The 115,343-nt window shown below is 71.1% G+C and carries 88 protein-coding genes and 1 pseudogene (2 of these 89 running past the window's edge); 36 read left to right on the forward strand and 53 right to left on the reverse strand.

Annotated elements, in window-relative coordinates:
- The 3 genes in view from H4W80_RS49595 to H4W80_RS49605 are tightly spaced (each overlapping or abutting the next) and all read right to left on the reverse strand, a layout consistent with a single transcriptional unit that may run on beyond the window.
- Nucleotides 1-927, reverse strand: the 5' portion of a protein-coding gene (locus tag H4W80_RS49595) for a metal-dependent hydrolase family protein (RefSeq protein WP_192791432.1). The gene continues 285 nt to the left of window position 1, outside the view; only the first 927 of its 1,212 coding nucleotides appear in the window; it begins with the start codon at nt 925-927; the stop codon falls past the left edge of the window.
- Entirely contained in the window at nt 924-1,352 is a 429-nt protein-coding gene (locus H4W80_RS49600; protein ID WP_192791433.1) for a GAF domain-containing protein, read from the reverse strand. Before H4W80_RS49600 ends, H4W80_RS49595 begins: the two co-directional genes overlap by 4 nt.
- On the reverse strand, nt 1,349-2,722 hold the full coding sequence (locus H4W80_RS49605; RefSeq protein ID WP_192791434.1) for an MFS transporter: 1,374 nt from the start codon (nt 2,720-2,722) through the stop codon (nt 1,349-1,351). The genes H4W80_RS49600 and H4W80_RS49605 overlap by 4 nt, the downstream gene beginning before the upstream one ends.
- Nucleotides 2,723-2,834: 112 nt before the next feature.
- Here H4W80_RS49605 and H4W80_RS49610 point away from each other — a divergent pair, with 112 nt between their 5' ends.
- The 4 genes from H4W80_RS49610 (at nt 2,835) to H4W80_RS49625 (ending at nt 8,056) form a co-directional block, all read left to right on the forward strand.
- A complete protein-coding gene (locus H4W80_RS49610; RefSeq protein ID WP_318787421.1) occupies nt 2,835-3,734 on the forward strand; it encodes a MurR/RpiR family transcriptional regulator in 900 nt (299 codons plus the stop codon).
- Nucleotides 3,735-3,815: 81 nt separating this feature from the next.
- Nucleotides 3,816-5,618 carry an ABC transporter ATP-binding protein gene (locus tag H4W80_RS49615; RefSeq protein ID WP_192791436.1) on the forward strand — a complete coding sequence of 601 codons (1,803 nt, stop codon included), beginning with the start codon at nt 3,816-3,818 and terminating at the stop codon, nt 5,616-5,618.
- The gene (locus tag H4W80_RS49620; RefSeq protein ID WP_192791437.1) at nt 5,615-7,333 is read left to right on the forward strand and encodes an ABC transporter ATP-binding protein; all 1,719 of its coding nucleotides are present in this window, start codon (nt 5,615-5,617) and stop codon (nt 7,331-7,333) included. Before H4W80_RS49615 ends, H4W80_RS49620 begins: the two co-directional genes overlap by 4 nt.
- 42 nt (nt 7,334-7,375) lie before the next feature.
- Nucleotides 7,376-8,056, forward strand: a complete 681-nt coding sequence (locus H4W80_RS49625) for a TetR/AcrR family transcriptional regulator (RefSeq protein ID WP_192791438.1) — start codon at nt 7,376-7,378, stop codon at nt 8,054-8,056.
- A 3-nt stretch (nt 8,057-8,059) separates the two neighbouring features.
- On the opposite strand, the gene H4W80_RS49630 is transcribed toward H4W80_RS49625, so the two are convergent.
- The 3 genes from H4W80_RS49630 to H4W80_RS49640 form a co-directional block, all read right to left on the reverse strand.
- Entirely contained in the window at nt 8,060-8,599 is a 540-nt protein-coding gene (locus H4W80_RS49630) for a hypothetical protein (RefSeq protein WP_192791439.1), read from the reverse strand.
- Nucleotides 8,600-8,673: 74 nt separating this feature from the next.
- Nucleotides 8,674-9,234: a hypothetical protein gene (locus tag H4W80_RS49635; protein WP_192791440.1), complete on the reverse strand. Its 561-nt coding sequence runs from the start codon at nt 9,232-9,234 to the stop codon at nt 8,674-8,676.
- 73 nt (nt 9,235-9,307) lie between these two features.
- Nucleotides 9,308-10,594, reverse strand: a complete 1,287-nt coding sequence (locus H4W80_RS49640) for an ArsB/NhaD family transporter (protein ID WP_192791441.1) — start codon at nt 10,592-10,594, stop codon at nt 9,308-9,310.
- Nucleotides 10,595-10,915: 321 nt separating this feature from the next.
- Between H4W80_RS49640 and H4W80_RS49645 the strand changes: the two genes are divergently transcribed.
- Complete coding sequence (locus H4W80_RS49645) at nt 10,916-11,908, forward strand: HAMP domain-containing sensor histidine kinase (RefSeq protein WP_192791442.1); 993 nt, start codon at nt 10,916-10,918, stop codon at nt 11,906-11,908.
- A complete protein-coding gene (locus tag H4W80_RS49650; protein ID WP_192791443.1) occupies nt 11,905-12,561 on the forward strand; it encodes a response regulator in 657 nt (218 codons plus the stop codon). Before H4W80_RS49645 ends, H4W80_RS49650 begins: the two co-directional genes overlap by 4 nt.
- Nucleotides 12,562-12,563: 2 nt before the next feature.
- Here H4W80_RS49650 and H4W80_RS49655 read toward each other — a convergent pair whose 3' ends face one another.
- The 6 genes from H4W80_RS49655 to H4W80_RS49680 all read right to left on the reverse strand — a co-directional run bounded on the left by H4W80_RS49655 (nt 12,564) and on the right by H4W80_RS49680 (nt 25,319).
- Entirely contained in the window at nt 12,564-15,836 is a 3,273-nt protein-coding gene (locus tag H4W80_RS49655; protein WP_192791444.1) for an NACHT domain-containing protein, read from the reverse strand.
- Between the two features lie 196 nt (nt 15,837-16,032).
- A complete protein-coding gene (locus H4W80_RS49660; protein ID WP_192791445.1) occupies nt 16,033-18,855 on the reverse strand; it encodes an AfsR/SARP family transcriptional regulator in 2,823 nt (940 codons plus the stop codon).
- A gap of 66 nt (nt 18,856-18,921) precedes the next feature.
- Entirely contained in the window at nt 18,922-20,316 is a 1,395-nt protein-coding gene (locus tag H4W80_RS49665) for a glycoside hydrolase family 28 protein (protein ID WP_192791446.1), read from the reverse strand.
- A 9-nt stretch (nt 20,317-20,325) separates the two neighbouring features.
- The gene (locus tag H4W80_RS49670; protein ID WP_192791447.1) at nt 20,326-21,342 is read right to left on the reverse strand and encodes a glycoside hydrolase family protein; all 1,017 of its coding nucleotides are present in this window, start codon (nt 21,340-21,342) and stop codon (nt 20,326-20,328) included.
- Complete coding sequence (locus H4W80_RS49675) at nt 21,318-23,810, reverse strand: family 78 glycoside hydrolase catalytic domain (RefSeq protein WP_192791448.1); 2,493 nt, start codon at nt 23,808-23,810, stop codon at nt 21,318-21,320. Before H4W80_RS49675 ends, H4W80_RS49670 begins: the two co-directional genes overlap by 25 nt.
- 12 nt (nt 23,811-23,822) lie before the next feature.
- Nucleotides 23,823-25,319 carry an alpha-L-fucosidase gene (locus H4W80_RS49680; RefSeq protein WP_192791449.1) on the reverse strand — a complete coding sequence of 499 codons (1,497 nt, stop codon included), beginning with the start codon at nt 25,317-25,319 and terminating at the stop codon, nt 23,823-23,825.
- Between the two features lie 135 nt (nt 25,320-25,454).
- Here H4W80_RS49680 and H4W80_RS49685 point away from each other — a divergent pair, with 135 nt between their 5' ends.
- Both H4W80_RS49685 and H4W80_RS64080 read left to right on the forward strand, forming a co-directional pair.
- Nucleotides 25,455-28,388 carry a glycoside hydrolase family 2 TIM barrel-domain containing protein gene (locus H4W80_RS49685; RefSeq protein WP_192791450.1) on the forward strand — a complete coding sequence of 978 codons (2,934 nt, stop codon included), beginning with the start codon at nt 25,455-25,457 and terminating at the stop codon, nt 28,386-28,388.
- Between the two features lie 15 nt (nt 28,389-28,403).
- Nucleotides 28,404-30,041, forward strand: coding sequence for an acyltransferase (locus H4W80_RS64080; RefSeq protein WP_192791451.1), 1,638 nt, complete (start codon nt 28,404-28,406; stop codon nt 30,039-30,041).
- Here the strand turns inward: H4W80_RS64080 and H4W80_RS49695 are convergent.
- Genes H4W80_RS49695 through H4W80_RS49705 form a run of 3 tightly spaced genes read right to left on the reverse strand, consistent with a single transcriptional unit; the run spans nt 29,978 to nt 35,552 of the window.
- The gene (locus tag H4W80_RS49695; protein ID WP_192791452.1) at nt 29,978-31,153 is read right to left on the reverse strand and encodes a GDSL-type esterase/lipase family protein; all 1,176 of its coding nucleotides are present in this window, start codon (nt 31,151-31,153) and stop codon (nt 29,978-29,980) included. The two genes, H4W80_RS64080 and H4W80_RS49695, sit on opposite strands and share 64 nt — an antisense overlap.
- Nucleotides 31,154-31,185: 32 nt before the next feature.
- Complete coding sequence (locus H4W80_RS49700) at nt 31,186-33,852, reverse strand: family 78 glycoside hydrolase catalytic domain (RefSeq protein WP_192791453.1); 2,667 nt, start codon at nt 33,850-33,852, stop codon at nt 31,186-31,188.
- Nucleotides 33,846-35,552, reverse strand: a complete 1,707-nt coding sequence (locus tag H4W80_RS49705) for a glycoside hydrolase family protein (RefSeq protein ID WP_192791454.1) — start codon at nt 35,550-35,552, stop codon at nt 33,846-33,848. Before H4W80_RS49705 ends, H4W80_RS49700 begins: the two co-directional genes overlap by 7 nt.
- A 370-nt stretch (nt 35,553-35,922) precedes the next feature.
- On the opposite strand from H4W80_RS49705, the gene H4W80_RS49710 reads away from it, so the two are divergent.
- A complete protein-coding gene (locus H4W80_RS49710) occupies nt 35,923-37,794 on the forward strand; it encodes a glycoside hydrolase family 127 protein (RefSeq protein WP_225964099.1) in 1,872 nt (623 codons plus the stop codon).
- 67 nt (nt 37,795-37,861) lie between these two features.
- Here the strand turns inward: H4W80_RS49710 and H4W80_RS49715 are convergent, their stop codons facing one another.
- The 17 genes from H4W80_RS49715 to H4W80_RS49795 all read right to left on the reverse strand — a co-directional run bounded on the left by H4W80_RS49715 (nt 37,862) and on the right by H4W80_RS49795 (nt 61,005).
- Complete coding sequence (locus tag H4W80_RS49715; RefSeq protein WP_192791456.1) at nt 37,862-39,172, reverse strand: glycoside hydrolase family 28 protein; 1,311 nt, start codon at nt 39,170-39,172, stop codon at nt 37,862-37,864.
- Nucleotides 39,169-41,274, reverse strand: a complete 2,106-nt coding sequence (locus H4W80_RS49720) for a hypothetical protein (protein WP_225964100.1) — start codon at nt 41,272-41,274, stop codon at nt 39,169-39,171. The genes H4W80_RS49715 and H4W80_RS49720 overlap by 4 nt, the downstream gene beginning before the upstream one ends.
- Nucleotides 41,271-42,257 carry a DUF5605 domain-containing protein gene (locus tag H4W80_RS49725; RefSeq protein ID WP_192791457.1) on the reverse strand — a complete coding sequence of 329 codons (987 nt, stop codon included), beginning with the start codon at nt 42,255-42,257 and terminating at the stop codon, nt 41,271-41,273. The genes H4W80_RS49720 and H4W80_RS49725 overlap by 4 nt, the downstream gene beginning before the upstream one ends.
- 11 nt (nt 42,258-42,268) lie before the next feature.
- Nucleotides 42,269-43,669, reverse strand: a complete 1,401-nt coding sequence (locus tag H4W80_RS49730; protein WP_318787422.1) for a DUF5060 domain-containing protein — start codon at nt 43,667-43,669, stop codon at nt 42,269-42,271.
- Complete coding sequence (locus H4W80_RS49735; protein ID WP_192791458.1) at nt 43,666-45,096, reverse strand: ABC transporter substrate-binding protein; 1,431 nt, start codon at nt 45,094-45,096, stop codon at nt 43,666-43,668. Before H4W80_RS49735 ends, H4W80_RS49730 begins: the two co-directional genes overlap by 4 nt.
- The gene (locus H4W80_RS49740) at nt 45,093-46,277 is read right to left on the reverse strand and encodes a sialidase family protein (RefSeq protein WP_192791459.1); all 1,185 of its coding nucleotides are present in this window, start codon (nt 46,275-46,277) and stop codon (nt 45,093-45,095) included. Before H4W80_RS49740 ends, H4W80_RS49735 begins: the two co-directional genes overlap by 4 nt.
- Nucleotides 46,274-47,338 (reverse strand): sialidase family protein, encoded by a 1,065-nt coding sequence (locus H4W80_RS49745; protein WP_192791460.1) that lies wholly within the window; start codon nt 47,336-47,338, stop codon nt 46,274-46,276. The genes H4W80_RS49740 and H4W80_RS49745 overlap by 4 nt, the downstream gene beginning before the upstream one ends.
- On the reverse strand, nt 47,335-48,375 hold the full coding sequence (locus tag H4W80_RS49750) for an ABC transporter ATP-binding protein (protein WP_318787423.1): 1,041 nt from the start codon (nt 48,373-48,375) through the stop codon (nt 47,335-47,337). Before H4W80_RS49750 ends, H4W80_RS49745 begins: the two co-directional genes overlap by 4 nt.
- Entirely contained in the window at nt 48,372-49,367 is a 996-nt protein-coding gene (locus H4W80_RS49755; RefSeq protein ID WP_318787424.1) for an ABC transporter ATP-binding protein, read from the reverse strand. Before H4W80_RS49755 ends, H4W80_RS49750 begins: the two co-directional genes overlap by 4 nt.
- Nucleotides 49,342-50,472, reverse strand: coding sequence for an ABC transporter permease (locus H4W80_RS49760; RefSeq protein WP_192791462.1), 1,131 nt, complete (start codon nt 50,470-50,472; stop codon nt 49,342-49,344). The genes H4W80_RS49755 and H4W80_RS49760 overlap by 26 nt, the downstream gene beginning before the upstream one ends.
- 6 nt (nt 50,473-50,478) lie before the next feature.
- The gene (locus H4W80_RS49765) at nt 50,479-51,477 is read right to left on the reverse strand and encodes an ABC transporter permease (protein WP_185072329.1); all 999 of its coding nucleotides are present in this window, start codon (nt 51,475-51,477) and stop codon (nt 50,479-50,481) included.
- Nucleotides 51,478-51,486: 9 nt separating this feature from the next.
- Nucleotides 51,487-53,469: an ABC transporter substrate-binding protein gene (locus H4W80_RS49770; protein WP_192791463.1), complete on the reverse strand. Its 1,983-nt coding sequence runs from the start codon at nt 53,467-53,469 to the stop codon at nt 51,487-51,489.
- A 16-nt stretch (nt 53,470-53,485) separates the two neighbouring features.
- Nucleotides 53,486-55,741 (reverse strand): Ig-like domain-containing protein, encoded by a 2,256-nt coding sequence (locus H4W80_RS64085; protein WP_192791464.1) that lies wholly within the window; start codon nt 55,739-55,741, stop codon nt 53,486-53,488.
- Between the two features lie 519 nt (nt 55,742-56,260).
- The gene (locus H4W80_RS49780; protein WP_318787425.1) at nt 56,261-57,283 is read right to left on the reverse strand and encodes a sugar-binding transcriptional regulator; all 1,023 of its coding nucleotides are present in this window, start codon (nt 57,281-57,283) and stop codon (nt 56,261-56,263) included.
- Nucleotides 57,284-57,424: 141 nt separating this feature from the next.
- A complete protein-coding gene (locus H4W80_RS49785; RefSeq protein WP_192791465.1) occupies nt 57,425-58,321 on the reverse strand; it encodes a nucleoside hydrolase in 897 nt (298 codons plus the stop codon).
- Nucleotides 58,322-58,377: 56 nt separating this feature from the next.
- Nucleotides 58,378-59,682 (reverse strand): hypothetical protein, encoded by a 1,305-nt coding sequence (locus H4W80_RS49790; RefSeq protein ID WP_192791466.1) that lies wholly within the window; start codon nt 59,680-59,682, stop codon nt 58,378-58,380.
- A gap of 18 nt (nt 59,683-59,700) precedes the next feature.
- Nucleotides 59,701-61,005 (reverse strand): pectinesterase family protein, encoded by a 1,305-nt coding sequence (locus H4W80_RS49795; protein ID WP_192791467.1) that lies wholly within the window; start codon nt 61,003-61,005, stop codon nt 59,701-59,703.
- A 338-nt stretch (nt 61,006-61,343) separates the two neighbouring features.
- Between H4W80_RS49795 and H4W80_RS49800 the strand changes: the two genes are divergently transcribed.
- Genes H4W80_RS49800 through H4W80_RS49815 form a run of 4 tightly spaced genes read left to right on the forward strand, consistent with a single transcriptional unit; the run spans nt 61,344 to nt 65,223 of the window.
- Nucleotides 61,344-62,621, forward strand: coding sequence for an ABC transporter substrate-binding protein (locus H4W80_RS49800; protein ID WP_192791468.1), 1,278 nt, complete (start codon nt 61,344-61,346; stop codon nt 62,619-62,621).
- Nucleotides 62,618-63,505, forward strand: a complete 888-nt coding sequence (locus H4W80_RS49805) for a carbohydrate ABC transporter permease (protein WP_192791469.1) — start codon at nt 62,618-62,620, stop codon at nt 63,503-63,505. Before H4W80_RS49800 ends, H4W80_RS49805 begins: the two co-directional genes overlap by 4 nt.
- Nucleotides 63,506-63,507: 2 nt before the next feature.
- Nucleotides 63,508-64,326, forward strand: coding sequence for a carbohydrate ABC transporter permease (locus H4W80_RS49810; RefSeq protein WP_192791470.1), 819 nt, complete (start codon nt 63,508-63,510; stop codon nt 64,324-64,326).
- A gap of 18 nt (nt 64,327-64,344) precedes the next feature.
- The gene (locus tag H4W80_RS49815) at nt 64,345-65,223 is read left to right on the forward strand and encodes a nucleoside hydrolase (protein WP_192791471.1); all 879 of its coding nucleotides are present in this window, start codon (nt 64,345-64,347) and stop codon (nt 65,221-65,223) included.
- 3 nt (nt 65,224-65,226) lie between these two features.
- Here the strand turns inward: H4W80_RS49815 and H4W80_RS49820 are convergent, their stop codons facing one another.
- Complete coding sequence (locus tag H4W80_RS49820) at nt 65,227-66,741, reverse strand: serine/threonine protein kinase (RefSeq protein WP_192791472.1); 1,515 nt, start codon at nt 66,739-66,741, stop codon at nt 65,227-65,229.
- A 258-nt stretch (nt 66,742-66,999) separates the two neighbouring features.
- Here H4W80_RS49820 and H4W80_RS49825 point away from each other — a divergent pair, with 258 nt between their 5' ends.
- Entirely contained in the window at nt 67,000-69,354 is a 2,355-nt protein-coding gene (locus tag H4W80_RS49825; RefSeq protein ID WP_192791473.1) for an ATP-binding protein, read from the forward strand.
- Between the two features lie 2 nt (nt 69,355-69,356).
- On the forward strand, nt 69,357-71,465 hold the full coding sequence (locus H4W80_RS49830; RefSeq protein ID WP_192791474.1) for an ATP-binding protein: 2,109 nt from the start codon (nt 69,357-69,359) through the stop codon (nt 71,463-71,465).
- Between the two features lie 160 nt (nt 71,466-71,625).
- On the opposite strand, the gene H4W80_RS49835 is transcribed toward H4W80_RS49830, so the two are convergent.
- Entirely contained in the window at nt 71,626-72,708 is a 1,083-nt protein-coding gene (locus H4W80_RS49835) for a LacI family DNA-binding transcriptional regulator (RefSeq protein ID WP_192791475.1), read from the reverse strand.
- Between the two features lie 347 nt (nt 72,709-73,055).
- On the opposite strand from H4W80_RS49835, the gene H4W80_RS49840 reads away from it, so the two are divergent.
- The 3 genes and pseudogenes from H4W80_RS49840 to H4W80_RS64820 all read left to right on the forward strand — a co-directional run.
- Nucleotides 73,056-73,655, forward strand: a complete 600-nt coding sequence (locus H4W80_RS49840) for an RNA polymerase sigma factor (protein ID WP_192791476.1) — start codon at nt 73,056-73,058, stop codon at nt 73,653-73,655.
- Nucleotides 73,648-74,604 (forward strand): CU044_5270 family protein, encoded by a 957-nt coding sequence (locus H4W80_RS49845; protein WP_192791477.1) that lies wholly within the window; start codon nt 73,648-73,650, stop codon nt 74,602-74,604. The genes H4W80_RS49840 and H4W80_RS49845 overlap by 8 nt, the downstream gene beginning before the upstream one ends.
- Nucleotides 74,605-74,982: 378 nt before the next feature.
- Nucleotides 74,983-75,449, forward strand: a pseudogene (locus H4W80_RS64820) (transposase); the annotation flags it as partial.
- Between the two features lie 193 nt (nt 75,450-75,642).
- On the opposite strand, the gene H4W80_RS49855 reads toward H4W80_RS64820, so the two are convergent.
- On the reverse strand, nt 75,643-75,900 hold the full coding sequence (locus tag H4W80_RS49855) for a GntR family transcriptional regulator (protein ID WP_318787426.1): 258 nt from the start codon (nt 75,898-75,900) through the stop codon (nt 75,643-75,645).
- 153 nt (nt 75,901-76,053) lie between these two features.
- Between H4W80_RS49855 and H4W80_RS49860 the strand changes: the two genes are divergently transcribed.
- Nucleotides 76,054-76,266, forward strand: a complete 213-nt coding sequence (locus H4W80_RS49860) for a DUF397 domain-containing protein (RefSeq protein WP_192791480.1) — start codon at nt 76,054-76,056, stop codon at nt 76,264-76,266.
- 220 nt (nt 76,267-76,486) lie between these two features.
- On the opposite strand, the gene H4W80_RS49865 is transcribed toward H4W80_RS49860, so the two are convergent.
- Nucleotides 76,487-76,765, reverse strand: a complete 279-nt coding sequence (locus H4W80_RS49865; protein ID WP_225964102.1) for a winged helix-turn-helix domain-containing protein — start codon at nt 76,763-76,765, stop codon at nt 76,487-76,489.
- Nucleotides 76,766-76,911: 146 nt separating this feature from the next.
- Between H4W80_RS49865 and H4W80_RS49870 the strand changes: the two genes are divergently transcribed.
- The 5 genes from H4W80_RS49870 (at nt 76,912) to H4W80_RS49890 (ending at nt 80,571) form a co-directional block, all read left to right on the forward strand.
- Nucleotides 76,912-77,124 carry a DUF397 domain-containing protein gene (locus tag H4W80_RS49870; RefSeq protein WP_192791480.1) on the forward strand — a complete coding sequence of 71 codons (213 nt, stop codon included), beginning with the start codon at nt 76,912-76,914 and terminating at the stop codon, nt 77,122-77,124.
- Nucleotides 77,125-77,206: 82 nt separating this feature from the next.
- Complete coding sequence (locus H4W80_RS49875) at nt 77,207-77,617, forward strand: hypothetical protein (protein ID WP_192791481.1); 411 nt, start codon at nt 77,207-77,209, stop codon at nt 77,615-77,617.
- The gene (locus H4W80_RS49880) at nt 77,614-77,949 is read left to right on the forward strand and encodes a hypothetical protein (protein ID WP_225964103.1); all 336 of its coding nucleotides are present in this window, start codon (nt 77,614-77,616) and stop codon (nt 77,947-77,949) included. Before H4W80_RS49875 ends, H4W80_RS49880 begins: the two co-directional genes overlap by 4 nt.
- Before the next feature lie 135 nt (nt 77,950-78,084).
- Entirely contained in the window at nt 78,085-80,049 is a 1,965-nt protein-coding gene (locus tag H4W80_RS49885) for an alpha/beta hydrolase (protein ID WP_318787427.1), read from the forward strand.
- Complete coding sequence (locus H4W80_RS49890) at nt 80,050-80,571, forward strand: hypothetical protein (RefSeq protein WP_192791483.1); 522 nt, start codon at nt 80,050-80,052, stop codon at nt 80,569-80,571.
- Between the two features lie 338 nt (nt 80,572-80,909).
- On the opposite strand, the gene H4W80_RS49895 is transcribed toward H4W80_RS49890, so the two are convergent.
- From H4W80_RS49895 to H4W80_RS49930, 8 genes are all read right to left on the reverse strand, one after another.
- Nucleotides 80,910-81,179 carry a hypothetical protein gene (locus H4W80_RS49895; RefSeq protein WP_192791484.1) on the reverse strand — a complete coding sequence of 90 codons (270 nt, stop codon included), beginning with the start codon at nt 81,177-81,179 and terminating at the stop codon, nt 80,910-80,912.
- A 300-nt stretch (nt 81,180-81,479) separates the two neighbouring features.
- Nucleotides 81,480-84,383: a glycosyl hydrolase gene (locus tag H4W80_RS49900; RefSeq protein ID WP_192791485.1), complete on the reverse strand. Its 2,904-nt coding sequence runs from the start codon at nt 84,381-84,383 to the stop codon at nt 81,480-81,482.
- Nucleotides 84,384-84,555: 172 nt separating this feature from the next.
- On the reverse strand, nt 84,556-86,370 hold the full coding sequence (locus H4W80_RS64090; protein WP_192791486.1) for a right-handed parallel beta-helix repeat-containing protein: 1,815 nt from the start codon (nt 86,368-86,370) through the stop codon (nt 84,556-84,558).
- Nucleotides 86,367-87,134, reverse strand: a complete 768-nt coding sequence (locus H4W80_RS49910; RefSeq protein ID WP_192791487.1) for an RraA family protein — start codon at nt 87,132-87,134, stop codon at nt 86,367-86,369. Before H4W80_RS49910 ends, H4W80_RS64090 begins: the two co-directional genes overlap by 4 nt.
- Nucleotides 87,135-87,142: 8 nt before the next feature.
- Complete coding sequence (locus H4W80_RS49915) at nt 87,143-89,077, reverse strand: DUF8034 domain-containing protein (protein WP_192791488.1); 1,935 nt, start codon at nt 89,075-89,077, stop codon at nt 87,143-87,145.
- Nucleotides 89,078-89,079: 2 nt separating this feature from the next.
- The gene (locus tag H4W80_RS49920) at nt 89,080-89,886 is read right to left on the reverse strand and encodes a carbohydrate ABC transporter permease (RefSeq protein ID WP_318787428.1); all 807 of its coding nucleotides are present in this window, start codon (nt 89,884-89,886) and stop codon (nt 89,080-89,082) included.
- The gene (locus H4W80_RS49925) at nt 89,883-90,815 is read right to left on the reverse strand and encodes a carbohydrate ABC transporter permease (RefSeq protein ID WP_225964104.1); all 933 of its coding nucleotides are present in this window, start codon (nt 90,813-90,815) and stop codon (nt 89,883-89,885) included. Before H4W80_RS49925 ends, H4W80_RS49920 begins: the two co-directional genes overlap by 4 nt.
- On the reverse strand, nt 90,812-92,083 hold the full coding sequence (locus H4W80_RS49930; RefSeq protein WP_192791489.1) for an ABC transporter substrate-binding protein: 1,272 nt from the start codon (nt 92,081-92,083) through the stop codon (nt 90,812-90,814). The genes H4W80_RS49925 and H4W80_RS49930 overlap by 4 nt, the downstream gene beginning before the upstream one ends.
- Before the next feature lie 161 nt (nt 92,084-92,244).
- Between H4W80_RS49930 and H4W80_RS49935 the strand changes: the two genes are divergently transcribed.
- Nucleotides 92,245-93,333 carry an FCD domain-containing protein gene (locus H4W80_RS49935; RefSeq protein ID WP_192791490.1) on the forward strand — a complete coding sequence of 363 codons (1,089 nt, stop codon included), beginning with the start codon at nt 92,245-92,247 and terminating at the stop codon, nt 93,331-93,333.
- A 150-nt stretch (nt 93,334-93,483) separates the two neighbouring features.
- Here H4W80_RS49935 and H4W80_RS49940 read toward each other — a convergent pair whose 3' ends face one another.
- Nucleotides 93,484-95,850, reverse strand: coding sequence for a glycoside hydrolase family 95 protein (locus H4W80_RS49940; RefSeq protein ID WP_192791491.1), 2,367 nt, complete (start codon nt 95,848-95,850; stop codon nt 93,484-93,486).
- Nucleotides 95,851-96,079: 229 nt separating this feature from the next.
- On the opposite strand from H4W80_RS49940, the gene H4W80_RS49945 reads away from it, so the two are divergent.
- Together H4W80_RS49945 and H4W80_RS49950 are read left to right on the forward strand one after the other, a co-directional pair.
- Nucleotides 96,080-96,958 (forward strand): aldo/keto reductase, encoded by an 879-nt coding sequence (locus tag H4W80_RS49945; RefSeq protein WP_192791492.1) that lies wholly within the window; start codon nt 96,080-96,082, stop codon nt 96,956-96,958.
- A gap of 3 nt (nt 96,959-96,961) precedes the next feature.
- Nucleotides 96,962-97,792: an amidohydrolase family protein gene (locus tag H4W80_RS49950; protein ID WP_192791493.1), complete on the forward strand. Its 831-nt coding sequence runs from the start codon at nt 96,962-96,964 to the stop codon at nt 97,790-97,792.
- On the opposite strand, the gene H4W80_RS49955 is transcribed toward H4W80_RS49950, so the two are convergent.
- From H4W80_RS49955 to H4W80_RS49980, 6 genes are read right to left on the reverse strand one after another with little or no spacing between them, the layout of a single operon-like run.
- Nucleotides 97,789-98,829 (reverse strand): aldose 1-epimerase family protein, encoded by a 1,041-nt coding sequence (locus tag H4W80_RS49955; protein WP_192791494.1) that lies wholly within the window; start codon nt 98,827-98,829, stop codon nt 97,789-97,791. The two genes, H4W80_RS49950 and H4W80_RS49955, sit on opposite strands and share 4 nt — an antisense overlap.
- The gene (locus tag H4W80_RS49960; protein ID WP_192791495.1) at nt 98,826-99,524 is read right to left on the reverse strand and encodes an SDR family NAD(P)-dependent oxidoreductase; all 699 of its coding nucleotides are present in this window, start codon (nt 99,522-99,524) and stop codon (nt 98,826-98,828) included. Before H4W80_RS49960 ends, H4W80_RS49955 begins: the two co-directional genes overlap by 4 nt.
- Nucleotides 99,521-100,537, reverse strand: coding sequence for a type 2 periplasmic-binding domain-containing protein (locus tag H4W80_RS49965; RefSeq protein WP_192791496.1), 1,017 nt, complete (start codon nt 100,535-100,537; stop codon nt 99,521-99,523). The genes H4W80_RS49960 and H4W80_RS49965 overlap by 4 nt, the downstream gene beginning before the upstream one ends.
- Complete coding sequence (locus H4W80_RS49970) at nt 100,525-101,715, reverse strand: CaiB/BaiF CoA transferase family protein (protein WP_192791497.1); 1,191 nt, start codon at nt 101,713-101,715, stop codon at nt 100,525-100,527. The genes H4W80_RS49965 and H4W80_RS49970 overlap by 13 nt, the downstream gene beginning before the upstream one ends.
- Nucleotides 101,715-102,479, reverse strand: a complete 765-nt coding sequence (locus H4W80_RS49975) for an enoyl-CoA hydratase/isomerase family protein (RefSeq protein WP_225964105.1) — start codon at nt 102,477-102,479, stop codon at nt 101,715-101,717. The genes H4W80_RS49970 and H4W80_RS49975 overlap by 1 nt, the downstream gene beginning before the upstream one ends.
- Nucleotides 102,480-102,505: 26 nt before the next feature.
- Entirely contained in the window at nt 102,506-103,216 is a 711-nt protein-coding gene (locus tag H4W80_RS49980) for a FadR/GntR family transcriptional regulator (protein WP_192791498.1), read from the reverse strand.
- An 83-nt stretch (nt 103,217-103,299) separates the two neighbouring features.
- On the opposite strand from H4W80_RS49980, the gene H4W80_RS49985 reads away from it, so the two are divergent.
- The 9 genes from H4W80_RS49985 to H4W80_RS50025 all read left to right on the forward strand — a co-directional run bounded on the left by H4W80_RS49985 (nt 103,300) and on the right by H4W80_RS50025 (nt 114,362).
- Nucleotides 103,300-103,947, forward strand: coding sequence for an aspartate/glutamate racemase family protein (locus tag H4W80_RS49985; protein WP_192791499.1), 648 nt, complete (start codon nt 103,300-103,302; stop codon nt 103,945-103,947).
- On the forward strand, nt 103,944-105,191 hold the full coding sequence (locus H4W80_RS49990) for a RuBisCO large subunit C-terminal-like domain-containing protein (protein WP_192791500.1): 1,248 nt from the start codon (nt 103,944-103,946) through the stop codon (nt 105,189-105,191). Before H4W80_RS49985 ends, H4W80_RS49990 begins: the two co-directional genes overlap by 4 nt.
- Nucleotides 105,192-105,213: 22 nt before the next feature.
- On the forward strand, nt 105,214-106,467 hold the full coding sequence (locus H4W80_RS64095) for a four-carbon acid sugar kinase family protein (RefSeq protein WP_192791501.1): 1,254 nt from the start codon (nt 105,214-105,216) through the stop codon (nt 106,465-106,467).
- Nucleotides 106,468-106,630: 163 nt separating this feature from the next.
- Nucleotides 106,631-107,383, forward strand: a complete 753-nt coding sequence (locus H4W80_RS50000) for an SDR family NAD(P)-dependent oxidoreductase (protein ID WP_192791502.1) — start codon at nt 106,631-106,633, stop codon at nt 107,381-107,383.
- Between the two features lie 66 nt (nt 107,384-107,449).
- Nucleotides 107,450-108,430, forward strand: coding sequence for a phosphotransferase family protein (locus tag H4W80_RS50005; RefSeq protein WP_192791503.1), 981 nt, complete (start codon nt 107,450-107,452; stop codon nt 108,428-108,430).
- 341 nt (nt 108,431-108,771) lie between these two features.
- Nucleotides 108,772-109,749: an ABC transporter permease gene (locus H4W80_RS50010; protein ID WP_185072391.1), complete on the forward strand. Its 978-nt coding sequence runs from the start codon at nt 108,772-108,774 to the stop codon at nt 109,747-109,749.
- Nucleotide 109,750: 1 nt separating this feature from the next.
- Nucleotides 109,751-110,590 (forward strand): ABC transporter permease, encoded by an 840-nt coding sequence (locus tag H4W80_RS50015; RefSeq protein WP_192791504.1) that lies wholly within the window; start codon nt 109,751-109,753, stop codon nt 110,588-110,590.
- Nucleotides 110,587-112,656 (forward strand): ABC transporter ATP-binding protein, encoded by a 2,070-nt coding sequence (locus H4W80_RS50020; protein WP_192791505.1) that lies wholly within the window; start codon nt 110,587-110,589, stop codon nt 112,654-112,656. The genes H4W80_RS50015 and H4W80_RS50020 overlap by 4 nt, the downstream gene beginning before the upstream one ends.
- Nucleotides 112,653-114,362 (forward strand): ABC transporter family substrate-binding protein, encoded by a 1,710-nt coding sequence (locus H4W80_RS50025; protein ID WP_192791506.1) that lies wholly within the window; start codon nt 112,653-112,655, stop codon nt 114,360-114,362. The genes H4W80_RS50020 and H4W80_RS50025 overlap by 4 nt, the downstream gene beginning before the upstream one ends.
- Here H4W80_RS50025 and H4W80_RS50030 read toward each other — a convergent pair.
- Both H4W80_RS50030 and H4W80_RS50035 read right to left on the reverse strand, forming a co-directional pair.
- Nucleotides 114,350-115,237 carry an NAD(P)H-binding protein gene (locus tag H4W80_RS50030; protein WP_192791507.1) on the reverse strand — a complete coding sequence of 296 codons (888 nt, stop codon included), beginning with the start codon at nt 115,235-115,237 and terminating at the stop codon, nt 114,350-114,352. The two genes, H4W80_RS50025 and H4W80_RS50030, sit on opposite strands and share 13 nt — an antisense overlap.
- Nucleotides 115,234-115,343: the end of a saccharopine dehydrogenase NADP-binding domain-containing protein gene (locus H4W80_RS50035; RefSeq protein WP_318787429.1), read on the reverse strand. 940 nt of this gene lie beyond the right edge of the window; 110 of the gene's 1,050 nt are visible here — the last part of the coding sequence; its start codon lies off the right edge, out of view; the stop codon is at nt 115,234-115,236. The genes H4W80_RS50030 and H4W80_RS50035 overlap by 4 nt, the downstream gene beginning before the upstream one ends.

The following is a 115,343-nucleotide window of genomic DNA, read 5'->3' on the forward strand; positions in this document are numbered from 1 at the left end:
CCCGCCGCGCGCGGCCCGCTCCAGCGCGGCCAGCCCGGCCTCCAGCACCTCGTCCACCTTGCGCCAGCTCCGCTCGGGCAGCCCGAACGTGCGCCCCTCCTCCTTGAGCGCCCAGTACGTCACCAGCGTCGGCACCAGGAACGCGTCGTGCCGCCGGAACAGCTCCACGCTCGTGTCGTCGATCAGGTTCCCGTGCTCGATCGAGCGCACCCCGGCCTCGAGCGCCCGGTTGACGGCCCTGGCGGTGTAGGCGTGCGCGGCGATGTACCGGTTGGCCGCCTCGGCCTCCTCGACGGCCGCGCGCAGCTCGTCCATGGAGTACTGGGTCGAGTCGATGCGGTCGGTCGGGGAGGCCACGCCGCCGGAGGCCATGACCTTGATGTGGTGCGCGCCCTTGCGCAGCTCGTCGCGGGCGGCGACGCGTACGGCGTCGACCCCATCGGCCACGCGGCCGACGCCGGCGCAGCACGGGTGGTCGTCCTGCTGGTGCTCGCCCCGGCCGCGGAAGTCGGCGTGGCCGCCGGTCTGGCTCAGCCCCTTGCCGCAGAACAGCAGCCGCGGCCCCCGGATCAGCCCCTCCGCCTGCGCGTCCGCCAGCCCGAAATCGGCGCCGGAGGCGTCGCGCACGGTGGTGAAGCCCCGGTCGAGCATCCCGCCCATGATCTGGGCGCTGTGCGCGGCGACGTAGGAGGGGGACATGGAGCCGAGCGTGCCGAGGTTCGCGGTGGAGGCGGTGACGTGGACGTGCGCGTCGATGAGCCCCGGCACCACGTGCGCCCCGGCGGCGTCGATCACCCGCGTGCCGTCCGGCGCGCTCAGCCGGGGTCCCGTCTCGACGACCCGGCCGTCCGCGCAGCGCAGGTCGCCCTCGGCGTACTCGCCGCTCGTCACGTCCAGGATCAGGGCGTTACGCAACAGCAGATTCACGCGGCACCTCCGCGAAGAGCCGGGACGGCGAGCGGCGCGAGCGAGCGCGCCACGGCCACCGACTCCTCGTCATAGCTTCCCTCGGCGTCGAGGATGTTCAGCACGCCGAGCACCTCCCCCTGGTCGACCACGGGGACGTTGATGATCGTCCCGCAGCCCAGGCTCTCGATCAGCTCGTGGTCGGCGAAGATCTCCCGCACCGCGGCCCGGTCCTTGCCGAAGTACGGCTCCCGGCCCTCGATGCACCGCGCCAGCCAGCCCTGGGCGACCTCCACGGTCTTCTCGCCGCCCACCGGGTACTGCTCGGGGTGGCTGGTGTGGACGCGGCGCAGCGCCCGCCGTTCCGGCACCCAGGCCAGGACCGTGAACAGCCGCACTCCCACCTCCCGCCGCACGGTCTCTTCGAGCTCGCTCAATCCGGTCATCTGCTCGCCTCCTTGGCGGGTTCCGTCAGTTCCTCAAGTGATCGCCCGGCCGTGGCCAGGCCGAACACGACCACGCACACCACCCCGGCCACCAGCACCGCCGTCGTCAGGCCGAACACCCCGCCGAAGCCGAGGTTCGCCGCCGACAGCCCGATGATCGTCGGCGCCAGGATGCTGCCGACCCGGCCGAACGCGCTCGACAGGCCCGTTCCGGTGGCGCGGATCCAGGTGGGGAAGACCTCGGGGGTGTAGGAGTAGACGCCCGCGTACGTGCCGTTCAGGAAGAACGACAACACCGCGCCCGCGAGCGTGATCGTGGCGGGCGTGTCCATCTGCGACAGCCAGAACGCGCTGACCGCCGAGCCGGACAGGTAGATCGCGATGGTGTTCTTGCGGTCGAGCCGCTCCGACAGCCAGGCCGCGGAGAAGTAGCCGGGGACCTGCGCCAGGTAGATGATGATCGAGAACTCGAAGCTCTTGGTCACCGTGATGCCGCGCTGCACGAGCAGGGTGGGGATCCACGAGAAGAACCCGTAGTACGAGAACGTGATCACGAACCAGATCAGCCACGTCACGGCCGTCCGCCTGGCCATGACCGGGCTCCACAGGAACCGCAGCGCGCTGAGCAGGTTGACCTTCACCGGGTTGGTGACAGGCTGGGCGGCCGACTCGGGCACCGGCGGGAGCGGCTGGCCGGTGGCCCGCTCGACGCGGCGTTCGAGGTCGGCGACCACCGCCTCGGCCTCGTCCACGCGGCCGTTCTGCAGCAGGAAGCGCGGCGACTCGGGCAGCGAGCGGCGCCACCACAGCAGCATGACGATCGGCAGCGCGGTGATCAGCTGCGCGATCCGCCAGCCGTCGTCCATCGTCGGGACCACGAAGCGGCCGATCAGCGCCGCCATCACGAACCCGAACGAGAAGAACCCGGCCAGCGCGCCGATGAACCAGCCGCGCCGCTTCGCCGGCACGAACTCCGACAGGAACGGCGCGATGATCGCGCTCTCCGCGCCCGCGCCGGCCCCGGCCAGCACCCGGGAGGCCAGGAAGACCTCGTAGTTCGGGGCGAACGCGGCGACCACGGAGAAGGCGGCGTAGAAGGCGAGCGCGTACATCATGACCTTCTTGCGGCCGATGCGGTCGCCGAGCAGGCCGGCGACGGTCGCGCCGAACAGGAACCCGAACGGGGTCGCGGACCCGATGAGGCCGAGCTGGCCGTTGGACAGGCCCCATGCGTCCTGCGCGCTGGGGAGCAAGAATGCCACGACGGCCGAGTCCATGCCGTCGAAGGTGTAGCCGAGGCCGCCGATGAGGAGGAGCAGGTAGTGAGGGCGGCTCAGCGGGAGCCGGTCCAGACGGGCCAACAGGGTCATAGAGCACACCTTTCCCGAGGTCATGGCCCTTCAGGTCGATTGCGCAGCAACATATAGTGCGAAATATCCGAAATGCAATGGTCTTTGCAGAATGACGGTGGAGAGTGACACGGTGACAGAGCGGGTCGCGGACAGCTTCGAGGACTGGTTGCGCACCCGGGTGCCCCCGCGCGGGCTGCGCGGCAAGGCGGCCGCGGTGCTGGAGATCCTGCTCTCCCAGCCGCGGCGGGCGTCGTTCGAGTCCGCGGCGGAGCTGGCGCAGGTCGCTGGGGTGAACGTGGCGACCGTGACGCGTACGGCGCAGGCGCTCGGGTTCGCCGGGTGGCCGGCGCTCCAGCAGGAGCTGCGGGCGCGCTACCTGTCCTCGCTGAGCGCCGGCCAGGTGGCCGCCGAGCACCATGGCAACGGCTCGCCCAGCTCCCGCTCGCTCCGGCGCGACCTGGACAGCCTCGCGCTGCTGAACCGCCGCCTCGACGAGGGCGTCCTGCTCACGATCGCCGAGGCCGTCGCGGCGGCGGGCCGTACCGTGATCGTCGCCGACGGCAGCTACGCGGCCGTCGGGCTGGCCCTCGCCCACAACGCCCGCCTGGCGGGCTATCCCGTCGCGGCCGTGACCAACGGCGACGCGGAGCTGGCCAACGCGGTGGCCGCGCTCGGCGCCGGGGACGTGCTGGTGGCGATCAGCTTCTGGCGCCTGTACGAGAGCACGGTCCTGGCCGCGAACGTGGCCCGCTCGCGCGGGGTGCGGGTGTTCGCCCTCACGGACGCGGCCAGCCCCGCGCTGGCCGAGGCGGCCGAGGAGGTGGTCATGGTGCCGGCGGAAGGGGAGGCGTTCTTCCCGTCGCTGACGGCGGGCATGGCGGTCGCCCAGGCCCTGGTCACCCAGCTCGCCGCCGTGGACCCGGCCCGCACCGGGGCCTCGATCGAGGCGGCGGAGGCCATGTGGACGCGCTTCGGCCTGCTGCACCGCCGCCCGGCCACCCCTACACCCCCCAGTCCGCCGAGCGCTTAGTTAAGCGAGCCTTGCCTATTCGAGAACGCCTGTAACAAAATCGGTTCCAGGCGGAAACCCTCGAAGCGCGGAGGCTCACACATGACGATCACCGCCGAACCGGCGGCCCCCGTGGCGTCCCCGCCCGAGGACGACGGGCCCGCCCCCGACCGCGCCGCGTTACTGGCGCTGCTCGCCCCCATCCGTCCGAGGCTGGTCGCCGCCGCCGTGCTCCAGGTGGTGTACGCCGTCTCGGCGCTCGTGCCGTTCGTGTGCGTGGCCGAGCTGGCCCGGGTGCTGCTGGGCCCGGCCCCCGAGACCGGCCGGGTCTGGCTGATCGCCGGGATCGCGGTGGCCGGGCTGCTGGTCAGGTTCACGTCGTTCGGCCTGGCCGGGGCGATCACCCACTTCGCGGACGCCGACCTGCAGCTCCACCTGCGCCGCCGGATGGCCGCGCACCTGTCGCGGGTGCCGCTGGGCTGGTTCGGCGAGCGCAACTCGGGCCAGGTCAAGAAGGTCCTGCAGGACGACGTGCGCGAGATGCACCACCTCGTCGCGCACGCCCTGCTCGACCTGCTCGCGGCCGTGGTGACCCCGCTGGCCGCGCTCGCCTACCTGCTGTACGTCGACTGGCGGCTCACGCTCGTCGTGCTCGTCCCGGTGCCGCTGTTCGCCGTCGCGTTCGCGGTCATGATGCGCGGCTACGACGAGCAGATGCGCCGCTGGAGCGAGGCGAACACCAGGATCAGCGCGGCCGTGGTCGAGTTCGTGCAGGGGATCGCGGTGATCAAGACGTTCGGGCAGGCCAGACGCTCCTACCGGCGCTTCGCCGAGGCCGCCGACGACTTCGCCGAGTTCTTCGGCGCCTGGGTGCGGCCCATGCTCAGGCTCAGCGGCGTCTCGAACGCGCTCATCTCGCCCCCGACCATGCTGCTCGTGGCCACCGCGGGAGGCGTCGTGTTCGCCGCGAACGGCTGGCTGGCGCCGGTGGACGTGCTGCCGTTCGTGCTGGTCGGGGTGGCGCTGACGGCGCCGTTCCTCACCCTGGACATGGGCTCGATGCGGCTGCGGCGCGCGGCCGAGTCGGCCGGGCGGGTGGCCGCGCTGCTGGCGACGCCGCCGCTGCCCGAGCCCGCCGAGCCGACCCGCCCGCACGGCCACCGGGTGGAGTTCCACGACGTGTCGTTCTCCTACGACGGGAGCACGCCGGTGCTGCGCGGCGTGGACCTGACGCTGGCGCCCGGCACCGTGACCGCGCTGGTCGGGCCGTCGGGCTCGGGCAAGTCCACGCTGGCCAAGCTGCTGCCCCGCTTCTACGACCCCGGCGCGGGCCAGGTGACGGTGGGCGGCGTGGACGTGCGCGACATCGGCTCCGCCGAGCTGTACCACCACGTCGGCTTCGTCCTGCAGGACGTGCAGCTCCTGCGCGCGTCCCTCGCGGACAACATCGCGCTCGGCCGCCCCGGCGCGGGGCGCGAGGAGGTCGAGCGGATGGCCCGCGCGGCCCAGATCCACCACCGGATCACGGAGCTGCCGCGCGGCTACGACTCGGTGATCGGGGAGGACGCCCACCTGTCGGGCGGCGAGGCGCAGCGCGTGTCGATCGCCCGCGCCCTGCTGGCCGACGCGCCGATCCTGGTGCTGGACGAGGCCACCGCGTTCGCCGACCCGGAGTCGGAGTCGGCCATCCAGGACGCGCTGTCCACGCTGGTGGCCGGGCGCACGCTGCTGGTCATCGCGCACCGGCTCGGCACGATCACCGGCGCCGACCAGATCGCGGTGCTCGACGGCGGCCGGATCGTCGAGCGCGGCACCCATGACGAGCTCCGCGCGGCCGGCGGGCTCTACACCCGGCTGTGGGCGGCCCACGTACGCGACGACGATCGGGATTGGACCCGGGCATGATCGGAGAACTGGGCGCCGTACTCGGCCCCGAGCACGGGGCGCGCCTGCGCCGCAGCCTGCTCGCGATGACCGTGTACGGCGTGCTGCAGGGCGCGTCGTTCGCGATGCTCGTGCCGGTGCTGCGCGCGCTGCTGTCCGGCGAGGCCGCCGGAGCGTGGCTCGCGGCCTTCGCCGCCGTGGTCGCGGCCACCGCCGTCGCCTCCTACCTGCAGTCGCAGTACGGATACGCGGTCGGCCTGGCCGCCCTGCGCACGCTCTACCACCGGATGGGCGACCACGTGGCCGGGCTGCCGGTCGGCTGGTTCAGCGCCGACCGGGTGGGCCGGCTCGGACAGCTCGCGGGCAAGGGCGTCATGGACGTGATGAGCGTGCCCGCCCACCTGCTCCAGGTCGTGGTGACCTCGGTGACCGCGCCGGCGACCGTGCTGGTGTGCATGTTCGTCTTCGACTGGCGGCTGGGGCTGGCGGCCCTGGTCACGGCGCCGTTCCTGTGGCTGGCGTTCCGCTGGACGCAGACCCTGGTGCAGCGGAGCGACACGGCGATGGACGACGCGGGGGCCGAGGGGGCCGACCGCGTGGTGGAGTTCGCCCGGCAGCAGGCGTCCCTGCGGGCCTTCGGGCGCACGGCGGACGGCTACGACCTGCTCGACGGCGCGCTGGTGCGGCAGCGGTCGGCGCTGCGGCGCCTGCTGCGGACCACGCTGCCCGGCCTCGGCGCGGTCGCGCTGACCGTGCAGCTCGCCTTCACCGCGATCCTGCTGGTGGGCTGCTCGCTGGCGCTCGGCGGCGCGGTGGACGTGCCGGAGCTGGTCGGGGTGCTGGTCCTGGCCGTGCGGTTCACCGAACCGCTGCTCGCCGCCGCCGACGTGGGCGGCGAGCTGCGCATGGCACGCGGCGCGCTGCGGCGCATCCGCGACGTCCTGACCACGCCGCCGCTGCCGTCCGGCGGGACGGCGCGGGCCGGCGAGCCGTCGATCGAGCTGGACGGGGTGAGCTTCGCCTACGACGAGCGGCCGCTGCTGCGGGGGGTGAGCTTCACCGTCGCGCCCCGCACGGTGACCGCGCTGGTCGGGCCCTCCGGGTCCGGCAAGACCACGCTCACCCGTCTCATCGCCCGCTTCTGGGACGCCTCCGCCGGCTCGGTCCGGGTCTGCGGGAACGACGTGCGCGACTACCCGCCCGAGGACCTGATGGCCCAGCTGTCGATCGTGTTCCAGGACGTCTACCTGTTCGAGGGCACGCTGGAGGACAACATCCGGCTGGGGCGGCCGGACGCGACGGACGAGGAGGTCCGCGAGGCGGGCCGGCTGGCGCGGGTCGAGGAGATCGCCGAGCGGCTGCCCGGCGGCTGGCAGGCGCGGATCGGCGAGGCAGGGGCGACCCTGTCCGGGGGCGAGCGCCAGCGGGTGTCCATCGCCCGCGCGATCCTCAAGGACGCCCCGATCGTCCTGCTGGACGAGGCCACCGCCGCGCTGGACCCGGAGAACGAGTCCGCCCTGATGGACGCGCTGGCCACGCTCGCCCGCGACCGGACGCTGCTGGTGATCGCGCACCGGCTGAGCACGATCGCCGCCGCCGACCAGATCGTCATGCTGGAGGGCGGCGTGATCGCCGAGCGCGGCACCCATCAGGAGCTGTTGGAGGCGGGCGGCCGGTACGCTGCGTTCTGGGAGGAACGCGCGCGGGCCCGCGGCTGGCGCCTCGTACGCGCCTGACCGGTGGGCGGCGCGACGTGATCGACGGCGGTAGGGGGCTCGATGGGTGAGGAGACGACGGCGCGGGAGTGGCGCGTGCTCGGCCGCCCGCGCGGCCGCCCGCCGCGCATCACCCGGCCCGACATCGCCGACGCCGCGCTGGCCGTCGGGTTCGACAACCTGACCCTGGCCACCGTGGCCGAGCGCCTGCGGGTCGCCCACTCGGCCCTCTACCGCCACGTGGCCGACCGCGAGGAGCTGGTCATCGTGGCCATCAACCGCGCGATCGGCAAGGCGGCCTGGCCGGAGCCGACCGGCGAGTGGCGCTCGGACCTGGAGGCGCAGGCCGGGGCGCTGTGGGCGCTGCTGGAGGCGCACCCCGGCCTGATCAAGGAGTTCCTCAAGCTCAGGCGCTTCCCCGACGAGGTGATGCACCGCTTCGGCGCGGCCGTTCAGCGCCTGATCGGCTACGGCTTCGCGGTGGAGGACGCGTTCCTCGCCGTCGACACCGTCTTCGACCTGGCGATCGACGTCTTCGGCAGGAGCCAGCAGCTCGACGCGCCCGCGGGCGGCTCCGCCGGCACGGCCAAGGTTCGCGACAGCTCGGCCGACGCCTGGGCCGAGGCGGTCGGCCCGGAGGTGGCGCCCGTCATGCGGCGGGCGCTGTCGGAGCCGGCCTCCGTGTGGTTCGGCCGCAAGCTCGGCCTCGTCCTGGACGGCATCGCGGCCGGCCTGGCCCCCTAGAGGTCACAACCAGCTGGCGCGGACACTCGCGGCCGAGGCGTCGTCCGGCGGGGTGGCGAGGGCGCCGGAGTGGACGCCGTCGAGCAGGCGGGCGACGGTCTCGACGATCTCCTGGGCGCGCTCGCGCAGGCCCGCCACGTCCGCCGCGCTCACCTCGCCGCGGTCCACGCCGACCTCGTCGAGCACGCCCTCCAGGTCGGTCAGCCGCGCGCTCAGCCACTTCAGCGGCTCGCCGGAGAGCTCCTTGTCGAACACCCGCCGCCCCGGCTCCCACCCGTCGATGCCGGGGTGATGGTGGGTACGGTCGAAGCTGCCGGGCGTGCCGTTGACCGACTCCAGCAGGTCCACCCGCCAGAGGGGGCGTTCGACGGTGATGGGCCGGGCCGAGTAGATCGACCCGTTCAGCTCGCCGGAATGCAGCTTCCGCAGCTCCAGGCGCACGCCCCGCTCGGCGCCCTCCTGTCCCTTGAGCGGGTCGGGGTCGACGAAGTAGATGTCGCTCACCGCCACGCCGATCCGGTCGAAGCCGAAGACGTAGAGCATGGGGAACCACTCCTTCACGAAAGCCGGGAGCCGGGGCCTTCATGGACGTACCCACTTGACGGCCGGGCGATCGCTCAGTGGAGGCGGTAGCCGATCTGCCCCGCCGGTTCGGCCGGGCCCCGGCTCAGCAGCAGCGTGCCGAGCCAGATGAGCGCCATGCCGACCGGCGTCAGGGCCGGTTCGAGCAGCCCCCCGATCAGCACCGCCACGCCCGTGGCCGTGACGGCCGCGCTCAGCACCGTGACCCGCCGCAGCGCCGCGAGCACGAACGCCATCGCCACCAGGGCGGCGAAGGCGGCCCCGTAGACGAACGGCTCCCACGCCGCCACGCGCGGGCTCTCGAACCTGTTGTAGAGGTCGACGGCGAGCCCGACGACGTTGGCGGCCGTGCTGAGCAGCGCCATCCCCGTGGCGACGTCCGCCGCCGCCCGCCACCCGCCCGTCACGGGCCCGGCCATGCGGCGCAGCGCCAGGAGCATGACGCCGAACATCAGGAACCCGGCCAGCAGGACCGCGTGCGCGGCCGCCCACCACGGCCCGCCCACGGCGTCGGCGCCCGGGAGGCGCGTGAGGAGACTGCCGGCGAGCAGCGCGGCGGGGGCCGCGGTGAAGGAGATCTGGGTGAGGCGGTTCATGAGGCCCACGATGCCCCCTCGGGTCAGGGGCGCTCATCGGTGATCGCCCCTGACTTTCCCCTGATCTCCCCGGTCAGGCGAAGTAGCGCAGCCAGACGTACGCCCAGGCCATCAGGGTGCTGATGATGGTCACGACGATGCCGTACCGGGTGAACTGCCAGAAGGTGATCTTGTGCCCGGACCGCGCGGCGATGCCGAGGGCCACCACGTTGGCGCTGGCCGCCACCGCCGTGCCGTTGCCGCCGAAGTCCGCGCCCAGCGCGAACGCCCACCACAACGCCTGGCCGGTGCTCGGGTCGGGGATCTGGGCTACCACGCCCTCCACGATCGGGGCGGTCGTGGCGACGTACGGGATGTTGTCGAAGAACGCGCCCAGCACGCCCGAGCCGAACAGCAGCGCCGTCGCGGCGACGAAGTAGTCGTCGCCCAGCGCGCCCAGGGCCCACGTGCCGATCGCCGCGATGACACCCGTGTGGACCAGGCCCGCGACCATGATGAACAGGCCCATGAAGAACACCAGCGTGGACCACTCGACCTCGCGCAGCACCTCGTTGACGTCCGTGCGCGCGACCATCAGCATCACCCCGGCCCCCACGAGGGCCACGATCGACGGGTCGACGTGAGCCACCGCGTGCAGCGCGAACCCGGCGATCACCAGGCCCAGCACCACCAGGCAGCGGGTCAGCAGCCGCGGGTCGGTGATGGCCCGCCGCTCGTCCAGCGCCATCACCGCCGCGGCGTGCCCGGCGTCGTAGTGGAACGACCCGCGGAACATCACCCGGGTGAGCAGCACGAACACGGCGAAGACGACCACCACGATCGGCGCCATGTGGACGAGGAAGTCGTTGAACGTCAGCCCCGCCCGGCTGCCGATGATGATGTTGGGCGGGTCACCGATGAGGGTCGCGGCGCCGCCGATGTTGGAGGCCAGCACCTCCGCGATGAGGTACGGCTGGGCGGGGATGCGCAGCCGGTCGCACACCATGATGGTGACCGGCGCGACCAGCATGATCGTGGTGACGTTGTCGAGGAAGGGCGAGGCCACGGCGGTGATCGCCATCAGCATGACCATCAGCCGGTACGGCCTGCCCTGCGACCGCTTGGCGGCCCAGATGGCGAGGTAGTCGAAGACCCCCGTCTGCTTGATGATCCCCACGATGATCATCATGCCGAAGAGCAGGAAGATGACGTTCCAGTCGATGCCTTCGTGCTCGGAGAAGAACACCTCCGCGCCGGGGACGAGACCCAGGACGGCCATCAGCCCGGCGGCGATGAGCACCACCTTGACCTTGTCGGCCTTCTCGGTGGCGATGAAGAAGAACGCGACCAGGAAGATCGCGAGGGCTACGTATGCGCTCATCCGTCAAGCCCCGGCGGCCCGGACCGGGCGGCGGGGCATGACGGTACAAGGTGGGATTGGCGGCACACGGCTATCGACCTCCGGAGTCGGAACAGGTTCGGGCTTGGTGAGCCGCCGCTCCAGGACGATCGTCTCGTGCGCGCGCCGCATCGAGGTCATCCTTCGCGGGCGGCGGCTCCGCTCCAGTCTCGTGGTCCGGGCGGGCCCGGCACCATCGGGTCCAGCACCCATCTGGGGAGGGACGGAGCATGTAGGGGCGTCGCGCAGGATGGGGGTCAGGCCGGATCGACAACGGTACCGGGAGACAAAGAGGCTGGTGAGATGAACGAGGGGGCGAAGAGGACGACCAGGAGCCCGGCGCAGGCGCTGTTCCGGCGGCTGTTCATGATCAACGGGCTGGTGTTCGCGGTGGCCACGGCCGTCCTCGCGGTCTCACCGGCCACCGTGTCCGCGCCCGTCGTGCTGGCCGAGGTGCCGGTGCTGATCGTGGGCCTGGCGCTGATGCTGGCCGCCAACGCGCTGCTCCTGCGCCGCAGCCTGGCCCCGCTGGACGCGCTGACCACGCTCATGCAGCGCGTGGACCTGCTGCGGACCGGTGAGCGGCTGCCCGACGGCGGCAACAGCGACCTCACCCACGTGATCGCCACGTTCAACGCGATGCTCGACCGCCTGGAGGCCGAGCGCAGCGCCAGCAGCGGCCACGCCCTGGCCGCCCAGGAGGGCGAGCGGCGGCGCATCGCCCGCGAGCTGCACGACGAGATCGGCCAGAGCCTGACCGTGGTGCTCCTCGGCCTGAAGCGGGTGGTCGACCGCGCGCCCGGCGACCTGCGCGAGGAGCTGCACGGCGTGCAGGAGACCGTGCGCGCCAGCCTCGACGAGGTGCGGCAGGTCGCCCGCCGGCTGCGCCCCGGCGTGCTGGAGGACCTCGGCCTGCACGCCGCCCTGAGCGCCCTGTGCAGCGACGTCTCGCAGATGAGCGGCGTCCAGGTGACCCGCGCCGTCCAGCACGACCTGCCAGAGCTGGGCGAGGACGTCGAGCTCGTGCTGTACCGGATCGCCCAGGAGAGCCTCACGAACATCGCCAGGCACGCCCGCGCCACGCGTGCCGAGCTGTCGCTGGCCACGCACGACGGGCGGCTGACCCTGCGCGTCACCGACGACGGGCAGGGCGGCGCGCGCCAGGACGGGGCCGGGATCCGGGGCATGCGCGAGCGCGCCCTGCTGATCGGCGCCCGCCTGACCGTCGACTCCCCGCCGGGGGAGGGCACCCGCGTCCACCTGACCATCCCGAACGATCGGAGCCCAACGCGGTGAGCACTGCCAAGACCAGGATCCTGCTGGCCGACGACCACGCGCTGGTCCGCCGGGGACTGAAGATGATCCTCGACGCGGAGCCCGACCTGGAGGTCGTCGCCGAGGCCGCCGACGGCGCGGAGGCCGTCACGGCCGCGTCGGAGGACGCGGTGGACCTGGCCATCCTGGACATCGCGATGCCGCGGATGACCGGGCTCCAGGCGGCCCGCGAGATCTCCCGCCGCGCGCCCGGCATCCGCATCCTGATCCTGTCCATGTACGACAACGAGCAGTACTTCTTCGAGGCCCTCAAGGTCGGCGCCTCGGGATACGTGCTCAAGTCGGTCGCCGACCAGGACCTGCTGGAGGCGTGCCGGGCCACGATGCGAGGCGAGCCGTTCCTGTATCCCGGGGCGGTCACCGCGCTCATCCGCGACTACCTGCAGCGCTCGCGCGAGGGCGAGCGCATGCCCGAGAGCATCCTGACGCCCCGGGAGGAGGAGATCGTCAAGCTGATCGCGGAGGGCAACTCGGCCAAGGAGATCGCGGAGACGCTCGTCATCAGCGTGAAGACCGTGGACCGGCACCGGGCCAACATCCTGCAGAAGCTCGGCATGCGCGACCGCCTCGACCTGACCCGCTACGCCATCCGCGCGGGCCTCGTCGAGCCCTGACGTTACAGGTCAGCGGGCCAACTCAGTCCATAGCGAGCGCCGTCTGCCATGATGACGCGCCGGGAATTGAGGAAGAGACGTCGATCCGCCTGGCGTAGCCTGTCCAGCCCCATCCTTGTGAGTACATTCGCGACCGCCAACTCGTCCCAGGGAACATCCGTAGCGGCGATTTCGAGCTCCATCAGGATGACGGCGACGCGTAGCCGGGCATAGGGCGACGGATCGACCTTGACGAGATCATGGACGAGGCTTTTCTGCCGGGTGTCGCGCGCGATGAGGTCCGATACGCAATCGGCGATCGCATCGGCGTTCCGCTCACCCTTGATCAGTGGAATCAGCCGGCGGATCAGTGTGGCAGTAACTTCCGGCTCGATTTCTGGTATGTCCCGTGCGAGCAGGCGCAGGATGCTCCCGACGCAGTCGATGGCCGACTCATGGCCGTCCGGCATCGACAACTGCCGGAGCAGGTCTCGATATCCTGTGGCGACATCCGTGCGGCCATAGAGCAGGTTCTCCAGACAGTCGGCCAAGGGTTCCTTCCGCATGACGATCCCCCGCTCGGGGATGCCGACGTTCTCACCCCTGTCACCGGCCAAGCCCAAGGATTCGTCCAGGAGAAACCGTTTCTCCATCCGCTCTATCTCGTGCTTTGCCGCCACATCATGCGCCCCAGTCGAATTGAGGGAGTCTGGGTCCGAGGAGAGCGACAACTCGCCGATCGACACCCGGACATCGTCCTCAGCGGCCTCGGAAGTCCTGCTCACACGGAAGAGCTGAAGATGGTTGAGCCATTCCTCCTTCAGCGCCGCGTGCTTCACAAGGTGTGCATGACGCTGCCACTCGTCGATCGGGTCGGTGCCGATCCCGAGTAACTCCCTGACGCTCACATACTCCGCGGTGGTCGCGCTCATGACGATCAGATTGGCCTCGTAGTATGCACTTCGCTTCGTCGTCATGAGCCGATTGGGCAGGTACTCGGCAAAACGATGATCGGTTCGATTGTCGCGTTGCTGGAACAGTCGCGTGACGAGTTTGTCGTAGGCGCCGGTGGTGCCAGCCATCTCCTTGAGGAAGCCGAGCACAGCCCGTCGACTGGACAGCAACGCGAACGAGGAGAGCGCGTAGAGCGGACCGTCCTGCGGCCGGTCGTCGCCGAACGGTCTCGCGGAGGCGGCGGCCTCGGCGCGCAACTGCTCGAGCACGTTGAAAAACAGGAAGGCGACGAGATATTCGGCGAAGGTGGCGTGCAGGAACTCGTACGTCGCGACCGGCTGCCCGTTCTGGACGGCCTTTGCCTCATGGATGAAGAAGAATCGTGCGATGATCTTCTCTGCCGGGCTGAGTGAGGCGCGGAAATCCGTGCTCGGCGACCTTCCGTCCTTCGGGAACCACACTTGCAGATCTTGATCGATCTCGTCTCGCGAGACCCATTGCCGGCGTCGGTTCATCATGGCGATGGCGACGATCGCCAGCCTCCTGAGCTCATAATCAACGGCCTCCTCCATTGCCTCGGCGGCCAGGTTGGAGTCTTTTTTGGCGATCTCCCTTTCCACGAAACGGGTCAGCACCCGGCGATAGAGCTCAGTCCGTGCGATGCACCCGGAGTCGAGCTGTAGCCCATTGGCATCGGCATCGTAGAGCGCGAGCATGAGCAGCAGTAAGGGCTCGGATGCCAGCTCTCTCTGAGACACCACATGCTCTGGGAGAAGCGGACGTAGCGCCCGACCTCGGAAATAGTTCTCGTTGACCGAATTCCAGGTCTCTATCCATGTGCTGATCTGTTCCGGATCGAAGGGTTCGAGCTGGACGGCGAGGAGGCCGTCGGGCAACCTGCACCAATTGGCGACGGCCGCGCGGGTGGTGACCACGGCTGCGACCGCACGGCCCTGGTCGCGTTCGCGTCGCTGGAAATCGGCCACCTTCTCGAGGAAGTCGCTCCTGTGCACCCCTGTGGCCTGGACTGCCTCGTCGAGCCCGTCGAAGAGCAGCACGGGCAGTATTCCTGAGTGTGCGGCGGAGCGTGCGAGGTTCGCCCAGTGGACGTTCTCGTGTGTCAACTGAGATACCGCGGCCTCGATCTGCATGTGCGGCTCGGCATCGGCCGGCACACTGCGCATCGAAATACAAATCGGCAGGAACTGGTTCGCCGGGAGCCGGGCAGCCAGAATCTGCATGAGCACCGACTTGCCTGAGCCGGGCTGGCCGAGAACGATCAGCGGAGCCGTTACGGCTCGCGGCGAGGTGAGGAATCCCGCGAGGAATTGTGGCAGGTTCTTCCGGACCTTGACGTTCTCCCACCACACTCTGGAACTGATGTCGGCCGGGGTCCCGGATTCGGTGACCTGGCGGATCCGGCGGGAGACGGCATGTCCGCCGCCGGGCTCGCAGACACGAAACCTCGGGTCCACGTACGCGGCCGAGAGCTTGGGTATTCGCAGATCTTCCGGCAGATCCCTCGCGGCATTGACCGGCCGGTCGAGTGCCGCCCTGTTCGCGTTGGTGATGCTCAGCAGTTGGTGGGCGGGAGCGATCCCGGATACGAGATCCGAGAGCCTGTGCTCCAGTTCGGCCAGACCCGTGCGGATGACGTCCCGAGTTGCCTGATGGTGTCCAATATCGGCCCAAATGGAAAATTCTCGACAATCGAGACTCAACTGTCGATACAGCTCTTGATAGCGAGCGCAGGCATAATCGGGAAGCTCGCCTATCAGGCGGAGCGGCACGTGACGCTGCGCTGTCTCGTCCAGATCCTCCCAGATTTTCAGGCCGCGAAGGAAGGTTGTGAGACTGGCGGCCACCGCGACGTAATGCCGCCGTATGATGTGGAGGTTCTCTTCGTAGGACCGGTGCATCTCGGGCACCAAGACCTCAGCGTTCAGGATGTTGTCTCTGACCTTGTCCTTGCTCTTGGACCGGTTGCCGATTTCCACGATCTCTCTCCTGCTCAGGTCGAGTTGCTTCGCGGTGAACGGCAGGTCTACCTGGTCGATAGCCTCCAGAAACGCGGCGAGCACGATGATCGCGTGGGCTGCTTCCAGTCGTTGTGTGCGTGTGTATCGACCAAGGCCGCTGAGTTTGCCGCGCAGGTTGCTGACGAGTTCGTGGCACAGGCGTACGGCTTCTGCTTTGGCGTCTATCAGGCCGAGAGCAACGCTGAAGCCTGCGGCGGCGGCACCAAGGAGAGCCCCACCGACGATCTTGTCCAAGGCCTTGATCGTCGCGCTCTCTCCACCGAGTATGCGGAGCGCGTCCGCGTACGTGATCGATTTCGACACAAGCTGATTATTGTGTGTCTTGGAGATGTTCGGTGGGTAATGCTGTGATCGACGCCCTAGCTTGAGGCGATAAATTAATGGGCTTTTGTCCATATAGGTCACGAAATGGGATCTCGTGGTGGACAAGTGGGCCGCCTCGCCCGGCTTGGACCACTCCTCGCGCTGTGGGAGCGAGTAGTGGCCCTGTGCCCGGGGATCAGAGCATGCGCTGGATGACCTGCGGCGTGGCCGGCACGTCGTCGTTCTCGATGGAGTGCCGCTCCTCGGCGGTGATCAGGCCGAGGCCGTGCAGGATGGCGGCCGCCCTGCGCCAGAGCCGGCGGGCCTCGTCGCACTCGCCGCTCTCGCTCAGCGCGTGCCCGAGCCCCCAGAGGCTCTCCGCCTCGACGTAGTCGCCGCCGTGGCCCGCGGCCCGGTAGCGGGCCAGCGCCTCGCGGTGGTGCGCGACCGCCCGGGCGGGGTCGCCGGCCAGCCGGTACGCCTCCGCGAGGTTGGCCAGGGCGGTCACCGCGTCGAGCGCCGCGCCCGTCTCCTCCAGGATCGCGACCGATCGCACGCCGGCCTCGACGGCCTCGGCGAACCGCCCGGCCCGCTGGTAGACCAGCCCGAGATGGGTGAGGATGGCGCCCTGCCCGTAGCGGTCGTCCATGAGCGCGATGGCCTGCCGATGATGGTCGGCGGCCTCGTCGAAGCGGCCCGCCCCGCGGTAGGCGATGCCGAGGTGGTCGAGCAGGGCGGCCGCGCGGCGCTTGTTCCCCAGCCGCCGGTGGATGGCCAGCGAACGGTTCATGTGGGCGATGCCGACGATCTGGTTGCCCACGCACACGTGCGCCCAGCCGAGGTCGCCCAGGACCACGGCCTCGTCGAACGGCTCCGCGGTGTGCTCGGCGGCCCGCAACGCGGCTTCGCTGAGAGCCAGCAGCCCGCGCCAGCGGCCCGTGGAATAGAGCGGGACCGCGAACGTCACCGCCAGCGCGACCCCGAGCCCGGCCGCGGGCGTGCCGCGCGTCTGGCCGACGGCCGCGAGCAGGTTGTCCTCCTCGGCGTCGACCCAGGCCCGCAGGTCCTCGTTCGTCTCCAGCGCCAGCCCGGGACGCGTGAGGGAGCTCGGGCCGACCTCGTTGCGCCACGTGTAGGCCGGCTTCAGCATCTCGATCGCCGTGCGCGCGGTGGCCAGGTGGTGGTGCAGCGCGCGCTCCACGGCCAGCCGCCTGGCCGGCTCGCTCTCCTCCTCCGCCGCCCGCTCGCGGGCGAACAGCCGCAGCAGGTCGTGCAGGTCGTAGCGGTCGGGGGCGCGTTCCTGCACGAGCCGCGCGTCCACCAGCAGGTCGAGCAGGCGCTGGGCGCGTTCCTCGGGCAGGCCGGCCAGCGCGGCGGCCGTGGGCAGGCCGAGATCGGGGCCGTCCAGCAGGCCGAGCAGCCGGAACATCCGCGCCGCCGCGATCCCGTCGGCGTCGGACTTCAGCTCCTGGTAGCCGGCCTGGAAGCTGGCGCGCAGCCCCCGGTCGTCGGCCCGCAGCTCGTCGAGGCGGCGGTGGGCGGAGGCCAGCCGCCCGGCCAGCGCCGACACCTGCCACGACGGGCGGGCCCGCAGCCGGGCCGCGGCCAGGCAGAGCGCCAGCGGCAGGCCGCCGCACAGCCGGACCACCTCGGCCGCGGCGGCGGGCTCGGCGGCGATCCGCCCGTCGCCGACGATGCCGCCCAGCAGGGCCAGGGCGTCGCCGTTGGGCAGCACGTCCAGCGACACCTGCGTGGCGCCGTCGAACGAGGCGAGCATCCGGCGGCTGGTGACCAGCACGGCGCACGTCGGACTGCCGGGGAGCAGGGGCCGCACCTGCGCGGCGTCCCTGGCGTTGTCGAGGATGACGAGCATCCTCCTGCCGACGGTCAGCGACCGGAACCGGCCCGCGGCCTCCTCCAGGTCCGTGGGCACCGCCGACCCGGCCACGCCCAGCGAGCGCAGGAACCGCCCGAGCGCCTCGACCGGATCGACGGGGACGACCTGCGGCGAGGCGCCGTGCAGGTCCACGTAGAGCTGGCCGTCGGGGTAGCGGCCGGCCAGCGCGTGGGCGACGTGGATGGCCAGGGAGGACTTGCCGACGCCGCCGATGCCGCTGATCTGGCAGATCCGCACCGCGCCCGGCCCGTCGCCGGCCAGCGCCGCGCTCACCCGCGCCACCTCCTCGGCCCGCCCGGTGAACGACGCCGGCGCGGCGGGCAGCTCCGCCGGCACCGCGGCCGGGGGCGGGCCGGCGGACACCGGCGCCGCCGGCGGCTCGGCGTCCGGCTCCTCGCGCAGGATGCGCTGGTGCAGCTCCTGCAGCTCGCCGCCCGGCTCGACGCCCAGCCCGTCGACGAGCCGCCGCCTGGCGTCGCGGTACACCTCCAGGGCGGCGGCCCTGCGCCCGTCCTGGTGCAGCGCCGCCATCATCAGGTACGCCAGCCGCTCCCGCAGCGGATGCTCGCCGATCAGCACCGGCAGCTCGGCCAGCGGCTCCCGGCACAGCCCGAGACGCAGGTCGGCCGCGATGCGCTCCTCGACGGCCGCGAGCCGCTCCTCCTCCAGCGGCCCGCCGAACGTCTCACGCAACCACTCGCCGGCGACCCCGGCCAGCGGCGGCCCGCTCCACAGCTCCAGCGCCCGCCGCAGCAGCGGGCCCGCCTCGTCCTGGCCGCCCGCCCGCGCCCGCTCGACCAGGTGGCGCGAGAGGTAGAGGTCGACCCGCAGCGGATCGAGGTCGAGCCGGTAGCCGGGCGAGGAGGTGACCAGCTCGACGCCGGGGATCCCGGCCAGGACCCGGCGCAGCCGCGACACGTACCCCTGGATGGCGTTGCGGGCCGACGGCGGCGGCTCCTGGTCCCACACGGCCTCCACCAGCCGGTCGAGTGGCACCGTGCGGCCCGGGTGGAGCAGCAGCATGGCCAGCACCGAGCGCTGCTGCGCGGTCGAAGGCCCCAGTGACCTGCCGCCCGACCAGATCCCCACCGGCCCCAGCAGCCGGAACTCCGCACCGTCCAACGGCCGCCCCTCTCAGTGATCGGCTTCCACCCTATCCAGCCGACGATCATCGCGGGCGCAACCGTCTCATCCTCCGGAGTCCACGCGGCGGCCGTTGATCCACACCTCGCGCAGCACGAGCCCCGTCACCTCGCGTACGACGTCGTCCTCGGCCATCTCCTCGAACACGCTGTCGGTCACCCGCACGCCCTTGATCGGGTTGCCCGGGTTGCCGATCAGGTTGAACGCCCTGGGCGCCCGCCCCGCCCGCAGGCGGCGCACGTCGATGGCGCCCACGTCGGGGAAGTACGGGCCGGTGTCCTTGTTCTCGTAGTTCAGGGCCACCTCGATCACCGCATCGGCGGCCTGGCCCACCGTGATGTCTCTGAAGTAGACGTCCCTGACGTAGCCGCCGCGGTCGGGGTTGGTCTTGATCCGGATCGCGCGCTCCAGGCGGGGGCTGCTCATCGTGCAGTTCCAGGCGTAGACCCAGCGCACGCCGCCGGTGGTCTCGCTGCCGATCGTCACGCCGCCGTTGCCGTCGCGCATCACGCAGGAGTCCACGAGCACGTTCGCGGAGGGCGCGTTCACCCGGCGGCCGTCGGCGTTCTTGCCCGCCTTGATCGCCACGCAGTCGTCGCCCGTGTTGAACTCGCACCGCTCGATGAGCACGTCCACGCACGACTCGGGGTCGCAGCCGTCGTTGTTGGGGCCGTTCGGGCTGTCCACGGTGACCTCGCGGATCGTCACGTTGGCGCACAGGACCGGGTGGATGTTCCACATGGGGGAGTCCTTGACCGTCACGCCCTCGATCAGGACGTTGCGGCAGCGGTAGAGCTGGATGAGGTTGGGGCGCAGGTAGTGGCCCTCGCCGAACACCCGCTCGGCCACCGGCACGCCCTGCTCGGCCATGGCGGCCAGCAGGTTCTTGTCGGGCCGCTCGGACGGCGGCGGGTCGCCCGACCAGTCCCACCAGTGCGTGGCGTCGGCCTGGCCGTCGATCGTGCCGCTGCCGGTGATCGCGACGTTCTCCCGCTCGTAGGCGTAGACGAACGGGGAGTAGTTCATCAGCTCGACGCCCTCGTAGCGGGTGTGGACGACCGGCAGGTAGTCGGCCGGGTTCCGGCTGAACCGGATCGTGGCGCCCGCCTCCAGGTGCAGCTCGACGTTGTCGGCCAGGTGGATCGCGCCGGTGAGGTACGTCCCCGCGGGCACCAGCACGCGCCCGCCGCCGGCCGCCGCGCAGGCCGCGATCGCCTGCCGGAAGGCGTCGGTGCACATCGCGGTCCCGTCGCCGACCGCCCCGTGGCGCGTGACGGGGAAGGTGCGGCGGGGGAAGCGGGGTGGCCTGATCCGCCGCCGGATCCGCGGCACCCTGGCCCAGCCGTCCAGGTCGGGGGCCGCCTCCGCTCGCTCGGTGATCAGTTGGGGGGCCAGCACCGCGCCGGCCGCCGCGGCCAGGAAGCTCCTGCGGGACTTCATGGTGTGCTCCTATCCGTGCGCCAGGGAGATGCCGCGCCGCTCGACCAGCGTGTGCTCGCCGACCCGGTACGGCTCCACCCGCCGTACCGCCGTGTAGAAGTGGTGGGGCCGCCCGCCGTGGGTGACGAGCGCGGGCTTGTGCGCGTACGTGTCGTCGGCCGAGCCCGGCGGGCCCACGTCGATGAGGATCTCGCCGCTCTTGCGCCAGGTGCGCAGGTCGCGGGAGACCGCGAAGCTCTCCCTCGCGTGCCCGTCGAACGAGAGCCCGAAGTAGAACATCACCCACCAGTCGCCGTCGCGCAGCACGCACGGGTCGGAGGCGAAACGCTCGTCGAACTCGCCGGGACCACCGTGCGGGACGACCGGTCCGGGCTCGGGGCGCTCCCAGCGTTCGAGATCGGGGGAGACGGCGTAGCCGATCTGCTCGCGCCAGCCGTCGTAGGTGCGGTTCTTGGCGTTGTAGAAGCAGTAGTAGAGGCCGTCGTGGCGCAGCAGCCACGACTTGTACAGGCCGCCGCGCTCCCACGCGCCGCCGTCCTGCGGGCGCAGCACCGACCCGACGTCCACCCAGGTACGCAGGTCCTCGCTGGCCACGAACCCGATGACCGCCGCGCCCATCTCCATGCCCGCCTCGGGATAGGCGTGGTACGTGCCGACCGCCCGGCCGTCCAGCCAGGTCACCTGGCCGGGGGAGTCGAGGCGGTTGTCGCGCACGATGGACGTGAGCGCCGCGTTGTACCCCCGGTACGGGTGCGCGGGGTCGCGCGGCAGGATCACCTCGCCCGGCGTCCACGACACGAGGTCCGCCGAGCGGCTCAGCGCGGTCTGGTAGCCGGTCCCGTCGAAGCCGACGTACGTCATCAGGTATTCGCCGCCGTCGGAGCACACGAACGGGCAGTCCACGAACAGGCTGTCGAACCTGCCCGGCTCCCGCGACCCCTCGACCAGCAGCCTGCCGGCCTTGTGCGGCGTCCTGACGCGGGCGGCGTCGTACGTGCCGATCACCGCCCAGCCCCGAACATCCACCGCCCGGCCGGCACCTCATAGGCGTGGGCCCCGAGTTTGGCCGCCGCGTCCGGCACGGCGTGCCGGGCGAGCCCGAGGTCGGGCAGCCGCACCTCGGCCGACGAGCCCGGCGGGACCGTCACGTCGAGCGTGAACTCCCCGTCCGCGCGGGTCCAGGACACCTCGACCCCGCCGTACGGGGTCACGGTGCTGGCCCGCACCGACTCCAGGTCGCCGGGGGCGGCGGGCTCGATCAGCAACCTGCGGAAGCCGTTCGAGCCGGGGGCCTGGCCGATGCCGCCGAGGCCGCGGTAGAACCAGGCGTCGACGGCGCCCAGCATGTAGTGGTTCTGCGACAGGCCCCTCGTGGGCCCGTCCCACGCCTCGGTGAGCGCGGTGGCGCCGTGCCGTACCTGGTAGCCGTAGCTGGGGTGGCTCGTCGAGGTGGCGAACGCCCACAGGGCGTCGTGCCGTCCCGCCCGGCCGAGCACCCTGAACAGGGCGGGCAGCGCGATCTCGCCGACCGTGATGCCGCCGCCCGCCACCGCCTCCGAGATCCGGTCCAGCACCCGCTCGTCGGTGACGACGCCCATGTCGAGCGCCAGGATCTCCGACGCCTGGCTGCGGGAGCCCGCGAAGGCACGGGAGAACGCGGCGGTGATCTGCTCGGTCAGGGCCCGGTAGCGCCTGGCGTCGTCGTCGCGGCCCAGCACCCCGGCGGCACGCGCCATGGTGCCGGCGGCCCGCCAGAAGCCCCAGGTCGAGACCAGCGGGACGGGCGTCGAGTCGTCCAGGCCGATCCAGTCGCCCAGCCCGTGGCCGAGGATGCCGTCCTCGGCCTTGGACGTGAGGTAGTCCACGTAGCGGCGCATCGCGTCGTAGTGCGTCCGCATCGCCGACGGGTCGCCGTACCAGCGGTAGAGCTGCCACGGGATGCGGACGATCGCGCCGCCCCAGTTGGGGTCGTCCCTGAACGGGGCGTCGAACACCAGGAACTCCGGCGCGATGTCCGGCACCAGCCCGTCCCCGGTCTGCGCCTCGGCGATCGTGACCAGCAGCTCGCGGTAGTAGGCGGCCACGTCGTAGTTGTAGGCGACGACGTCGAACAGCAGGTGGGTCTGCTCCAGCCAGCCCAGCTTCTCCCGGTGCGGGCAGTCGGTGAGGACGCTGTACATGTTGCCCCGCACCGCGCGGTCGATGATCGTGTGGATGTCGTTGACCAGGGCGTCGGAGGTCTCGAACGCGCCGGTGGGGGTGTTGTCGGCGCGCAGCACGAGCGCGGTCACGGCCTCCGGGCCGACGTGTTCTGGCAGGCCCTGGACCTCGACGTAGCGGAAGCCGTCGTAGCGGAAACTCGGGTGCCAGGTCTGCGGGCCGTCCTTGGTGACGTACGTGTTGAAGATCGGCGCGCCGGTGGTGGGCTTCGACTGGATGACGCGGCCGTAGTCGTCGAGCTGGTCGCCGGGCACGAGCCGCAGGTGGCGGCCGGCCGGGAGGTCCAGGCTCAGCTCGGCCCAGCCCGCGACGACCGTGCCGACGTCGAAGACCGGCGTGCCGTCGGCGGCGGCGAGCCGGGCGGTGGCGGGCAGCCGTTCGGTGACCCTGATGGGCGGGCAGGCGCGCGACCTGAGCACGTCCTTCGTGCCGGGGACGACGGTGGCGGGGAGCCAGCCGGAGGCGGTGCGGCGGGCGTCGTGGTCCTCGCCGCCGTACCAGTGGGAGCGCACGGTCGGGCCCTCGGCGGCCCGCCAGTCGGGGCCCGTGACGAACCGGCCGAACGAGCCGTCGGCGTATTCCAGTTCGAGCTGCGCGATGGCCCGAGGGGCGGCCTTGGAGCCGAAGAACTTCATGTACCGGTCCTGGTGCGGGAAGACGTGCGCGATCCCCGGGCCCAGCTCGACGCCGAGCGCGTTGCGGCCCTCGCGCAGCAGCCCGGTCACGTCGTGGGTGGCGTACACGACGCGCCTGGCGAAGTCCGTGTACGGCGGCTCCAGCACGGCGTCGGTCACCGGCGCGCCGTTCACGGTGGCGACGTAGACGCCGAGGCCCGCGACGTGCAGCCGGGCGCGGGTGACCGGCTGGGCCAGGACGAACTCGCCCTTCAGCAGCGGCAGCGGCCTGCCCTCGCCCGCGCGCGGGTTGCCCTCGTCGTGCCAGTCGGGGTGGGTGATCCACGAGGCCGTCCAGTCGTCCGGGCTCAGCAGGCCCAGCTCGAAGCGGGCGGGCGGGCTCCAGCCGGACCACCGGCCGCCGGCGTCGCGGACGCGCACCCGCCAGCTCGCCGCCGTGCGGGAGGTCAGGGGCCGCCCGTCGTACACCACGCGCTGGTCGGCCGACTCGACCTCGCCGGTGTCCCACAATCCGGGCTCGACCTGTACGTGGTAGCCGGTCTGCGCCGAGGTGCCGGTCAGCTGCCAGCTGAGTGTCGGGCGGGTGATCTCGATGCCGAGGGGGTCGGTCAGGTCGCACGTTCGCAGGTTCGTCACCATGGCTTGGACTCCCTAGGTGATCTTGAGCATGTACGCGGCTTTCGTGGGTGGCGTCGGGGGCAGGTCGGCGTAGAGGGCCTCCTCGGCCAGCCGCCAGGCGACGGGGCCGTGGCCCAGGAGCTCGACCCGGGCGGGGCGGCTTTCGAGGAGCCCTTCGCCCGTGCCCAGGCTCGCGATGGTGGCGGTGCCGTCCTGCGGCCAGGCGAGGAGCGTGGCGTACACCGTGTCGCCGCGCCGGGTGAAGCGGATGTCGCCCGGCCGGTAGGCGCGCTCGGCCTCGTTGTAGCCCTCGTAGCCCTTCGTCTCGCCCAGGCCCGTGGCGCCCTCGGCGGCGCGCTTCCACGGCGTCGTGCCGTACACGCCCTCGCCGCAGATCCGCAGCCACTCGCCCACCTCGCCCAGCAGGGCGCGGGCGCGCGCGTCCACGGTGCCGTCGGCGCGCTGCGGGACGTTGAGCAGCAGGGTGCCGTTCTTGCTGACCACGTCGATCAGCGTGTGCACGACCTGCTGCGACGTCTTGCGCGGGTGGAACATCGGGTCGTCGTCCGAGCAGTCGAACCACTCGCCGTCGCTGGTGTCGAACTGCCAGGGGTGGGGCTGCGCCGCGTCGAGCTGGCGGCGTTCGCAGTCGAGGACGACGGCGGTGCGGTCGGCGTCGGGGACGTCCTTGACGGTCACCAGGCCGCCGGTCGGGCAGGTGTTGTAGTAGTGGGCGAGCAGGTCGAGACCGCGCGTGCTGACCGGGTCCGACTCGACCACGCTGCCCGCGTCGAACGGCAGGCGGCCGTCGTCGAGATAGACCAGGTCGGGGCGGTAGCGGTCGATCGCCTCGCGCACGCGGGCGTAGAAGCGGTCCGCCACGTGGGGCGGGGGCTTGGCGCCCGGGGCGTGCCTGGCCGGGTAGAGCTCGGCCGGGTCCAGGCCCTCCCACCAGGTGCCGGCGCCGTCGCCCCTGGTCAGCCCGCCGTCGTGCGGCTCGCCGGTGGCCGGGTCGGCGCCGTGCGCGACGTCGAGCCAGCGCCAGGTCCAGTTGTTGTGGAAGCTGAGCCCGAACGGCAGCCCGGCCGCGCGGGCCGCCCGCTCCCAGGCGCCGACGATGTCGCGGCGCGGTCCGACGCGGGTGGCGTTCCAGGCGTGCTGCCCGGAGTCCCACAGGTCGAAGTTGTCGCAGTGGGCGGCCAGGGCGACGAAGTAGCGGGCGCCGCTGGAGACGTACAGGTCGATCAGCTCGCCGGGGTCGAAGCGCTCGGCGCGCCAGCGGGGGAAGAGGTCCTTCGCGCCGCCCGCGCCGAAGTGGGCGCGGTGGTGGGCGTGCTGGCGGTCGGCGCGGCGGCGTTCCCAGGGCTCGGAGGCGGGTTGCATGCCGTAGAGGTGGCGGGCGTACCAGTCGCCCGAGCTCGCCACGGACTGCGGGCCCCAGTGTGACCAGATGCCGAACTTGGCCTCCCCGAACCACTCGGGGATGCGGTGACCGCGTAACGAATCCCAATCCGGCAGAAACCCTCTCAATGGGCACACCTATCTTATTGAAACGATTTACGGATGATATATTTATTCAATCGCTGATGTCAATGCATACTGCGGCTGGTCTTCTGAGAACCTGGCGTCTAGGGTTAAAACGTTTTGTCTCGGAGGGACGTGCGGATGGTTGATTTCCACGAGGACCCCGGGCCGGGCTCCGGGCGGCGGGCGGCACGCGCGGACTTCCTCTCCGACGCGCCGCGCCTGTCGCTCAACGGCGGGTGGCGCTTCCGGCTCTCCGGCACGGCCGAGGGCACGGGCCCCTCGCTGCCCGACCCGGCGCTCGACGACAGCGGCTGGGAGACGATCCGGGTGCCGTCGCACTGGGTGCTGGAGGGGCACGACCGCCCGCTCTACACCAACACCGCCTACCCGTTCCCCATCGACCCGCCGCACCTGCCCGACGCCAACCCCACGGGCGACTACCGCCTCCGCTTCGACCTGCCCGAAGACTGGCCCGGCGACTGGCCCGGCGACAGGGCCGTGCTGCGCTTCCAGGGGGTGGACTCCTGCGGCACGGTGTGGCTGAACGGCTCGCTGCTCGGCCACTCGAAGGGGAGCAGGCTGCCGTTCGAGTTCGAGGTCACCGGGCTCGTCCGGCCGCGCGGCAACCTGCTCGCCGTACGCGTGCACCGCTGGTCGTCGGGCAGCTACCTCGAGGACCAGGACATGTGGTGGCTGCCGGGCATCTTCCGCGACGTGGAGCTGCTGGCCCGCCCCTCCGGCGGCATCGACGACTTCACCGTCCGCGCCTTCTACGACGCCTCCGACGGCTCCGGCACCCTCCTCGTCACCGCCGACGCCCCCGGCCTGGTCGAGCTCCCCGAGCTGGGCCTCACGGTCGCCACCGGGGAGGAGGTCACCGTCCCCGCCGTCGAGCCGTGGAGCGCGGAGCGCCCGCGCCTCTACCGCGGCACCCTTACCGCGGCCGGGGAGACGATCGACCTCCCGATCGGGTTCAGGACCGTCGAAATCGCCGGCGGGCGGCTGCTCGTCAACGGGGCGCCGGTCCTCTTCCGCGGCGTCAACCGGCACGAACACCACCCGGAACGCGGCCGCGCCCTCGACCGAGACACCATGATCCGCGACATCGTGCTGATGAAGCGCCACAACGTCAACGCCGTGCGCACCGCCCACTACCCGCCACACCCGGAGTTCCTGCGGCTGTGCGACGAGTACGGGCTGTGGGTGGTGGACGAGTGCGACATCGAGACCCACGGGTTCATCTACGCCGGCTGGGAGGGCAACCCGCCGGCCGAGCCGATGTGGCGCGACGCCCTGCTCGACCGGGCCCGGCGCATGGTCGAACGCGACAAGAACCACCCCAGCGTCGTCATCTGGTCGCTCGGCAACGAGAGCGGGAGCGGGCCGGCGTTCGGCGACATCGAGCGGTGGATCCGGGCCCGCGACCCCGGCCGGCCGCTGCACTACGAGCGCGACCCGAGCTACCGGCACTCCGACTTCCACAGCCTCATGTACCCGTCGCTGGACGACCTGGAGCGCATCGGGCGGCGCGAGGAGGACCCGCCGGACGGGGTGGCGCCGGGGTCGGCCGACGACGTGCGCCGTCGCGGGCTGCCGTTCCTGCTGTGCGAGTACGCCCACGCCATGGGGAACGGGCCCGGCTCGCTGGCCGACTACCAGGCGGTCCTGGAGTCGTACGAGCGGTTCTGCGGCGGGTTCGTGTGGGAGTGGATCGACCACGGGCTGACCGGGCACGACGCGCAGGGCCGCCCGTACTTCCGGCACGGCGGGGACATCGAATACCAGCCGAACGGGGGGCGGTACTGCCTGGACGGGCTGCTGTTCCCGGACCGCACGCCGTCCCCGGGGCTGGCGGAGCTGCGCAAGGCGATCGAGCCGGTCGGGATCGCGGTGGACGTGGCGGCGGGGGAGGTGGTGGTCGCCAACAAGCACGACCTGATCGACCTCGGGCACCTGGAGTTCCGGTGGTGGGTGGAGGTGGACGGCGTCCCCGCGTCGGAGGGTGAGGTGCTGCGGGTCCCGGAGTGCGGGCCACGGGAGATGGTGCGGGTGCCGTTGCCGGAGGTCGCGGTCGCAGGGGAGGGCGAGACGTGGATCACGGTCGAAGCCGCGCTCGCCACCGCGACCCGCTGGGCGCCGGCGGGGCACGTGGTCGCCTTCACCCAGTCCCGCCTCGGCACCGCCCCGCACCGCCGCCCGCCGAATCCGCCCCGCCTCGTGGGCGGTGCGGTGAGCGGCGATGGGCTGCGGTTGGGCGGGGCGGTGTTCGAGCCCAGGAGCGGGCGGCTGATCCGGCTCCAGGAGGTCGAGCTGGACGGGCCGGTGCTGGACGTGTGGCGGGCCCCGACCGAGAACGACCGCGGCCAGGGCCCCAGGAACGCGCTCGCCGCCGACTGGGAGGCCGTGGGGCTCGACCGCTTCCTGCACCGGACCGGCGCCATCGAAAGGCCGGACGACCGCACGCTCGTCGTCCGCGGCCGGAGCGGCCCGGCCACCCGGACCCTCGGGTTCCGCACCACGTACACCTGGCAGTGGCGCGACGACGCGCTGCACCTGCGGATCGAGGCCGAGCCCGTCGGCGACTGGCACGACACCGCGTACGGCCACCTCGACGTGAGCCCGCCGCGCATGGGCGCCAGGTTCGCTCTGCCCGGCGGCTACACCGACGTCACGTGGTTCGGGCGGGGGCCGGGAGAGTCGTACGCGGACAGCCGGGAGGCCGCGCGGGTGGGCCGGTTCGCGCTGGCGATCGACGCCCTCCAGACCCCGTACGTGGTGCCGCAGGAGAACGGCAACCACGTCGAGACCCGCTGGCTGGAGCTGTCCGGCCCGGGGCTGCCGACCCTGCGCGTGGACGGCGAGCCGCACCTGGACTTCACCGCCCGCCGCTGGACCAGCGAGGCGCTGCAGGCCGCCGGCAGGCCGCACGACCTGCGCGACTCCGGGCGCGTCTGGCTGAACCTGGACCACGGGCAGCAGGGCCTCGGCAGCGCCTCCTGCGGCCCCGCCCTGCCCGAGCGGTACCGGCTGCCGGTCCGCCGCCACTCCTGGTCGATGACGTTGACCTCCTGAGAGGATGTTGTTCGCATGACGAAGTTCGACTTCTGCCCGTGGCTGTTCTGGGACCACGCGACCGAGGAGGACCGCCGCGCCCAGGAGAGCCACCTGGAGGAGTTGCGGGCCGCGTTCGACCTCAAGGCGGGCAAGGTGTTCGTCTCGCCGCTGGCGGCCGTGTACGCCGACCGCCTGCGCATGGGCGACCACTGCTACATCGCCGCCCACGCGTACGTCACCGACGACGTCGTCATGGGCGACGACTGCACGGTCAACCCGTACGCCGTGGTGCGCGGGAACATCGTGCTCGGCGACGCCGTGCGGATCGGCGCGCACACGTCGCTGCTCGGCTTCAACCACGGCACCGCGCCCGACCGCCCGGTCTTCCGCCAGGCGACCACGTCGAAGGGCATCCGGATCGGCGACGACGTGTGGATCGGCTCGAACGTGGTCGTGCTCGACGGGGTGACCATCGGCGACCACGCCGTCGTCGGCGCGGGCGCGGTCGTCACCAAGGACGTGCCCGCCTGGGCCATGGTCGCGGGCAACCCGGCCCGCCGCATCCGCGACCGCCGGAGCCCAGTGGCCGACCGGCCCTCGGCCACCGGCTCGGGGGACGACCTGGAAGGGCTGCTCGCCGGGTTCGCCGCCCGTGCCAGGGAGCAGGCGGCGGACGTGCTGGGGCGCTGCTGGACGGGGGAGCGGTACGTGGACCGCCCGGACGCCCCGCCGACCGTACGCGCCTGGTGCGACGCGGTGGAGATCGCCGACCTCCTCCTGGACGGCCCGCCCCCGACCCCGGCGCGGGAGGAGATCGTCGCGTTCCTGCGGGACCGCCAGGACCCGGCCACGGGCCTGGTGCCGGAGCTCGGCGCCTCCGGGTCACTGGAGCTGGACGGGGCCACCGCCTATCACGTGCTCTGCGTCGGCTACGCCCTCGACCTGCTCGGCACCCGGTTCCGGCACCCGGTCCACGCCGTCGCGAACGTCAACTCGCAGCAGTTGATCGCCTCGCTCGACGCCCTCGACTGGGAGCGCAACGCCTGGACGGCGGGCTCGTGGGTGGACGCGTTCGGCACCGGCCTGCACCGCAACCTCGCCGACTTCGGCGTGCGCGGCGAGAGCGAGACCCTGTTCGGGTGGCTGCTCACCCGCTGCGGCCAGGCCCACGGGATGTGGGGCGAGCCGGACCCGGACGCGGGCTGGCTGCAGGTGGTCAACGGGTTCTACCGGCTCACGCGGGGGACGTTCGCGCAGTTCGGGGTGCCGGTGCCGTACCCGGAGCGGGCCGTCGACACCGTGCTCGCCCAGGCCCGCGACCCGCGCTACTTCGGCCCGGACACCGGCAACGCCTGCAACGTGCTCGACGTCATCCACCCGCTGTGGCTGCTGGGCAGGCAGACCCGGCACCGCCGCGAGGAGGGCATGGCGTGGGCGAGGGAGCACCTCGTCCGCGCGGTCGGCGGCTGGCACGACGGTGCGGGCTTCAGCTTCGCCCTGACCCGGGGGAGCGGCGCGCCCCGGACGCCGGGGCTGCAGGGCACGGAGATGTGGCTGGCCATCATCTGGCTGCTCGCCGACTACCTCGGGATCTCCGACGCGCTCGGCTACCGCCCCCGGGGCATCCACCGCCCGGAACCGGCGGCCCGCCTGCCCTGGCCCGGCCGCTGACCGGCCGCGTCGAGCAGCACGCGCGGTTCGAGCGCGGCGGCCATCGCCCGGTGGCCCGCCGCGCTCGGGTGCAGGTGGTCGCCGCAGTCGTAGCGGGGCAGCAGGCGACGGGGGTCGGCGGGGTCGCGCAGCGCCGCGTCGAAGTCGGCCAGCCCGTCGAACACGCCGCCGTCCCGTACGAACGCGTTCACCGCCTCCCGAGCCCGCTCTCCAGCGGGCGTGTGGTACTCCGCGCCCGCGAAGGGCGGGAGCGTGCCGCCGATCACGCGCACCCCGGCGGCGTGCGCCCGCTCGACCATGCGCCGGTAGGCGGCGACGAGCGGCTCCGCCCGCGCGCCCGCCCCGAGGTCGTTGACGCCCGCCAGCAGGATCACGGCGCCGATGCCCGGTTTGGCCAGCACCTCGGCCGCCAGCCGCTCCTCGGCGTGGCGTCCCGTCCCGGCGGCCAGCACCCGGCCGCCGGACACGCCCTCGTTCACCACGGCGAGCGGCCACGACTCCAGCAGGGCCCGGTCGGCGAAGAGGTCCGGCCAGCCGTGACCCGTCTCGGAGCCGACCCCGGTGGTGATCGAGTCGCCGAGCACCGCCACCGCCGACACCGGCTCGGGCGCGATGACGATCAACGCGTCCAGCCAGTGCCAGACCGCCACGCCCTCGACGTACGCGGCCCCGCCATCGTCGGCGGCGTGGTCGCCGGGGAGCGACCGGTAGGCCGCGTCGTCCGGCGGGGCCGTGGCCCGGTTGCGGCCGGTCAGGACGCCGCCGTCGCCCCGGAGGTGCAGGCTGACGGCCAGACGCTGCCGGGGCGCCACCCGGCCGGGCAGCGGGTCCCCGAGCGCGGTCGCGCCCGGGGCCAGCGTCACCTCCGGCCGCCCGCCGAACGTCACCGTCCAGTTCGATCCCGGCACCAGCGCCGGCCCGGAGGTCGGGACGCCCACGTAGACGCGCCCGAACGTCACCGGCCGGTCCCCGAGCGCGTTGGTCAGCCGTACCCGCAGGCCGGTCCCGCCCGCGCCGGTCCGCACCAGGTTCCGCACGGTGAGATCGCGCAGCCCGGCCCCCGCCCGCTCGGCGGCGGCCGCCCACGTGGTCACCGGACGGCCTCCCGTCATCGCTCTCACCTGATCATCGGGCGGGCCTTCCGTCATCGCGCCCACGCCGCGGTGAACTCGTAGCGGCCGGACGCGACCCGGCACGCCAGTGCCCCGCCGACGGCCTCACCGGTCACAGGCGTGCCGGACTCGCGGACCGACGCCGGATCGGTGGTCGGCACGTGCACCGTGGCCTCGGCCCCCGGCGGGATGCGGACCTCCAGCCGGAGCGTGTCCCCCTCCACCTCCCACTGGCTGCCCAGCCGCCCCAGCGGCGTGTCGTACGAGGCCGCGGCCCACCGGAGCCGCCCGCCGGGCAGCGGCCGGATGAGCGGGCGGCGGAACCCGACGGACCCCTCCTCCTGCCCGATCCCCGCGACCCCGCCGTACAGCCACGCCCCGACGGAGCCCAGCGCGTAGTGGTTGAAGGAGTTCATGGCGACGGGCCCGAAACCGCCCTCCTCCGTCCACCCGTCCCACCGCTCCCAGATCGTGGTCGCGCCCCGCTTGATCGAGTAGCCCCACGACGGGTAGCGGTCGTCGTGCAGCAGGGAGTAGGCCAGGTCGTGGTGGCCGTGCGCGGACAGGACGGGGCCGAGCAGCCCCACCCCGGCGAAGCCGGTGGTCAGGCGTCGCCCACGATCTTCCAGGTCGGCGACCAGGTGCCCGACGGCCGCGGGGACGAGGGGCTCGGGGATGAGGCCGTGCGCGAGGGCCAGCAGGTAGCCCGTCTGCGTGTCGCCCGTGACGCGGCCGTCCGCCGAGACGAACGCCCGGACGAAGGCGTCCCCGATCCTCGAACGCAGCCCGGCGTAGTGGGCGGAAGCGGCCACGTCGCCCACCACGGCGGCGGCCTTCGAGGTCAGCTCCGCGCTCAGCGCGAAGTACGCGGTGGCCATCACCTCGCGCGAGGTCCGCACGCCCGCCTGCAACCAGTCGCCGTAGTGGCTGCCGGTCCGGTTGCGCCAGATCAGGTCGGGGTTGTGGCGTTCGACGTGGTCCACCCAGCGCCGCATGCTGGGCAGGCTGTCGCGCAGCACCCGCTCGTCCCCGTACACCCGGTACAGGTGCCACGGGACGACGGTGGCGGCGTCGCCCCAGCCGGGCGTGCCGTGCCGCTCGGTCATGACGTGCGGGACCACGTCCGGCACCGCGCCCTCGGCGGTCTGCGCGCACCGCAGATCCGCCAGCCAGTCGGTGAAGAACGCGGCCACGTCGGCGTTGTAGCAGGCGGTCGGCAGGAAGACCTGCGCGTCGGCGGTCCAGCCGAGGCGTTCGTCGCGCTGCGGGCAGTCGGTCGGCACGGAGACGAAGTTGCCGCGCTGGCTCCACCGGATGTTGCTCATCAGCCGCCGCACCATGTCGTCCGAGCACGAGAACTCGCCCGCGACCGGCGTGTCGGAGTGCATCACCCGCCCCACGACCTCGACGTCCGTGTGCCCGCTGACCTCGACGTAGCGGAAGCCGTGCACGGTGAAGCGCGGCTCGAACGTCTCCACCGGCGCCCCGGCCGCCACATAGTGGTCGGTGGCCTCGGCCGAGCGCAGGTTGGCGGTGTAGAGGCCGCCGTCGTCGTCCAGCGCCTCGCCGTGGCGCAGCGTGATCCGGGCGCCCGCCGGGGCGCCGCGGACCACCAGGCGGACCCGGCCGGCGATGTTCTGGCCCAGGTCGACGATGGTACGGCCGTCGCCCGGCCGGACGTCCACCGGCACGAGGTCCTGGGTGACGCGGACGGGTTCGGCGGCGGACGGGACGAGGACGTCGTGCGCGGTGTCCACGACTCCGGCGGGGGCCCAGGAGCTGTCGTCGAAACCGGGCAGGTCCCAGCCGGGCTGTTCGAGGCGCGCGTCGTACCACTCGCCCATGAGCAGGTCGGCGTGGCGCAGCGGCCCGGTGCTCTCCCGCCAGCGCCCGTCGGTGCCGACGACCGTACGAGAGCCGTTCTCGTGCTCGGCGACGAGCTGGACCAGCAGTTGCGGGCGCCGGCCGTACCGCTGCGCCTGCTGCCGCATGTCCCAGCCGAGGCTGCCGGACCACCAGCCGTCCGCCAGGATCGCCGCCACGCAGAGGGGGCCGTCGCCGGCCAGGTCAGTGACGTCGTAGACCTGGTACGGCACCCGCTGCCGGTAGTCGGTCCAGCCCGGCGTCAGCTCGCCGTCGCCGACCCGGTGGCCGTTGACGCGCAGCTCGTACAGCCCCCGGGCGGTGCACGCGATCCGCACGGCGGTCACCGGGGGCAGGTCGAGCACGCGCCGGAAGTAGCGGGGCGCGGGCAGGCCCGCGGTCCGGGCCGAACGCGGCTCGCCCTCGTCGGTGGGCGGCTCGAACGGCGGCTCGGTCTCGGGATCGTGGCCGATCCACGCCGCCACCCACTCGTCCTGGTGCATCACCCCGGTCTCGAACCACGACTCCGCCGCCCCGCCGGGCCGCGTCTCGACCCTCCAGGTGTAACGGGTGAACGACGCCAGCGGCGCGCCCCCGTAGTCGGCGCTGACGTCCTGGCCCTCGACCCAGCCGCTGTCCCAGACCAGGGCGCCGCGCGAGTGGACCCGGATCCGGTAGGCGTCCTGCGCGTCGCCGCGCCGGTCCGAGGCCAGCCGCCAGCTCAGCCGGGGCACCGGCGTGCCGATGCCGAGCGGGGTGCCGCGGTGCTCGCAGCGCAGGTCGTACGGCCGCAGCGCGTCGCCGGCGGGCACCTCGGGGAGAGACGGGTTCACCATGCCCACTCCCTCGCCGGCCGGGCCAGCGCGTAGTCGCGCCGGGGCGCGGTCGGATGGATCTTGCGTCCGCTGTACATCGGCCGGGCCGTCCCCTCCGGGCTGATGCCGATCACGTCGTCCCCGCGCCAGCGCACGCGGTACTCCCGCCCCGCCGCCACCTCGGTGCTCGCCGTCTCGGGCACGGGGAACGTGACCGTGACGCGCTCCCCTCGCCGTGGCGCGGGGATCGACAGGTAGCCGTCCGGCGCCCACGCCCCGGCCAGGGTCCCGTCGAAGTCCCCGCTCTCGCGGACGACGCGCACCTTGGCGTACCCGGCCCAGTCGGGCACCCGCATCCGCAGCTCGGGCAGGTCCTCGTGGACGTCCAGGTCGACGCGGCCCTCGTGGGGGAGGTGGCTGAGCACGGTGACCTGCCGGGTGGCCCGGGTGAGGAGCAGGTTGACCCGGACGGCGCGGGGGTCGGCGGTGACGATCGAGTTCCAGCCCCAGAACAGGCCGCGCAGCCCCGAGCCGACGCAGCACGCCTGCACGTCGGCCGTGTGCCCGCGGCCCAGCTCCACGTCGCAGACGAAGTCGTTGGGCGCGCCGTACCCGGCGAACGCGCCGCGTACCCGCTCGCCCACCCGCACGTGGGTGACCCAGCCCGGCTCGTCCCCCGACGCGTCGGGCGCGGACTCCACCCAGCTCAGGTCCAGGAGCTGCGACTCCACGAGGTGGTTGCGCAGGAACCGCTCCACCACGCCCCAGTACGCGGTGTGCCCCGATCCGGCCAGCGTGGTCCCGGTGCCGATCAGGTCCACCAGGGAGCAGCTCTCGTGCTCGTAGCGCTGGTCGGCCAGGTCGCCGGGCGTCCAGCCGAACGCGGTGGCCTGCCCGAGGGCCCAGTCGTAGGCGCGGCGGACGTACGCGGTCAGCTCGTGGTCGCCGACGTGGCGGGCGTAGCGGGCGAGCCCTTCGAGCGTGCCGAGGCGGGTGTGGAAGTGGGCGCTGCGGTACGCGCGGGCGGAGTTGAAGGAGCCGTCCTCGTTGAAGACCCCGCTCTTGCGCACGATCAGCCGGGCGAACCATCCGCACAGCTCCAGCGCGTCCTCGTTGCCCGTCGCCTGGTGGTAGCGCAGCAGCGGCATGATGAGCCGGCCGCTGAACGAGGCCGGGTCGGGGGCGAGGTGGAGCGCGATCGCGTTCGGCGACGGCCAGCCGCCGGGGGTGTACTCGGAGGCGGGGTAGAACCACACGTCCCGCTCCTTGATCGCGATCCGCTTGAGCGCGGCCACGTGCCGGTCGGCCAGCCTCCTGGCCTCGGGGTCGCCGTCGGAGACGTACCAGGTGGTGAGCGAGAGGAGGACCGCCCGCTGGTCGATGAGGTTGGCGTTCGGGGGCCAGCCCACCTCGGGGCGCGCCAGGCGGTAGCTCAGCCCGTCGTCGCCGAAGAAGCCGATCAGCCGCCGCCTGAACCCCTCCTCCACCTCCCGCCAGGTGTCCTTGCCGGTCATGTGGCGGGCGAGCACGCAGGCGTCCAGGAGCCGTCCGTGGCTGGAGCCGTAGTCCCAGTCGCCGTGCCGCAGCGCCGCGGGGCGGGCCAGGAGGTCGGCGCTGAAGTACGGGATGCCGTCCAGGTCCTGGTCGGGCAGTCCGGCCACCGCGTTCATCGCCAGCTCGGCCCGTTCTTCCAGCAGCACCGTGTCGGGGATTTCGGGCATGGGCGTCCCTTCGCATAAATATTCAAACATGCATAGACGTCCCAACAAGCGTGCGTCGTCCCTCCCGCCCCGTCAAGGTGCACCCCCGTACTTCGGCCGAGGTCCTTTGGGGGGAGGGTGGCCGAGGGTGCGCGCCACTCCGCCCCAGGGCGCGCTCGGCGGTGCCGCACCCCGCTCCAAGCGGCGACGCACGACGGGCGGTCGGTGGCGGGCGCCGCCGCCCCGATTCCGGCGGGTGGCCGGTGGGTGTCCTTTTGTCTCCTCTCCCCGAAGGACGGCAACCCCGGTCGGCGGGTCCCGGACGCACAAAGGTCTGGGCATAAATATTCGACCCTTGTTGGATATTTGAGCCTAAGGCAGGATGAGCAGTATGAGCGATGATCGGATGTCTTCGGTCGTACGGCCCGGCCCCGACGCGGCGGTGACCCTGCGCCCCCCGGCGGGCGCGCGGGTCGAGGGCGGGTTCTGGGGGGCGCGGCAGCGGGTCAACCGCGAGGTCACGATCCCGCTGGGCGGCGAGCGGGTGCGCGAGTCCGGCGCGTTCGACAACCTCAGGCTGGCGGGCCCGCATCGTGGCAAGGTGTTCGCCGACTCCGACGTCTACAAGTGGCTGGAGGCGCTCGCCTGGGAGCGCGGCCGGGCGGACGACGACGACCTCGCGCGGCCGTACAAGGAGGCGTCCGAGCTGGTCGCGGCCGCCCAGTGCGACGACGGCTACCTGCACACCCACACCCAGCTCACCGGCACCCAGCGCTACTCCGACCTGGCCTCCAGCCATGAGCTCTACTGCGCCGGCCACCTCATGCAGGCGGCGGTGGCGGGCAGCCGGGCGGTCGGCGACCGTACGCTGCTGGGGGTCGCCACCAGGCTCGCCGACCACCTGGCGGCTGCGCTGGCCCCGGACGCGCTCGACGGCCACCCCGAGGTCGAGATGGGCCTGGCCGAGCTGCACCGCGAGACCGGCACGCGCGCGTACCTGGACCTCGCCGCGCGCCAGGTCGGCACCCGCGGCCACGCGCTCATCCCGCTCAAGGGCCACCACGGGCCCGGCTACCGGCAGGACCGGGTGCCGGTGCGCGCGGCCGGCACGGTCGAGGGGCACGCCGTACGCGCGATGTACCTGGCCGCCGGGGCGGCCGACGTCGCCGTGGAGACCTCCGACCTCGAACTGCTCGCCGCCCTGGAACGGCAGTGGCACGACATGGTGGCGACCAAGACGTACCTGACCGGCGGCCTCGGCTCGAACTGGTACGGCGAGGCGTTCGGCGGCCACCACGAGCTGGCCCCGGACACCGCCTACTGCGAGACCTGCGCGGCCATCGGCAGCGTCCAGTGGTCGTGGCGGATGCTGCTGGCGACCGGCGCGCCCGGGTTCGCGGACCTGATCGAGCGCACGCTCTACAACGCCGTCCTGCCCGGCGTCTCGCTCGGCGGCGACCGCTTCTTCTACGTCAACGCGCTGCGCGTGCGCGCCGGCGCGGACCCCGACGACCTGCGCTCGCCGGCGCGCGGCCGCCAGGACTGGTACGGCACCGCCTGCTGCCCGCCCAACGTGATGCGCCTGCTCTCCTCCCTCGACCACTACCTCGCCACCCGGGACGGCGACGGCGTCCAGCTCCACCTGTACGCGCCCGGCACCGTGCGTGCGGGCTCCGTGGTGCTGGAGGTGACGACCGGCTACCCGTGGAGCGGCCGGATCGAGATCACCGTCAGGGAGACCCCCGACCGGCCGTGGACGCTCTCGGCCCGCATCCCCGCCTGGGCCGACGCCGCCGGCGTGGACGACCGGCCGGCCGAGCCCGGCACCTACCACCGCGTCCGCAGGACCTGGCGGCCCGGCGACCGGATCGTGCTCGACCTCGGGATCCGGCCCAGGCTGACGGTGGCCGTGCCCCGGCTGGACGTGGCCCGCGGCCAGGTGGCCGTCGAACGCGGCCCGCTGGTCTACTGCCTGGAGCAGGCCGACCACCCCGGCGTCATCGTGGACGACCTGTGCGTGGCGGGCGCGGACCTCCGCGACGGGACCGCCGTCACCGGCCTGCCCGACGAGGTGGTGCCGGTCATCGCGCGCGGCCGGGCCCACACGCACCGGGAGGAGGACGGCGGCTTCCCCTACCGCACCGCCGCCGCCCCCCGCGAACCGGAGCACGCGGGCCCGGTCGACCTCACGTTCGTGCCGTACTACGCGTGGGCCAACCGGGGGGCGGGCCCGATGACGGTCTGGGCGCCGATGCACGGCTGACCTCCGAGCTCCGGGCGCGCGCGGCTTGACCACGGCCGTCGCCGCGCGCGCCCGGCCGTACCCTCTGCTATTCCTGGGACGCGGCCACGGTGACGCCGGTGACCGACAGGCCCTCGACGTCCTGTGCCACGTCGGCCCGCAGCACCCCGGTGAACGAGCTGTCCCTGATCGTGATCTCCCGCAGCGGCTGCTCGGGATAGCCCCGCAGCAGGTACGCGCTGCGCGTCCGGTCGCTGCGCAGCCCCGCGACGTTGATGTTGCGGATGAGCGGCGCCTCGTCGCCGGTGTGGCCGTCGCCGTGGTAGAGATCGATCGAGACCGCCTCCTTGGTCAGCCCGCTGATCTCGATGTCCTTGACGAAGACGTTCTCCACGAAGCCGCCCCGCACCGAGTTCGTCTTGATGTAGAGCCCGAAGTACAGGCCGGGCCCGCCCCAGCGGCAGCGGCGGACGAACACGTTGCGGATCCCGCCGGTCGTGTCCGTGCCGATCGCGACCGAGCCGTACCGGTAACGCATGTCGCAGTCCTCGATCAGCACGTCCTCGCACGGCACCCCGACCCGCCGCCCGTCCGGGCCGCGACCCGCCTTGATCGCGATGCAGTCGTCGCCCACGTCGAACACGCACCCCGAGATCACCACCGAACGGCACGACTCGGGGTCGCAGCCGTCGTTGTTGGGGCCGCGCGAGTGGATCGCCACGTTCCTGACCAGGACGTTCTCGCACCGTACGGGGTGGATCTCCCACATGGGGGAGCGCACGACGCGCACGCCCTCGACCAGCACATTGCGGCACAGGTACGGCTGGATCAGGTTGGGCCGCAGGTAGTGGCCCGCGCCGAACACGCGCTCCTCGACGGGCACGTTCTGCGCGGCCATCCGCTGCAGCGCGGCCCAGTCGTCGGCCTCGTGCGGCGTGCCCGGCCGCCAGCCGAACTCCGGCGTGCCCACCCACGGCCACCAGTGCTCGGGCCCGGCCCCGCCGTCGAGCGTGCCGGAGCCGGTGATCGCGATGTTCTCCTGGCCGTAGGCGTAGATGAAGGGGGAGTAGTTGTAGCACTCGATGGCCGAGAACCGGGTGTAGACGGCGGGGAGGTAGTCGGCGGGGTCGGTGCTGAACAGGATCGTCGCGCCCGCCTCCACGTGCAGGTCCACGTTGCTGAGCAGGTGGATCGCGCCGGTGGGGTAGGTGCCCGGCGGCACCCGCACGTGGCCGCCGCCCGCCCGGTGGCACGCCTCGATCGCGGCGTGGAACGCCCCCGTCCACGTGCTCCCCGAGCCGCCGAACTCCGTGAGGTCGAACCACCGGTCGGGGAACTCCGGCGGTCGCACCCGCTCGCGCAGCTCGTCGGCGTACCGCCACGCCTCTTCCTCGTTCATGTCGCCTTCCTCATGCGCAGCGCGTGATAGAGGGGCAGCGATATGACCCAGGACGGGTTCCACGTGTTCGCCTCGCCCTTGCGCTGCCAGTTCGTCTGGAAGAAGCCCTCGCCCTGCTCGCCGGGCGTCTCGAAGCCCCAGTCGCCGGGCTCGCGGCAGATGCCCTGGCCCATGGCGCGCAGGATCGTCTCGGCCCTGGCCGCGTACCGGGGCCTGCCGGTCATCAGGCCGAACTCCATCAGCTCGGAGGTCGGGAAGAACACGTCGAGGTGGTGGTTCTGCACGCTGACCGACGGCCAGCCGCGCGCCCTGAACCCGCGCCGCTCGAATGTGCTGCCCGCGTCGAACTCCGGCGACCACACGTAGACGAACGTCAGCAGCCAGTCCGCCGCCACCTCCGCCCACCGCGCATACAGGTCCCGGCCGGTGAGCCGGTAGAGCTCGAAGGCGGCCAGGAAGTAGTACATCCCGGCCTCCTTGTCCTCGCCGGAGGCGTCCAGCGTGGCGTGCGCGAACGGCCGCTCGAACGTGGCCGCGTGCAGCCGGTGGTAGCGGCCCAGCACCTCCTCGGCCCGCCGCAGCCACCCCCGCTCGCCGCTCAGCCGGTACGCGCCCAGCATGGCCTGGACGCAGGCGATGCCGGCCGCGCTGACCATGGCCGAGAACGGCCGCCCGTCCGGCGTCCAGCCGATCGGGACGATGCCCTCCTGGAGCCTGGTCCGCCAGAAGAAGGCGGCGGCCTCCTCCACGGCCTCCTCCCACGCGGGCGGGACCGGCAGCCCCGCCTCCCTGAAGCGCAGCGCGATCCCGGCCAGGTCGGCGATCGTCTCGCCGTGGGCACGGCTGGAGACGAAGTCCGCGCCGTCCTTGCGGAACGTCTCCCACCGGCCGTCGTCGAGCAGGTACCGGCCGTGCCGCAGTCCCGGGGTCGGCGTCCGGCTGCCCTCGACGTAGAAGTCCGCCGCCCGGCGGGTCCGCTCGGGGCGGCCGAGCAGGGCGTCGCACAGCGCGAGCTTGAGGCACTGGCCGGTCCAGCCGTACAGGTACGACCGGGGCCGGCCGTGGCGGGTGCCCTCGTAGGCGAGGTAGCCGTCGCCGGTCCAGCGCGCGTCCATGGCGTTGGCCTTGAGCCGGACGATGTCCTCCCGGCCGAGCGGGCGGACGCCGTCGTCCTCCCGGCCGAGCGGGCGGATGCCGCCGTCGTCCTCCTGGTAGAGCCGCGTTGTGACCAGTTTCCTGAAGCCGTGGCCGCGCGGCTCGACCGGGCCCCAGTCGAGGGTGTGCCTGGTGGTGATCGTCTCGCCCGGGGCCAGGGTCCGGTAACCGATCGGGTCGTCCGCGACCTCCGCCTTGCTGACGTAGCAGACGTCGGGCCGGCCGTCGAACATGATCACGCCGGTCATGGCCGCCACCGTCAGCCCCGGTTGCCTGATGACGCCCAGGGAGTCATAGGTGACCTTGCCGTCCTCGTCGCGGCGGGGCGCGGGATGGGCGAAGAGGCTGACGTACCGGCCGGACCAGGCGGCGTTGACGGCGGGGACGGGCAGGCGGTCCTGCTCGCACACGAACCCGCCGCCCGGCTCGACGCGGGGGACCCTGCGGTGGGGGTCGGAGGAGGGGTTGCCGTTGTAGAGGACGCCGGGCATGGTGACGTTCGCGTCGGTGGTGGGGAGGGGGAGCAGGAGGCCCGCCGCCACGTCGGTCACCTCGTGCTCGGAGTCGTTGCGCCAGGTGGCGGTGAGGGTGAGCAGGCCGTCGGGGGTGAAGGCCAGCTCCAGCCGGGCCCCGAGCGGCCCCGTCCGCGCCGTCACCACAAGGGCCTCGCCCTGGGGCGCGAGGTGGACGGAGCCCGGGTGCTCGATCCGCCAGGGGCGGCCGGTGGAGACGGTGAGCAGGCCGCGCAGCGGCGCCCGCAGGTGCGGGCCGTCCGCGTCGCGGTGGCGAAGCCGCGCCGCGTCGCGGTGGCGAAGCCGCGCCTCAGGGCCGTCCGCGTCGCGGTGGCGCAGCCACACCTCGGGGCCGTCCTCGCCGGGCATCACCTCCACGACCTTCCCGCCGGGCTCGGTGATGGCGGCGACGACGCCGGGTGCGGACGCCGTCATGGGCGCCGCCTGAGGCGGACGGCCTGCGCCCCGGTGCCCGGCAGCGGGACCCTCAGCGTCCCGCCCTCCTGGATCCCCAGCGAGCCGACCGTCATCGCCCACGTGTCGATCACCTCGACCTCGTACCGTCCGGCCGGCACCTCGTACTCCCGCTCCGGGAACCGGTGCTCCCCGCAGTACTCCAGGTAGAACTCCCCGGGCACCTCCAGCATCGGCGCGTCCCGATCCCGGTAACGCGCCTGCGCGGGCGTCTCGGCGATCACCTCCCGCAACAGCCCCAGCCGCGCCACCGCCGCGCCCACCAGCGTGCCGCCGGCCTCCGACCAGGTCAGGCCCTCGTCGTCGAGGTACGACTCCCCGTGCGTGACGTACCGGCGCCGCACCGACCCGTCCCACGCCTGGGCGACGACCTCCTCGGGGGTCAGGCTGCGCCATGGATCGTCCGAGTCCCCCTCGTACCCGCACCTGTCCATGAGCACCGGCTTGTGGTGGTCGCGCGTCTGCACCCAGGCGTCGCGCGGGCTGCGCGCGGCCACGCTCCCGTGCGTGAACGCGCGCCGCCACAGCAGCGGCGACCCCGCCTCGACGGTGATCGACAGCGGGTGGTGCAGGGGGTCCTCCTCGGCGACCAGGTCCGCGAGACGTACCCAGTCATGTTCGGAAATTTCGGGGAAAAGGGTGGGGTCGTCCGCCAGCGACCACCACACGTTCGCGTGCCCGGCCAGCCTCGGCACCACCTCCGCCACCAGGCGGGCCGCCGCGTCCACGTCCCCGATGCCGTCGGAGGGGTGCAGCAGGACCAGCTCGGCCGTCACGCCGATCGCGGCCAGCTCCGCCACCCGCTCCTCCAGCGAGTCCAGCGAGCACCGCGTCGCGAACGCCGCCATCCGCACCCGGTCGAACGGCGACGACTCCAGCGCGGCCAGCGTCCGCGCCCGACGCTTGTCACCGTGCAGGTGCCAGCCGAGCGCGGTGGTCGCCATCGAAACCATGATCACACCCTCGTCATTCGCAGTGTCATCCGCAGGGCCAGGTACGGCCGGCGTGGCAGCCCGACGCGCACCTGGTCCCGGTGCACCCCGTCCACCGGGGTGATCGTCATGTTCCAGGCGTCGATCAGCTCCACCTCGTACTCCCCGCCGGGCAGCTCGACCGTGACCTCCGAGGGCTGGCGCCGCCCGAGGTAGCGCAGGTGCACGCCGTCGCGGCGGGCCTCCATGACCTCGCGCAGGAACGCGATCCTGGCCGGGCTCTCGCCGTACAGTCCGCCGCCGTTGCCGATCCACGCCCGTTCCTGGAAGCCGGCCAGGCTCTCGCCGTGCCCCACGTAGCCGCCGCGGGTCATGCCCTCCCAGAACCGGTCCACCAGCTCGGCGCCGGTGACGTTGCCCCAGCGCTTGCCGATGTTCCCCTCGTAGGAGATCTCGTCGATCACCACGGGCTTGGGGCAGGCGCGCAGCCACTCGTCCGTCAGCGTGGCGTCCCAGTGCTGGATGCTCTGGTGGGTGATCCACGGCTTGGTGTTGTCGTACAGGGACGCCACCTCGTACATCCGGGTCCCGTTGTGGATGGAACGCAGGTGCTCGTACGGGTCCAGCCGCTGGATCGTGCGCAGGATGTCGTCCCAGTCGCGCACGGTCTTGGCCCGGTTGAAGTCGTACTCGTTGGCGGCCGACCACCACACGTTGCGGTAGGCGGCCAGGCGGGCGATGACGTGGCGCAGGTAGGCGTGGTCGGTCTCCCGGCCCATGTCCTCGACGCCGCGCAGGCCGCCGTCGTACGGATGGAAGAGGATCACGTCGGCCTCGACCCCGAGGTCGCGCAGGTCGCGGATCCTGGCCTCCAGGTGGCGGAAGAAGGCCGGATTGAACCGGGTCTTGTCCAGCCCGTCGGGGTCCCGCCCGGCGAACGGCACCTCCGGGGGCGCCATCTGTCCCGTCGGCAGCACGCACATGCGCAGCTTGTTGAACGGCGAGGCCGCCAGCGTCCGCAGCGTCTCGCGCTCGCGCTCCTCGTCCAGGTCGTGCGTCCAGTGGTAGCAGGTCGTCCCGAACGGCAGGTACGGCGTCCCGTCGGCGTACGCGAAGCCCGTCCCCACGGCCCGCACGGGCCCGTGGTTGCCGTCGGAGGCGGGCGTCACCTCGAAGCCGCCCTCGTGCCCGTCCAGCTCGCTCATGTTGCTGACGGTCGTGAACCGCCACGGACCCACCGCGTCCGGCATGAACCGGACGCGGTAGACACCGTCGCCGTCGTAGAAGCCCTCGGCCTCGACGACGCGGTTGCGGTAGCGGTACCGGGCCGACAGGCGAACCTCCGCGAAGGGGTTGCCGCCTGCCGGTCCGGCCAGCTCGATCTCGTGGACGTCCCAGCGCTCCACGGTCGCGGGAGAGGTCACCAGTCCTTCCCGGCGGCGGCCTGCGCCTTGATGTAGGCGGGGATGTCCTGCTGCTCGGAGACGGTCAGCGACTGCTCGGCCGTCATGCCGTCACGCAGCACGTGCTGGCGGAAGACCGAGTACAGCGGCAGGTCCCAGAACTCGGTGTTCTGGTAGTTCGACACTGCGGCGTTCTCGCCCCAGTAGACGGCCGAGGTGTCGATGCCGGCCAGTTCGGGGACGCTCTTGCCGAAGTTCGACACGACATTGTCGGTCTGCAGGACGGCCTTGATGCCCTGCTTGGACAGCTCGGTCTGGGCCTCCTCCGAGACCAGCCACTTGACGACCTGCAGCGCCTGCTCCTTCTTCGCCGAGGTCGGCGGGATGAACGCGGCCCGGGTGTTCGGCTGGTAGATCGCCTTGGAGTCGCGCGTGAGCACCGGGATGGAGGTGACCCCGATGTCGACGCTCTTGGCCTGCTCCTTGAACGCCTCCTCGTCCCCGTCCTCGATGAACAGCTCGTTGCCGGCGTACATGTTCAGCCGCGACAGCGTCTCGACCGCCATGGCCAGGTGCCCCGGCCGGCTCATGTCGCCCTTGAAGAAGTCGGTGACGGTGGTGAAGTCGTTGCGCGGGATCTCCAGGAAGCGGTACAGGTTCTCCACGTACTGCTTCCAGCCGTCACCGCTGATGCTGACCTTGACCTCTTCGGGCTTCGGCTCCTCGCTCGAGGTGGGCTGGAACGGGTAGAGGCCGAGCTGGTTGAACTCCAGGTACTGGTCGGGGTGCTGCATGTAGCCCTTGTAGTGGTCCAGGCCGTCGTCCCTGGTCAGCTTCTTGGCCAGCTTGTAGGCGTCGTCGTACGTCATGCCGAGCTTGGGGTACTTCACCCCGAACTTGTCGAAGATCTTCTTGTTGTAGAGCAGCACGTGCTCGTCGATGAACAGCGGCACGCCGTAGACCCCGCCGTCGGAGCGCGACTTGACCAGCTCCACGCTGGCCTTGTTGAGCTTGCCCAGGTCGATGCCGGCCTTCTGCAGGTCGGCGGTGAGGTCGCCGACCCAGCCCATCGGCTCCAGGTCGCGGTCGATGCGGGACTTGGGGTCCTCGATGATGATGTCGGGGGTGACCCCGGCGCTCTTGAGGTTCTCGTAACGCACGGGGAGGTCCCACGTCGCGTACTTGATCTTGACTCCGGGGAACGCCGCCCGCAGCTTGTTGCCGATGATCTCGTCGAAGACCCTGGTGCCCTGCCTGTTCCCGTCGACGCTCGACTCGAACGGCTTGTAGTTGGCGGCGAAGATGAACAGCTCGTCGTCGCAGACGCTGAACGGCTGGTTGTACTTGTTCGGCACGTCCTTGCAGGCCGCGGCGGAAGCGTTGGCGGGAGCGGCGACGACGGTCAGAGCGAGCGCGAGCAGCGCTAGCCCGCGGGTCTTGTGCTTCATTCGGTCTCCCCCTTGGAAGGCGTGTAGCTGCACTGGCGCACGACGTTCCGCCGGACGCCGTTCTTGAATTCGGTGATCGTGTGCTCGGGCCAGTTCGACAGCAGGCCCACGGCGTCACGGAGGTAGGACTCGTTGAAGACGACGTGCCGGATGTTGTTGCGGTTGTAGGAATAGACCAGATGGATGAAGCCGTCGGCGCTCTGCGTCATCACCGGGTAGGTGAACTGCGGCCCCGACTGCGCCTCCACGTCGACGGAGTTCTCCCAGGTGCGGCCCTTGTCGGGAGACAGCGACACCCGCATGGGGGAGCGGTGCTCGACCCAGGGGTTGTAGGCCAGCACCAGCTTGCCGTTGTCCAGCTTGAGCGCGGCGATGCGCGAGTTCGGGTTGCCGATGGGCTCGGCCACGGGCGCGCTCCAGGTGCGGGCGAAGTCCGTGGACACGCTCTTGTAGATCGCGCCGTCGCCGGTGCGCATGTAGGCGACCAGCTTGCCCGGCTCGACCTCGACGACCGTCGGCTGGATCGAGCTCCTCGCCGTCCTGATCCAGCTCGTGTGCTCCTCCGGGTACGCCTTCCACGAGCTCATGTCCTGGCTGAAGACGTAGAAGCCGGAGCTGGACTCCGCCTCGTCGTAGATCGGCAGCAGCACCTCGCCGTTGGACATGCGGATCGGGTTGGTGCCGACCATCCACCCCCACTCCTTGCGGATGGAGGCCGGCTCGCTCCAGGTGTGGCCGCCGTCGTCCGAGGTGATCAACCGGATGGGCGCCTGTTCCCAGCCGTGCCCCTCGATCGTCACGAAGAACAGGTAGAGGCGCTTGCCGTCCGACCACAGCACCGGGTTGCCGTCGGCCTTGCCCGGCTCGTCGAACACCACCTCGGGCTTGGACCACGTCTTCTTGCCCACCGCCAGGCGCGACAGGTAGAGCGCCTGGTTGGGCGCGCCCTCCGAGGTGCCGCCGTAGTAGACGGTCAGGATGTCGCCGGTCGGCGCCTGCGCGATCGCGGCCGCGTGCACCTTGGGCACGTTCGGGTCCGGGGCGGCCACGTCCTGGCGGCAGGCGTACGAGCCGGTCGGCTCCACCCGCACCACGCCGCCGCCGCCGTCGTCGATGAAGTACGACGGGACGGCCACGGCCGCCGCCAGCGCGCCGTACAAGATGCTCTGCCTGAATCTCATGGCTGGTCGATCTCCAGATATTTGATGGTCTTCCGCAGGTAGGAGTAGGCGACGTGAAGGCGTCCGCCGCCGCCGTCGATGACGCTCGGGTAGGAGTAGCCGAGCTCGTTCTGCCAGTACTCGGCGTCGGCGTCCTGCAGCACCCGCCGGTGCGGCCACCGGGCGCCGCCGTCCTCCGACACCGCGAGCACCAGAGGGGTGCGCAGTGCCTTCCTGCGCCGCTCGCCGTTCTTGGTCACCCATCTGAACTGGTCGCGCTCCAGGCTCGCGTCGTTGTAGACGAGCGCGAGCCGGCCATCCACCCTCGTGAGCTGGACGGAGGAGTCGTTGTTGGGCAGGTCGGTCCGTTCGGGAGCCGACCACGTGCGGCCGTCGGCGGAGGCCGAGGCGTGGACGCGGCCCGCCCTCCGGTCTCTGAACAGCGCGAGCAGCCGGCCGTCCGGCCGCCGCGCGATCGTCATCTGCACCAGGTCGCGGCTGCCGGGGACGGGGTGCTCGGCCCACGTGCGCCCGCCGTCCGCGCTGATCTCGACGACGCTGCGGTCGCCGGAGGCCCCGCAGTGGTAGGCGGGCAGCACCCAGGTGCCGTCGTCCAGGATCAGCGGCGGGTGCCGCACGAAGATCCCGGGCTCGGCGAGCAGCACCCAGGGCTCGCTCCACGTACGTCCGGCGTCCGCCGAGGTCCTGGCCACGACGTGCGCGCTCTTCTGGTCGTACGGCTCGCTGGAGGTGTGCAGCAGCCAGAGCAGCCCGTCCGCCTCGAACAGCACCGGGTTCTGCTCGCTGCGCTCCGGGTCGGCGGCGATCACCTGGGGCGGCTCCCAGCGGTCGCCGGCCAGCCGCGACAGCACGACGTCCGTGCCGGGATGGCCCTCCTCGGGGCCGCTGAACCAGGCGCACAGCAGGTCGCCGCCCTGGGTGCGCAGCAGGTTGGCCGCGTGGTTGTCCGGGCCGTGCGGCGCGGGCAGCAGCGCCTCGCGCACGCCCGGAACCGATGGCCTGATGATGCCGTCGAAACGTGGATCGCCGTGTTTGATTGGTCGCTCGCTTCGCTCGCTCATGCCTTCACCTCCCGTACGTCCGGGTCCGGCACGCCGCGCAGCTCCAGCTCCTCGGCCAGGTGGCAGGCCACCCGGCGGCCCCCGACCTCGCGCAGCGGCGGCGGCTCCGTACGGCAGGTGTCCCTGGCGTACACGCAGCGCGGGTGGAACGGGCAGCCCGGCGGCACGTGCGCCGGGTCGGCGATGTCGCCCAGCAGCTTGATCCGCTCCCGGTGCCGCTTGGCCGCCGGGTCCGGGTCGGGCACCGCCGACAGCAGCGCCTCGGTGTACGGGTGCAGCGGCCGCGCGTACAGCTCCTCGGTGGGGCCCTGCTCGACGACCTTGCCGAGATACATGACCGCGACCACGTCCGAGACGTGCTCGACGATGCCCAGGTCGTGGCTGACGAACAGGTAGGCCAGGCCCGATTCCTCCCGCAGGTCCGTCAGCAGGTTCAGGATCTGGGCGCGGACCGACACGTCCAGCGCGCTCACGGCCTCGTCGGCCACCACCAGCCGGGGCGACAGGGCCAGCGCCCGCGCGATCCCGACCCGCTGCCGCTCGCCGCCGCTGAAGGCGTGCGGGTAGCGGTTGGCGTACTCGGGGCGCAGGCCCACCCGGTCGAGCAGCTCGCCGACGCGCTCGTCGATCTCGTCCTTGGAGCCGTACCCGTGGGCCCGCATCGGCTCGCCGATGATCTGGCGCAGGGTCTTGCGCGGGTTGAGCGAGGAGTGCGGGTCCTGGAAGATCATCCGAACCTGCGCCCGGTACGGCTTGAGTTCCTTCTCCTTCAGCCCCGCCACGTCGATGACCGAGCCGTCCGGCCGCCGGTAGAGCATGCGCCCGCCGGTCGGGTCGTGCGCCCGCACGATGCACCGGCCGAGCGTGGTCTTGCCGCAGCCGGACTCGCCGACCAGGCCGAGCGTGCTGCCCGGCTCGATGGCCAGGTCGACCTCGTCCACCGCCTTCACCGCGCCCACCTGGCGGCCCAGCAGCCCGCTGCGGATCGGGAAGTGCTTGGTCAGCCCCTCGATGCTGAGCAGGGGTTCCGTGCTCACGCTTCCTCCTCGTAGAGCAGGCAGGAGACCTCGCGGTCGGCCATGGGGATGCGGCGCGGCAGCACGACGTCGCACTTCCCGGCCACGACGGAGTCGCAGCGCGGGTGGAACGGGCAGCCGTCCGGGCGCGCGTACGGCGGGGGCACCATGCCCTTGATCGCCGTCAGCCGCGTCCGCGAGGCCCGCCCGAGCCGGGGCATCGAGCGCAGCAGCGCCCGCGTGTACGGATGCCGGGGCGCGGCCAGCACCTGCTCGGCCGCCCCGTACTCCACGACCCGGCCCAGGTACATGACCGCCATGCTGTCGGCCACCTGCGCGGCCACCCCCAGGTCGTGCGTGATCAGCATGATCGCCATGCCGAAGTCCGCCTGCAGGTCCCGCAGCAGCTCCAGGATCTGCGCCTGGGTGGTCACGTCCAGCGCCGTCGTCGGCTCGTCGGCGATGAGCAGGCTCGGCCGGCACGACAGCGCCATCGCGATCATCGCGCGCTGCCGCATCCCGCCGCTCAGCTCGAACGGGTACGCGTCCACCCGGCGCTGCGGCATGGGGATGCCGACCCGGTCGAGCATCTCGATCGCGCGCCGCCGGGCGGCGGCCTTGCCGACGTTCTCGTGCAGCCGGACCGCCTCGACGATCTGGCTGCCGATCGTGTGCACCAGGCTCAGCGAGGCCATCGGCTCCTGGAACACCATCGCGATGTCCCGCCACCTGATCTGCCGCAGCAGCCTGCGGTGCGCGCCGACCAGCTCGACGGGGCCGCCCTCGCGGTGGAGCGTGATCCGGCCGCCCTCGATGTGGCCCGGCGGGTCCACCAGGCGCAGGATCGAGCGGGCCATGACGCTCTTCCCGCAGCCGGACTCGCCGACGATGGCCAGCGTCTCGCCCTTGCGCACCCGCAGGTCCACGCCGTCCACCGCGCACACCACGCCGTCGTCGAGCAGGAAGTGGGTACGCAGGTCCTCGATCTCAAGCAGCACGTCGTCTGCGCCCACGCCGCACCCTCCTGTTCCCGTAAGGGTCGGCGGCATCGCGCAGACCGTCACCGAAGAAGTTCATGGCCACCACGACCACCACCACCGCGACGCCCGGCGCCAGCAGCCAGGGCGCGTTCGCGACCACGCGGACGTTCTGGGCGCCCTCCAGCAGCACGCCCCAGCTCACCGCCGGCGCCTGCAGGCCGAGCCCGAGGAAGCTCAGGCTCGTCTCGCCGAGGATCATGCTCGGGATGGCCAGCGACAGCGACGCGATGATGTGGCTGGCGAACGAGGGGATCATGTGCCGGAAGATGATCGACAGCCGGCCCACGCCGTCCAGCCGGGCGGCCATGACGAAGTCCTCCTCGCGCAGCGACAGGAAGCGCCCGCGCACGTCCCTCGCCAGGCCCGTCCACCCGATCAGCGACAGGATCACCGTGATGGCGAAATACCTGGTCAGCGGCCCCCAGTCGGTGGGGAGCGCGGCCGAGAGCGCCATCCAGAGCGGCAGCGTCGGGATCGCGATCAGGAACTCGATGACCCGCTGCACGGCGTTGTCCACGCCGCCCCCGAAATATCCGGATATGCCGCCTATGAGCATGCCGAGTAAGAAGCTGGCCGCGACCCCCACCAGGCCGATCGACAGCGACACCCGGGCCCCGTGGATGAGCCTGGACAGCAGGTCGCGCCCGTTCTGGTCGGAGCCCAGCAGGAAGACGGGATCGCCCTTGGTGACCGGGCCGATCAGGTGGACGTCGGACGGGATCAGGCCCAGCAGCTCGTACTCGTCGCCGTGTACGAACAGCCCGACGTCGATCCGCCGGCCGGGGTCCTCGGTGTAGCGCTGCTCGTACGTCTTCGGGTCGCGCTCGGTGCGGTAGCCGTTCACGTACAGGCCGAGGTCGCCCGAGAAGCGCAGCACCTGCGGCGGCGCGTACGTCATTGACGTGTTCGCGGTCGCGCTGGACATCGGCGCGAAGAACTCCGCGAAGATCGCCACGAAATACACCGGCACCAGGATGGCCATCCCGGCCAGCGCGAGCCGGTGCCTGCGGAACTGCCGCCACATCAGCCGCCACTGCGGCAGCGTTCCCACTTCCTTGGTCGGTCGCCTGAGGAACATGCGCCGCTACTCTCTCTTGTACCGTTTGCGGATTCGCGGGTCCCACCACGCCAGCGCCAGGTCGCTCACCACGGTTCCGATCACGGTCAGCGTGCTGAGGATCATGATGAAGCTGCCGACCAGGTACATGTCCTGGTTCATGACGCCGTTGAGCAGCAGCGGGCCGCCGGTCGGCAGGCTCATGACCACCGACACGATCGTCTCCCCGCCGATCAGGCCGGGCAGCAGCCAGCCGACCGTGCTGAAGAACGGGCTGAGCGACATCCGCACCGGGTACTTCAGCAGCAGCTTCCACTCCGGCAGGCCCTTGGCCCTGGCCGTGTGCACGTACGGTCGATACAGCTCGTCCAGCAGGTTCGCCCGGGTGACGCGGATCATGCCGGCGGTGCCGGACACGCCGATCACCACGATGGGCACCCACAGGTGGCCGAGCAGGTCGAGGACCTTGCCCAGGTTCCAGGCGGCGTCCTGGAACTCGGGGGAGAACAGGCCGCCGACGCTCTGGCCGAAGAAGCGGAAGCCGACGTACATGAGGATCAGCGCCAGCATGAACTCCGGCACCGCCATGCCGATGAACCCCAGGAACGAGAAGCCGTAGTCGCCCCACGAGTACTGCTTGACCGCGCTGTAGATGCCGATCGGGAACGCGATCGCCCAGACCATGAGCAGCGAGCTGATCGACAGCACCGCCGACAGCGCGACCCGCTCGCCGATGAGCGTGGAGACCGCCTGGTTCCAGGCAAACGATTGACCAAAATCGCCGTGCAGGAGGATCGCCGTGATCCAGCGCCAGTACTGCACCAGGAGCGGGTCGTCGAGGCCGTACCGGTGCCTGAGGTTGGCGATCTCAGCCGGAGTGAGGCCCTCGCCGCCCGCCTGCGCGTTGGCCACGAGCGTCGAGACGTAGTCGCCCGGCGGCAGGTTGATGATGACGAACGTGACGATCGAGATCGCCCAGAGCGTCACCACCACGTACACCAGGCGGCGGCCGAAGTAGCCCAGCACGTCGGCCCCTCAGAGGGAGTACTGCTCGGGCTGGGTCGGCCCGGGCGTGGGGAGTGCGTTGGCCATCGAGTCGGGCACGTTCTTGAAGCCGTTCGACACGATGCCGTACTCCTCCGGGTACGTGCTGATCCCGATCGCGTAGAACTGCTGCGCCGCGATCTCGATCACCTTCCTGGCGGACTCGATCGCCTTGGTGGTGTCGAACTCGGTGCGCATCGTGGTGAACGCCTCCAGCTGGTCGCGCACCTCCTTGGGCGGCTCGTCGCCGGCCTTGCCCTTGCTGCCGTACCACTGCGCCCAGCGGATGGCGTAGCGGGCGCTGCCGGAGTTGCTCGGCACGTAGTAGTGGTCGCCGCCGGTGCCCGTGATGATGTCGAAGTCGCTGCAGGTGTACGTGGAGGCCTGCGGCTGGTTCGCCATCGTGCGCTCGGTGAACAGCGTGCCCGCGACCGGGTCCACCCGCAGCCCGACCCCGACCGCCTCCCAGCCCTTCTTCACGAACTCCAGCGCCTCGGTGTGGTGCGGGAACTCGGTGCTGGCCATGACCGTGACGACCAGCGGCTTTCCGTCGGGACCCAGACGCTTGCCGTCGGCGTCCTTCTTGGTCAGCCCGGCCTTGTCGAGGTGCTCGTTCGCCTTGGCCACGTCGAACTCGGTGTACTGCTTGGCGAACGCCTCGTCGTAGACCACGTTCCGCTTGGACGGCGCGGCCTGCCACGGCTCGCCCTGGCCCGCGTACACGCCGTCGATGATCTCCTTGCGGTTGATCGCGTACGACAGCCCGATCCTGAAGTCCTTGTTCCTGAACAGCTCGCGCAGGTCGTCGTCCCCGACCGTCTGGTTGAACTGGATGATCATCGTGTTGCTGAGCCGGCTCGGCACGTCGAACAGCCGGTACTTGCCCTTGGCGGCGTTCTGGGAGACCAGCGGCTTGTTCTCCGGCGTGTTGAAGTTGCGCAGCTGCATGCCGATCTCGCCGTTCATGATCTTCAGCAGCTCGACCTGGACGTCGCCCAGCACCTCCGCCCGGTAGCGGTCGATGTACGGGAGCTGGCGCCCCTGCTGGTCGACCTTCCAGTAGTACGGGTTGCGCTCGGCCACCAGCGCCGTGCCCTTGCCGATCGGGTTGGTCACCTTCCAGGCGTGCAGCGTGGGCTGGTCGGCGTTGTGCCACGGGTCCTGCTTGAGCATGAACAGCTGCGTCCAGTCCTCGAGCTGCTGGTCCTTGGCGAGCTGGTCGGCGTCCGGGTTGTACTTCTTGTGGAACTGCTTGAGATAGTGCTTGGGCAGCAGGAACCCGCTCAGGCCGGGCCGCTCGAACGTCGCGACCGCGATCTGGAACAGCAGCCCCGCCTTCGGCTCCTTGTAGACGTAGCGGACGGTCCGCTCGTCCACCTTCTCGACCTTCACCCGCTCGGTGGTGCTGCCGTTCTCCAGGAAGAGGTCGTAGATGCCGGTGGTGTGCAGGTCGTGGTACGTGGCCACGTCCTCGAAGGCGAACAGCAGGTCGTCGGCGGTGCACGGCTGGCCGTCCGACCACTTGAGGCCCTCGCGCAGGCGGAAGACGTATTCCCGGCCCCCGTCCTTGACCTCGAACTCCGCCACGTTGGCCACGATGTCCTCGGCGCCCTTCTGGCCGTTCGTGCCGGGCTTGAGCCTGACCAGCGGCTCGTACCCGATGGTGTTGATCAGCCAGTCGATGTCGTCGTCGCCGACGATCGCCGAGGCCCAGGTGCCGCCGTACGCGCCCGGCTCCTTCAGCGGCGTGACGACGAGGGGGTTCTTCGGCAGGCGCTGCTCCAGCGGCGGCAGCTTGCCGCTCTTGACGAGCTGCGCCAGCGCCGGGGACTCCTTGGCGGACATGTCGGCGGCCTGGACGGCGCCGCCCGTGTCGGGGCTGGTGTCGAAGAAGCTGCAGCCGGAGGCGGTCGTCAGCAGGAGGAGACCACCGCCGCGGAGGAGGTTCCTCCTCGTCAACGGGTGCTGGGTCATAAGGGGGTGCTCCGTTCTAACGATTGACCTTCACCAGGCTGAACCTGGCCGTGGTGTAGGCGTGGACCGCGTTCGCCTCCTGGTTCCCGTCGACGGCGAGGCCGATGTAGAACCGGCCGGTCCGCATCGCGATGCGCTCGTAGCCGATGCGGTCCCAGTTCAGCGAGTTGGACGACAGGAAGGCCTCGAACTCGTTGTCCCCGGTCAGCAGGCTCCGGCAGACCAGGCGCAGCCAGTACGGCTTCTTCGGGTTCAGCGGGTCCTCGCCGGCGGCCGGCCAGATGCCGACGCTGGGCTGGTTGCCGTTCGAGGCGACCCTGATGGCCTTGGCGCGCATGCCGGCGCCGTCGTCACCGCTCGCGGACAAGCCGATGCCGGCCATCATGAACGGTGAGTTCGGCGCGAGGTCCTGGCGCACCATGATGCCCGCGACGGCGTCGACGTGCCCCATGCTGATGCTGTCCACCCGCGCGGTGATCTCGATGACCTCGCCCCGCTGGCTGAACCCGACGGCCTGGTAGGCGAAGTGGAAGGAGTCCTTCCAGCCGGCGATCTTCCCGGACCCCTTCAGCGTGAGCACGCCGTCCTTCAGCGCCGTGCTCCCGGCGATGGGCACCTCGCCGATGTCCTTCGCCGTCCACGGCTTGTGGGTCATGGTGCGGGTGACGTGGATCGGCACGAGCGACGAGGTGGTCGCCGACCCGGTGCTGTCGGTCGCGCGGGCCGTCAGGCAGTAGGTGCCGTCGGTCGCGTCCGCCCAGGTCGCCTGGTACGGAGCCGCGGTGGCCTCGCCGATCTTCTTGTCACCGTGGAAGAACTCGACCTTGGCGATGGACGCGCCGTCGAGGGCCTTGGCGTCGGCCTGGACGACGATGGACTGCTGGTCCGTGGCCGCCGCGAACACCTGGTCGATCTTGGGGGAGACGATCGCCACCTCGGGGTTGCGGGCCCCGGCCCGCTGGATGGAGTTCAGGTAGCGTTCCAGGTTCGTGTAGCCGCTGCCGTCCACCGTCTTGGCGTCGTCGGCGCTCTCCGGGTTCAGCCCCTGGGCGGTCTCCCACTCGTCCGGCATGCCGTCGTGGTCGCTGTCGGCCGGAGCGGGGATCTCGGCCGGTGACGGCAGCCAGCCGCCCACGTCCTTCTGCGAGTTGATGTGCCGCCCGGTGCCGGTGCGCGCCTCGTTGACCAGCCGGGCGTCGATGGCGTCCCGCCGCGGCAGGATGGCTCCGGCCTGCTCCAGGACCGTCGCGAACGCCTGCTGCGCGCTCTGCTCCGTGATGCCGTTCTCGAACTCCACCGGCCTGGGCCGCAGCGTGATGCCGCCGGTCGGGAAGGTGATGCCGAGCGTGTTGTCGGCCGTGATGTCGGCGTGGCCCTCGACCGCGTTGCCGCTGACGTGCCACTCGCCGAACCGGCCGGGGGCCGCGATCGTCCTGGCGATCGGGGCCAGCGTGTTGGGGCCGGGCTTGTAGTAGTTGCCGACGATGTTGATGCCGTTGGACCACTCGCCGCCGTAGCAGGACGTGATCCCGGGGTTGTAGATCACGTTGTTGCGGTGGTCCACCACCAGGCTCATGCCCTCGGTGAAGCTGAAGCGCGGGTTGCGGCCGTTCTCGTGGATGAGCAGGTTGTGGTGGTAGGTGATGGTGTCGCCGCCCCACAGGCCGCCCATGCCGTGCCGGCCCTTCGGGTGCACCGAGTTCACCAGGCCCTCGGAGACGACGCACCACTGGACGGTCACGTTGGTGTTGCCGTAGACGGAGAAGCACTCGTCCACGCCCCAGCTGAAGGAGCAGTGGTCGATGATGAGGTCCCGCACGCCACGGGCGCCGAAGGTGTCGATGGCGGTGCCGAGCTCGTCGCCGCCGCGGAAGCGCAGGTGGCGCAGGATGATGTTGTCACCCTTGATCTGCGTCTCGTTGCCGATGACGGTGATGCCGTGACCGGGGGCGGTCTGGCCGGCGATGGTGAGGTTCGAGCCGGTGATGTCGAGCCCGCCCTTGATCCTGATGTTCCCGGAGACCCGGAAGACCACCGTCCCGTCGGACTTCGCCACCGCCTCGCGTAACGACCCGGGGCCGTCGTCGTCGAGAGTGGTCACCTCGTACACGGCGCCGCCCCGGCCGCCGGTGGTGTACATCCCGGCCCCCTCGGCGCCGGGGAAGGCGGGCACGCCCTTCGCCTTCACCTTCGGCGCGATGGTGGGGGTGGGGCTGGGCGTGGGGCTCGGGCCGGCCGCCGCCGCCACGCCGGAGGTGTCCGCCCATGCCACTGCGGGGGGAACCAGCGCCGCGGACCGCACGAAATCCCGGCGACTGAATTCTGATTGCTGGCGATCGAAGCCTTCGGCCTCGCTCATGCGAAACGCTCTCTTTCTGCCCCGAATAGACAGGGCTGTGCCGTCTTTCGGCACGACTCCGGACCACGCTGTCGCTAACTGAGAATTTTTATTCAGCCATGAATGGAGTGGATTCATCACATCGTGAACGACACGGTTGTGACTGTCAAGACCGCTTTCCGACCCGCCAGATCCGGCGTCAACCCCTCGCCACCGCCCGGCCCGGAGCCGCCCAAGCCCAGCGCCCATGCCGGCAGGCAAGCCCGACGGCCCCTCCGGCGCGCGGGCGCGGCTCGGCGCACGATGCACGGCACCCAGCCGAAGCGGCGTCCCTCGCGCCCCGCACTCATCGGCCCTCAGCCCTTATCGGACCTCGGCTCCTCATCAGCCCTCAGCCGCGCCCGGCCAGGTCCCAGGCGAGGCGGCTCCCTGACCAGCCAGGCGAAGGTGAGGTCAGTCCTTCAGGAGTTGCTCGGCCACACCCACATCCGTGATGAGCGTGTTCACCCAACCCCCCCGAAGCGCCGCCCGGATGGCCGCCGTCTTCCGCCGACCCCCCGCGATGGCGATCCGCCGCGGCACCCGGAGCAGATCAGCCCCCGAGATGCCAAGGATGCGCTCCTCGAGCGGCGAGGCGATCAGCCGTCCCTCGGCGTCGAAGAAGCGCAGGCACACGTCACCCACCGCCCCCAACTCCCGCAGCGTCTCGAAGTCCTCCTCCGAGATGGCGTTGCCGCTGTCCCGCAGCAGCGGCGACGGATCCAGGCTCCCGATCCCCACCAGCACCGTGGTCAGCCGCGACCAGGCATCCACCACCTGCCGTACGACCTGATCGTCCGAAAGCGCCTGCCGGGCGGCCGCGGACCCGACCAGGCCGGGCGCGGGCAGGAAGACGGGCTCGGCGCCCGTGAGGTCGGCCAGGTGGGCGGCCAGGCGCGTGGCCTGGACCTGCGCGGACCCCTTGCCCACCCCGCCGATGAGCTGGACGACCTCCTCCGCCACCTGCACCGGGCGGCGCTGCATGGCCTCCACCGTGGCCAGCAGGCTGGCGCTCCAGGACGAGATGCCCAGGTGCTCGCCGCCGATCAGCGTGGCGTCCAGGTACGTGGCGCCGGCCGAGCCCAGCGCGGCCACCACGTCGTGGTTGTCGCCGGTGGCGTCCACGACGATGATCTGCTCCACGCCGTACTTGCGCTCGAGGTCCTCCTCCAGTAACGCGTGCACGCCGCTGGGCACCACGACCACCGTGCGTACGATGCCGATCTCCGCGGCCTCCTTGAGCAGCCGCGACACCCGCGGTTGCGAGATGCGCAGCTGCGCCGCGATCTGCGGCTGGCGCACCCCGTGCTCATGGTAGAGGCGGGCGACCCGCACCAGGAGCCGCATGCGCTCCGACTCCTGGCTGAGCCGGCGACCGCTGAACCTCATGGGCTCGACGCCGGAGCGGCCCTTCTCGAACTGACTGTCAGCTCCCACGATCGCTGGCCTCCGCTTCGGCTCCGCCGCTCATGCTGGTCCGGTGGCGAGCCCGGGCCACTGCCGAGTGCCATTGTGCTAGCCCGCGGCGGCGCTCGCATCACGATGGCCCGGGTCGGCCCCTCCTTCCCGCCGTCGCGCCTAACGCCGGGCGAAGGCCTGCAGCTTCGCGAAGAAGTCCTCGAAGATGAACCGCGCGTCGATCGAGTCATACGTACGGATCGCCCGATGCTCGAGAGAGAAGTCGTACGACCCGTCGTGGCGGAAGTTCGGGGCGGGGCGCTCCACCCACGTCCCGCAGTCGGGGTGGAGCATGAGCCCGATCGCGGGAGAGTCGCCGAGCGCGCGGAACTCGATCGACGGCCTGCTGTGCTGCTCGTTCCACTCGACGAGCTGGCGCACGAGGTACTCGCCGATCTCGCCGTACGGCGCCACCTTCGCGTCGAGCTCGGCGTAGCCGACCGCCGTCATCCGGTACGTCGGCGCCGGGACCTGCCAGACCTTGACCGCCGAGGAGAACACGACGTTGGCCGCCACGATGTCGTTGGACAGGTTGAACTCCGGCCGCGCGGGCAGGCCGCCGCGCCCGTCGTAGCCGTTGCCGCCGATCCAGATCACGGTCACGTCCCGCTCGGCGACGCGCGGCTCCAGGAGCAGGGCCGAGGCCATGTCGGTCAGCGGGCCGAGGAAGGCCACGTACAGCGGCTCCGGCACGTCCCGCATGGCCTCTTCGATGATCAGGTCCGCGCCGGGCGACGGGACGGGGGTGACCACGTCGGGCAGCGCGTACGGGGCGCCGTCCTCGACCCTGACCGTGCCGTCGAGCTTCATCAACCGCAGCAGGAGGTCGATTTCCGCGCGGCTCTCCTCCAGGCTCGACCGGGTGCGGCGATTGCCGAAATGCGCGGCGATCAGGCCGCGAATATCGAGGCTCGGGGAGAGGAGGGCGTGCACGATGGCGAATTGGTCGTCCGCCTCGTTTTTGGCGTCGGTGTTGACGATCACTCTGCGCCGGTGGGAAAAGGTACGGCCCGCCATGCACACCCTTCCATCTAGCTTGAATATCCATTCAAGCAAGCATCTATATTCTGATATTAGGTTGTGACATTTGTGGTGTCAAGGTCCCACAGGATGACGGACAGCGCGAACGGCGAGATGGTGTGGTCGTCGTGCGTGGCGTCCTCCAGGAGATCCCACCGCCCCTGGTCGGGCCGCCCGCCGGCGAGCAGCGTCACCCGGTCGCGTACCGGCGCCTGGTAGACGCGGTGCCCCACCCCGTTGAAGCAGCACTCGTCGAACCGGTTGAGGATCTGCACCTGCCCGCGCCCCGGCCCGACGGACGCCAGCACGTACATGTCGAGGAAATCGTCGGAAGCGGCGGCGTAGAAGCCGGGCAGCGCCTCCTTGGTCTGCTCCCAGTCGCCGGTCGTGGGGCGCGGCTTCGGCGAGGCCGGACGCAGGAAGAACGGCAGCGACCCGGCCGTGGGATAGCTGCGGGTGACGCGCGGGTCCAGCGCCGCGAACACCGTCGTCGTCCAGCCCCCGCCCGACAGGCCGATCATCTCGACGGAGAGCGGCCGGTACGTGGCCTTCGCGTAGTTGAGGGTGACCGTGAGCGGTTCGAGGAAGAAGGTCAGGGCGGAGAACTCGGCGCTCTCCCAGGGCGGGAGCTCGCGGTGGGAGGGGTTCGGCAGCAGCTTCGCCGGGTCCTTGGGGTCGGCGATCTGCTGCTGGTTCCAGTGCTGGAACGGCATCGCGTACGCCATCACGCGGTAACCCCGGTCGAGCAGGGCCTGGACGGTGCGGAGCATGGTGTCGAACGGCTCGCCGTGGCCGTTGTGGTAGAGCGCGAGACGCCGGTTCCACGCGCGGCGCGGCACGATGTCGTACACCTTGGCCGAAACCTGGTAGCGCAGGGGCACCGTCAGCCGGTCGATCCTGCGGACACCCGTCAGCGAGGCGAAGTCGGGAGCCGGCACGTCGGTCTCGACGGTGGGGAGCGTCTTCGGCTGACCCGCGCCCTTCCAGATGTAGTCGATCATGCCCTTGCGCTTGGCGGCGAGGTCGGCGGCCGACGCGATTCCGATCAGCGGCTCGATGTCGACGCCGGCGACGGCGGCCGGCAGCGTCTTGTACTCAGGCCCGAACCTGGCCGCCACCTCCTGATTCACCGGCGCCACCGGCCGCGGCGCCCCCTTCCCCCCGCGCACCCCCTCATCCAGCCCCCCCTTTTCCACCGCACCCTCGACCCCGGCCGCGCTCCCGCCCCCTGCACGGCCCGCGCCCCCGGACCCCGCACCGGCACGACTGGCCGCCTCGGCCGGCCCCGCGACGACGGCCGCACCGACACCACCCAGCACCCCGCCCAGCAGGGCCCGCCTACTCGCCAACCTGTCCATGTGATCCATTCCTTCCGCTTAGCGTGACCGGGGATCCCAGCCGCCCAGGACGAACGACGGGTCGCTCCACTTCTCTGCCTCGGCGGCCGTCAGCTGGCGGGAGCAGGGCAGCCGTTGCCCGGTGTCGACGGCGCGGCCGGTGGTGAGGTCGGTGCTGCCGTACTCCCAGAAGGAGAGGGTCTGTGCCTGCGCGCAGTCGTTCGGGTCGATGGCCCAGCCGACAGGGGCGATATGACCGTCCATCTCGGTGTCGATGAACACCGCCTGGCTGTGCGTGAACCGCCACACGGCGCTGCGGCTCAGCACCACCGAGCCGTCCGGTACGCCGGGGGCGCGCGTCAGCCTGGTGCGGACGAACACCGCGCCCGGCCGGGTCGCGTCGTTACGGCTCTGGGAGATGTAGCCGGCGTCCGTCGACTCCAGCACCGAGTCCTGGATGAACACCGTGCCGGTGCCCCACACGAAGTCGGTGTCGCCGCTGATCCGGCTACCCGTGACGAACCCCTTGCCCTGCAGGCGCAGGGTGTCCTGGCGGCTGCGCAGGTCCACGCGTTCGAGGGAGATCCGCTCGTTGTTGCCCCGGAACGCCTCCGCCTGCGAGCCGCCGTCGGGGGTCGTGTTGTGAAGTGTGAGGTTCTGAAGCCGGAAGTCCGCCGCGTCCACCCCGAACATGGCCCGCCAGCAGTTGTGCAGGTCGGAGGTCTCCAGCACGCGGCGCGGGCACACATCCGCCGGGCCGCCGTTGCTCAGCGCCTTGTCGCCGTTGCGCAGGTCGTTGTTGGCGTACTGGATCACGGTCCGGCCCGCGCCCGCCCCGCGCACGGTGAGGTGCGGCCGGTCCTCGCGTACGTAGACGATCTCGGTGTAGACGCCCGGCCGGACGTCGATCGTCACGGGCGACTGATTGCCGGTCGGCACGGCGTCGATGGCGCCCTGGACGGTGCAGAAGTCCCCGGTCCCGGCCCCGGAAACCGTCAGGTGCCTGCTCTGAACTCCCCGCTTCCGGGTTTTGAAGCTCCACCTTCCGGCTTCCCGCACCCCGCCGAACCCCGCGAACACCTCGGGGTCGACGGTGACGTGGTACTCCTGCCCGTACTCGAGCTGCCGGTGCAGGTACACGCTGGCCGTGTTGCCCTCGATCATGATCGATTCGTACGAGAAGTCGTGCGGCAGCCCGGTGTCGGAGACGGCGGCGCCGATGTTCTTCTTGTCGGCCTTGGCGGCGGCGGCCTCGACGCGATCGGCCAGCGTGCCGTCGGCGCGGCGCACCTCGATCGCGCCGGACGAGCCGAGCGTGGGAGGCGCCGGGAAGGTGATCTTCAATGGCGCGTCGACACAGGTTCCCCTCGCCGGCCCCGGCACCGAGAACCGGGCCTCAGGTCCCGAGGATGCCGAGGATGCCGAGGCGGGGATGGCGAGGGATAAGGCGAGCGCCGTGGTGAGGAGTGCGGTGATCGGGGCCTTCACATTCACCTCTTTAGGAGCGAATGGATAGTTGGCTTTGAATATATATGTAGACGTCTCGGCAAGATCGGTCAAGAGTGGGAGGTCTTGTCGGTTCGTGGGGGTTCGTGGCATGCTGGGCGGCCATCGTGGATGTGACACGTGTAGAGTCGGCGCTTGACCTGGTCAGCGGCCGGAAGGCTTGAAGGAGCAACGCCATGAAGAAGAGCCTGGCCCTGGTGAGTCTCCTGGCCGTGCTGGCGGCCGGGTGCGCATCCGGCGGGGGCGGAGGGGATTCGGCGTCGAAGACGCTGCGGTTCACCGGGCCCGAGGATCCCAAGACGTTCCAGCCGGTCATCGACGGGTTCCAGGCCAAGAACCCCGGCGTGAAGGTCGCGTACACGCAGATCCCCTTCGACCAGCTCAACAGCACGCTGCAGCAGCGGCTGGCCGCCAAGGACGACACGATCGACGTCTACACCGTCGACCAGCCGCGCGTCGCGGCGCTGGCCACCCGGGGGTTCCTGGTCGACCTGAGCGACTGGAAGGACCGCGTCAAGCAGGCGGCCCTGCCCGCCCAGTACGAGGTCAACGAGCACAACGGCAAGCTCTGGTCCGTCCCCGTCTGGACCTCCGACCAGTTCCTCTTCTACAACAGGACCCTGCTGAAGAAGGCCGGGATCACCCCGCCGCCGAGCGACCCCGCCAAGCGCTGGACGTGGGAGCAGACGATCGAGGCGGGCAAGAAGGCCCAGGCCGAGGGCGGCGCCCAGTGGGCGTTCATCCCCGAGCAGATCGAGCAGTACTACCAGCTGCAGAGCCTGGCCGAGTCGCTCGGCGGCGGCTCCGGGATCACCGGGCCCGACATGCTGACGCCCGACCTGACCACCGACGGCTGGGTGAAGGCGATGACCTGGTACCGCGACCTGTTCGCGAACAAGCTGGCCCCTCGCGGGGTCGGCTCGTTCCAGACCTCGCCGCTGTTCAGCGAGGGCAAGGTGGCCTTCTTCGCGGGCGGCCCGTGGGACGTGGGCGTCTTCTCGGGGGCCAAGGACCTCGACTGGGGCGTGGCGCCGTACCCCTACTTCAAGGGCGGCAAGCAGGTGACGCCGACCGGCTCGTGGTCCTGGGGCATCAACCCGGCCTCGGAGAACCAGCAGCTCGCGCGCAAGTTCCTCGAGTACGCCGCGCTCGACCCCGAGGGCAACCTGCTGACCACGAAGGCCACCACGATCATCCCCTCGAACCGGGCCGCCTTCGAGAAGTACGTCCCCACCCTCGACGCGCTGGGCGGTGACAAGAGCAAGGGGGTCGGCGCGATCCTCACCTACGACGCCGACCACACGGCGGTCGCGCGGCCCAGGTCGGTGGGGTACATCCAGTTCGAGGACATCATGACCAAGGCGTTCGCCGACATCCGGAACGGCGCCGAGCCCAAGACCCGGCTCGAACAGGCCACGCAGGAGGTCAAGACGGCCTGGGCCCAGCTGCGATGACAGGCGCGTCACCCCGAGGCAGGTCGGTCGGGCGGCCGGTGCTGGTGTCGCTGGCGTTCCTGGCGCCCGCCCTGGTCGCGCTCCTCGTCCTGCGGCTGATCCCGGCCGTCATGGCGTTCGCCAGCAGCCTCAGCCACACCAGCCTGGTCACCGGCGAGACGACGTTCGTCGGCCTGGGCAACTACGCCACGCTCTTCGCCGACCCGACGTTCCTCCAGAGCGTCCGCGTCACCCTGGTGTTCAGCCTGATCGTCAACCCGCTGCAGATCGCCGCCGCCCTCGCCCTCGCGGTCCTGTTCACCCGCCGCTTCGCGGGCGTCCGGTTCCTGCGGGTGCTGGTGATCCTGCCGATCGCGGTGCCCCCTGCGGTCTCGGCGGCCATCTGGAGCGTCGCCTACCGGCCGGACGGCCTGCTCAACTCGGTGCTGAGCGTGCTGGGCGTCCCGCCGCAGCCGTTCCTCACCTCGCCGGGCCAGGCCCTGTGGTCGCTGATCGTGCTGCTGTCGTGGATCGGCGTCGGCTACTGGATGATGTTCCTCATCGCCGGGCTCCAGGACATCCCCACCTCCCTGTACGAGGCCGCCGCGATCGACGGGGCGTCGGCCTGGGCGCGCTTCTGGCACGTCACGCTGCCGCTGCTGCGCAGGCCGCTCGCGTTCGTGCTGGTGGCGGACACGGTCTCGAACTTCCTCGTCTTCGCCCCCGTACAGATGCTGACCAACGGCGGCCCGCAGGGCTCCACCAACGTCACCATGTTCGACATCTTCACCCGCGCCTACTCCGTGGGCGACCTGAACCTCGCGCAGGCCGAGGTGATGCTGCTGGTGCTGCTCGTCCTGGCCGTGGTGATCGTGCAGTTCCGGCTGCTGCGGGGGAGGGACTGACCGTGTCCAGACGTCTGTACGCCCTGCTGGGCACGATCATCGGCCTGGCCTTTGCGCTGCCCCTGCTCTGGGCCCTGTCCAGCTCGCTGCGCGGCGGCTCGGAGATCTTCCGGCACATCTCGCGGCTGTCGTGGGAGACGCTCGTGCCGGTCGATCCCACCCTCGGCAACTACGCGAGCCTGGTCACCGGCGACTTCGGCCGCGCGATCCTCAACTCCCTGCTCGTGGCGCTGGTCACCGTGGCCGTGGGCCTGCTGATCTCGGCGGCGGCCGCGTTCGGGCTGTCGGCGGTGCGGTTCAGGGGGCAGGGGGCGCTGTTCGCGATCGTGGTGCTCAGCTTCCTCATCCCCTTCGACGCGATCGCCATCCCGCTCGCCACGCTGTTCCGCGACTGGGACCTGACGAACACCTACGCCGGGCTCATCCTCCCGGGCCTGGGCCACGGCCTGGCCATCTTCCTGCTGCGCCAGTTCTTCCTGGCCATCCCCAAGGACCTGGTGGAGGCGGCGCGCATCGACGGGCTCGGCTGGTTCGGCGTGTTCGCCAGGATCTACCTGCCGCTCTCGCGTCCCGCCCTGGTGAGCGCGGGCCTGACGCTGTTCATCTTCCAGTGGCAGTCGTACGTCTGGCCGCTGCTCATCGGCACCGACGCCGCGCACCAGCTCGGCCCGATCGCCTTGGCGAACATGCGCGGCCAGTTCACCATCGACTACGGGCAACTGTTCGCCGGCTCGATCGTGCTGACGGTCATCCCGCTGCTGATCATCCTGCGCTTCCAGCGTCACTTCACGCAGTCCATCGCCACCACGGGCCTCAAATAACCTCCGAGAAGGGTCTCCATGAGTTCTTCGACCATGCGCGTCATCTTCGACACCGACATCGGCTCCGACGTGGACGACGCGCTGGCGCTCGCCGTCCTGCTCGGCTCGCCGGAGGTGGACCTGGTCGGCTGCACGACCGTCTACGGTGACACGCTGCTGCGCGCGCGCCTGGCCAAGCGGCTGGTACGGCTCGCGAACCGGTCCCTGACCGTCATCCCCGGGGCGGCCAAGACCCTGACGGACCGGCCCGTCTGGTGGGCGGGTCACGAGGGCAGGCTCTTCACCGACCTGGAGACCGAGGCGGTCGGCTCCGGGGACGCGGCGGCGTACCTGGTGGAGCAGGTGAGCCGCGCGCCCGGCCAGGTGGACGTCGTGGCGGTCGGCCCCCTCACCAACCTCGCCAACGCCCTGACGGCGTCCCCGTCGTTCGCCCGGGACGTCCGGCACCTGTGGATCATGGGCGGCCGCTTCGACGGCCCCGAACCGGAGCACAACCTGCGCTGCGACCCGGAGGCGGCGGCCATCGTCTTCGGCTCAGGGGTGCCGATCACGGTGACCGGGCTGGAGATCACCACCACGGTCCGGATGGACGCCGCCGACGTGGCCGCCATCGCGGGGGCAGGGGCGCTGGGGGAGGCGCTGAAGGCGGAGATCGAGCAGTGGTGGCGGTTCTGGAACGAGGAGTGGAACAGCCCGCACGACCCGATCACGGTGCTGAGCCTGCTGGTCCCGGACCTGTTCGCCTTCAGCCCGGAGGGACGCGTGGAGGTGGGGGCGGACGGCTCCAGCACGTTCGTGCCCGGCGGCGGCCGGACCCGGGTCACCGTCTCGGGCTCGCCGCAGCCCATCGCCCGGGAGATCGTCCGCCGCATCGTGGCCGCCGCCACGACGGCCTGATCGTCAGGACAGCCGGCAGGTCGTCGACTGCGAATACGTGTACGGAGGCTGCTCGGCGACCGCGTCGCGGCCCTCGTACTTCCACTGGCACACCGCCGTCGCGGTGATGGCCTTGCTCGTCATGCCGAAGCACGACAGCGAGCCCCAGTTTCCGGCGGCCATGCTGTAGCCCTGCGCCCTGCAGTATTCGTGGGCGTCGTTGAAGGTGATCGAGCCCTGGGAGGGCGCCGGCGGGCTGCTCGGGGCCGGCGTGGTCCTGGTCGGCCTGGTCGAAGGCTTGCGGGTCGGCTTCTTCGTCGGCTTCTGGCTGGGCTCGACCACCGGGGTTTTCGTGCGCGGCGGCCTGCGGGTCGGGCCCGGCGTGCCGCGCGGGACGGCGCTCGTGCTGGGCACGGTCTCGGCCGACAGTGACCGCTCGATCTCCGCTGGGGCGGATGTGTCCTGCGTGGCAGGCGTTTCAGGCGCACTGGTTTCAGGCGCACTGGAGGAAGGCAAGGCCACGGGCATCGACGCCGCCGAGGTCGCCCCGGCCGCCTTGCCCTCGGACGCGGCGGGCACGAGCGCGAAGTAGCCGGCCGCCGCGGCGGCGACGAGCAGGGTCGCGCCCGCCGTACCCATGATCAGGCCACGCCGCCGGCCGTCCGCTCTCGGAACGGCGGCGGCAGGGCGTCCCGGCCGGGTCACCGGGACGGTGGACCAGACGGGGGACGGGAGAGCGCGCAGGCGTTCGATCACCTGGGCGGCGGTGGGCCGCCGGGCCGGGACCTTGGACAGGCACTCCTCCAGCAGCGCCCGCAGCGCCCCGTCCAGGCCGCCGAGGTCCGGCTCGCCGTGCAGGATCGCGTGCAGGACGGCGGGGATCGACTCGCCGGGGAAGGCGTGCTGCCCGGTGGCCGCGTAGACCATGGTCGCGCCCCAGGCGAACAGGTCGCTCGCGGGCCCGACGTCGCCGCCGGAGATCTGCTCGGGCGCCATGTAGGCGGGGCTGCCGATGGCCTGGCTGCTGACGACCGACTGGCTGAGGTCCAGCGCCCGGGCGATGCCGAAGTCGATGACGACCGGCCCCTCGGGCCCGAGCAGCACGTTGCCGGGCTTGAAGTCGCGGTGGACCACGCCCGCCTCGTGGATGGCCATCAGGGCGGTGGCGGTGTTGATCGCCAGCCGCTGCAGGGCGGCCGCCCCGCGCGGCCCGTTGTCGCGTACGGCGGCATGCAGCGACGGCCCGTCCACGAACTCGCTGACGATGTACGGCCTGCCCCCGGCGAACCCGCAGTCGAGGATCTGGGCCGTGCAGAAGGGCGCCACCCGCCTGGCGGTCTCCACCTCGTGCAGGAAGCGTTTCTGCTCCCGCTGGTCGGCCATCAGGTGCGGGTGCAGGAGCTTGACCGCCACCGGGCCGCCGGCGCCGCCACGCCCCACGTAGACGGTGCCCTGCCCGCCCACCCCGACCCGCCCTTCCAGGCGGTAGGGCCCCACCGTTCTGGGATCCTCGGCCAACAGGGCCAACACTTCGGCCACCAAGCCTCCAGCCGGTCAGGTGGGCCAAGATCGTATCAGAGCGCCGCCAAGGTCAGTTAAGTGACGAGTCAGGCACCCAGCGCAAAATTTGTCCCACGCGCGAGGCCGGGGTCGCCCATGATTCGGTACGCGGTCCAGATATGCCCGTTGACCAGGCATATCGTCCGGATCGTCAGCGCCCTTTATGGGCATATGTTGGTTATATCGGCTCTTGGTGACGTATGGCGACCCACTCGCTGGAGCCGGTGCGAGGCATCGATGACCATTGCCACGTTGCGCGCCTCGGCGCAGACATACGCCGGCGGTCTGCCCGCTGAGGTGACCAGTTTCATCGGGCGTCGGCACGAAGTAGCGGCGGTCAAGCGCTTGCTGTCCGAGGCCCGAATGGTCACGCTCACCGGTCCGGGCGGCGTCGGCAAGACCCGGCTGGCCCTGCGCGTCGCCACCGACCTGCGGCGGGCCTTCCCCGACGGGGTCTGGCTGGTCGAACTCGCCGAACTGGACAACCCGGCGCTGCTGCCCCAGGCCACGATCGCCGCGCTGAGGATCCAGAGCCACTCCGCCCGGCCGCCCCTCCAGGTGCTCACCGAGCACCTGCGCGAGCGGCGGGCGCTGGTCGTCCTGGACAACTGCGAGCACGTCCTCGACCAGACCACCATGCTGGCCCAGGCGCTGCTGCGGTGCGCCCCGGACCTGCGCATCCTGGCCACCAGCCGGCAGCCGCTGGGAGCGGTCGGCGAGCAGGCGTTCCCCGTGCCGACGCTGCCGCTGCCGGGCGGCGACCCCCAGCCCGACCCGGCGCCCCTCATGTCCGACGCGGTACGGCTCTTCGCCGAGCGGGCCGCGGCCGTGCTGCCCGATTTCACCGTCACGAGCGAGAACCAGGGCATGATCGAGCAGATCTGCCGCCGCCTGGACGGTCTGCCGCTCGGCATCGAGCTCGCCGTCGTGCGGCTGCGCGTGCTCTCGATCCACCAGCTGCTCGACCGGCTGGACGATCTGTTCGGGCTGCTCAGCGCGGGACCGAGCGCCACGGTGTCCCGCCACCGGACGCTCCGCGCCCTGATCGACTGGAGTCACGGGCTCTGCACCGAGCACGAGCGCCTGCTGTGGGCGAGCCTGTCGGTGTTCACCGGCAGCCTGGACCTGGAGGCCGTCGAAGCGATCTGCGCCGGGGCCGGCATCACCCGTGACGAGATCCTCGATCTGATGATCGGCCTGGTGGAGAAGTCCGTCCTGATCCGGGAGGAGCACCCGTACGGAGTGCGGTTCCGGCTGCTGGACACGATCCGGCAGTACGGGCGTGAGCGCCTCGTGGCCTCCGGGCAGGAGCTGGAGCTGAAACGCCGCTATCGCGACTACTACCGGCGGCTCTCGCGTGAGGCGCAGGCGCAGCTGTTCGGCCCGGCGCAGGCAGAGCTGCTGACCCGGCTGCGCGTCGAGCACCCCAACCTGCGCACCGCCCTGGAGTACTGCCAGGCCGAGCGCGCCGGGCTCTGCATCGACATGGCGAGCGACCTGCTCGACCACTGGATCACCAGCAGCCACCTGGGCGAAGGCCGCGACTGGCTCGAACAGGGGCTCGCGCAGCCCGCCGCCCGGTCCGAGGTCAGGGCCCGGGCGCTGTGGGCCTGCGGCTCCCTCGCCATCATCCAGGGCGATCAGGCCTCGGCTGTCGGGCTGCTGGCCAAGAGCAGGACGCTCGGCGAGAAGCTCGGGCTGGAGCCGGTGCTCGGCTACGTCGCGCTCTACTCCGGAATGGTCGCCATGCACGCGGGGGACACCGAGTCGGCCATCAAGTTCTTCGAGGAGGCGGTGACCCATCATCGCGCCGGCGGCGACCCGGCCGGCGAGGTCCAGGCGCTGACCTGGCTCTGCCTGGCGCACTCGTTCCTCGGCCGTTCGGAGGGCGCCGTCGCCGCCGCCGAGGAGGGCATCGCCGTCTGCGACGCCCACGGCGAGAGCTGGCACCGGGCGTACACGACGACGGCACTCGGCATCGAACGCTGGCTCCAGGGCGACGTGCGGTGCGCGACAGCCCTGGAGCAGGAGAGTTTGCGCGTCTTCCACTCTCTGGACGACTCGGTCGGGGTCGGGCTCACGATCGAGGCGCTGGCCTGGATCGCCGCCTCGCAGGAGGAGTACGCGCGGGCCGGCGCGCTGCTGGGCGTTCTGCGCAACGTCTGGGACGCGATCGGCACGCCCCTGCTGGGATTCGGCCACCTCGTCCGCTACCACGACGAATGCGAGGCCCGTACCCGCGACGCCCTTGGCGAACAGTCCTTCCAGACGGCCGTCAAGCGCGGCGCCAGGCGCTCCACCGACCAGGCGCTCGCGTACGCCCTCATGGAGGAGGCGCCCTCGCACGGCCCGTCCGGCGAGGCGGCCCAGTACACGCCGCTCACCCCGCGGGAGACCGAGATCGCCCAGCTCCTCGCCCGGGGAATGAGGAACAAGGAGATCGCGGCGGCTCTGGTGATCGCTCAGCGCACCGTCGAGGGCCACATTGAGCACATTCTGTGCAAACTCGGCTTCAACTCCAGGACCCAGATCATCGGCTGGGTCGCAGAGCAGGCCCGCCTCACCGGCGAGCGGCCACCCGGCGGCGAGTGATCATGTCCGTGCAAGACGAGATCCGGAGCGGTCTGGACTCCTCGGCGGCGGAGCAGCGACAGGCCGACGCTCCCGGCTTCGTCGGACGACGGCACGAGATCGCCCAGGTCAGGCGGATCCTGGCCCAGACCCGCCTGCTGACCCTGACCGGCGTGGGCGGGGTCGGCAAGACCCGGCTGGCGCGACGCGTGAGCGAGCTCCTGCCCCGGAAGTACCGGGAGGGCGTCCGGCTGGTGGAGCTGGCCACCATCGACGAAGAGGACCTGGTGGCCCCCGCCGTGGCCGCCGCGTTGGGCATCCACGACCGCACACCGGACCTCGTGGCCCAGCTGATCGAGCATCTGGCGGACAAACAGCTGCTGCTGGTGCTGGACAACTGCGAGCATCTGCTCGGCGCGTGCGCCCGGCTGGCGCAGCAGCTCCTGCACGGCACCTCGCGGCTGCAGATCCTGGCCACCAGCCGGCAGTCGCTCGGAGTGTACGGCGAGCGGGTGCTGCCGGTGCCGTCCCTGCCGACCCCGCAGCCCGGCGACGGCACCCGCGACATCGCCCGGCGTGACGCCGTGCGCCTGTTCACGGAGCGGGCGGCGACGATCCGGCCGGGCTTCCACGTCGACACGGCCAACGCCCGGGCCGTCGCCCGGCTGGCCCGGCGGCTGGACGGGATCCCGCTGGCCATCGAGCTGGCGGCGGTACGCCTGCGGACGACCTCGGTGGAAGACCTCGTGAACGAGCTCGACGAGCGCCTGGAAGCGCCGGCCCTGTCGACCGGAGAGGTCGGCCCCGGCACACTGGCCCGCCACCAGACCCTGCGGGCGACCATGGAATGGAGCTTCGGGCTGTGCTCGCCCGGCGAGCGGCGGCTGTGGGAGCGGCTGTCGATGTTCGCGGGAGGCGTGGACGTGGAGACCGCCGAAGCGGTCTGCCCCGGGCAGGGGCTGGCCCGCGAGGACGTACTGGATCTGATGATGGGGCTGGTGGACAAGTCCATCCTGTGCGGCGCGGAGCAGCACGGCCTCGGGGCCCGCCACCGCATGCTGGAGACCATCCGCGCGTACGGCCGCGAACAGCTGCCGCCCGCGGACGCGGAGGCGCTGCGCGAGCGGTTCATCGACCACTATCGCCGGCTCGTCGAGCGGGTGCGCGTGGACCGGCTGGAGCCGGACCAGATCGATCGCCTGCGGATGCTGAAGCCGGAGCTGCCCAACGTACGCGTGGCCCTCGACCTCTGCCTCGGCCGGCCCGGCGACGCCCCCGCCGGACTGGAGATCGCTGCTGAGCTGTGGTCCACCTGGCTGGTCACCGGTGCGCTCAGCGAGGGCCGGTACTGGCTGAAGCGCGGCCTCGCGCTCGTACCCGGACCGAGCGTCGCCAGGGCGATGGGCCTGTGGGCCGACGGGCTGCTCGCCCACTACCAGGGCGACGCGGCGGCGGCCGGCGCGCGGGAGTGCCTGGCGCTCGCGCGGCAGCTGGGGGACGAGAAGGCGCTCGCGTTCGCCGCCCAGCTCTCCGGCGTCGCGGCGCTGTGCGAGGGCGACGTCGAGGGCGGGCTCGCGTTCCTGGAGGAGGCCCGCACCCGGCACTGGGCGAGGGGCGACACCGGCGCCGTGGCGGTGACCCTGTATCTCGCCGCCCTCTTCGCCGCCACGATGAGCCCCGACCGGGCCGCAGGGTACGGCGAGGAGCTCGTGACGTTGTGCGAGAGGCGCAACGCGACGCTCTTCCGCGCGTACGCGCTGTACGCGCTCGGCATGGCCCGCTGGGAGCAGGGCGACTGGCGGCAGACCGAGGCCCGGATGCGGGAGGTGGTCGCGTTCTGGAGTGGCACGGAAGACCGCTGGGGCCTGACGCAGTGCCTGGAGGCGCTGGCCTGGACGGCCGGGGTACGCGGCCGGTACGAGCGGGCCGCCCGGCTGCTGGGCGCCGCCCACCTCCTGTGGGAGGCGGCGGCCTCCTCGCCGACGCGGCTGCGCTACCAGGCGAGATCGCACCAGGAGTGCGCCGAGCGGGCCCGCCGGGAGCTGGGGGCCCAGGCGTTCACGGCGGCATTCCGGGACGGCACTCGACTCGGGCTCGCCCGCGCGGTCGCCTACGCCCTGGAAGACCCCTGACCACCCGCCGCCCGCCGCCCGGCCGGCCTGCTCGATCAGCGGCTGGATGATCGGCGGCTGGGCGATCAGTGGTGCAGGCGGGGCAGGGCGATCAGCGGGGCAGGCGGGGCAGGGCGATCAGCGGGGCAGGCGGGGCAGGGCGATCAGCGGGGCAGGGCGATCAGCGGTGCAGGCGGGGCTCGGGGCAGCCGCAGGAGCCGCGGGTGACCAGCGTGGCGGAGAAGATCTTGGTAACCGGCTCCACGCCCTCCGACTCGATCGCGCCGACCAGCGTCTCCGTCGCGTGGCGGGCCATCTCGTCTATGGGCTGACTGATCGTCGAAAGCCCCGGCACCGTGTACGCCGCCTCCCGCGCCCCGTCGAACCCCACGACCGCCACGTCCCCGGGCACCCGCAGCCCGAGATCGGCGGCCGCGCGCATCGCGCCGATGGCCTGGCCGTCGATGGAGGCGAACAGGGCAGTGGGACGCGACGGCGACGACAGCAGCCGGATCGCGGCATCGTACCCACCCTCCAGACTCAACTCCCCCTCCGCGACCAGCCCCGCCTCCTCGGCAACCCCGCCCCTCTCGGCAACCCCGCCGCTCTCGACCAGCTCCGCCCCCGACCCGGAAGTGACGGCACCGGCCTCCTGGAGCGCGCGGCGCCAGCCCGCGGCCCTGAGCCGCACCGGCGTGATGTCCAACGGCCCGCCGACGAAGCCGATGCGGCGGTGGCCGTGCTCCAGGAGGTGCCGGGTGGCCTGGTAGCCGCCCTCCTCGTCGTCCACCGCGAGCCGGGAGAAGAACGGCGGCGCCGCGTGGTCGATGGTGACCACCGGAACGCGTCCCCGCATCTCCTCGGCCTGATCGGCCGAGACCGGCACCCGCATCAGCACCAGCCCGTCGACCTGCCGCTCCAGGAACCCCCTGACATAGCCCTCCGCCCGCGCCGGATCCTCGGCGGAGTTGCCGAACAGCACCGAGTAGCCCCGCTGCCAGGCCACCTCCTCGCAGGCCCGGGTGAACTGGCCGAAGAACGGGCTCTTCCCGCCGGCGCTGTCGGAGGCGATCACCCCGATGGTCCACGAACGCCGCGAGCGCAGGGACCTGGCCACCGCGTTGGGGCGGTAACCGAGCTGCTTGATGGCATCCAGCACACGCTGCCGGGCCGCCGCCGAGACCGGCCGGGGCCCGTTGTTGATCACGTAGCTGACCACGGCGGGCGAGGTGCCCGCCAGCCGCGCCACGTCGTTGCGCGTCACCACTCGCGTCTCACTCCGGCATTCACGAAAACAGCTTATGGGCCGGAGCACCTCATACAGGTCTGCGGGTGGGACGTGCGGAGCCGCCCGGTTGTACGGCGGGTCCGCGCCGCTGACGAAGCTGTACGAGCTGTACTGGGAATGAGCGTCGGCGCCGTTCCGCATCGAGAAGTGCGAGCGCGCCCAGGAAGGCCAACGATCGGGACACCGAACGGATGGTGAGCGCGCTGGAACACCTAGTGCTCCAGTGACACCTCGCGATCTTCCAATCTTTCTCATGCAGGCGAGAACTCAGGTCGGGGCTTCGGGTGAAAGAGGGTGACAACCCTGAGGAACGGAGCACAGGCTTGACAGCTGATGTGAGCCTGGAAGACGCGGAGCTCATCCAGCGGTCCAGGCGCGATCCCGCCGCCTTCGCGGCCCTATTCGACCGGCACGCACCCGCCTTGCACCGCTATGTGACGCGGCGGCTGGGCAACTCGCTGGCCGACGACGTCGTGGCGGAGACCTTCTTCGCTGCCTTCAAGCGCCGTACCCGTTACGACGTCAGTTACCCCGACGCCCGTCCGTGGCTGTACGGCATCGCGGCCAACCTGATCGGCAAGCACCGCCGTGCAGAACAGCGGTTCTACTTCGCCTTGGCAAGGACTGGCGTCGACGAGGTGGCGGAGAGCTATGCCGATCGGGTCGAAGCCCGGGTGTCGGCGTCGGCGGCGCAGCGCGATCTCGCGGGGGCGCTCGCGGTGCTGTCACCGGAGGACCGCGAGGTCCTTTTGATGATCGCTTGGGCGGATCTGAGCTACGAGGAAGTGGCGCTCGCCCTTGGGGTCCCCATCGGCACGGTCCGCTCGCGGCTGCATCGCGCCAGGAAGAAGACACGCGCGGCACTGGGCGGCGTTGATCCGTCCGCCATCGTTGTGGACGGGGAGGAGGAAGACCGTGGATGACCTGAAGATCCTCGCCGAGATGCGGGCGGACGCACCGTTGCCGGACGCCGATCGGCTCCGCAGGCTCCGCCGTCGGGCGACACGGCGCGGGCAGAGGTTCGCGATCATGCCGTCCCTGCTGGTCGCAGCCGTGGCGGCGGTAGTAATCGTGGTGGTCGCCGTCTCGGTCCCCCGGACGTCGGAGGTGCGGTCCCTGCCCCCCGTGGGGACGATCCTGCTGAACTCGGAGACGGTGCTGGAGCGGGCGGCCAAGGCGGTTGAGAAGCGGGCCGCCGCGCCGGAACCCCGGCCCGATCAGTGGCAGTACACCAAGATCTTCAATGTCCAGCCTGCGGACGGCCGGACCATGACGCATGAGAGCTGGCTGCGCTACGACGGTAAGCAGAGGGCCGGACGGGATCCAGAGGGGAACTTCCGGGTGCAGGATATTCCACCCGATCCGGGGGATGACGACCTGTCGCCTCAGCGATACCGGGAAAAACTGCTCAAGCTTCCCACCGATCCGGACAAGCTGCTCGCCCATGTCGCAGGCGACCGGCACTGGATCGACTATCCCAAGGAGGAGGGGGTCTCCAAGCAGGTCGAGGACCCAGACTCGCGCGCCTACCGCATCCTCTCGCTATATCTGAAGCAGGAGGCGGTCATGCCGCCCAAGCTCGAGGCGGCCATCTTCCGCGCGCTGGCGAAGATTCCGGGGGTGAAGATAGAAGAGAACGTCAGGGACGCGACCGGGCGAACGGGGCTGGGCCTGTTCCGGTCCACTATCGGCGAGGAAGGCCAACGCCGCTACCTCATCCTCGATCCGCACACCTATCGGGTCATGGCCGATCAGTTGATCTGGCTGCGTGATGAGATGATCAGAGGGGAGGTGGCATTCCGGAAGGGCGCGGTCTACGCCGATGTGTGGCTCGCAGCCGGCATCGTCGACAAGCCCGGAGAGGTCCCCTAGCGTCTCGTGCTCCTGCCGACCACTTCTGTGAACATATAGGCAGGGCCCCGCTGCGGGCCTTGCGGCCGACTGAGGTCGTTGGATGGCTGAAGTACGGAGGCGTGATAGAGCAGGCAGCGTGGGGCGAGATGGGCCGTCGTCTGTTCCACGCTGGTCCTGGCCAGGTGGCGTGTCATCAAGGTGACTCCGGCCCAGGTGGGGTCGGGTCACGTGGCGACGGCCACCGCGCGATCATTCGGAGTTTGTGAAGACAACAAAAGACCATGCGGTGGCCACGGACCACAGCGTAGACCCTGACGGCTGGTGGTCATCTGCAACGAACTGATGGCCCGGCTCGCCGACCGGTTCCGCCGCCTCGAACCACGCCGCGCCGCGACCTGCCTCGCGGCCGGCGTCCCGGACGGGATCGGCTTCGCCACCAAGCCCACCCTGGCCACGGCCGTGGTGCTGGCCGCCCTGGAGGTCGGCGTGCCCGCCCACTGGTGACCGGCGATGAGGTCTACTGCCAAGACCCGCGCCTGCGCGCTACCCTGGAGGAACGCTGGCTGGGGTACGTCCTGGCCATCGCGGGCAACGGGCGGGTCGAACTCGAGGGCATCCAGGTGAGCGCGGCCGAGGTCGCCGCGCGGGTGGCCGACTGTCACTGGCACCGCTACCGTGCCGGAGCGGGCGCCAAGGGACCATGCTGGCCTGGGCCCGCATCGACGAAAGCCACGGCCCAGGGGTATCGGTGGCTGCTGATCCGACGCAACCTGACCACCGGCGAGCTTGCGTTCTACCGCTGCAACGCCCCCACCCGGCAGCCGCTGATGGCCCTGGTCAAGATCGCCGGCCATCGGAGAGCGGCGCTACTCGCGCGAATGGGACATTGGCCTGCTGGACGAGAAGACGACCACCCTGGCCGACGTGGCGGGCGGCGCGGGCGCGCCGATCAGCTGGGAGCATGCAGGGCTGACCCGCGCCTGCGGGAGGGGCGTCCGGTTACATGCAAGTCGCAGCGGCCGTGCCAAGAAGAGCGGTTGAGTTCGCGTTCGAGCCTCAGGCTCCGTTGCCGTCACGGTGTACGACGACGGAGCCTTTGCCGCGCTTGGTGATGATCAGTCCTTGCTCTCGAATGATCTTCATGGCAAGACGCACAGTCGGTCGAGCGACCCCGAACTCTTGTTCAAGGGCTACTTCGGATAGGACGGTTTGTGGCGGGTAGACGCCGGATCGGATGCGCTCGCCAAGAATTTGTGCAATCTGCTCGTACTTGTAGAGCGTTGCATCCCATTCGATGTCTTCGGAGTTCGTCACCTGCATAACGCTACGAAGCTATTGACGTGTAAGCATAGAACTGCTAATGAGCTCTTTGGAGCTCATGTCACTAGACAGGACCTTACAGGTTGGCTACAGTGATCCCGTCAGCATCGAAGCCATGGTCATGGCCAGACGGAAGGAGATCGCGCGATGGATCTGTATGTCGGACACCTGGGCGACGTGCCCTTCACCAAGATGTGCGGCGGAAACCAGCAGGAGGGGGAGATGGAGAGCTGTGTCCTGATCGCCCCGATCCCCGGCGTAGCGGACGCCTACGCCCTGCGTGACTCGAAGAACCCGGACGCCGGGACCCTCCGGTTCACCGGTGACGAGCTTCGGGCGGCTGGGATGGCCACCATCTAGGAATCCCCGAGGACGGCGGTCCCTGCTTGATCGAAGCAAACAGGGGCCGCCGCCTCCCAGAATCGTACGGGAGCGCCGCACCATGCACTGGCACGCCTACCACTGGATCGGCGCCGGGGCCGATCGCGCCAACGAGGCCGAGCGCCGGCCGAGCTCGCCCGAGTTCCCCTCTTTGATGCTGCCGCCCCGATCGTGGCGGGCGCAGCCGCTACGGTCCACGTCATTCATGGAGGATGACGACAGACCCTCTGCCGGGCTTGGTGATGATCAGCTTGCGTTCGCGGAGAATGGCGAACGCTTTGCGGATGGTGTCACGCCCGACGCCGAAATAGCCCTGTAGCTGTACCTCGGACAGCACGGTGCGCGGCGGATAGTCGCCGGTTCCGATGCGTTCTCCGATCCAGTCGGCTATTTGCTCATATCTGTAGAACTCGGGGTTCCAGTCGTCTTCGGACCATGGCGAGTCAGGCAACATCACAGCCGGAACATAGACCGTCATCTACTTCCATACATAGACAGGTCAGTACAGGACGATCCATGGCTAGGCCTACACAGGCGGGTACAGGTATGGCTACTGTTCAGGCGTGGCGCTCGGTAATCGAGACGTCGCGTACGGATGTCAAAACCACAAGGAGAGACCGCGGGATGGATCTGTATGTCGGACACCTGGGCGACGTGCCCTTCACCAAGATGTGCGGCGGAAACCAGCAGGAGGGGGAGATGGAGAGCTGTGTCCTGATCGCCCCGATCCCCGGCGTAGCGGACGCCTACGCCCTGCGTGACTCGAAGAACCCGGACGCCGGGACCCTCCGCTTCACCGGTGACGAGCTTCGCGCCGCTGGGATGGCCACCATCTAGGAATCCCCGAGGACGGCGGTCCCTGCTTGATCGAAGCAAACAGGGGCCGCCGCCTCCCAGAATCGTACGGGAGCGCCGCACCATGCACTGGCACGCCTACCACTGGATCGGCGCCGGGGCCGATCGCGCCAACGAGGCCGAGCGCCGGCCGAGCTCGCCCGAGTTCCCCTCCTCGATGCTGCCGCCGATGCGGACCGGCGACTGGCTGGCCAAGCCCGCATCACGTATCGCGGCCACATTTCACGGGACAGAACAGGCCGTGGATTGGATGGCAGGTGAGTACGCGAAAGTGCGCGAGGCGCTGCTGCTGCCAGAACGAGTGCCCCTTGAGGACCGGCTGGAGACAGCCCTCGACCTGCTGTCTCGGGGTGTGGACGTGCAGTGGGGCGAATGGCTGCAGAGTGGCCGGTTCGCCACGATCGGCGAGATCTGCTGCCCGAACCGGCACGTCGCCCACCCCTGCCCGGCCCCCTCAGGGAGACCACCGCGTTGAGCGACGTCCCCGTCGCCCGGACATCACAATCGGCCTTGGAGATCGGCATCACGATGGAGGAATTTCACGGCCCGCACGTGAAGCCACCGAGAGAGGGGCATCTGGCCATCGACTGGTCCGGCCCGACGGCCAGATGCAAGTCCGTAAGGGTCCGCGGCCACACGTGCGAATGCCTGCCAACGGTGTACGAGCTCTGCGCGGCGGGCGGCCTCGGCCATATCCGCCGAACGGAGAAGCTGGCCAAGGGCGACCGGGTCAGCGAGAGTCCTTGGCTTCGGGAGGCGGAGGTGAAGCACCTGTGGCGCAACCTCCTTGAGGGGGACGCACGGTAGCGTTCCTGCAGGTGAGCGAGCGGGGCGGCGTTCTGGAGAAGAGACAGGCCCGATAACCCTCCCTATCATGCTCGGCCGCTCAGCGACGGCCGCCGATAACGGCTGGCTATGGCCTGCCTCCGTACGGTGGCGACTGTGTCACTGTACGAGGTTGTGGCAGGTGACACGGCAGGGTTGGAGGAGGCCCTGGCGCGGGTGGTGCGGCTGGCCGGCGATCACGCCGGCGCGCTCGACTCCAGCATGCGTTACATGGCGGCCCACGCCTGGGTCGGCGGCGGCGCCGGCCCCTTCGCCCAGGCCATGGGTGACCAGCGGGCCCGGCTGCAGCGTGCCTTCGAGACGGCGGCCGCGCAGGTCGCCGACCGCATCCGCGCCCTCGGCGGGCACGCCGCCCCGCCGTCGCTGTCCACCCCGCTCGCCGCCATCCCGTCGAGGCGCGGCGGCTACTCCGGGATGGACGTGGAGGCGATGACCCGCATGGTGGCCGACCTGGAGCGCGCCGGGCACGAACTCCCCGCCGCCGGCGGCCTGCTCTCGGCGGCGCTGGGCTCCGCGGGCGTCAGCGCCGCTCCCGCCCAGCAGGTCGGGGACGTGGGCGCCTGGGCCGCCGGAGAGGTCGCCGACCTGCGCAGACGGCTGACTGTGCTTCAGCGTCGCCCCGACGGAGAGGCGGCCACCGCGGCCGTGCTCGGCTTCGGCCTGTTCGGCGGGTCCGCCCCCGCCCCGGGCCCCATCGGCGACGCCCTGTCCGCTGCCGCGTCCGGCGACGCCTCGGCGTTGGCGAAGGTCGTGGCGGCCCAGAACACCGGCAAGAATCCCACCCTCGCCGCCCGGGTCAGCGCCTGGTGGCAACTGCTCGACCCGGCCGCCCGCCGGCGGCTCATCGACACCGCGCCGCAGCTGGTCGGCTCGCTCAACGGCGTCCCCGCCGCCACCCGCGACAGCGCGAACCGCGCCTACCTGGCCATGCGCAAGGACGCCATCGCCAAGCGGCTGGCGGAGCTGCGGGCCCTGGACGAGCGCCTGGCGAAGGGGATCATCATGGCGGACGCGTGGCGGAGGATGACCACGCGCCGTGAGATCGAGGAACTGGAACGGCAGCAGCGGCAGATCGAAGCCGTCACCAAGAGCCTGGCCCTGGGCGGGGTCAACGGCCGCCCGCCCGCGTTCCTGCTCGCCCTCGAACTGGGCGGGCTCGGCAAGGCCGCCATCTCCTTCGGCGACCCCGACAAGGCCGACTCGGTGGTCACCTCCGTGCCGGGCACGGGCAGCACCCTGGAGGGGATCGGCGCCGACGTGGCCCGCGCCGGAACCCTCTGGGACCAGGCGAGCCGTTCGGCCCCCCACACGAAGACCGCCTCGATCCTCTGGCTCGGCTACACGGCCCCGCAACTCGACGCCGGGATCCTCCGGGCGGACACCTCCGTCGCCTCACCCCATCTCGCCCAGGCCGGAGCCGGCCCGCTGGCCGGTTTCCTGGACGGCCTGCACGCCACCCACCAGGCGGCCGGCACCCCCCGGTTCACCGTCCTGGGCCACAGCTACGGCAGCGTGGTAACCGGCATCGCCGCCCAGACGCGGAAGGGGACGTTCGCCGATCAGCTCATCCTCGTGGGCAGTCCAGGGACGATGGCGATGCGGGCGAGCGATCTGGGGGTCAAGCAGGTGTGGGTGGGGGAGTCGCCGCAGGACCCGGTGGCCGACCTGGGGCATCTTCCGTTGAGCGGCGGGCGGCACCCTATCTCGGGCGTGCTGCAACCCGCCCTCCCGAACGGCCCAGGCCCCTTCGGCACCGACCCCAGCAACATCGCCTACGGCGCCCGGCGTTTCCGTGTCGATGAGACACCGGTCTCTGGCTTTCTGGGTTTTATTGGGTACGACCTTGGAACCCACTCCGGTTACTGGGACACCGAGTCTACCTCGCTAAGGAACATGGGATTCATTATCAACGGTCAGTACCATCGAGTGATGAAACTCCCGACGCCGAAGCCGGTGTCGCCTCCGTCGCTACTGCCGACGCCGCCCCCGCTCCCCTTTGCGGAGCCGGTGTCCTCGCCGTTGCCCATACCGCAGCCCTCACCCACCCCGCCGGGAGAGTAGATGTTCCGCTCCGTGATGTTGATCATCGCATCCGCGGTTCTCGTCGCCGGATGTGCGCCCGGCGGAGCGCTAGGAGGAATGATGAACGCATCGGCCGACAAGCCAACGATCACCAAGGCCCAGGCGCTCGATCGGATCAAGCAGCTCATCGATGGAACAGTCAGTGTCATCCATCCCAAGCCCCAACTGGAGCTGCACCAACCGAGCCTGAACGATGGCCTCTGCCTCGATCCGGTCGATGGCGGCTCAGAAGACCGGATCGTGGTCAACCGCTCATATTTCCTGCGCGAATTGCCCAAGGACAAACTGGACGAGGTCGCCACGCAGGTGAAGGCATACTGGCAGAGCCAGGGACACTACATCGAGACTGAGTCGGACGACGGCCTGGAGATCCACGCACGCTCCCGCCCGGACGACTTCCTTATCACCCTTGGCTGGTCGGAGGGCGACGTGCTCACCCTGGGCTCCACCTCCACCTGCCTGTGGCCCAACGGCATCCCCGAGCCCTCGTCCACGCCCTGAACTCAGCAGACCTTTTCCGTCGGGCCATGGATGATCGAAGAGGCGTCAGGCTGCGTAGCGGGCGATGGCATCGAGAGACCCCACCTCGCCATGCTCGGTTTGAGAAACCCAGGCAACACTCGCATCCATGATCGCCGCAGTGTCCTCCTGCCCCAAGCCGCGTTCTTTCCGCGCTCCGGTCGGCGGGATGTTCTCCCTGTACCACCGCTCCGAGTTGCCTGCTTTGTCACCGCCCAGGGCGTGTTCAAAAGAGCGGCCCCGCCTGAGACTCCGTGTGTGAAGGGCAGTCTCAGACGGGGTTGTTTTGCCGTCCTTTGATCGGTTGGCCTCCCGGGTCGCTAGTTGATCACTTCGGGTGGGAGCCCGCCGAGCCTGTGCAGCAGCTCGGACTGGATGGTGGCGAAGCGGTCGTTCATATGGCGGCGAAGGCCAGCGAGTTCGTCACCGAGGGCCGCGAGGTCTTGTCTCATCTCGGCCCGGATGTCGGTGAGTTCCGCCAGCACCTGGGCAATGCTGATCGTCTTGGAGCTGTCGTCTCCGGGCTGCATGCTCTCCTCGAGCGCCCGGATGCGCGTGATCAAAGTGAGGATCTGTGCCTCTATGTTCACCGCATTCCTGCCTTTGCGAAGGTCGGAAGGGCAACCCCGCCCCGGTGGGCGGGTGCAAGGTATGACGGTGAGCACAGTGCCACACTGTTGGAGTTCGTGCAGGTCATCGTCCCTGCGCTTGGGTGTGATTGTTTCTCCCGGCGTCCGGCGTGTTTCTCCCGCGGGATGTGAATAGGCGTCGGCGGCTCGGGCGCGAAAGGGGCTCGTTCTGGCGAAATGGGGGCAGGGCGGATGTGAGTTCGGCTGAATGTCGGATCGGCCAGTTGAGCCGGCGCATGCTCATTGGCATGATGATCATTGTTAGGAGTTCGGGCGCAGGCGGGCCTCGACGTACGGGACGAGTCGGGCCGGGCCGAGGAGGCCGTAGGGCTGGCGGGTCAGGGCGCCGTAGACCGTCGGGTCCGTCACTCTGAGCCGGTTGCCGAGGGGTGTGGCTACTTCCACCTGCACTGTGCGGACGCCCTGTCCCAGGTCCACGACCGGGTTGAGCTGGTTCACGGGGGCTAGGTGGTAGCCGTCGGTGAGTACGCGGCAGGTGTCGGTGACCGCGCCGAGTTCCAGGTACGCCCCGCCCTCCAGGCGTATCTCGGTGGTGTAGAGGCCGATGCCGGAGGTGTCGGTCAGTTCGGGGATGTCCGACCAGGGGATCAGGTGGTCGAGGGTGAGGCGGTGCGTGGTCGTGCCGTCCGGGCGCCAGTCCTCGACCTCCAACTGCCAGGATGACAGGGGCACCGGCTCGGGGACCGCGCCGATCACGGTGGTGACGGTTTGGCCGTCGGACAGTGTGGTGGTGTAGGTTCCGGCGCGGGAGGCGCGCAGCACCAGGGTGCCCCTGTCGTACCTCACCAGGTCGGCGTCCGTTGACACGGCGTGAGGTGCCTTCACCGGGTCGGTGCCGAAGAGGCCGGGGCGGCCGATGGCCACCAGCGTCGACTCGCCCGGCCGCAGCTTTACCCGGAGCCGGATCCCGTCGGCGTCGGTCGTGTAGAGCGCCAGGCGTTCGGCCCGGCCGGTCCACGGGTTCAGGAGGTACGGGACGCCGTCGTGGGCCGTGCGTGCCAGCGTGACGTCGTGGTCGATGGGCGCCACCGGTGGCTTCGGGCTCTCGGTGTGTTTGCCGTTGCAGAGGTAGTAGTAGTCCACCTCGCCGGCCACCCGGCGGGTCGCCAGCAGGGTGGACGCGGTGGCGTACCGGATGTCGGGCCGCACGCCGAGGGCGGCGAGCGCGTTCGGGACCTCCGCCTGGTCCGCGATCAGCCGGACGGACGGCTCGGCCAGCAGATCGGTCAGAAGCGCTCGAAGTCGCTGGTTCTCCTCCTGCGTGGGCACTCCCGGCACCGAGGCGGAGCGCCACGCGCCGAGGAGTACGACGGGCAGCCCGGCCCGTGCGTACGACAGCAGGCGCCGCGCCACCGCGACCGTCATCGTGCACTCGGAGGCGTAGAAGCGGTCGCCCTCCACGAACAGCGCCTTGTAGGCGGGCCCGGAAGGCGCCAGCCGGCGGTCCGAGACGCGGGCGGATGGCAGGTCGAGCAGGGGTGCGCTGATGAACTGGTGGGTCCACCCGGTGGGTACGCCGCTCGCGGTGAACCAGGCGGCGCCGATGCCGGTCTTGGTGTAGCCGGTCTGGCGTAGAACCGCCACGTCCGCACGCGGTACGCCTTCTCGCAGAATCTGGTGGATTCGCGCGAAATATCCGGAAATATCGGTGATGTGGTGCCAGGTGGGCTGGCGGGGACCCCAGGATTCCGCGTAGCCGACCGTCCCAGAGTAGGGGGTGAAGGCGGCGAAACCCGGCCAGGCGGCGCCGGGCGCCGTGGCGTAGGAGAAGCCGTGCAGGACGGTCTGGTTGAGCCCCGCCGCGTACGCGCCCCCGATCGTGCGCAGCAGCTTCGTCCAGGTCGTCGTGTACGCCCCGCCCGCGTACGCCCCCGCCTCGCACGACAGCACCTCCCGCCCCGCCAGATCCCGGCCCCCGGCCAGGCAGCGGTAGTCGTCGAGGTTCTTGAAGCCCAGCGACTCACCCTCGGGCACGTCGAGGATGGCCGCGGCGGCGATGGCGTCGGTCTGCAGCCCGTACGGCTGCGCCCGCAGCTCCAGGCCGATCGAATGCGCCCAGTCGCGCAGCATCCCGAAGTGGTGCTCGTTGAACAGCTCGGAGACCGTGTCCCAGTAGTCCTTGCGGGCATGCCTGGTCAGCACGGCGTCGTACGCGAAGACCGGGTCCTCCTCCGCCAGCACCACCACCGGCAGGTACGGCACGAGTGAGTACCCCCGCCGCCGCTCGAACTCCGCGAGCAGCCCCGGCGTCCACGGCAGCGCGTCGCTCTCGATCTCGATGGAGTCCTCGAACAGCGCACCGCCCGCCCGCTTCAGCAGCCTGCGCACGGCGGGCGTGAGCAGCGTGGACTCCCAGTAGTCGATCACCGCCCGGGTGCCCGCCCGGCTGAAGTGGTCCACCACGTACGCCTCGGGCACGGTGTGCGGGCCGGACTCGGGGCGCTGGCCCGAGCCCCGCTCCCAGTAGGAGATCAGCACCCACTCGCCCTCGGCGGGCGCCGTCCAGTCGACGCGCCCGTCGCTCACGGGCACCCGTACCACCGAGGCGGGGTCGAGGCCGGTCTCCTTGCGAGTGGAGCTGGCGGGATCGAGCCGGGCCGCCTGGACCAGCAGCAGCGTGCGCGCGGGGTGCCCGGCGACGGCGGGCGGCGGCGCCTCGCCCGCGTACGTGGCGCCCCCGGTCACGGTGACCGAGCCGTGCGCCAGTTCCTTGACCGCGGCCGGGTGCTCGGGCGTGATCGTGGGGACGGCGGCCGGCCAGGAGGGGCCGATGGTGAGGTCGATGGTCAGGCCGCGCCGGGCCGCCTGGTCGAGGGCGGCCTCGACGGCGGCGTTCCAGGCGGGGGTGCCCCAGCCGTGCCGGGCCGGGTCCAGCACGGACTTGTCGCGGATGCTGTGGTGCACCGCCGCGATCTCCGCCCCGCCGAACCTGGCGTCGGCGAGCAAGTCCACCTCCCGCCGGATCTCGGCGGGATCGACGTGGGCGTCGGGCCACCACCAGCGCACCATCGGCCGCACGGCCCGGCGCGGCCGCGCGAACCACCCCGCCGCAGGAGGACCGGAGGCGGAGGCGGGGGTGGAGGTGGGGGTGGTGACGGCAAGGGCGGCGGTGAAGAGGAAGCCGCGGCGCGAGAGGTCGTCCATGATGCATGCGCTCCAGGGGGTGCGGCGCCCGCGCGACGGACGCGGGACGCAGGCTGCTCGGAGGCTCGAAGGCCCGGAGACCCGGAGACCCGGCGGCGAGGGCGCGGCCGGGCGACCGGGCCCAGGCCCGGGGCGCGGGGCCCGGCCGGGTGGCCGGGCCCCGCGGCCGCGTCTAGCTGGGGATCGGGTACGGGAACGCGCTCGTCACCCCGATCTTGTCGTACTCCATCTTCGAGGTGTCGAAGCCGTCCGCCCAGTTGGCGTTCTTGACCTCGTTGCACTTGTACGCCTGGTACTTGTCGTCGCTGACCTTGCCCACCTCGACGTTCTCGATCGAGAAGCCGCAGCCGCCCGCATCCATGTGGACGCCGCGCGTGCCGGAGTCCGGCATCTGCCCGGCGGGGTCGTTGATGACGTCGCCGATCACCATCTGCGAGACGTAGTTGTCGATCGGGTGCGGTTCGACGTTGTGCACGCCGTAGGTGTAGAAGGCGCCCATGTCGCCGCTGTCGAGGCCGGTCTCCTCCAGGCGGATGTAGGAGAACCGGTTGTTGCGGGCGTAGTTGTCCTCGTTCTTGATCTCGGGACGGACCTCCAGGCTGATGCCGTAGCGGGCGCTGTGCTTGACGACGATGTTGCTGACCTGGTTGTTGCCGGTGTTCATCAGCTCGATGCCGGCCGCGTCGCCGGGCACCAGCTCACCGACGTGGGAGATGTAGTTGTTGGAGATCGTGTGGTGCCCGGTGAGGTCGCCCTCGCCGGGATAGCCGCCCTCCACCTTGATGCCGTCGCCGCCGATGTTGTCCAGCAGGCTGTCGGTCACCTTGACGCGCTCGTTGGCGAAGAGCAGGAAGACGCCCGTGAAGCCGCTGTCGGACAGGTGCAGCCTGGTCAGGTCGATGTCGCGGGAGTTCGTCACGGTGATCATGCCGAACCGGTTGCGCGGCAGCTCGATCTGCCGGTCGTAGATCGGGTACTTGTGCTCGTAGCCCGAGTCGCCGGCGGCGTTCCACCCGTAGCGGTACCAGTCGACGAAGTCGGAGTACTGCAGCGCCAGCCCGTCGAAGGAGAGGTTCTGCACCCGCTTGTCGGGCGAGGACCCGGCCAGCGAGATGAGCGTCTTGACGGTGGGCGCCACGACCTTGTCGATCGAGCCCTTCGGCCAGTAGTAGACCTCGCTGTTGGCGAAGTCGAAGTAGTACTCGCCCGGCTGGTCGAGGAAGCGCAGCGTGTTCTGCAGGAAGTAGCGCGAGCCGCTGCGGCTGTTGACGAGGCTGAAGCGGGCGTCGTGGTTGAGGGTGAAGAAGTTCTTGCGGAAGTCGGCCCCGCCGAGCGGCACGGTGTCGGTGAACCAGCTCCACGACCCGCCCGACCAGACGACCATCTGGGCGTTCTTGTCGAAGTCGGCGTCCCACTCCTTCGGGACGTCCTTGGCGTCGAAGAAGAGCCAGTTGTGCACGGCCTGGTACTCCGCCTCGGGCATCACCGAGAACAGGTACGGCGACCAGAGGTCGTCGCTGGTCCTGTTGGGATAGCGGGCGGTGGTGGCGCGCTTGCCGTCCTCGAAGAGGGTGTAGAAGTTGCGGTCGACCTTGGTCTTGTAGATGTTGTCGTCGTACTTCTGCCAGCCGGTCAGCGGCCTGGCCCCGAGCAGCCTGGCCTTGCCGGGGCCGTCGGCGCTGCGGTAGATGATCTTGTGGCCGTTCTCGCCGGAGTCGGCCTCGGTGAAGGTGATCGTCTTGTCGACCACGTAGTCACCGGTCTTGACGTTGACCACGATGTCGCAGTTCTGGTGGTACTTCTTCTTGGCCCGGAGCTGGTCGCGGGCCTGCTCGATGGACTTCCACGGGCGCTGGGCGCTCCCGTCGCCGCGGTCGCCGCCTGAGGGGGAGACGAAATAGTCACACGTCTTGGCGGCAGCCGCCGGGGTCGGGGTCGTCAGCCCGCCCAGGAGTAAGACGACCGCGCCCAGGGACCTGAGGATCACTGGCTCTCCTTAACTTCCCGCCACCGCTCGTACTCGGCGCGGGTCTCGGGGGTGAGTGGGTAGTAGTCAGAAAGCGCCCCGCCCTCCTCGATGCGGGCGCGGCTGTAGCGCTCCCACTGCTCGTGGTCGGCGGCGGCCTCGAGCACCGACGCGGCGCGCCGGCGCGGCACGACCACGGCGCCGTCGTCGTCGGCCACGCACAGGTCGCCGGGCAGCGCGAGCGCCCCGCCCACGGCCACCGGCACGTCGTACGCCCACGGGAACAGCTCCGCCTGCGAGGCGTAATGAGGGGTCGCGCCCGTCGTCCAGAGCGGCAGCCCGATGCCGCTCACCCGGGGCAGGTCCCGGATCCGGCCATCCACGACGATGCCCGCGCCGCCCTTGCGTTTGAAGTAGCGCACCAGCATGTCGCCGAAGCAGCCGGTGTACGCGCTGCCGTACGCCTGCACGAGCAGCACGTCGCCGGGCTCGATCGTCTCCAGCACGGCCCACAGCGCGGTGTGCCGCTCGACGTACTCCTGGCCGAGCCCGGAGGCGATGTCCTCGCGCTGCGGCATGAACTGCAGCGTGCGGACCCGTCCGGCGATCTTCTGCCCCTGGGCGATGGGACGCGGTCCCTCGATGAAGGTCCGCCGGATGCCCTGGGCGTGCAGCTTGGCGCAGGCGGTGGCCGAGCTGACCCGCCTCAACCCTTCCACGAGGACGGGATCGGGTCCGGCGGGCAGCTGCCCGCGAACTGGCAGCTCCCAGATGGCGTCGTCCATGTAACTCCTCAGTAGTGCTGGTGCGACGGCGTGCGGACGCGCGCGGTCGTGTGCAGGTCGAGCCGGATACGGCGGCCGGGTGGCAGCTCGACGAGCAGGCGCGGCCCGTCCACCGTCACCTCCCGCTCGGACTCGGTGATCGGGGGAGCGGTGTAGGCGCGCGGGTCACCCGGGTAGCCCTCGTCCTCCCGGGAGATGACCGCGCGGTCGATGTGGTGCTCGCCGAACGCGCCCGCCTGGAGCACGACCCTGCGGGTGTGGGTGAGGCCGAGGTTGACCAGCTCGACGCGGGTGCCGCCGGGGCGTACCGAGTCGACCAGCGCGGCCACGTCCCGGGGCAGCCCCGGGCGGTGGCGGTCGGCGTCGAAGTAGGCCAGCCGGGTGGGCAGCAGCCCGCCGTTGTAGAGCACCTGCGGGGTGCCGGTGACGAGCTGCAGCAGCGCCTCGGTGAGCACGGGGTTGAGCCGCTGCCAGTGGTGGACGTGGATGGTGGACAGGTCCTCGTGGTCGGCGTCGATGAGCGCCATGCGGCGCTGCACCTGGCCGAGCGCGGTGGAGAGCATGGCCTCGGGGAAGCCGGGGTTGGCGCCGCGCAGGAACTCCAGCCAGGGCGCCTCGTGCCCGGCCTCCTCCTTGTTCCGGAACGGGCGCACCGTGGCCCAGTCGTATCCGGAGGCGGCTCTCAGCCGGTCGAGCCGCTCGGCGTCGTCTCCTGCGAGCGAGGCGTGCCAGAGCCAGACGGGCAGGCCGAGCTGCGGCGGCTGGAAGTCGAACCAGCCCCCGTCGTCGTGCCGGTTCGGCACCAGCATGGTGGGCTTGCCGGCCTCGTCGCCCAGCTCGGCCAGCCAGCGGTCGCTGGTGCTCATCTCCGTCTCGGTCACGCCGGCCTGGACGGCCTTGTCGTACACGATCTCCAGTGGGTCGCGGCCGATGGCGAGCGCGGCCTCGTCGCCGGTCAGCAGGTGGGCGTTGACGGCGGCGATCGCGGCGGCGGCGCCGACGCTGTAGAGGCCGTGCGGCCACTGCCAGCCGTAGAGGCCGCCGTACCAGCGGCCCCCGTGCAGCTCGCCGACCTCGCCGGAGGGGCCTACGTTGTCGGGCAGGATCCCGCCGTTGGCCGCGGCCCGGCGCTCCCAGGCGCCGATGTAGCGCAGGGCCCAGTCGCGGTAGCGGTCGTCGCCGTCGTACAGCCAGGCGTTGACGGCCAGGCTGGTCGCGGCCAGGTTGACGGCCACGTCGCCGCGGCCGAGGCGCTCGTTCATGGCGGCGCCCATGCGGGCGGCGTTGCTCGGGTCGCCCAGGTCCGCCCACTCGGCGATGCCCGGCAGGTCGCGCAGCGGCAGGCCGTACGGCCGCATGCTGACCAGGTCGGTGTGGTAGGACGCCCACTCCCACTGCAGGCCGTAGCGGGGGCCGCCGGCGCCGTTGTGCGGGGCGCGGATGATGTCGTGCTCGGCGTCGTAGTTGGCCGAGCCGGGCAGGTAGAGGTCGGCGAAGCGGCGGGCGCGCTCGCGGAAGCGCTCGTCGCGCGGGTCGGCGGCGCAGATGCCGTAGAACAGCAGCAGCGACTCGCCCTGGTGGAACCAGTCATAGCCGCGCTCGAACTCGTCCACCAGGTAGCCCAGCTCGGTGAGCTGCGCGGTCACGCCCTCCCAGTGGTGCTTCGAGGCGTCCAGCAGGTCGTCGGCCCCGCCCAGCTGGTAGAGCGTGGGCCAGTTGAAGAACGCCTCGTAGAAGTCGTCGGCGCCGTCCCGGTCGGCGGCCGGCCCGTGGTAGACGAGCCGCCCGTCGGGGCCGCAGTAGCGGGCGGCGAAGGCCCGCCAGGCCTCGTCGAGGGCGTCGAACAGCCTGCGCTCGAGCACCGCCCAGACCGGTGGCGCGCCGAGCGGGACGGTCGCCGTGACAGAGGGACCGTCCGCGGGTCCCGGAGATACTGTCCGCATCTTCACCCTTTCGTTGCTCCGGCGGTCAGGCCGCTGATGATGTGCCGTTGCATGAAGACGAAGAAGACCAGCAGCGGGGCGATGGCCAGCAGCAGCGTCGGGAAGACCACCGTGTAGTCGGTGGAGTACTGGCTGACGGCCGCGTAGACGCCGGTGGTCACGGTGTAGAGGCCGCTGCCGGGGCCGAGGATGATCTGCGGGTTCACGAAGTCGTTCCACACCGAGAAGGTGTTGAGGATGACCATCGTGGCGACCGCGGGCCTCATCAGCGGGAAGACGATCTGCCAGAACGTACGCAGCCTGCTCGCCCCGTCCACGGCCGCCGCCTGGTCGAGCACGGCCGGGATGGTGGCGATGTAGCCGGCGTACAGGAAGATCGAGAACGGTAGCGTCAACACGGTCTCGAACAGCACGAACCCGCGGATGGTGCCCATCAGGCCGAGGGTCTTGAGCACGTACACGACGGGGATGACCAGCACCTGGCCCGGGATGAACGTCCCGGCCAGGAAGAACAGCATCAGCACCCGGAAGCGGCGCTTCGGGCTGCGCGCGATCACGTAGGCGGCCGGCGCGGCCAGCACCACCGACAGCACGTTGACCGCCACCACGAACAGCAGCGTGACCGCGTACCCCTTGACCACGTTGAACTGCGGGTTCGTCAGCGCCCTGCCCAGCGGCTCCAGCGTGAGGCCGCCCAGGCCGAACGGGTCGGCCAGGATGTCCTGCTGGCCCTTGAACGCGTTGACGGTCAGCACGTACAGGGGGATGAGCATGAAGGCGACGGTCGCCCAGAGGAACGTCTTTCTCACTGGTGCACCGCCAGCTCGCCACGCCTGCGCAGCCTGGTCACCACGAACGCCAGCGCCGCCGTCACCAGCATGAGCAGCACCGACTGCGCGGAGCCGAAGCCGAGGCGGGCGTCGTGGAAGGAGTTCCACAGGATGAGGTAGGCGACGGTCTGCGTCTGCCCGGCCGGGCCGCCCGCCGTCAGCGACACCACCAGGTCGTACGTCTTGAGCAGCGTCACCAGCGACAGCACGATGTTGACCGTCACGGACGGGCCGAGCGCCGGGAGCGTCACGTTCCTGAACACCTGCCAGCGCGTCGCGCCGTCGATGCGCGCCGCCTCGATCAGGGAGTGCGGCACGGCCTGCAGCCCCGCCAGGTAGAGCACCACGTTGACCCCGAACCCGGCCCACACCAGCACCCCGATCATGGTGACCGTGGCCCACGCCGGGTCCGACAGGAACGGCAGCACCTCGCCGCCCCACTTCGTCACCAGGTTGTTGACCGCGCCGTTGGTGCCGAGGATCGCCGACCAGAGGAAGCCGACCACGAGGGCGCTGAGCACGTGCGGATAGAACAGGACGATCCGGAAGAACGTGTTCGCCTTCGAGGCTCCGTTCACCAGGAGGGCGAAGCCGAGGCCGAGCAGGTTGAGCCCGGCCGTGCCCGCGGCGGCGACCAGCAGGGTGACGAGGGCGGCGCGGCGCAGCTCGGGGTCGTCGAGGAGGTCGAGGTAGTTGGCGGCGCCGACGAAGGCGGGGTCGGCGCTGAAGCCGTCCCAGTCGGTGAGGCTCAGGTAGAGCGCCAGGCCGACCGGGACGATCAGCATCACGGTGTAGAGGACGGTGGCGGGGGCGACCATGATCGTGTTGGCCCACCCGTCGCCGCGCCTGGTCTTCGGAAGGGCGGGGGCCTCGGGGACGGCCGGGGGCGCTTCCCGGGTCAGCGTCATTTGCGGCCGGCCAGCCAGCGGTCCACGCCCTCGGCCACTTCCTTGGGCGACTTGCCCACGTACAGGCCCTGGACCTCGGTGTTCCACGCGGCGTTGAAGCCCTTGGGGAGGGTGGCGTCGCCGTACCCCTCGCCCTGCGGGACGCCGGAGGGGGCGCTGTCGAGGATGTCCTGCACCTGCTTCTCCAGCGGGGTGAACTCGCGCTCGACCCCGGCGCGGAAGTTGCCGTCCTGCTTGAGCTGGCTCTTGACCGCCGCCTGGTCGGTGACGAGCCACTGCACGAGCTTGAGCGCCGCGTCCTTGTTGGGGGTGGACTTGAGGATCATGTACGGGGCCGCCATCGTGGCGCCCTGCGGACCCGGGTACGCCTGGCCCTTGTCGACCGGGGCCGGGAAGACGCCGACCTCGAAGTCCTTCTTGGTCTTGGCCTCGGCGGCGGTGAACCAGCTGCCCATCACGTACATGGCGGACTTGCCGGACAGGAACGCGGTCTCGGCGTCGGCGTACTTCGTGCCCAGGGCGTTCTTGTCGACGTAGCCCTTGTCGATCCAGGTGCGGTAGCGCTCCAGGTAGGGCAGCAGCGACTCGCCGGCCTTGATCTTGCCCGCCTTGACGTCCTGCTGCCAGGTGGGATGGAGCTGGGCGCGCGACGGGCCGGAGAACTGCAGCAGCTGGAGCCCGGTCAGGAACTCGCCGCCGGTCTGCAGCGGCAGCCACCCGGCCGCCTTGAGCTTGCCCATGGCGGCGTCGAACTCGTCGAGCGTGGCCGGCGGCTTGTCGATCCCGGCCTTGTCGAACGCGCTCTTGTTGTAGAAGACCAGCGACTGCGCCTGCACCCCGACGCCGACCGTGTAGATCTTGCCGCCCAGGCTCGCCTCCTTGGCCAGCGGCGTGTCCTTCGTCCACGGCTGGTCGGTCAGGTCGAGCATCTGCTTGGAGAGCGTCTCGTCCACCGTCAGCGTCTCGACCACGTCGGGCGCGTTGCCCGCGGCGAGCTGCTGCGGCAGCGTGTCGGCCACCCCCTTGCCGGTCGGCGCCTCGACCTTGACGTCGATGCCGGGGTTGGCCTGCTCGAACGGTTTGACCAGGCCGTCCCAGTACGCCTGGGTGAGGTTCGGGGTGATGTTGACCAGCATCCGCACCGTGATCTGGCCGCCCTCGCCCTGCTTGGCCTGCGAGTCGCCGGCGAAGCCGCCCCCGCCACAGCCGGTGAGCAGGAGCAGGCAGCCGAGGGCTGTGGGGGTGAGGAATGGATGGGGGGAACGCATCGCACCTCCAAGGGGGCGAGATCTGCGACGCCTTTTAATGGGTCGTTACTCGATTAGCGATTATTTAATACGTTGGTCACATACCCTCGTCAAGGGGATATGTGGCGCTACAAATAAGTTTCCAGTGAGTGACTGAGTCATAAATACGTTAGGGTGGGGTCGTGGCTGGACGCGATGACGACAAGCGGCTGGTGCTGGGCGAGGAGGAGCGCTCCGCGCTGCGCGAGTGGGCCGAAGGGTCTTCCGGGGGGCTGGGGTTGCGCAGCCGGATCGTGCTCGCCTGCGCGGACGGGCTGCCGCGCAAGGAGATCGCCGACCGGCTCGACGTGAGCCCGGCGACGGTGGCCAAATGGCGGGCCCGCTTCGTGGAGCGTGGGCTCGACGGGCTGGCGGACGCGCCCCGGCCCGGCCGCCCGCGCACCGCGGAGCGGCAGGAGGCCGAGCGCGTGATCGCCGCCGCGGCCGGCGGCGCGGCCGTGCCCTCGACCCGTACGATGGCGCGCCAGCTCGGGCTCTCGCAGTCGACGGTGGCCCGGATCTGGCAGGAGCAGCAGATCGCGCCGCCCGCGGCCCGGCTGCTGCCCAGGGAGCTGCTGTCCGACCGCGTCTACGCGCTGCTGCGCGGGTGGATCGTCTCGGGGGAGCTGGTGGCGGGGCAGCGGCTGGTGGAAGCGGAGATCGCCCGCCGGGTCGGCACCAGCCAGGCCCCGGCGCGTGAGGCGATCAAGCGGTTGGCGCACGAGGGGCTGGTCATCTCCTATCCCAACCGGGGGAGCTACGTCGCGGAGATCTCGGACGAGCAGGCCCGGGAGGTCCGCGACATCAGGGTGCTGCTGGAGGAGTATGCCGCACGGGGCGCCGCCGCCCGCATCCAGGCCGACACCCTGCGGGAGCTCTCGGCCGACGTGCTGGCCATGCGGCAGGCGGCCCAGGACGGCGACATCGGCGCCTTCCGCGACGCCGACCTGGCCTTCCACCGGCGGGTCTGCGCGGCCTGCGGCAACTCGTTCCTGCTGCGGTTGTGGCGGACCATCGAGTCCAATCTGTGGAGCCTGCACGTGGTGGGCAACCCGCTGTACGACGGGGACTGGACGGCCATGGCGGGCCACCACGACGACCTGGTGGCGGCCCTGGCGTCGGGCGACCCGGACGAGGCGGCCCGCCTCTTCGCCGCCCACGCCCGCGGCGAAGCCTCCCGCACCCGCCCCCGCGCCCGCACATCCCCGCCACCCCCGACCGCCACCGTCTGAGCAGCACCGCGTCGGCGGGGTGTGGCGCGGTGGAGCCCGGCGCCTGTGCACGGTGCCCGGCCGAGCGCCGCTGCGCCCGCCGGAGGGGCGTCCGTGTGCGGTGCTCGGCCGGGTGTGCCGGAGGGCACCCGGGATGTGGCGGGCAGGGGGTCAGGGGGATGGGGTGAGGTCGTAGGTGGCTCCTCGGCGGGTGTCGAGGACGACGACGTTCGGCTCGGGACGGGAGACCGCGACCGGGCGCCCGCCTGATGTCACCGTCACCGGCGCGGCCGTCCGGAGGGTGAGTTCGCGCCCCAGGTCCGAGCGGATCCGCCCCCGGACCAGCGCGCCCGCGCTCCACGACAGGTCCACCTCGAAGCCGCCCCGCGCCCGGAAGCCCCGGATCGACCCGGCCGGCCAGGCGGCGGGGAGGGCGGGCAGCAGGTGCACCTGGTCCCCGTGGCTCTGCAGCAGCATCTCCGTGATCCCCGACGTCCCGCCGAAGTTGCCGTCGATCTGGAACGGCGGATGCAGGTCGAACATGTTCGGCGCCGTACGGGCGGGCAGCAGCAGGTTCGACAGCCGCTTGTACGCCTCGGGAGCGTCCAGCAGCCGCGCCCAGAAGTTGATCTTCCAGGCCAGCGACCACCCGGCCCCCGCCTCGCCGCGCAGCTCCAGGGTGCGCCGGGCGGCGGCGGCCAGGTCGGGCGACAGGCGGGGGTCGATCTGGTGGCCGGGGAACAGGCCCCACAGGTGCGAGATGTGGCGGCTGCGGGAGAGCGCCGCGTCGCCCCGGTAGTCCTCCTGCCACTCCTGGATCTGCCCCAGGTGGCCGATCTGGTTGGGGACGAGCCGCGAGCGGGCGTCCACGGCCTTGGCGCGCATCTCCGCCTCGACCCCCAGGATCTCCGCCGCCTCCGAGAAGGCCCCGAACAGGTCCCGCAGGATCTGCATGTCCATGGTGGGCCCGGCGCAGATGCTGACGTTCTCCCCGCCGTCCTCGTGGTGTCCGACCTCCGGGGAGTGCGACGGGTTCGTCACCAGGTAGCCGCTGCGGGGATCGGTCTGCAGCGTGTCCAGGAAGAACTCCACCGACCCCTTGATCAGCGGGAAGTGCTCGCGCAGGCGCCGCTCGTCCCCCGTGTAGAGGTAGTGCTCCCAGAGCATCAGGCACAGCCACGCCCCGCCGGTGGGCCACACGCCGTAGAAGGCGAAGTCCACGGGCGCGGTCCCGCGCCAGCCGTCGGTGTTGTGGTGCGCCACCCAGCCCTTCGCGCCGTACTGCGCCGCAGCCGTCCTGGCCCCGGTTTCCGCAAGGTCCTTGATCAGGTCGAACAGCGGGTCCATGCACTCGACCAGGTTCGCGGGCGCGGCGGGCCAGTAGTTCATCTCGCAGTTGATGTTGATCGTGTACTTCGACTCCCACGAGGGCGTGAGCGAGTCGTTCCAGATGCCCTGCAGGTTGGCGGCGTAGCCGGGCGAGCGGGAGCTGGAGATCAGCAGGTAGCGGCCGAACTGGTAGTACAGGGCGGCCAGCCCGGGGTCGGTGTCGAGCTGCTTGCGCGCGATCCGCTGGTCGGTGGGGAGCGCGGCGGCCTCCGAGGTGCCCAGGTCGATCTCGAGCCGCCCGAAGAGCCGCTGGTAGTCCCGTACGTGCTTGCGCTTCAGCACCTCGTACGGCTGCCCGGACGCCCGCGTCAGATGCCTGCCCGCCACCTCGGCCGGGTCGCCGCCGACGTCCTTGTAGCTGCGGTAGCTGGAGCCCATCGAGATCAGCAGCGTGACCTCGTCCGCCCCCTCGACGATCAGCGTGCCGCCGTCGGTGCGGACCGCGCCGCCGCGGGCCTGCGCCCTGGCCAGGGCCCGGAAGCGGACCTCGCCCTTCAGGCCCTGCGTGTCGGTGCTGACCCCGTCCAGCGCGATGGAGTCGCGGCCGGCGGAGGAGCTGGAGGACGCCTGCGGGCTGGTGAAGGCCGCCTGGAACGTCACCGAGCCGGGCTTGTCGGCCGTGTGGCGGACGACGACGACCTGGTCGGGGTTGCTGGCGAAGACCTCGCGCGTGTGGCGAACGCCGTCGCGCACGTACGTGACCGTGGTGACGGCCCGGGACAGGTCCAGCTCGCGGCGGTACTCCGTGAACTCCGCCGCGCCCGGGAAGGTCAGTGTGAGGTCGCCCAGCACCTGGTACGGCGCCTGCTCGCTGGGCTTGCCCAGGAACTTCTTGTCCGCCAGGTTCTGGGCGGCCTGCCACTTGTCCTCCCAGACCAGCCGCCTGATCTCGGGGAGCGCGGCCAGGGCCTCGGGGTTGTCGTAGTCGTGCGGGCCGCCGGCCCAGATGCTGTCCTCGTTGAGCTGCAGGCGCTCGGTGGCCACGCCGCCGAAGACCATGGCCCCGAGCCTCCCGCACCCGACCGGCAGCGCCTCCAGCCAGGCCGCCGCCGGGCGGTCGTACCAGAGTTTGAGCGGGCCGGCGGCCGTGGAGGCGTGCGCGGGGGTGGTCACGAGCAGGGACCCGGCCGCGGCGCCTAAGCCGGTCATGAGTACGCCTCGTCGTGTGTAGCCGTCGTTGGACACCGTCACTCCTGTTCCAGAACACGGTGGAGGGGGGAGCGCAGGGATGCGTACGACCTGTCCGGCTCAGCAGCCGCTCACAGGGACGCCACAAGCGCGGTGAACGTAGGATGTATCTTTACGCTACGAGGTCATCTGATGTCCATACCTCCCGTAGATCTAGCCGAAAGATGGGACCTCTGCTAGGTTGCCGATCATGGAGAAGCTCGGGCGCAGCGGCGTTGGCGTTTCCCGGATCGGCCTCGGCACCGCCCCCCTGGCCGGGCTCTACGCCGCGGTCGGCGACGAGCAGGCCGCCGCCACGCTCGACGCCGCCTGGTCCGCGGGCGTCCGCTACTTCGACACCGCCCCCCGCTACGGCTCCGGCCTGGCCGAGAGGCGGCTGGGAAGCTTCCTCGCGGGCGTCGACCGGTCCGAGGCGACGGTGTCCAGCAAGGTCGGCGCGCTGCTCGACCCCGCCAGGCGCGACTACACCGTGGAGGGCGTCTACGCCTCCCTCGCCGGCAGCCTCGAGCGCTCCGGGCTCGACGCGTTCGACATCCTGCTCATCCACGACCCCGACGACCACTGGGAGCAGGCCGTGCGGCACGCCTACCCGGCCCTCGAGCGGCTGCGCGAGCAGGGCGGGGTGCGGGCGGTCGGGGTCGGCATGACGCAGGCCGAGATGCTGGTCAGGTTCGTGCGGGAGACCGACGTCGACTGCGTGATGGTGGCCGGCCGCTACAGCCTGCTCGACCGCACGGCGGCCGACGAGCTGCTCCCGCTGTGCGCCGAGCGCGGCACCGGCGTGCTGGTGGCGGGGGTGTTCAACGGCGGCATCCTGGCCGACCCTGGGCCCGGCGCGTACTACGACTACGCCCCGGCGCCCGAGCCGGTGCTGAAGCGGGCGCGCGGCCTGGCCGAGCGCTGCGCCGCCTACGACGTGCCGCTCGCGGCGGCCGCCCTCCAGTTCCCGTTGCGCCACCCGGCCGTGACCGGCATCGTGGTCGGCGCCCGCAGCCCCGAGGAGGTGGCCGAGGACCTCGCCCTGGCCGCCACCCCGATTCCCGAAGCCCTCTGGACCGAGTTGGACTGAGCCATGACCCGAATCGACGCCCACCACCACGTCTGGGACCTCGCCGCCCGCCCGCACGGCTGGCTCGACCCCGAGCCGATGGCGCCCGTCCGGCGCACGTTCACCCTCGACGACCTCGCCGGGCCCGCGGCGGCGGCCGGCGTGAGCGCGACCGTGCTGGTCCAGGTGCTGCCCGATCTGACCGAGACGCGCGAGTTCCTGGCGCTGGCCGCGGAGTCCGACCTGGTCGCGGGCGTCGTCGGCTGGATCGACCTGACCGCGCCCGACGCCGCCGACACCCTGGCGGGCCTGCCGGCCGGGCTGGTGGGCATCCGGCACGGCGTCCAGTCCGAGCCGGACCCGGACTGGCTCACCCGGCCCGACGTGCGCCGCGGGCTCGCCGCGGTGGCCGCCGCCGGGCTGGCCTACGACCTGCTCACGCTGCCGCACCAGCTCCCGGCGGCCATCGACACCGTGACGGCCATGCCCGAGCTCACGTTCGTGCTCGACCACCTGTCCAAGCCGCCGATCGCCGCCGGCGAGCTGGAGCCGTGGCGCAGCCGGATCCTGGAGCTGGCCGCCCGCCCGAACGTCTACTGCAAGCTGTCCGGCATGGTCACCGAGGCCGACTGGGCGTCCTGGCAGGTGGCCGACCTGCGGCCGTACGCCGAGACCGTCCTGGAGGCGTTCGGGCCCGAGCGGGTGATGTTCGGCTCCGACTGGCCGGTCTGCCTGCTCGCCGCCGGCTACGACCAGGTCGCACAGGCCGCGGACGACCTGTGCGCCGGGTTGTCGGAAGGCGAGCGGGCCGAGGTCTTCGCCGGTACGGCCCGCCGCGCGTACGGGCTGCACTAGGAGACGCGGAAGGTCGTCTTATACGTCCGCGACTCCTGCGGGCCCAGCCAGATCATGCTGCCGTCCTCCCGCGCCGCCGCGTTGCCCGACACGTGGTGGGTGGACGGCTCCAGGCCGACCGCGTAGTTGCCCGAGCGCAGGTTCAGCCACTCGAAGAAGTACGGGAACTCCTCCGCCCGCCACTCCACGGTGACCTTCATCCCGAGCCGGTCGTTGGCCACCGCCACCCGGTGCAGCCCGTCCGCCCCGGGGTTCAGCGCGTGCTCGTACACCTGCTCCACGAACCCCGGCGCCGGCCCGGGGAAGGTCACGTGGTCGGCCTTCTGCTCGGCCACGCTGTCGCTCTGCCAGAGCGTCTCGCGGATGTCGGCCTCCAGCCGGGCGCCCTCGTCCAGCAGCGGCCAGCCCAGGTTGATGTGGTAGAGGAACATGTGCGGCGCCGGCTCGAACCCGGCGTTGGTGACGGTGTCGACCAGCCTGATCTCGTCGCCGCCCAGGTCGGCCTCGATGCGGCGGACCAGGCGCAGGTTCTCGGCGAACACCGCGGCCTGGCGCACCTCGCCCTCGGCCCACAGCACGCAGCGGTCGCCGTCCCAGCGCTCGCCGTACCCGGTGAGCCGGGCCGGGAGGTTGCCCGCGCGGCCGTGCAGCCCGTGCCGCACCGACCGCCGGGGCGGGTAGTGGTAGGTGTCGGCGGGCACCTCGCCCCCGAACAGCGTGTGGTCGAGCCCGGCCGTGACGATGAGCCCGGAGAACGAGCGCAGCCAGGACAGCCCGTCCTCGTCGGCGTTCTCGTGCAGCCCGGGGTGGCGGAAGCCGGTGGGGGAGCGCCAGCCGAACGAGCGCCCGGCGTGCTCGGCGTGCCCGATGTCCATGCACCTGTCCACCAGCACGTCGAACGCCAGCCCCGAGCCGGTGCGGAACTCCAGCGTCCTGATGCCCCGCTCGACCCCGTCCCCGAGCGTCACCAGCCGGACCCCGCCGGCCGCGCTCAGGTCCCCGGTCAGCTCGGCCAGCCGCCTGCGCTCCGGCGTCATGCCATCACCCACCCTCCGTTGACTTCGATGGTCTGGCCCGTGACGAACGACGCGTCCGGGCCCGCCAGGAACGACACCACGGCCGCCAGCTCGTCGGGCGTGCCGCGCCGCTGGAGCGACTGCCGCTCCAGGACGAACCGGTTGTACGCCTCGGGGTCCTCGTGGATCTCCTCGGCCGCCGTCGGGAACGCGCCCGGCGAGACGCAGTTGACCCGGATCTCCCGCGGCCCCAGCTCGCGGGCCAGCGCCCTGGTCAGCGCCGCCGCCGCGCCCTTGGTGGCAACGTACGCGGCCAGGTCGGACCAGCCGCCGTGCATGGTGATCGAGGCGATGTTGACGATCGCGCCGCCCGAGGTCATCTGCCTGGCCGCGTGCTGGGCGGCCAGCCAGTAGGCCCGCTGGTTGACGGCGTGCACGTCCTCGTACTCGGCCAGCGGCACCTCCAGGAACGGCCTGGCGGGATAGATCGCCGCGTTGTTGACGAGGATGCCGACCGGGCCGAGCCGCGCGGCCGTCTCGGCGAACGCGGACTCGATCGCGGCCGGGTCGCGCAGGTCCACCTTCAGGTTGAGCGCGCCTTCGAGGGAGCCAGCGTCGAGGTCGAGCGCCGCCACCTGGTGGCCGTCGGCGGCCAGCCGGCGGACGATCGCCCTGCCGAGCGCTCCGGCGGCGCCTGTCACGAGCGCCGTGGTCATGTCTGCCTCCATTCCTTGTGCAGGTCCCTGAGCAGGTCGCGGGGCCGGACGCGGGCGAGCAGCCCGTCGCGGAGCAGCGCGGACGACCGCTCCTGCAGGGCGATGTAGCCGGGGAAGCGCGGCCTGACCCAGGCGGCCTCCAGGGTGGCGAGCGTCGGGTCGCCCTGCCAGGCGGAGCGGGCCGCGGGCTGTCCGCCGGTGGCCGGGAACAGCCTCGTCTGCACGGGCTCCGACACCAGGCGGCGCAGGTGGGCGCGGACGGCCTCGCGGATCTCGTCGATGCGCCGCCTGGAGACCACGAGCCCGGTGCCGCCGAGCACGCTCCCGGGCGGCTCGCCCGGCCAGGCGGGGGCGTCGGAGAAGGTCAGGGGGTAGGTCACGTAGCCGTACAGGAGGGGGCAGCAGTCCACCCCGCCGGCCGTCATGGTGTCGAGCACGCCGATCGGGTTGAGCAGCGACACGTCGCGGTCGGAGCGCGCGAGCAGCTCCGACATGAGTTCCAGCGCCCGCGCCCCGGCCGCCTCGTCGAGGAAGTCGCCCGAGCACAGCGCGCAGAACATGAGGAACGCGTGCGGCCCGCCCAGGCACAGCGCCATCCGCGCCTCCCGCGCGAACTCCGCCATCTCCGGCCACGTCCCCGGGACCTCGACGCCGGCCTTGGCCGCGGCCACCTGGGCGGCGGCGTCGAGCGGCAGCGCCCACTGGCGGCCCTCCAGGTGGTAGCTCTCGTAACTCCTGCCGACGAACGGCGTCTCCACCGGCTCGTCGAACAGCTCGTCCATCGGCACCAGCGCGTCCATGGCCGCACCCAGCCCGGGATGGTCGATGACGAGCACGTCGTACGTCTCGCACAGCTTCGCGATCGGCTCCGACTCGAACCCCTCCAGGGGCTGCCGGTCCCACTCGATCGGCTCCGGCACGTCCCCGTAGGGGTTGTCCCCGGCCAGGTCGAGCCGCGTCAGCTCGTCCAGCGGCGCGTACCCCCGGGGATGGTCCCAGGTCAGTCCTCGCATGCCAGCACGCCCTCCGCCACCAGCTCGGCCGTGCGCTCCGGCGGGTAGCCGAGCTCCTCCAGCAGCTCCCTCGTGTGCTCGCCGACCAGCGGCGCGCCCCGGCGCACCCGCGGCGGGGTGGCGCTGAAGCCGTAGGGGAAGCCGGGCGTGGTGACCGTGCCCTCGGTGCGGTGCTCGTAGGTGACGAACGAGCCGTTGTGCTTGACCTGCGGGTCCGCCACCAGCTCCGCGTACCCGTACACCGGGCCCGCCCACAGGTCGTGGCGGGCGCAGACCTCCAGCCACTCGGCCGTCGTCCGCTCCGGCAGCCGCGCGGCGACCATCGCGGTGATCTCGTCGCGCCTGGTGTGGCCGTCGGCGTCGCCGTCCATGGCGGCCAGCTCCGGCAGGTCGAGGGCGATCGCGAGCGCGTCCAGCCGGGGCATGCCGAGCGCGAGGTAGCCGTCCTTGGTGGCGAACACCCCGTACGGCGCGCGGATGTAGGTGTGGCCGTGCGGCTCGTGCCCGCGCCGCTGCGGCACGCCGCCGACCGTGAAGATCGACAGCTCCTGCATCTGCACGGCGACGGCCGCGTCCAGCATGTTGACGCTCACCCGCTGGCCCTCACCGGTCCGCTCGCGGTGCAGCAGCGCGGCCAGCGCGCCCTCGAAGGCGCTGTAGGCGGTGATGGCGTCTATCGCGTACGTGCCCGCGGGCGCGGGCGGGTCGCCGTCGCGGCCGGTGCTCAGCATGGCGCCGCTCATGGCCTGCAGGAGCAGGTCCTGGCCGGGTCTCGACACGTACGGGCCCGTCTCGCCGTACCCGGACATGGAGACGTACACGATGCCCGGGTTGATGGCCCGGATCGTCTCGTAGTCCATGCCGAGCCGCTCGGCCACGCCGGCGCGGTAGTTCTGCAGGAACACGTCCGCCGTCGCGGCGAGCTTGTGCACGATGGCGCGGCCCTCGTCGGACTTGAGGTTGACGGCGAGGCTGCGCTTGTTGCGGTTGAGTGACAGGAACGAGGCGTTCACCTGGTTGCCCGTCGCCCCGCCCGCCGGGGCGTGCCGCTGCCACTCGCCGGTCACCGGCTCCACCTTGACCACGTCCGCGCCCAGGTCGCCCAGCCGCATGGCGGCCAGCGGGCCCGCCATGGCGATGGACAGGTCGACGACGCGGTAGCCGTCCAGGACGCCCATCAGCGCCCCTCGAAGACGGGCTCGCGGCGCTCGGCGAAGGCGGCCCGGCCCTCGGCCGCGTCCTGCGTGGCGAAGCAGACGGTCTGCAGGTCGCGCTCGTACTGGATGGCCTGGTCGAGCGGCATCGAGTAGGCCGCCTTGAGGTTGGCCTTGGCGGTCTGCGCGGCGATCGGCGGGCGCTTGGCGATCGTCGCGGCCAGTTCGAGGGCCGCCGGCACCAGCTTCTCCTGCGGGTACACGTCGGTGACCAGCCCCCAGCTCAGAGCGCGGGCGGCGTCGACGGGATCGCCGGTGAGCAGCATCGTGGCGGCGTTGCCGGGCCCGACGGAGTGGGCCAGCAGCGCGGACTGGCCGCTGCCGCCGATCCAGCCGAGCTTGATCTCCGGCGCGGCGAACGTCGCCGTCTCGGCCGCCAGGCGGATGTCGCAGGCCATGGCCAGCTCCAGGCCGCCGCCGTAGGCGTAGCCGTTGACGGCCGCGATGATCGGCTTGCGCAGGGCGCGGACCGCGTCGCCGTAGTCGCCGCGGTTGCGGAACTCCCACGGCGTGGCGTACTCGTCCAGTTCGCGGATGTCGCTGCCGACGCAGAACGAGCGCTCGCCCGCGCCGGTGAGCACCGCGACCCGGATGGCGGGGTCGGCGTCCACCCGGCTCAGGCAGGCGCGCAGCGCGGCGGCCATGTCAGGGGTGATCGCGTTGAGCTTGGCGGGTCTGTTGAGGGTGACGACGGCCACGGGGCCGTCCACGTCGATGAGGACGTCCAAAGTCAGCTCTTTCTTGCTGGAGATAGCTAGCAGCAGAGGCGTACGTGCTGCTCGGCGTCGGCGCGGGCGACCTCGACCACCTCGCGCATGGCCTCCTCGGCCTTGCGGTGGTGCCGTCGCCTGATCGCCAGCGCCACGCGCTCGTGGCCGGGCAGCGTTTCCTTGTTGTGCGCGACCGAACGGGTGTGCACCTGCCGTACGGAACGCAGGGCGATGCTGATCATGTCGTAGATGTAGAGCAGCAGGTCGTTGTCCGCCGCGGCGAACACCGCCTTGTGGAAGGCCAGGTCGGCCTCGATGAAGGGTTCGGGGTCGTCGGCCGTGGCATAGAGCGCGGCCAGGGCCTCGTCGATGCGTTGCACCGCGACCGCGTCCGCGCGCTCGGCCGCCACCCTGGCGGCGCCCGGCTCCAGCGCGACCCGCAGGTCGGCCAGCATCTGGACGTCGCGGGGGCGCGGCTCGGGCTCGAACCGCCAGCTCAGGACGTCGGGGTCGAGCAGGTTCCAGGACTCGCGCGGGCGCACCCTGGTGCCCGCGCTCCGCCTGGTCTCCAGCAGGCCCTTGCCGGCCAGGACCTTCACGCCTTCCCGGAGCGCGGAGCGGCCGATGCCCAGCTCGCCCACCAGGTCCTCCTCGATCGGGATGGACGTGCCGGGAGCGAGCTCGCCCGTGACGATGCGGGGGCCGAGGGCCTGGACCACCTGGGCGTGCCTGTCCCGCTTGGGATCGATTGCCACGCTCCGGACGCTACCGCTCCCGCCCGATTTTTCATAGCATTTCATCCGATGAAGATGACATTTCATCGGATGAAGTGAGGCTCATGACGAAGAGGCTGGGACTGATCCACACCTCCGCGACCCTGGTCGACGTGTTCGCCAAGCTGTGCGCCGAGCACCTGCCGGGAGTCGAGACCTTCAACATCGTCGACGACAGCCTGATCAAGAACACCATCGCCGCCGGCCGGCTCACCCCACAGACCGCCCGCCGCGTGGCCGGCCACATCGGCTCCGCGGAGGCGGCCGGGGCCGGCCACATCCTGGTGACGTGCTCGTCGATCGGCGCCGCCGTGGAGGCCGCCGAGCCGCTGACGGGCGTGCCGGTGACCCGGGTGGACCGCCCGATGGCCGACCGCGCGGTCTCCCTCGGCCGCCGGATCGGCGTGCTCGCCACCCTGTCCACCACCCTCGACCCCACCGCCGACCTGGTACGCCGGCGCGCCGCCGCCTCGGACAAGGAGGTCTCGCTGACGGCCAGGGTGTGCGAGGGGGCGTTCGAGGCCCTGATGGGCGGGGACGCCGCCACGCACGACGCGAGGGTGGCCGGGGCGCTGGCCGAGCTGGGCGCGGAGGTGGACGTGATCGTGCTGGCCCAGGCGTCGATGGCCCGCGTGGCCGGCACGGTCGAGGCTCCGGTCCCGATCCTCGCCAGCCCGCCGCTCGCCATGGAGCACCTGGCGGCCGTGCTGTGAGCGGCGAGCTGACGGTCGCGACGTACCGGGTGCTCACCCGCCTTCCGCTGGAGCGGGCCGTGAGCGCGATCGCGGGGGAGCAGAGCACCGGCACCTTCGTCAGCGTGCGCGGCGAGACGGACGAGTTACGCGCCCGCCACAGCGCCGTGGTGCTGTCCATCACGGAGATCCCGCCCGGCTCCGAGCCCCTGCCGGGCGCGATCGGGGACGGACCCCTGACGGCGGCCCTGGTCAGGATCGGCTTCCCGCTGGCGAACACCGGGCCCTCGCTCACGAACCTGCTCCCGGTGGTCGCGGGCAACCTGTACGAGCTGCGCGAGCTGGCCGGGCTCAAGCTGGTGGACCTGGAGCTGCCGGACGCCTTCGGGGCGGCGTACCTGCCGGCGGGGTTCGCCGTCGAGGGCACCCGGCGGCTGGTCGGCCGTCCCGAAGGCGTGCTGATCGGCACCATCGTCAAGCCGAACGTCGGGCTGCGCCCCGCCGACTACGTGGACCTGGTGCGCGAGCTCGGCCTGGCCGGCGCCGACTTCATCAAGGACGACGAGGTGAACGCCGACTGCCCGCCCGCCCCGCTCCCCGAGCGGATCCGCGCGGTGACGGCCGCCCTCGACGAGGTGGAGCGGCGGACCGGGCGGCGGCCGATGTACGCGTTCAACATCAGCGACGAGCCCGACCGGATGCTGCGCAACCACGACCTGGTGGTGGCCGCCGGCGGCACCTGCGTGATGGTCAACCTCAACGTCGTCGGCTTCCCGGCCGTGGCCATGCTGCGCCGGCACGCCAGGGTGCCGATCCACGGCCACGTCACCGGCATCGGGGCGCTGGCCCGCCACCCGGGGCTCGGGATGGGGCACGTGGTGTACCAGAAGCTGGCCCGGCTGGCCGGGGTCGACCAGCTGCACTGCGGCGGGTTCCACAGCAAGTTCTACGTCACGGACGACGAGGTCGCCGCCACGGTGGCGGCGGTCCGGGAGCCGCTGCTCGGCGGTTTCCCCTGCCTGCCGGTGCTGTCGTCCGCCCAGTGGGCCGGGACCGCGCCCGTCGCCCTGGACCGTACGGGGACCACCGACCTGCTGGTGCTGGCCGGGGGCGGCGTGCTCGGCCACCCGGACGGCCCGGCCGCGGGGATCACCAGCATGCGCCAGGCGTGGGCGGCCTGCGTGGCGGGCGTGCCGCTGGACGAGGTGGACGAGCCGGAGCTGCGCGCGGCGCTGAAGCACTTCGGCGGGGTGATCCGGAAGTGACGCGGAAAGGGGTGAGGCGGCCGTGACGTCGTTCGCCTTCGTCGCGGACGACTTCACGGGGGCGACCGACGCGTTGTGGCAGTTCAGGCGGTTGGGGCTGACCGGCTGCCTGGTCACCGACGCCGGCCGCCTGCACGACGGGTACGACGTGATCGGCATCGCCACCACCGCCCGGGCCTGCGCGGACCCGGTGCCGGTGGTGCTGCCCGTGCTCAGGGCCGTGGCGGCGCTGCGGCCGCTGGTGATCCAGTACAAGGTCTGCTCGACGTTCGACTCCTCACCCGCGCACGGCAGCATCGGGGCGGTCATCGCGGCCCTGCACCGTGAAGGGCTGGCGCGGGGCCCGGTCCCGGTGCTCGCCGCCCAGCCGGAGCTGGGGCGGTACACGTGGTTCGCCAACCACTTCGTCCGCTCGGGCGCCGAGGTCCACCGGCTCGACCGCTACCCGCCCATGCGCGACCACCCGGTCACCCCCGCCTCGGAGTCGGACCTCCGGATCCGCCTGGCGGAGCAGGGCGCGGGGCGGGTCGGCTGGCTGCCCGCCTGGCCCGCGCCGTCGGAGGAGGCGTACCGGGCGCTGGGGGCGGACGCGGCCTTCGTGGCGGACGCCCAGACCGAGGAGCACGTCCGCGCGCTCGGCCGGCTCCTGCTCGACGACGCGAGGGGCCGGGGCGGGCCGCTGTTCTGCGTCGGCTCCGGCGGCCTGAGCCACGCCCTCGCCTCCGCCCACGCGGCGGCCGGCGTGGGGGAGCGGCGGGAGCCCGAGCCGCTCGGCCCCGCCGCCCCCGTGCTGGTCGTGTCGGGCAGCCGCTCGCCGATCACCGCCCGCCAGATTGACGTGGCCGAGCGGGCGGGGTGGCGCGTGCTGGACGCCTTCAGCGGGCTTCGAGGTGCGACAGGCTCCTTCGCGGGGCTCCTCGCCGAGGTGGCGGAGAGCCTGGGGGAGGGGCGCCACACGATCGTCCAGTCCACCCGCGGCCCGGCCCGGGACCCCGCGGCCATCGGGGACCTCCTCGGGCGGATCGCCTCGGTGGCCGTCCGGGCCGGGCTGGTCGGGCGGCTGGTGGTGGCGGGCGGCGACACCTCGGGCCAGGTCGTGGCCGCCCTCGGCGCCCGCTCCCTGGACGTGGTCGCCTCACTGGCGGCGGGCGGCCCCGTGTGCGTGCTGTCCTCCGCCGACCCGGACTGCGACGGGCTCGAGGTCGCGCTGAAGGGCGGCCAGGTGGGCGGGGCGGATTACTTCCTCCGCGCCGCCGACGGCACTCCGCCCGCCTGACCGCCGTCGTGTCGGTCGTCTCCGGCGTACGACTTCGGGAGTATGGACGTCGTACGCGGTGCACTCCTCACGGCGCAGTCCGGGACGCGCCTCGCACCTGATGTCCTGCGCCCCCCGCGCAGGGCACTGTGGAGTTCTGAGAGACGGGCCGGAGAGCGGAGTGATGATGTATCCGGATCTGCAGGGCAAGGTAGCGCTGATCACCGGCGGTTCCGGGGGGATCGGGCGGGAGACCGCCCGGGTGCTGGCCGAGCAGGGCATGCGGGTCGTCGTGAACGGGCGCGACCCCGGCGCGATCGAGGCGGCCGTGAAGAGCATCGGCGGCGGGGCGCTCGGCGTCGCCGCCGACACCACCGACTTCGCCGCCGTCGAGGAGATGCGGGCGGAGGTCGAGCGCAGGATCGGACCCGTCGACGTGCTGGCGATCTTCGCCGGTGGCGGGGCCGGGACCCCGCGGCCGATCGACCAGACGAGCGAGGAGGACTGGCACGCCACCATGCACGCCAACCTCACCTCGACGTTCCTGGTGATCAAGGGCTTCCTGCCGCGCATGAGAGAGCGGCGCGGCGGGTCCATCATCACGATGTCGTCACTGGCGGCCCGCACCGCGACCTCCGCCTCCGTGGCGTACACGGCGGCCAAGGCCGCAATCATCGGGCTGACCAGGCAACTGGCGCACGAGCTCGGACCCACGGGCATCCGGGTCAACGCGGTCGCGCCTTCGACGATCATGACGGACCGGCTGGCGGAGCGCATGCCGCGGGAGTACCTGGAGCGCGTGCTGGCCGAGCATCCGCTCGGGCGGCTCGGCACCCCGCTCGACGTCGCGAACGTGACGGCCTTCCTCGCCTCCGACGCCTCGTCCTGGCTCACCGGCCTCACGATCGACGTCGCGGGCGGCAAGTGGATGCCGTGACGGCTCTCACGTCCGGCCCCCCTCGGACCGATGCGCGCCTGTTTCGGGATGTAGGAGGATGACCGGGTGGATTTCCAGCCGATCGAGCGGGCCGCCGACGCGTTCCAGCGGCCGGTGAGCCCCGACCGCATCCAGGCCGTGTGCCGCCGCGTCTTCGGGCGGGATGCCCGGTCCGCCGTCGAGCTGGGGTTGGGGGCGTACAACAGCACCTACCGCGTCACCGTGGAGGGCCGGGAGCGGCCGGTGGTCGTGCGGTTCGCGCCGGAGCCCGCCGCGCAGTTCGGCTCGGAGCGGGAGCTGATGCGCAACGAGTACGCCACCGTGCCGTACCTCGCCGTCATCGCCCCGCTGATGCCGCGGGTCATCGCGGCGGACTGGTCGCACGAGCTGATCGGCCGCGACTACCTCGTGCAGACCTTCCTCGACGGGGTGCCGGCCCCCGAGGGGCTGGGGGACTATCCGCGCACGGCCCGTACGACGTTCTTCCGCCAGATGGGGGAGATCGCCCGCAGCGTCCACTCGGTGCGCGGACCGGCGTTCGGGCCGGTCGCCGGCGGCGGGCACGCCTCCTGGAGCGAAGCCGTGCTCGCCGCCCTGGAGGGCATCGCGTCTGACCTGGATCGATGCGCCCTGGACGCGGCCGACGTCCGCAAGGCCGCCGTCCTGGCGGCGGAGCGCCGCGCCGTGCTCGACGAGATCATCGAGCCGCGCCTGCTCACCGGCGACCTGTGGACGGTCAACGTCATGATCGCCCGAGGTGCGCCCGAGCCGGTGATCACCGGCGTGCTCGATCTGGACCGCACCTCGTGGGGCGACCCGGCCGCGGACTGGACCATCCGCATGGCCTCGGCCAAACGGGACGAGCGGGTGGCGTTCTGGGACGGGTACGGAGAGCCGGCGGGCGGGGACGCCGCGACCTGGCGTTCCCTGATCTACGAGGTGCGCCATCTCGGGGCGGTCCGGTTGGAGCGCCACCGCCTGGGCAACCACGACGGCGTCGGGCACTCTTATGAGGCCGTCGCCAAGGTGCTGTCCGAACTCACTTGACGACGAGATCAACGTGAAGTGGATCACTTTGCGTAGTCGCCAATTTATGTCCGGGTTTCGTGACACAAGCCCCCGGATGCATCCCGAAATGTCCGCCTAAACTGGCACGTTTCCGCAGGTCAGAGGGGGTGTGGTAAGCGATCGTTCCGGTCTTGTCGATCTATTGTGAGTGACCTTACCGTTATGTCGGACGGTTTCTGACTGTTACATCTTTGCTTATATTCTGCGCGTTGATCGCCGTCTCGTTGCAAGTCGTTTTTGCACTGCGAGACGGGTTTTCGTTGCGGGGACGCCACTCCGGCCCGGAGGTCCGCGCCCCCCGTCAGCGCGAACGGAGAGTAATGGGCAAGTACCTGCTCCGCAGGTTGGCAATAAATGTGGTCTTGGTGGCCATCGCGGCGAGCCTCGCGTACATGCTCGCGGCCAGCACCATGAACCCGCGAGCCGCGTATCAGGCCCGCCAACCTCCCATCGCCGAGTCGGTCATCGACTCCACGCTGGACGCCTACAACCTGAACGACAAGGTCCCGGTGCTCGTGCGGTACGGGACCTGGGCGAAGGGCGTCATCACGGGAGACTTCGGTAAGACCTGGAACGGCGGCTCGGTCAATCAGGAGATGGGCCGGCGGATCATGGTCAGCCTGCGGCTGCTGCTCATCGGCACGCTGCTGGGCTTCGCCATCGGGGTGGCGCTGGGTGCGATCTCGGCGGTGAAGCAGTACAAGTTCAGCGACCGGTTAATAGGCGTCAGCTCGTTCGTGATCATGGCGATCCCGGTGTTCGTGCTGGCCACGGTGCTGGCCATCGCGACGTACAGCCTCAACGACGGGCTCGGGTTCACGCTGATCGAGTACACCGGCGAGTACAACCCGAAACTGGAGGGCTGGGACCAGTTCCTCAACCGGCTGAACCACCTGATCCTCCCCACGATCTCGCTCAGCCTCGGCTCGATCGCGTTCTACAGCCGCATCCAGCGCAACATGATGCTCGACGTGCTGGGTCAGGACTTCGTCCGCACGGCGATGGCCAAGGGCCTGCGGCGCAGGACCGCGCTCACCAAGCACGCACTGCGCACCGCGCTGATCCCCTCCGCCACGTACTTCGCCTTCGCGTTCGGCACGATGTTCACCGGTGCCACGTTCACCGAGAAGATCTTCGCCTGGCACGGCATGGGCGCCTGGCTGGTCGAGTCGATCAACTCGAACGACGTCAACTCCGTCGCCGCGGTGACCTTCTTCACCGCCGTGTGCGTCCTGTTCGCCGCGTTCCTGTCCGACGTGCTGGTCGCGGCCCTCGATCCTCGGGTGCGGGTGAGCTGAGATGCGTTCGAAAGTCGTGCTGCGGCGCCTGTTCCGCAACAAGCAGGCGCGTTACGGCATCGTCGCCCTGTTGCTGCTGGTCCTTCTCGCGTACGTCGGCCCCTACTTCGGCTCGTACGACTGGACCGACAAGGACTTCATGGCCTTCATGTCGGCCCCGGACGCCGACCACTGGTGGGGCACCACCTCGATCGGCCAGGACATGTACGCGGTCACGCTGCGCGGCATGCAGAAGTCGATCATCATCGGCCTGCTGGTCGCGCTGATCGCCACCGGACTCGCCGCGGTCGTGGGAGCGTTCGCCGGATATTTCGGCGGCTGGATCGACAGGGCGCTCATGTGGGGGGTCGACCTGCTGCTGGTCCTCCCGAGCTTCCTGATCATCGCCATCATCTCGCCGCGGCTGCGGGACGCCTCCTGGCTGTGGTTCGTGCTGCTGCTCGCCGCGTTCTCCTGGATGATCACCTCCCGGGTGGTGCGGAGCATGACGCTCTCGCTCCGCGAACGGGAGTACGTCCTGGCCGCCGTCTACATGGGCATCCCGCGCTGGAAGATCATCTTCCGGCACATCGTCCCCAACCTGTCCTCCTTGCTGATCATCGACGCCACGCTCAACGTCAGTGGCGCGATCATCGGCGAGGCGGCGCTGTCCTTCTTCGGCTTCGGCATCCAGCCGCCGGACGTCTCGCTCGGCACGCTGATCGCGGAGGGCTCGCGCAACGCCACCGGTTATCCGTGGCTGTTCGTCTTCCCGGCCGGCCTGCTGGTGGCCATGGTGCTCGCCGTGAACCTGATCGGCGACGGCCTGCGTGACGCACTCGACCCGGGGAGCAACTCGTGAGCATCTTGGAGGTCAAGGACCTCACCGTCACCTTCCCCGGCGGCATCGAGGCCGTGCGCGGCGTGAGCTACGAGGTCGAGCGCGGCGAGGTGCTCGGCATCGTCGGCGAGTCCGGCTCCGGCAAGTCCGTGACCTCGCTCGCGGTCATGGGCCTGCTGCCCCGCAACGCCGTGGTCAGCGGCTCGGCCAAGCTGCACGGCCGCGAACTGCTCGGGATGGACGAGGACGAGCTGATCAAGGTGCGCGGCAAGGCGATCAGCATGATCTTCCAGGATCCGCTGTCGGCTTTCACGCCCGTCTACACGATCGGCGACCAGATCGCCGAGGCCGTGCGCATCCATCAGAAGGCGTCCAAGGACAAGGCCGCCAAGCGGGCCGTCGAGCTGCTCGACCTGGTCGGCATCCCGAACCCGAACCTGCGAGCCAAGGCGTTCCCGCACGAGTTCTCGGGCGGCATGCGGCAGCGCGCCATGATCGCCATGGCCATCGCCAACGACCCCGACCTGCTGATCTGCGACGAGCCGACGACCGCCCTCGACGTGACCATCCAGGCGCAGGTGCTGGAGGTGCTCAAGACCGCGCAGCGGGAGACGGGCGCCGGCATCGTGATGATCACCCATGACCTGGGCGTCATCGCGGGCATGGCCGACCGGGTGCTGGTCATGTACGCGGGCAAGCCGGTCGAGCAGGGGCCCGTGGACGACATCTACTACCGGCCGCGCATGCCGTACACGATGGGTCTGCTCGCCTCGATCCCCAGGATCGACGGCGAGGAGGGGCCGCTCGTGCCCATCGAGGGCAACCCGCCCTCGCCGTCGGCGCTGCCGCCGGGCTGCCCCTTCGCACCGCGCTGTCCGATGAAGGTGGACATGTGCGACGACGAGGAGCCGCCGCTGACGCCGTTCGGCGGCGGTCGCCACGTGGCGTGCATCCGCTCGCACGAGATCGAGCACAAGGGCCTGACCGGGGCCGACGTGTTCCCCGTGCCGGTCATCCCGCCGAGCGACGTGGTACGCGTGCCGCGCGCCGAGCGCGCCACGGTGCTCGAGCTCGACGACATGATCAGGCACTACCCGCTGATGAAGGGCGCGGTCCTCAAGCGCCGCGTCGGCACCGTGTTCGCGGTGGACGGCATCAGCTTCGACATCGCCGAGGGCGAGACGCTGGCCCTGGTCGGCGAGTCCGGCTGCGGCAAGACCACCACGCTCCAGCAGATCATGCAGCTCCAGCCGCCGCAGGGCGGGCGGGTCGTCGTGCTCGGCAAGGACAGCGCCAAGCTCGACGCCGGGGCTCGCAAGGAGCTCAGGCGCGACCTGCAGATCGTCTTCCAGGACCCGATGGCCGCCCTCGACCCGCGCATGCCGGTCAGCGCCATCATCGCCGAGCCGCTGCGCGCGCACGGGCGGAAGGACGTGGCCGCCCGGGTCGCCGAGCTGCTGCAACTGGTCGGGCTGTCGCCGGAGCACGCCGACCGCTACCCGCAGCAGTTCTCCGGCGGTCAGCGCCAGCGCATCGGCATCGCCCGCGCGCTCGCGCTGGAGCCGAAGCTGCTGGTGCTGGACGAGCCGGTCTCGGCGCTCGACGTCTCCATCCAGGCCGGTGTGATCAACCTGCTGGAGGAGCTGAAGAACCGGCTGGGCCTGTCGTACCTGTTCGTGGCCCACGACCTGGCGGTGGTCAGGCACCTGGCCGACCGGGTCGCCGTCATGTACCTCGGCAGGATCGCCGAGATCGGCACGGTCGAGAACGTCTACGACCGTCCAGCCCACCCCTACACGCAGGCGCTGCTGTCGGCGATCCCGCTGCCGGACCCCGACATGGAACGGACCCGGAAGCGGATCCTGCTCGAAGGCGACCTGCCCAGCCCGGCCGACCCGCCATCGGGATGCCGGTTCCGTACTCGCTGCCCCAAGTTCGCCCTGCTCAGCGAGGCGGAGCGACGGCGGTGTGTGGACGAAGAGCCCTCGGTTGCTCGGCTCGCGAACGCCGTGGACCACGGCGCCGCCTGCCACTACGCGGAGGAGATCGAGGTCATCACGGCCTCGGACGATCAGGAGGAAAAGTGAAGGTTCGTTACCGTGCGGCTGCGGGCATCGCGGTCCTGGCCATGGCCGTCGCGGCCTGTGGCGGAGGTGGCGGTGCAGCCAAGAAGCCGAGCGCAGAGCAGTCGCAGCAGGCTCAGCAGCAGATGGCGGAGACCCCGTCCATCAGCATCAACCAGGTCGCCTATGACCAGGTCAAGGACGGCGGCACGCTGACCCTGCCCATCGGGCAGTGGCCCACCCAGTGGAACGTCAACCACGTCGACGGCAACCAGGCCGACACCGCGGACATGCTCGACCCGATCATGCCGCAGCTGATGGTGTCCGACGACAAGGCCAACTTCACGCCGAACCCGGACTACGTGACCGACGTGAAGAACGACATGTCGTCGGGCAAGCAGGTCGTGACCTACACGCTCAACGACAAGGCCAACTGGTCGGACGGCACGCCGATCACGTGGAAGGACCTCGAGGCCGCGTGGAAGGTCAACAACGGTAAGGACAAGAAGTACAAGCCGGCTTCCACGGACGGCTGGGACAAGATCGAGTCGGTCACCAAGGGTGACTCCGACAAGGTCGCCGTCGTCACCTTCGCCAAGCCGTACCTGGAGTGGCAGGGTCTGTTCAACCGGTCCACCAACCACCTTCTGCCCGCCTCGCACGTGCTCGACCCGGACAAGTACGAGAACGACTACAAGCAGAAGATCCCGGTCACCGCGGGTCCCTTCAAGGTGGAGAAGATCGACGAGGGCACCAAGACGCTCACCCTCGTGCGTGACGACAAGTGGTGGGGCAAGAAGACCAAGCTCGACAAGCTCATCTTCCGGTGGATGGACCCCTCCGCCGCGGTGAACGGCTTCGCCAACGGCGAGCTCGACGCCACGGACATCCTGGCCGGCGCCCCCGCTGACCTGAAGCGCGCCAAGGAGGTCCCCAACGCGGACATCCGCAAGGCGCTCAGCCCCAACTGGCGGCACATCACGGTCAACAACCAGAGCACGTTCCTGAAGGACAAGCCCGTCCGCCAGGCCGTCGCCTACGCGATCAACCGTGACGTGATCACGCAGTCGGACCTGAAGGACATGGACTGGCCGCTGCAGACGCTCGGCAACCACGTCTTCATGAACAACCACAAGGCCTACGTCGACAACTCCGGCGACATCGGCAAGTACAACCTGGACAAGGCCAAGCAGATGCTGGACGCGGCCGGTTGGAAGCAGGAGGGCGACTACCGCAAGAAGGACGGCAAGGAGCTGGACCTGACCTTCGTCATCCCGACGGACACCCCCGTCGCGAAGACCGAGGGCGAGCTCACCCAGGCCATGCTGAAGGAGGCCGGGATCAAGGTCACGGTCCGCCCGGTCCCGGTCGACAAGTTCTTCACCGACTACATCATCAAGGGCGACTTCGACCTGGTGCCGTTCACGTGGATCGGCACGCCGCTGCCGCTCGGCGGCCTGCCGCAGATCTACAAGACCGGCTCCGAGAGCAACTTCCCCAAGAGCAACGACCCTGAGCTCGACAAGGCCATCGAGGCCGTGGGGAACGAGACGGACCAGACCAAGGCCTACGAGCTGGCGAACGCCGCCGACAAGATGATCTGGGACCTGGTGCACACCATCCCGCTGTACCAGCGTCCGGAGATCTGGGCGACGAAGAAGACGCTCGCCAACTTCGGCGCTCGCGGCTACAAGTTCTACGACTGGTCGGCGGTCGGCTACACCGGCTGATCCCCGCCCGCACGGAACCCCCGGCCGCTCCTCGGCCGGGGGTTCCCCCATTCGTCCAGAGTCATGGGCGGGCGGCCGCCGTAGCGCTCGATGCTCTCGGTGACCCGGTAGAGCGGGTGGTCGCCGGAGCCGATGAGGCGGAAGATCGCCCACAGGTGCGTCAGGTGCTCCACCGTGTACGGGTCCCCGTAGACGTCCAGCGCCCGCGCCTCCCACTCCTCGGGCGGCAGATCGGCGTACGAGAGCCCGAGCGCGTCCGCCGCCTCCCCGATCGTCGCCAGCTGCCCGGTCACCAGGCACACCGGATCGGCGGGTCCGGGGTCGAGCAGGAGCCCGGCGGCGACCCTGGCCACGTCCTCGCCCGCGACCAGCGGGATCCGGGTGTCGCGCGGCCCCAGCGGGAGCGCCAGCGTGCCGCCCGAGGCGGCGAAGGACAGGTTCTCGAAGAAGACCGCGGCCCGCAGGTGCACCGCGCCCACCCCGGCCCAGTCGAACACCTGCTCCGCCACCCAGTGCCGGCGCATCCGCGGCGTGAGAGCGTCGGGGGACGCGTCGAGCTGCGACACCTCGACGACGCGCGCCACCCCCTCCTCCCTGGCCGCGGCGGCGAACACGCCGGTGGCGTCCAGCAGCCCCGCCGTCACCGGATAGGTGAAGAACGCCCTGCTGATCCCGCGCATGGCGGGCCGCACCGACGTGATCTCCCTGAGGTCGCCGACCACCACCTCGGCCCCGAGCTTGCGCAGCTCCTCCGCCCGGTGGTCGTCGGAGTGCACGAAGGCGCGCACCGCCGCGCCGCGCTCCAGCAGCAGGTTCGTGACGTGCCGGCCGGTCGAGCCCTGCGGGCCGCCGGCCGCTCCCGTGACCAGGATCATCGCTCCTCCTCCTTGTCCGGCGTCTTCGGCAGGGTGAGGGTGAACAGGCCGAGCCGCTCCAGATCGCGCAGGAACGGCTCCGCCGGGAACGCCTCGGCCGGGCCGT

It is taken from the genome of Nonomuraea angiospora, assembly GCF_014873145.1.
Taxonomy (GTDB): Bacteria; Actinomycetota; Actinomycetes; order Streptosporangiales; family Streptosporangiaceae; genus Nonomuraea; species Nonomuraea angiospora.

What these genes read in the sequence shown, in the direction of transcription:
- H4W80_RS49600 (WP_192791433.1), bottom strand. Translation starts at nt 1,352, where the DNA reads ATGACCGGATTGAGCGAGCTCGAAGAGACCGTGCGGCGGGAGGTGGGA.
- H4W80_RS49605 (WP_192791434.1), bottom strand. Translation starts at nt 2,722, where the DNA reads ATGACCCTGTTGGCCCGTCTGGACCGGCTCCCGCTGAGCCGCCCTCAC.
- H4W80_RS49615 (WP_192791436.1), top strand. Translation starts at nt 3,816, where the DNA reads ATGACGATCACCGCCGAACCGGCGGCCCCCGTGGCGTCCCCGCCCGAG.
- H4W80_RS49620 (WP_192791437.1), top strand. Translation starts at nt 5,615, where the DNA reads ATGATCGGAGAACTGGGCGCCGTACTCGGCCCCGAGCACGGGGCGCGC.
- H4W80_RS49625 (WP_192791438.1), top strand. Translation starts at nt 7,376, where the DNA reads ATGGGTGAGGAGACGACGGCGCGGGAGTGGCGCGTGCTCGGCCGCCCG.
- H4W80_RS49630 (WP_192791439.1), bottom strand. Translation starts at nt 8,599, where the DNA reads ATGCTCTACGTCTTCGGCTTCGACCGGATCGGCGTGGCGGTGAGCGAC.
- H4W80_RS49635 (WP_192791440.1), bottom strand. Translation starts at nt 9,234, where the DNA reads ATGAACCGCCTCACCCAGATCTCCTTCACCGCGGCCCCCGCCGCGCTG.
- H4W80_RS49640 (WP_192791441.1), bottom strand. Translation starts at nt 10,594, where the DNA reads ATGAGCGCATACGTAGCCCTCGCGATCTTCCTGGTCGCGTTCTTCTTC.
- H4W80_RS49645 (WP_192791442.1), top strand. Translation starts at nt 10,916, where the DNA reads ATGAACGAGGGGGCGAAGAGGACGACCAGGAGCCCGGCGCAGGCGCTG.
- H4W80_RS49665 (WP_192791446.1), bottom strand. Translation starts at nt 20,316, where the DNA reads ATGAAGTCCCGCAGGAGCTTCCTGGCCGCGGCGGCCGGCGCGGTGCTG.
- H4W80_RS49675 (WP_192791448.1), bottom strand. Translation starts at nt 23,810, where the DNA reads ATGGTGACGAACCTGCGAACGTGCGACCTGACCGACCCCCTCGGCATC.
- H4W80_RS49685 (WP_192791450.1), top strand. Translation starts at nt 25,455, where the DNA reads ATGGTTGATTTCCACGAGGACCCCGGGCCGGGCTCCGGGCGGCGGGCG.
- H4W80_RS64080 (WP_192791451.1), top strand. Translation starts at nt 28,404, where the DNA reads ATGACGAAGTTCGACTTCTGCCCGTGGCTGTTCTGGGACCACGCGACC.
- H4W80_RS49695 (WP_192791452.1), bottom strand. Translation starts at nt 31,153, where the DNA reads ATGACGGGAGGCCGTCCGGTGACCACGTGGGCGGCCGCCGCCGAGCGG.
- H4W80_RS49700 (WP_192791453.1), bottom strand. Translation starts at nt 33,852, where the DNA reads ATGGTGAACCCGTCTCTCCCCGAGGTGCCCGCCGGCGACGCGCTGCGG.
- H4W80_RS49705 (WP_192791454.1), bottom strand. Translation starts at nt 35,552, where the DNA reads ATGCCCGAAATCCCCGACACGGTGCTGCTGGAAGAACGGGCCGAGCTG.
- H4W80_RS49710 (WP_225964099.1), top strand. Translation starts at nt 35,923, where the DNA reads ATGAGCGATGATCGGATGTCTTCGGTCGTACGGCCCGGCCCCGACGCG.
- H4W80_RS49715 (WP_192791456.1), bottom strand. Translation starts at nt 39,172, where the DNA reads ATGAACGAGGAAGAGGCGTGGCGGTACGCCGACGAGCTGCGCGAGCGG.
- H4W80_RS49720 (WP_225964100.1), bottom strand. Translation starts at nt 41,274, where the DNA reads ATGACGGCGTCCGCACCCGGCGTCGTCGCCGCCATCACCGAGCCCGGC.
- H4W80_RS49725 (WP_192791457.1), bottom strand. Translation starts at nt 42,257, where the DNA reads ATGGCGACCACCGCGCTCGGCTGGCACCTGCACGGTGACAAGCGTCGG.
- H4W80_RS49735 (WP_192791458.1), bottom strand. Translation starts at nt 45,096, where the DNA reads ATGAAGCACAAGACCCGCGGGCTAGCGCTGCTCGCGCTCGCTCTGACC.
- H4W80_RS49740 (WP_192791459.1), bottom strand. Translation starts at nt 46,277, where the DNA reads ATGAGATTCAGGCAGAGCATCTTGTACGGCGCGCTGGCGGCGGCCGTG.
- H4W80_RS49745 (WP_192791460.1), bottom strand. Translation starts at nt 47,338, where the DNA reads ATGAGCGAGCGAAGCGAGCGACCAATCAAACACGGCGATCCACGTTTC.
- H4W80_RS49760 (WP_192791462.1), bottom strand. Translation starts at nt 50,472, where the DNA reads ATGTTCCTCAGGCGACCGACCAAGGAAGTGGGAACGCTGCCGCAGTGG.
- H4W80_RS49770 (WP_192791463.1), bottom strand. Translation starts at nt 53,469, where the DNA reads ATGACCCAGCACCCGTTGACGAGGAGGAACCTCCTCCGCGGCGGTGGT.
- H4W80_RS49785 (WP_192791465.1), bottom strand. Translation starts at nt 58,321, where the DNA reads ATGGCGGGCCGTACCTTTTCCCACCGGCGCAGAGTGATCGTCAACACC.
- H4W80_RS49790 (WP_192791466.1), bottom strand. Translation starts at nt 59,682, where the DNA reads ATGGACAGGTTGGCGAGTAGGCGGGCCCTGCTGGGCGGGGTGCTGGGT.
- H4W80_RS49800 (WP_192791468.1), top strand. Translation starts at nt 61,344, where the DNA reads ATGAAGAAGAGCCTGGCCCTGGTGAGTCTCCTGGCCGTGCTGGCGGCC.
- H4W80_RS49805 (WP_192791469.1), top strand. Translation starts at nt 62,618, where the DNA reads ATGACAGGCGCGTCACCCCGAGGCAGGTCGGTCGGGCGGCCGGTGCTG.
- H4W80_RS49815 (WP_192791471.1), top strand. Translation starts at nt 64,345, where the DNA reads ATGAGTTCTTCGACCATGCGCGTCATCTTCGACACCGACATCGGCTCC.
- H4W80_RS49825 (WP_192791473.1), top strand. Translation starts at nt 67,000, where the DNA reads ATGACCATTGCCACGTTGCGCGCCTCGGCGCAGACATACGCCGGCGGT.
- H4W80_RS49830 (WP_192791474.1), top strand. Translation starts at nt 69,357, where the DNA reads ATGTCCGTGCAAGACGAGATCCGGAGCGGTCTGGACTCCTCGGCGGCG.
- H4W80_RS49860 (WP_192791480.1), top strand. Translation starts at nt 76,054, where the DNA reads ATGGATCTGTATGTCGGACACCTGGGCGACGTGCCCTTCACCAAGATG.
- H4W80_RS49865 (WP_225964102.1), bottom strand. Translation starts at nt 76,765, where the DNA reads ATGACGGTCTATGTTCCGGCTGTGATGTTGCCTGACTCGCCATGGTCC.
- H4W80_RS49870 (WP_192791480.1), top strand. Translation starts at nt 76,912, where the DNA reads ATGGATCTGTATGTCGGACACCTGGGCGACGTGCCCTTCACCAAGATG.
- H4W80_RS49875 (WP_192791481.1), top strand. Translation starts at nt 77,207, where the DNA reads ATGCACTGGCACGCCTACCACTGGATCGGCGCCGGGGCCGATCGCGCC.
- H4W80_RS49890 (WP_192791483.1), top strand. Translation starts at nt 80,050, where the DNA reads ATGTTCCGCTCCGTGATGTTGATCATCGCATCCGCGGTTCTCGTCGCC.
- H4W80_RS49900 (WP_192791485.1), bottom strand. Translation starts at nt 84,383, where the DNA reads ATGGACGACCTCTCGCGCCGCGGCTTCCTCTTCACCGCCGCCCTTGCC.
- H4W80_RS49910 (WP_192791487.1), bottom strand. Translation starts at nt 87,134, where the DNA reads ATGGACGACGCCATCTGGGAGCTGCCAGTTCGCGGGCAGCTGCCCGCC.
- H4W80_RS49915 (WP_192791488.1), bottom strand. Translation starts at nt 89,077, where the DNA reads ATGCGGACAGTATCTCCGGGACCCGCGGACGGTCCCTCTGTCACGGCG.
- H4W80_RS49925 (WP_225964104.1), bottom strand. Translation starts at nt 90,815, where the DNA reads ATGACGCTGACCCGGGAAGCGCCCCCGGCCGTCCCCGAGGCCCCCGCC.
- H4W80_RS49930 (WP_192791489.1), bottom strand. Translation starts at nt 92,083, where the DNA reads ATGCGTTCCCCCCATCCATTCCTCACCCCCACAGCCCTCGGCTGCCTG.
- H4W80_RS49940 (WP_192791491.1), bottom strand. Translation starts at nt 95,850, where the DNA reads ATGACCGGCTTAGGCGCCGCGGCCGGGTCCCTGCTCGTGACCACCCCC.
- H4W80_RS49945 (WP_192791492.1), top strand. Translation starts at nt 96,080, where the DNA reads ATGGAGAAGCTCGGGCGCAGCGGCGTTGGCGTTTCCCGGATCGGCCTC.
- H4W80_RS49950 (WP_192791493.1), top strand. Translation starts at nt 96,962, where the DNA reads ATGACCCGAATCGACGCCCACCACCACGTCTGGGACCTCGCCGCCCGC.
- H4W80_RS49955 (WP_192791494.1), bottom strand. Translation starts at nt 98,829, where the DNA reads ATGACGCCGGAGCGCAGGCGGCTGGCCGAGCTGACCGGGGACCTGAGC.
- H4W80_RS49960 (WP_192791495.1), bottom strand. Translation starts at nt 99,524, where the DNA reads ATGACCACGGCGCTCGTGACAGGCGCCGCCGGAGCGCTCGGCAGGGCG.
- H4W80_RS49965 (WP_192791496.1), bottom strand. Translation starts at nt 100,537, where the DNA reads ATGCGAGGACTGACCTGGGACCATCCCCGGGGGTACGCGCCGCTGGAC.
- H4W80_RS49970 (WP_192791497.1), bottom strand. Translation starts at nt 101,715, where the DNA reads ATGGGCGTCCTGGACGGCTACCGCGTCGTCGACCTGTCCATCGCCATG.
- H4W80_RS49985 (WP_192791499.1), top strand. Translation starts at nt 103,300, where the DNA reads ATGACGAAGAGGCTGGGACTGATCCACACCTCCGCGACCCTGGTCGAC.
- H4W80_RS50000 (WP_192791502.1), top strand. Translation starts at nt 106,631, where the DNA reads ATGATGTATCCGGATCTGCAGGGCAAGGTAGCGCTGATCACCGGCGGT.
- H4W80_RS50010 (WP_185072391.1), top strand. Translation starts at nt 108,772, where the DNA reads ATGGGCAAGTACCTGCTCCGCAGGTTGGCAATAAATGTGGTCTTGGTG.
- H4W80_RS50015 (WP_192791504.1), top strand. Translation starts at nt 109,751, where the DNA reads ATGCGTTCGAAAGTCGTGCTGCGGCGCCTGTTCCGCAACAAGCAGGCG.
- H4W80_RS50030 (WP_192791507.1), bottom strand. Translation starts at nt 115,237, where the DNA reads ATGATCCTGGTCACGGGAGCGGCCGGCGGCCCGCAGGGCTCGACCGGC.